Source organism: Chryseobacterium sp. G0162, assembly GCF_003815715.1.
GTDB lineage: Bacteria > Bacteroidota > Bacteroidia > Flavobacteriales > Weeksellaceae > Chryseobacterium.
In genome coordinates this window covers 1,430,343-1,545,685 of record NZ_CP033922.1, presented here as the reverse complement: position 1 = coordinate 1,545,685, position 115,343 = coordinate 1,430,343, and the positions used below count along the sequence as shown (strand labels likewise).

The 115,343-nt window shown below is 35.2% G+C and carries 98 protein-coding genes, 4 tRNA genes and 1 pseudogene (1 of these 103 only partly in view); 50 read left to right on the top strand and 53 right to left on the bottom strand.

Going from position 1 to position 115,343, the window contains the following annotated elements; translation table 11 throughout:
• A protein-coding gene (locus EG344_RS07120; protein ID WP_123908880.1) for an MGH1-like glycoside hydrolase domain-containing protein crosses the window boundary here: on the top strand, positions 1-2,509 show its 3' portion. 164 nt of this gene lie to the left of the window's left edge; the window shows 2,509 of its 2,673 coding nt (coding positions 165-2,673); the start codon falls outside the window, past its left edge; its stop codon occupies positions 2,507-2,509.
• Positions 2,510-2,634: 125 nt separating this feature from the next.
• Here the strand turns inward: EG344_RS07120 and recO are convergent, their stop codons facing one another.
• The 4 genes from recO to EG344_RS07100 are packed head-to-tail and all read right to left on the bottom strand — an operon-like array spanning position 2,635 to position 7,289.
• Positions 2,635-3,321: a DNA repair protein RecO gene (gene recO / locus EG344_RS07115; protein WP_123908879.1), complete on the bottom strand. Its 687-nt coding sequence runs from the start codon at positions 3,319-3,321 to the stop codon at positions 2,635-2,637.
• A complete protein-coding gene (locus EG344_RS07110; RefSeq protein WP_185145596.1) occupies positions 3,321-5,579 on the bottom strand; it encodes a T9SS type A sorting domain-containing protein in 2,259 nt (752 codons plus the stop codon). Before EG344_RS07110 ends, recO begins: the two co-directional genes overlap by 1 nt.
• A gap of 1 nt (position 5,580) precedes the next feature.
• Positions 5,581-6,531 (bottom strand): bifunctional metallophosphatase/5'-nucleotidase, encoded by a 951-nt coding sequence (locus EG344_RS07105; RefSeq protein WP_123908878.1) that lies wholly within the window; start codon positions 6,529-6,531, stop codon positions 5,581-5,583.
• Entirely contained in the window at positions 6,531-7,289 is a 759-nt protein-coding gene (locus tag EG344_RS07100) for a 5'-nucleotidase C-terminal domain-containing protein (RefSeq protein WP_123908877.1), read from the bottom strand. The genes EG344_RS07105 and EG344_RS07100 overlap by 1 nt, the downstream gene beginning before the upstream one ends.
• A gap of 195 nt (positions 7,290-7,484) precedes the next feature.
• Here EG344_RS07100 and dapA point away from each other — a divergent pair, with 195 nt between their 5' ends.
• The 4 genes from dapA (at position 7,485) to EG344_RS07080 (ending at position 10,309) form a co-directional block, all read left to right on the top strand.
• A complete protein-coding gene (dapA, locus tag EG344_RS07095) occupies positions 7,485-8,357 on the top strand; it encodes a 4-hydroxy-tetrahydrodipicolinate synthase (RefSeq protein ID WP_123908876.1) in 873 nt (290 codons plus the stop codon).
• A 133-nt stretch (positions 8,358-8,490) separates the two neighbouring features.
• Positions 8,491-8,991: a GNAT family N-acetyltransferase gene (locus EG344_RS07090; RefSeq protein WP_123908875.1), complete on the top strand. Its 501-nt coding sequence runs from the start codon at positions 8,491-8,493 to the stop codon at positions 8,989-8,991.
• A gap of 297 nt (positions 8,992-9,288) precedes the next feature.
• Positions 9,289-9,870, top strand: coding sequence for a helix-turn-helix domain-containing protein (locus EG344_RS07085; protein ID WP_123908874.1), 582 nt, complete (start codon positions 9,289-9,291; stop codon positions 9,868-9,870).
• Positions 9,863-10,309 (top strand): response regulator, encoded by a 447-nt coding sequence (locus EG344_RS07080; protein WP_123908873.1) that lies wholly within the window; start codon positions 9,863-9,865, stop codon positions 10,307-10,309. Before EG344_RS07085 ends, EG344_RS07080 begins: the two co-directional genes overlap by 8 nt.
• 595 nt (positions 10,310-10,904) lie before the next feature.
• Here EG344_RS07080 and recG read toward each other — a convergent pair.
• From recG to EG344_RS07035, 9 genes are all read right to left on the bottom strand, one after another.
• Entirely contained in the window at positions 10,905-12,992 is a 2,088-nt protein-coding gene (recG, locus tag EG344_RS07075; protein WP_123908872.1) for an ATP-dependent DNA helicase RecG, read from the bottom strand.
• Between the two features lie 136 nt (positions 12,993-13,128).
• Positions 13,129-13,662: a thioredoxin family protein gene (locus tag EG344_RS07070; RefSeq protein ID WP_123908871.1), complete on the bottom strand. Its 534-nt coding sequence runs from the start codon at positions 13,660-13,662 to the stop codon at positions 13,129-13,131.
• A gap of 42 nt (positions 13,663-13,704) precedes the next feature.
• Complete coding sequence (locus EG344_RS07065; RefSeq protein ID WP_076552950.1) at positions 13,705-15,216, bottom strand: peptide MFS transporter; 1,512 nt, start codon at positions 15,214-15,216, stop codon at positions 13,705-13,707.
• A 23-nt stretch (positions 15,217-15,239) separates the two neighbouring features.
• A complete protein-coding gene (locus EG344_RS23805; RefSeq protein ID WP_164464398.1) occupies positions 15,240-15,416 on the bottom strand; it encodes a hypothetical protein in 177 nt (58 codons plus the stop codon).
• A 165-nt stretch (positions 15,417-15,581) separates the two neighbouring features.
• The gene (locus EG344_RS07055; protein WP_123908869.1) at positions 15,582-17,336 is read right to left on the bottom strand and encodes a peptide MFS transporter; all 1,755 of its coding nucleotides are present in this window, start codon (positions 17,334-17,336) and stop codon (positions 15,582-15,584) included.
• Between the two features lie 131 nt (positions 17,337-17,467).
• Positions 17,468-19,123 carry a peptide MFS transporter gene (locus EG344_RS07050; protein ID WP_123908868.1) on the bottom strand — a complete coding sequence of 552 codons (1,656 nt, stop codon included), beginning with the start codon at positions 19,121-19,123 and terminating at the stop codon, positions 17,468-17,470.
• 128 nt (positions 19,124-19,251) lie between these two features.
• Positions 19,252-20,049, bottom strand: a complete 798-nt coding sequence (locus EG344_RS07045) for a hypothetical protein (protein ID WP_123908867.1) — start codon at positions 20,047-20,049, stop codon at positions 19,252-19,254.
• Positions 20,050-20,058: 9 nt separating this feature from the next.
• Positions 20,059-22,188, bottom strand: coding sequence for a S9 family peptidase (locus EG344_RS07040; protein WP_123908866.1), 2,130 nt, complete (start codon positions 22,186-22,188; stop codon positions 20,059-20,061).
• Positions 22,189-22,277: 89 nt separating this feature from the next.
• Positions 22,278-22,502, bottom strand: coding sequence for a bacteriocin-like protein (locus EG344_RS07035; RefSeq protein ID WP_123908865.1), 225 nt, complete (start codon positions 22,500-22,502; stop codon positions 22,278-22,280).
• A 128-nt stretch (positions 22,503-22,630) separates the two neighbouring features.
• On the opposite strand from EG344_RS07035, the gene EG344_RS07030 reads away from it, so the two are divergent.
• Together EG344_RS07030 and EG344_RS07025 are read left to right on the top strand one after the other, a co-directional pair.
• On the top strand, positions 22,631-23,104 hold the full coding sequence (locus EG344_RS07030; RefSeq protein WP_123908864.1) for a hypothetical protein: 474 nt from the start codon (positions 22,631-22,633) through the stop codon (positions 23,102-23,104).
• Between the two features lie 12 nt (positions 23,105-23,116).
• Positions 23,117-23,305 (top strand): DUF6496 domain-containing protein, encoded by a 189-nt coding sequence (locus EG344_RS07025; RefSeq protein ID WP_123908863.1) that lies wholly within the window; start codon positions 23,117-23,119, stop codon positions 23,303-23,305.
• Positions 23,306-23,369: 64 nt separating this feature from the next.
• On the opposite strand, the gene glgP is transcribed toward EG344_RS07025, so the two are convergent.
• Positions 23,370-25,025 (bottom strand): alpha-glucan family phosphorylase, encoded by a 1,656-nt coding sequence (gene glgP, locus EG344_RS07020; protein WP_123908862.1) that lies wholly within the window; start codon positions 25,023-25,025, stop codon positions 23,370-23,372.
• Between the two features lie 204 nt (positions 25,026-25,229).
• On the opposite strand from glgP, the gene EG344_RS07015 reads away from it, so the two are divergent.
• From EG344_RS07015 to EG344_RS06995, 5 genes are all read left to right on the top strand, one after another.
• Positions 25,230-26,027: a hypothetical protein gene (locus EG344_RS07015; RefSeq protein ID WP_123908861.1), complete on the top strand. Its 798-nt coding sequence runs from the start codon at positions 25,230-25,232 to the stop codon at positions 26,025-26,027.
• Positions 26,028-26,186: 159 nt separating this feature from the next.
• Positions 26,187-28,289, top strand: coding sequence for a T9SS type B sorting domain-containing protein (locus EG344_RS07010; RefSeq protein ID WP_123908860.1), 2,103 nt, complete (start codon positions 26,187-26,189; stop codon positions 28,287-28,289).
• Positions 28,290-28,383: 94 nt separating this feature from the next.
• The gene (locus EG344_RS07005; RefSeq protein ID WP_123908859.1) at positions 28,384-28,974 is read left to right on the top strand and encodes a DUF1572 family protein; all 591 of its coding nucleotides are present in this window, start codon (positions 28,384-28,386) and stop codon (positions 28,972-28,974) included.
• A 66-nt stretch (positions 28,975-29,040) separates the two neighbouring features.
• Entirely contained in the window at positions 29,041-30,387 is a 1,347-nt protein-coding gene (mtaB, locus tag EG344_RS07000) for a tRNA (N(6)-L-threonylcarbamoyladenosine(37)-C(2))-methylthiotransferase MtaB (protein ID WP_123908858.1), read from the top strand.
• Positions 30,388-30,440: 53 nt separating this feature from the next.
• Positions 30,441-31,958: an FMN-binding glutamate synthase family protein gene (locus EG344_RS06995; RefSeq protein ID WP_123908857.1), complete on the top strand. Its 1,518-nt coding sequence runs from the start codon at positions 30,441-30,443 to the stop codon at positions 31,956-31,958.
• 178 nt (positions 31,959-32,136) lie between these two features.
• On the opposite strand, the gene EG344_RS06990 is transcribed toward EG344_RS06995, so the two are convergent.
• Positions 32,137-32,871, bottom strand: a complete 735-nt coding sequence (locus EG344_RS06990) for a hypothetical protein (RefSeq protein WP_123908856.1) — start codon at positions 32,869-32,871, stop codon at positions 32,137-32,139.
• Between the two features lie 55 nt (positions 32,872-32,926).
• Here EG344_RS06990 and EG344_RS06985 point away from each other — a divergent pair, with 55 nt between their 5' ends.
• On the top strand, positions 32,927-33,364 hold the full coding sequence (locus EG344_RS06985) for an RNA-binding S4 domain-containing protein (RefSeq protein ID WP_123908855.1): 438 nt from the start codon (positions 32,927-32,929) through the stop codon (positions 33,362-33,364).
• A gap of 11 nt (positions 33,365-33,375) precedes the next feature.
• On the opposite strand, the gene EG344_RS06980 is transcribed toward EG344_RS06985, so the two are convergent.
• Positions 33,376-33,891, bottom strand: a complete 516-nt coding sequence (locus EG344_RS06980; RefSeq protein ID WP_123908854.1) for a shikimate kinase — start codon at positions 33,889-33,891, stop codon at positions 33,376-33,378.
• 115 nt (positions 33,892-34,006) lie between these two features.
• Here EG344_RS06980 and EG344_RS06975 point away from each other — a divergent pair.
• The 3 genes from EG344_RS06975 to EG344_RS06965 all read left to right on the top strand — a co-directional run bounded on the left by EG344_RS06975 (position 34,007) and on the right by EG344_RS06965 (position 34,328).
• A tRNA-Lys gene (locus EG344_RS06975) sits at positions 34,007-34,079 on the top strand.
• A 35-nt stretch (positions 34,080-34,114) separates the two neighbouring features.
• Positions 34,115-34,197 (top strand) — tRNA-Leu (locus EG344_RS06970).
• 58 nt (positions 34,198-34,255) lie between these two features.
• Positions 34,256-34,328: transfer RNA gene (locus EG344_RS06965), tRNA-Lys, on the top strand.
• Positions 34,329-34,628: 300 nt separating this feature from the next.
• Here EG344_RS06965 and panC read toward each other — a convergent pair.
• Positions 34,629-35,477, bottom strand: a complete 849-nt coding sequence (panC, locus tag EG344_RS06960; protein ID WP_123908853.1) for a pantoate--beta-alanine ligase — start codon at positions 35,475-35,477, stop codon at positions 34,629-34,631.
• 171 nt (positions 35,478-35,648) lie between these two features.
• On the opposite strand from panC, the gene EG344_RS06955 reads away from it, so the two are divergent.
• From EG344_RS06955 to EG344_RS06915, 9 genes are all read left to right on the top strand, one after another.
• Positions 35,649-36,419, top strand: a complete 771-nt coding sequence (locus tag EG344_RS06955; RefSeq protein WP_089738608.1) for a glycogen/starch synthase — start codon at positions 35,649-35,651, stop codon at positions 36,417-36,419.
• Between the two features lie 15 nt (positions 36,420-36,434).
• Positions 36,435-38,069, top strand: a complete 1,635-nt coding sequence (locus tag EG344_RS06950) for a DUF4270 family protein (RefSeq protein ID WP_123908852.1) — start codon at positions 36,435-36,437, stop codon at positions 38,067-38,069.
• A 28-nt stretch (positions 38,070-38,097) separates the two neighbouring features.
• Positions 38,098-39,951, top strand: coding sequence for a glutamine--fructose-6-phosphate transaminase (isomerizing) (glmS, locus tag EG344_RS06945; protein ID WP_123908851.1), 1,854 nt, complete (start codon positions 38,098-38,100; stop codon positions 39,949-39,951).
• Between the two features lie 108 nt (positions 39,952-40,059).
• Positions 40,060-41,481: a gliding motility lipoprotein GldK gene (gldK, locus tag EG344_RS06940; protein ID WP_123859180.1), complete on the top strand. Its 1,422-nt coding sequence runs from the start codon at positions 40,060-40,062 to the stop codon at positions 41,479-41,481.
• 60 nt (positions 41,482-41,541) lie between these two features.
• Positions 41,542-42,234, top strand: coding sequence for a gliding motility protein GldL (gene gldL, locus EG344_RS06935; RefSeq protein WP_065396532.1), 693 nt, complete (start codon positions 41,542-41,544; stop codon positions 42,232-42,234).
• Positions 42,235-42,287: 53 nt separating this feature from the next.
• A complete protein-coding gene (locus EG344_RS06930) occupies positions 42,288-43,880 on the top strand; it encodes a GldM family protein (protein ID WP_123908850.1) in 1,593 nt (530 codons plus the stop codon).
• A 20-nt stretch (positions 43,881-43,900) separates the two neighbouring features.
• Complete coding sequence (gldN, locus tag EG344_RS06925; protein WP_123908849.1) at positions 43,901-44,839, top strand: gliding motility protein GldN; 939 nt, start codon at positions 43,901-43,903, stop codon at positions 44,837-44,839.
• A 141-nt stretch (positions 44,840-44,980) separates the two neighbouring features.
• Positions 44,981-46,018, top strand: a complete 1,038-nt coding sequence (locus tag EG344_RS06920; protein ID WP_123908848.1) for an NAD(P)/FAD-dependent oxidoreductase — start codon at positions 44,981-44,983, stop codon at positions 46,016-46,018.
• Positions 46,019-46,052: 34 nt separating this feature from the next.
• Positions 46,053-46,310: a SemiSWEET transporter gene (locus EG344_RS06915; RefSeq protein WP_123908847.1), complete on the top strand. Its 258-nt coding sequence runs from the start codon at positions 46,053-46,055 to the stop codon at positions 46,308-46,310.
• A 55-nt stretch (positions 46,311-46,365) separates the two neighbouring features.
• Here EG344_RS06915 and EG344_RS06910 read toward each other — a convergent pair whose 3' ends face one another.
• Positions 46,366-46,797 carry an META domain-containing protein gene (locus tag EG344_RS06910; RefSeq protein WP_123908846.1) on the bottom strand — a complete coding sequence of 144 codons (432 nt, stop codon included), beginning with the start codon at positions 46,795-46,797 and terminating at the stop codon, positions 46,366-46,368.
• Positions 46,798-46,832: 35 nt separating this feature from the next.
• Positions 46,833-47,225 (bottom strand): hypothetical protein, encoded by a 393-nt coding sequence (locus EG344_RS06905; RefSeq protein WP_123908845.1) that lies wholly within the window; start codon positions 47,223-47,225, stop codon positions 46,833-46,835.
• Positions 47,226-47,838: 613 nt separating this feature from the next.
• Here EG344_RS06905 and EG344_RS06900 point away from each other — a divergent pair.
• The 10 genes and pseudogenes from EG344_RS06900 (at position 47,839) to EG344_RS06855 (ending at position 65,256) form a co-directional block, all read left to right on the top strand.
• A complete protein-coding gene (locus EG344_RS06900; RefSeq protein WP_123908844.1) occupies positions 47,839-48,225 on the top strand; it encodes a hypothetical protein in 387 nt (128 codons plus the stop codon).
• Between the two features lie 150 nt (positions 48,226-48,375).
• Positions 48,376-49,458, top strand: coding sequence for an efflux RND transporter periplasmic adaptor subunit (locus EG344_RS06895; RefSeq protein ID WP_123911777.1), 1,083 nt, complete (start codon positions 48,376-48,378; stop codon positions 49,456-49,458).
• Between the two features lie 21 nt (positions 49,459-49,479).
• Positions 49,480-52,671, top strand: a complete 3,192-nt coding sequence (locus tag EG344_RS06890; RefSeq protein WP_123908843.1) for an efflux RND transporter permease subunit — start codon at positions 49,480-49,482, stop codon at positions 52,669-52,671.
• Positions 52,643-54,099 (top strand): annotated as a pseudogene (locus tag EG344_RS06885) (TolC family protein). Before EG344_RS06890 ends, EG344_RS06885 begins: the two are co-directional and overlap by 29 nt.
• A gap of 272 nt (positions 54,100-54,371) precedes the next feature.
• Complete coding sequence (locus EG344_RS06880; RefSeq protein ID WP_123908842.1) at positions 54,372-55,913, top strand: T9SS type A sorting domain-containing protein; 1,542 nt, start codon at positions 54,372-54,374, stop codon at positions 55,911-55,913.
• Between the two features lie 6 nt (positions 55,914-55,919).
• Positions 55,920-59,510, top strand: coding sequence for a DUF5977 domain-containing protein (locus EG344_RS06875; RefSeq protein WP_123908841.1), 3,591 nt, complete (start codon positions 55,920-55,922; stop codon positions 59,508-59,510).
• A gap of 6 nt (positions 59,511-59,516) precedes the next feature.
• Positions 59,517-62,990: a DUF6443 domain-containing protein gene (locus EG344_RS06870; RefSeq protein WP_228412875.1), complete on the top strand. Its 3,474-nt coding sequence runs from the start codon at positions 59,517-59,519 to the stop codon at positions 62,988-62,990.
• A gap of 11 nt (positions 62,991-63,001) precedes the next feature.
• Positions 63,002-63,517 carry a hypothetical protein gene (locus EG344_RS06865; protein ID WP_123908840.1) on the top strand — a complete coding sequence of 172 codons (516 nt, stop codon included), beginning with the start codon at positions 63,002-63,004 and terminating at the stop codon, positions 63,515-63,517.
• Positions 63,518-63,775: 258 nt separating this feature from the next.
• A complete protein-coding gene (locus EG344_RS06860; RefSeq protein WP_262697976.1) occupies positions 63,776-64,666 on the top strand; it encodes an RHS repeat-associated core domain-containing protein in 891 nt (296 codons plus the stop codon).
• Between the two features lie 2 nt (positions 64,667-64,668).
• Positions 64,669-65,256: a hypothetical protein gene (locus tag EG344_RS06855; protein WP_123908839.1), complete on the top strand. Its 588-nt coding sequence runs from the start codon at positions 64,669-64,671 to the stop codon at positions 65,254-65,256.
• Between the two features lie 404 nt (positions 65,257-65,660).
• On the opposite strand, the gene EG344_RS06850 is transcribed toward EG344_RS06855, so the two are convergent.
• Positions 65,661-66,656, bottom strand: coding sequence for an IS110 family transposase (locus EG344_RS06850; RefSeq protein ID WP_123908838.1), 996 nt, complete (start codon positions 66,654-66,656; stop codon positions 65,661-65,663).
• 495 nt (positions 66,657-67,151) lie between these two features.
• On the opposite strand from EG344_RS06850, the gene map reads away from it, so the two are divergent.
• The 5 genes from map (at position 67,152) to EG344_RS06825 (ending at position 72,448) form a co-directional block, all read left to right on the top strand.
• A complete protein-coding gene (gene map, locus EG344_RS06845) occupies positions 67,152-67,916 on the top strand; it encodes a type I methionyl aminopeptidase (protein WP_123908837.1) in 765 nt (254 codons plus the stop codon).
• Positions 67,917-68,049: 133 nt separating this feature from the next.
• Entirely contained in the window at positions 68,050-68,595 is a 546-nt protein-coding gene (locus EG344_RS06840; RefSeq protein ID WP_123908836.1) for a Crp/Fnr family transcriptional regulator, read from the top strand.
• A gap of 124 nt (positions 68,596-68,719) precedes the next feature.
• Positions 68,720-69,850 (top strand): alpha/beta hydrolase, encoded by a 1,131-nt coding sequence (locus tag EG344_RS06835; RefSeq protein WP_123908835.1) that lies wholly within the window; start codon positions 68,720-68,722, stop codon positions 69,848-69,850.
• A 151-nt stretch (positions 69,851-70,001) separates the two neighbouring features.
• Positions 70,002-71,534 (top strand): M20/M25/M40 family metallo-hydrolase, encoded by a 1,533-nt coding sequence (locus EG344_RS06830; RefSeq protein WP_123908834.1) that lies wholly within the window; start codon positions 70,002-70,004, stop codon positions 71,532-71,534.
• 218 nt (positions 71,535-71,752) lie between these two features.
• Positions 71,753-72,448 carry a hypothetical protein gene (locus tag EG344_RS06825; RefSeq protein WP_123908833.1) on the top strand — a complete coding sequence of 232 codons (696 nt, stop codon included), beginning with the start codon at positions 71,753-71,755 and terminating at the stop codon, positions 72,446-72,448.
• Positions 72,449-72,547: 99 nt separating this feature from the next.
• Here EG344_RS06825 and EG344_RS06820 read toward each other — a convergent pair whose 3' ends face one another.
• The 3 genes from EG344_RS06820 to EG344_RS06810 form a co-directional block, all read right to left on the bottom strand.
• A complete protein-coding gene (locus EG344_RS06820) occupies positions 72,548-73,378 on the bottom strand; it encodes a DUF2490 domain-containing protein (protein ID WP_123908832.1) in 831 nt (276 codons plus the stop codon).
• A gap of 231 nt (positions 73,379-73,609) precedes the next feature.
• Positions 73,610-74,524 carry a hypothetical protein gene (locus tag EG344_RS06815; protein WP_123908831.1) on the bottom strand — a complete coding sequence of 305 codons (915 nt, stop codon included), beginning with the start codon at positions 74,522-74,524 and terminating at the stop codon, positions 73,610-73,612.
• A gap of 87 nt (positions 74,525-74,611) precedes the next feature.
• A complete protein-coding gene (locus tag EG344_RS06810; RefSeq protein WP_123908830.1) occupies positions 74,612-75,148 on the bottom strand; it encodes a helix-turn-helix transcriptional regulator in 537 nt (178 codons plus the stop codon).
• A gap of 356 nt (positions 75,149-75,504) precedes the next feature.
• Between EG344_RS06810 and EG344_RS06805 the strand changes: the two genes are divergently transcribed.
• Positions 75,505-77,976 carry a TonB-dependent receptor domain-containing protein gene (locus tag EG344_RS06805; protein WP_123908829.1) on the top strand — a complete coding sequence of 824 codons (2,472 nt, stop codon included), beginning with the start codon at positions 75,505-75,507 and terminating at the stop codon, positions 77,974-77,976.
• Positions 77,977-78,112: 136 nt separating this feature from the next.
• On the opposite strand, the gene EG344_RS06800 is transcribed toward EG344_RS06805, so the two are convergent.
• From EG344_RS06800 to EG344_RS06785, 4 genes are all read right to left on the bottom strand, one after another.
• A complete protein-coding gene (locus tag EG344_RS06800; protein ID WP_123908828.1) occupies positions 78,113-78,847 on the bottom strand; it encodes a hypothetical protein in 735 nt (244 codons plus the stop codon).
• Between the two features lie 120 nt (positions 78,848-78,967).
• The gene (locus tag EG344_RS06795) at positions 78,968-79,381 is read right to left on the bottom strand and encodes a hypothetical protein (protein ID WP_123908827.1); all 414 of its coding nucleotides are present in this window, start codon (positions 79,379-79,381) and stop codon (positions 78,968-78,970) included.
• Between the two features lie 444 nt (positions 79,382-79,825).
• Positions 79,826-79,912, bottom strand: a tRNA-Ser gene (locus EG344_RS06790).
• Between the two features lie 45 nt (positions 79,913-79,957).
• Complete coding sequence (locus EG344_RS06785; protein ID WP_123908826.1) at positions 79,958-80,986, bottom strand: asparaginase; 1,029 nt, start codon at positions 80,984-80,986, stop codon at positions 79,958-79,960.
• A 166-nt stretch (positions 80,987-81,152) separates the two neighbouring features.
• Between EG344_RS06785 and EG344_RS06780 the strand changes: the two genes are divergently transcribed.
• Positions 81,153-81,827 carry a TrmH family RNA methyltransferase gene (locus EG344_RS06780; protein WP_410493998.1) on the top strand — a complete coding sequence of 225 codons (675 nt, stop codon included), beginning with the start codon at positions 81,153-81,155 and terminating at the stop codon, positions 81,825-81,827.
• Positions 81,828-82,051: 224 nt separating this feature from the next.
• Here EG344_RS06780 and EG344_RS06775 read toward each other — a convergent pair whose 3' ends face one another.
• The 3 genes from EG344_RS06775 to tsaD are packed head-to-tail and all read right to left on the bottom strand — an operon-like array spanning position 82,052 to position 84,152.
• A complete protein-coding gene (locus tag EG344_RS06775) occupies positions 82,052-82,747 on the bottom strand; it encodes an RsmE family RNA methyltransferase (protein WP_123908824.1) in 696 nt (231 codons plus the stop codon).
• The gene (locus EG344_RS06770; RefSeq protein WP_123908823.1) at positions 82,744-83,139 is read right to left on the bottom strand and encodes a hypothetical protein; all 396 of its coding nucleotides are present in this window, start codon (positions 83,137-83,139) and stop codon (positions 82,744-82,746) included. The genes EG344_RS06775 and EG344_RS06770 overlap by 4 nt, the downstream gene beginning before the upstream one ends.
• Complete coding sequence (gene tsaD / locus EG344_RS06765) at positions 83,136-84,152, bottom strand: tRNA (adenosine(37)-N6)-threonylcarbamoyltransferase complex transferase subunit TsaD (RefSeq protein ID WP_123908822.1); 1,017 nt, start codon at positions 84,150-84,152, stop codon at positions 83,136-83,138. The genes EG344_RS06770 and tsaD overlap by 4 nt, the downstream gene beginning before the upstream one ends.
• Before the next feature lie 4 nt (positions 84,153-84,156).
• On the opposite strand from tsaD, the gene EG344_RS06760 reads away from it, so the two are divergent.
• The 3 genes from EG344_RS06760 (at position 84,157) to EG344_RS06750 (ending at position 90,011) form a co-directional block, all read left to right on the top strand.
• Positions 84,157-88,959 (top strand): translocation/assembly module TamB, encoded by a 4,803-nt coding sequence (locus EG344_RS06760; protein ID WP_123908821.1) that lies wholly within the window; start codon positions 84,157-84,159, stop codon positions 88,957-88,959.
• A gap of 134 nt (positions 88,960-89,093) precedes the next feature.
• Complete coding sequence (locus tag EG344_RS06755; RefSeq protein WP_045493567.1) at positions 89,094-89,564, top strand: Lrp/AsnC family transcriptional regulator; 471 nt, start codon at positions 89,094-89,096, stop codon at positions 89,562-89,564.
• Between the two features lie 69 nt (positions 89,565-89,633).
• A complete protein-coding gene (locus EG344_RS06750) occupies positions 89,634-90,011 on the top strand; it encodes a hypothetical protein (RefSeq protein ID WP_123908820.1) in 378 nt (125 codons plus the stop codon).
• Positions 90,012-90,069: 58 nt separating this feature from the next.
• Here EG344_RS06750 and gwsS read toward each other — a convergent pair whose 3' ends face one another.
• The 5 genes from gwsS to EG344_RS06725 form a co-directional block, all read right to left on the bottom strand.
• A complete protein-coding gene (gene gwsS / locus EG344_RS06745; protein ID WP_123908819.1) occupies positions 90,070-91,149 on the bottom strand; it encodes a grasp-with-spasm system SPASM domain peptide maturase in 1,080 nt (359 codons plus the stop codon).
• Positions 91,146-91,328, bottom strand: a complete 183-nt coding sequence (locus EG344_RS06740; RefSeq protein ID WP_123908818.1) for a hypothetical protein — start codon at positions 91,326-91,328, stop codon at positions 91,146-91,148. Before EG344_RS06740 ends, gwsS begins: the two co-directional genes overlap by 4 nt.
• Positions 91,325-92,227, bottom strand: a complete 903-nt coding sequence (gene gwsG / locus EG344_RS06735) for a grasp-with-spasm system ATP-grasp peptide maturase (protein WP_123908817.1) — start codon at positions 92,225-92,227, stop codon at positions 91,325-91,327. The genes EG344_RS06740 and gwsG overlap by 4 nt, the downstream gene beginning before the upstream one ends.
• A complete protein-coding gene (locus EG344_RS06730; protein WP_123908816.1) occupies positions 92,224-93,126 on the bottom strand; it encodes a hypothetical protein in 903 nt (300 codons plus the stop codon). The genes gwsG and EG344_RS06730 overlap by 4 nt, the downstream gene beginning before the upstream one ends.
• A gap of 92 nt (positions 93,127-93,218) precedes the next feature.
• Positions 93,219-93,419, bottom strand: a complete 201-nt coding sequence (locus EG344_RS06725) for a TIGR04139 family peptide modification target (protein ID WP_123908815.1) — start codon at positions 93,417-93,419, stop codon at positions 93,219-93,221.
• A 953-nt stretch (positions 93,420-94,372) separates the two neighbouring features.
• Here EG344_RS06725 and EG344_RS06720 point away from each other — a divergent pair.
• Positions 94,373-94,852 (top strand): hypothetical protein, encoded by a 480-nt coding sequence (locus EG344_RS06720; RefSeq protein ID WP_123908814.1) that lies wholly within the window; start codon positions 94,373-94,375, stop codon positions 94,850-94,852.
• The gene (locus tag EG344_RS06715) at positions 94,830-95,348 is read left to right on the top strand and encodes a hypothetical protein (protein WP_228412873.1); all 519 of its coding nucleotides are present in this window, start codon (positions 94,830-94,832) and stop codon (positions 95,346-95,348) included. The genes EG344_RS06720 and EG344_RS06715 overlap by 23 nt, the downstream gene beginning before the upstream one ends.
• Before the next feature lie 209 nt (positions 95,349-95,557).
• Here EG344_RS06715 and EG344_RS06710 read toward each other — a convergent pair whose 3' ends face one another.
• The 17 genes from EG344_RS06710 to EG344_RS06630 form a co-directional block, all read right to left on the bottom strand.
• A complete protein-coding gene (locus tag EG344_RS06710) occupies positions 95,558-96,505 on the bottom strand; it encodes a transketolase family protein (RefSeq protein ID WP_115972839.1) in 948 nt (315 codons plus the stop codon).
• Between the two features lie 41 nt (positions 96,506-96,546).
• Positions 96,547-97,398: a transketolase gene (locus EG344_RS06705; protein WP_123908813.1), complete on the bottom strand. Its 852-nt coding sequence runs from the start codon at positions 97,396-97,398 to the stop codon at positions 96,547-96,549.
• A 110-nt stretch (positions 97,399-97,508) separates the two neighbouring features.
• Complete coding sequence (locus tag EG344_RS06700) at positions 97,509-98,027, bottom strand: hypothetical protein (protein ID WP_123908812.1); 519 nt, start codon at positions 98,025-98,027, stop codon at positions 97,509-97,511.
• Positions 98,028-98,054: 27 nt separating this feature from the next.
• Positions 98,055-98,744, bottom strand: coding sequence for an SGNH/GDSL hydrolase family protein (locus EG344_RS06695; protein WP_123908811.1), 690 nt, complete (start codon positions 98,742-98,744; stop codon positions 98,055-98,057).
• Positions 98,745-98,770: 26 nt separating this feature from the next.
• On the bottom strand, positions 98,771-100,330 hold the full coding sequence (locus EG344_RS06690; protein WP_123908810.1) for a sodium:solute symporter: 1,560 nt from the start codon (positions 100,328-100,330) through the stop codon (positions 98,771-98,773).
• 259 nt (positions 100,331-100,589) lie between these two features.
• Complete coding sequence (locus EG344_RS06685; protein WP_002984420.1) at positions 100,590-100,877, bottom strand: GNAT family N-acetyltransferase; 288 nt, start codon at positions 100,875-100,877, stop codon at positions 100,590-100,592.
• 3 nt (positions 100,878-100,880) lie between these two features.
• Complete coding sequence (locus tag EG344_RS06680) at positions 100,881-101,276, bottom strand: OsmC family protein (protein WP_123908809.1); 396 nt, start codon at positions 101,274-101,276, stop codon at positions 100,881-100,883.
• On the bottom strand, positions 101,276-101,494 hold the full coding sequence (locus EG344_RS06675; RefSeq protein ID WP_123908808.1) for a (4Fe-4S)-binding protein: 219 nt from the start codon (positions 101,492-101,494) through the stop codon (positions 101,276-101,278). Before EG344_RS06675 ends, EG344_RS06680 begins: the two co-directional genes overlap by 1 nt.
• 1 nt (position 101,495) lies before the next feature.
• Entirely contained in the window at positions 101,496-102,074 is a 579-nt protein-coding gene (locus tag EG344_RS06670) for a TMEM175 family protein (protein ID WP_123908807.1), read from the bottom strand.
• Positions 102,067-102,606 (bottom strand): NADPH-dependent FMN reductase, encoded by a 540-nt coding sequence (locus EG344_RS06665; protein ID WP_123908806.1) that lies wholly within the window; start codon positions 102,604-102,606, stop codon positions 102,067-102,069. Before EG344_RS06665 ends, EG344_RS06670 begins: the two co-directional genes overlap by 8 nt.
• Positions 102,607-102,626: 20 nt before the next feature.
• Entirely contained in the window at positions 102,627-103,526 is a 900-nt protein-coding gene (locus EG344_RS06660; protein ID WP_123908805.1) for a pirin family protein, read from the bottom strand.
• Between the two features lie 48 nt (positions 103,527-103,574).
• Positions 103,575-103,886: a GNAT family N-acetyltransferase gene (locus tag EG344_RS06655; RefSeq protein ID WP_123859230.1), complete on the bottom strand. Its 312-nt coding sequence runs from the start codon at positions 103,884-103,886 to the stop codon at positions 103,575-103,577.
• Positions 103,887-104,114: 228 nt separating this feature from the next.
• Entirely contained in the window at positions 104,115-104,990 is an 876-nt protein-coding gene (locus EG344_RS06650) for a pirin family protein (protein ID WP_123908804.1), read from the bottom strand.
• 125 nt (positions 104,991-105,115) lie between these two features.
• Entirely contained in the window at positions 105,116-106,519 is a 1,404-nt protein-coding gene (locus tag EG344_RS06645; protein ID WP_123908803.1) for an MFS transporter, read from the bottom strand.
• 141 nt (positions 106,520-106,660) lie between these two features.
• Entirely contained in the window at positions 106,661-107,503 is an 843-nt protein-coding gene (locus EG344_RS06640; RefSeq protein ID WP_228412872.1) for a hypothetical protein, read from the bottom strand.
• A 277-nt stretch (positions 107,504-107,780) separates the two neighbouring features.
• Positions 107,781-109,448: an asparagine synthase B gene (asnB, locus tag EG344_RS06635; RefSeq protein WP_123908802.1), complete on the bottom strand. Its 1,668-nt coding sequence runs from the start codon at positions 109,446-109,448 to the stop codon at positions 107,781-107,783.
• A 728-nt stretch (positions 109,449-110,176) separates the two neighbouring features.
• Positions 110,177-111,382, bottom strand: coding sequence for an RsmB/NOP family class I SAM-dependent RNA methyltransferase (locus EG344_RS06630; RefSeq protein ID WP_123908801.1), 1,206 nt, complete (start codon positions 111,380-111,382; stop codon positions 110,177-110,179).
• A gap of 403 nt (positions 111,383-111,785) precedes the next feature.
• On the opposite strand from EG344_RS06630, the gene EG344_RS06625 reads away from it, so the two are divergent.
• On the top strand, positions 111,786-112,130 hold the full coding sequence (locus EG344_RS06625) for a zinc ribbon domain-containing protein YjdM (RefSeq protein ID WP_027373877.1): 345 nt from the start codon (positions 111,786-111,788) through the stop codon (positions 112,128-112,130).
• 320 nt (positions 112,131-112,450) lie between these two features.
• On the opposite strand, the gene EG344_RS06620 is transcribed toward EG344_RS06625, so the two are convergent.
• The gene (locus EG344_RS06620) at positions 112,451-113,386 is read right to left on the bottom strand and encodes a sulfate/molybdate ABC transporter ATP-binding protein (RefSeq protein WP_123908800.1); all 936 of its coding nucleotides are present in this window, start codon (positions 113,384-113,386) and stop codon (positions 112,451-112,453) included.
• A gap of 75 nt (positions 113,387-113,461) precedes the next feature.
• Between EG344_RS06620 and EG344_RS06615 the strand changes: the two genes are divergently transcribed.
• Together EG344_RS06615 and pheS are read left to right on the top strand one after the other, a co-directional pair.
• Positions 113,462-114,121, top strand: coding sequence for a YceI family protein (locus EG344_RS06615; RefSeq protein ID WP_123908799.1), 660 nt, complete (start codon positions 113,462-113,464; stop codon positions 114,119-114,121).
• Between the two features lie 127 nt (positions 114,122-114,248).
• The gene (pheS, locus tag EG344_RS06610) at positions 114,249-115,259 is read left to right on the top strand and encodes a phenylalanine--tRNA ligase subunit alpha (protein ID WP_123859238.1); all 1,011 of its coding nucleotides are present in this window, start codon (positions 114,249-114,251) and stop codon (positions 115,257-115,259) included.
• The last annotated feature ends 84 nt before the right edge of the window (positions 115,260-115,343 follow it).

Sequence of the window (115,343 nt, the reverse complement as noted above, 5' to 3'; positions counted from 1 at the left end):
GGAAGGTATCTGTGGAATATGTGATGATCTTCAGAAGCTTGTATTTTCCGTTGGGTTCTGGAATAAAAAGGATAGAATGGTAAAGGAACGTTTTTTTGGTCTTACCAATGGGCAGGGAAATCATGGGGAAGACGTAAAGGAATATTTTTATTATCTGGATTCCACACCTACGCATTCTTATATGAAGATGTTGTATAAATATCCTCAAAATCCTTTTCCTTATGATGACTTGATTAAAACCAATGCAGAAAGAAGTAAAGAAGAGCCTGAGTACGAGTTAATCGATACCGGAATTCTGGAACACAATGAATATTTCGATATTTTTATTGAATATGTTAAACAAAGTCAGAACGATATCCTTGTCAGACTAACAATTGTCAACAAAGCTGAAAAAGATGCAGACCTTATCATTTTGCCTACAATCTGGTTCAGAAACACTTGGAACTGGGGATATGATGATTATAAACCTGAATTGTCTGCTGAAGAAGCCAATCACATCAGAATAAATCATAAGGATCTTGAAGTGAAGAATTTATACGCAAGACAATCTTTAAAAGTATTGTTTTGTAATAATGAGACCAATAATGAAAGACTTTATCAATCTTCCAATGAATCAAGGTATTGTAAGGATGGAATTAATGATTTTGTTCTGAACGGAAACTCCCAAGCGGTTAACCCTAAAAATACAGGTACAAAAGCTTCATTTTTTATTGATGAATGTATTAAAGCTAAAGAATCCAGAGTATATGAATTCCGGCTTTCGGATAAGGAATTAAAAGATCCGTTCAGTGATTTTGAATCTACTTTTGAAGCAAGGCACAAAGAGGCAGATGAATTTTATGCTGAGGTTCAGAAAGGGATTCAGTCTGAGGATGAAAAGCTGATACAGCGACAGGCATTTGCCGGTATGCTTTGGAATAAAATGTTTTACCATTATAATGTTGAAAAATGGCTGAAAGGTGATCCTGCAGAGATGCCACCTCCTAAATCCCGTGAAAGAATAAGGAATTACGATTGGAAGCACCTCAATAATGAACATATTATTTCGATGCCTGATAAATGGGAGTATCCATGGTATGCTACCTGGGATCTTGCTTTTCATACGATCAGTTTTTCATTGATAGATCCGGATTTTGCCAAGCACCAGCTGAAACTTTTCTTATTTGAATGGTATATGCATCCAAATGGGCAGTTACCTGCCTATGAATGGAATTTTAGTGACGTGAACCCGCCTGTACATGCATGGGCTGTTTTCAGGGTGTTTAAGATTGATGAATACTTGAAAGAAAAACCTGATCTTGAATTTTTAGAAAGTGCTTTTCAGAAGCTTCTGATGAACTTTACATGGTGGGTGAATAAAAAGGATATCAATGGTAATAATATTTTTGAGGGTGGCTTTTTAGGACTTGATAATATCGGCGTTTTTGATAGAAATTGCACTTTGCCCAATGGAGAGCAGCTTGAACAATCAGACGGAACAAGCTGGATGGCTATGTTCGCTTTGAATATGATGCGGATTGCGTTGGAACTTGCTCAGTATAATAATGTATACGAAGAAATGGCAATGAAGTTTTTTGAACATTTTCTGGCCATTGCCAATTCGCTGGATAATATGGGAGATGAAAATTTCAGCCTTTGGGATGAGGAGGATGAATTTTTTTATGATGCAATTGCTTCCAATGATGGTACTCATATGTATCTAAGACTAAGAACCATTGTAGGATTAATTCCTATGTTTGCCGTTGAAGTAATAGATGATGAAATGATTGAAAACCTGCCCAACTTCAAGAAAAGAATGAAATGGGTATTGGATAATAAACCCGAACTGGCTGCCCTGGTTTCAAGATGGGAAGTGAAAGGTCAGGATTCCAAACACCTTTTATCTTTGTTGCGAGGGCATCGGTTAAAAAGATTGCTTGCGAGAATGTTGAACCCTGACGAATTTCTAAGCGAATATGGGGTAAGGGCTCTTTCAAAAGAATATGAGAAAAACCCTTACACACTGAATCTCAATGAAACTGATTATAGCGTAAAATATACTCCTGCAGAAAGCGACAGTGGATTGTTTGGAGGGAACAGCAACTGGCGAGGACCAATTTGGTTTCCAATCAATTTTTTGATTATCGATAGTCTCCAGCGGTTTTTCTTCTATTACAGCCCCGACTTTTTAGTTGAATATCCTACCGGTAGTGGAAATTATTCGAGCTTGGATCAGATTGCTGATTCTTTAAATAAACGGCTGGCAAAAATATTTTTAAAGGATGAAGATGGCAAACGGCCTGTACATGGACAGTATGAAAAATTTCAAACTGATCCTGATTTTAAAGATTATATTTTATTCTACGAATATTTCCATGGTGATAATGGTCGTGGAGTAGGAGCTTCTCATCAAACAGGTTGGACAGGGCTTATTGCTAAAATTCTGCAGCCAAGGTTTACTAAGAAAGCAATTGCTGAATCCGAAACAGAAATGCCGGAGGATATTGAAGAAAATAAAAAAATAAATTAGGTTGAGGAAGTTGAGATAGTGAAGAATACTCATATTGCTGAGACTGTGAAAAGGAAAGATAAATAAATAGGAATACTGAATTTGCTTTTTACACTTTGCCCATCAACTTTCTTTACCTTTAAAAACTATTCAAATATCTGCTGTATTACCTCCAGTGATGCAGGGGTTTTAAAATCTGTAATATGATAGTGGTAATATACCAAAAGGCTATCCAGGAAATCTTTTCTTAAGGAAGAATGTATTTTTACACTATAAAGATTTTCAGCGCTAAGAATGTTTTTCCAAATCATGGAAATTTCTTCACTGAATAGCTGATGGGCAGAAATGGTAGAAAAAGTTCCTGTTTCAGGATCTAAAAAGTTTCCTTCCCCTATTAAAGGAGCAACTCCCTGTACTTTTAGGATGACAAGCAGAAATAATAAATGACATTGATAGTTTTGTTGTTCCAGTTCAGAAATAAACTTTTCAATACTGAAGAAAATATTTAGGTTTTTATTTTCAAGCTTTAAAACCTGATTCAGAAAATCTGAAATAAAGAATATAACAGTACCTGCCTTGATATCAGCATAAGCATCATTACCTTTTACCAGCTCAAATTTTGAGATGGTGGGGATTCCATTTCCTCTTACCGGGCTAATGGAGAAGTTCAGTTTATTCAAGGGCTGCAGGAAGGCTTTCTTTTTATTTTTTCTGGAATAAATCCCCTTAAGAAAATAAGACTGAAAACCATCCTCTTCTGTAAAACAATGCAATACAGCATCATTTTCCCCGTATTTGATGAATGAAAGTAAAAAACCGGTTTGTGTATTCATTAATTGACTACGCCTATTTTGGCTGTCGCTTTATCAGAACCATCTTCATTGGTCATGAGTACAAAGTAAATTCCTGATGCTACTCTGGCTCCTCGTTGATTATTAAGATCCCATTCATAATAGCCTCCTCGCGCTACGGCAGAATGTACAACATTTCCTGCAGCATCAACGATTCTTATGTTGGTCTTTTCCGCCAATCCTTTAATTGTAACTTTCCCTTTGAAATTAGAATAAACAACAGGATTAGGATAAACAACTACATCTCCAAAATTGGACGTTACATCAGAGATATCTCCTTGATATGTTACAATACCATTATAGGTAGCAAAATAAACTTTTCCAGTTTTTCTATCTACTTTTATATCGGTAACGGTATTAGTAGGAAGAGGAGAGTTCTCCATAGTAAAATGTTTTATGGTCTTTTGACCATCTGAAGAAAGGTAATACACACCACCTCCATCTACAGAAACCCATTTGTAATTTCCTCCGTCTGATTCTATCTGAAGAATACTAGAATCTCTGAAAAGTTCTTCTCCAAGACCATTTTGTTCTATAATAATAGGGTTAACCTTAGGTTCAGGAGTTTTTATTTCAGAAGCGGCATTAGATAAAACCCTTACTCCTTTGTCTGTACTAATCCATACATCACCAGATTTGTCGGCAGCTACAGATAATGTTCCGGAAGCAGTACTTGGAAACCCATTCTTTTCAACGAGTATATAATCGGTGTCATCGGAAAAATTGAGTGCATCTTTATAGTCATATACCCAAAAGGCATTTGATCGTGATAAAGGAATCCATAACATATTTTGATAAACAATAGGCTTTTGCACGGATGCACTTTTAAAATTAGATATTTTTAGATTGAAATCATCTTTAGCCTTGTCATATACAGCTACTGCGGGACCTCCATCATTAAATGAAAATACAGCAAAGATGTTGCTTTGGGCATCAGTAGTAAGACCTACCGCACGCCTTTGTCCAGGAGTGGCTTGTACTGGATAATATTTTACAAAATCAAAGTCTTTATTGGAAGCATTGTATTTCAGTTTGTAGATTCCCTGGGTATTTGCTAGTGCATAATTTGCAAAAAGAACTTCGTTATTATCAAGAGGGTTCAGGATAGCATCCAATACATTCAGAGTCCCGGTAAAAGTTTTAAAGTAAGAAGGATAGATCCATTCTGTACCATTAAAATAATAAAATCCGGGTCTTTTAGGGTTATTTACCGGTGTATTGTATCTTTCAGCTCTTGCTCCAGTAGAGACCAATAGCTGATTATTATCGTGTATACTTATTTTATAGGCAAAATTAAACTCCGGTCCGGATGGTTTATAGGTATGGTTGCTTTCATCCTTTATTCCTGATAATACAGTTCCACCAAATAATTTTCCACCAGCCATGATAGCAGTATTACACTGCTCTCCAAAATCTGTAGCATTCGAATTGGTTCCGTTAAGTCCAAAAGTATATACTCTACTGTCTGTAACTACTACATTGTTTTCTGTTACCACAACGTCCTGAATATTTCCAAGGTTAATAGGGAGCTGAATTGGAGCTCCATTATTATAGACAAATGCAGCAGTAGCCGAAGAAAATGCTAATTCTGTGTTAGAATCAATATGTTTGAAGGTTCCAGGAATCTCTGTAGTCCATGTAGAAAATACAGGAAAAGTAGTATTCATTTCATGGCTTTTTAAACCTGTATTCGTAACAGCGTATACCTTGTTTCCAAATATCGTAGCTTCATTACTGGCTTCATATACTCCAGCATTAAGAAAAAAAGCAGAGTCTCCAAATTCTTTTTTCTTTATATTGAATATAGATACCCCATAACCTACAGAAATTACAGCCTGTTCTCCTGTAATGGAGATATGATTAATTTTCTTGTTTCCATTATATCCGGCAGCAATAGGGATGTCAATGATATATTTAACCTCATTTGGGGTAAACACATCTATGGCTCCGTTTTCATAACCAATAACCCCTGTTTTACTTTTAGGATCATAATCGAAAGCTGTTATTCCTATATTATGGAGGCCATTCGCTTTAGATAACTTCGTAATTTCTCCTGTTGATATTGTATAATAGAAAATCCCGTTTTCTGTGGCAGCTACTATTTTTCCATTGTCTTCCTTCATGGCTAAGACATTGTTATAGGAAAAGAGATCTGCCCATTTTTTTGATGAAATGACCTGAGCTTTTGTAAACTGCAGGGAGGCTAAAATACCAAGAGAAATTAGAGAGAGTTTTTTCATGTTATGCTATTATGCTGCTATCTATTGCCTGGTTGTTCCAGGAAATATGCTGTACGTTTTTGTTTGAATCAAAATAAAAATCTATTCTACCTAAAAGAAGACCTGCCCATCCCACCTGGTTAACAAGAACGTTTTTGCCCTGTCTGTTAGTGAATGTTTCAGGTTCCGGTAAGAATGTATGGGTATGGCCGCCTAGAATAATGTCAATATTTTCAGTATTGGCCGCTAAAATTTTATCACTTATCTTATTAGGTTCATCCCTGTAATCATATCCGATGTGTGAAAGACAAATGACAAGATCACATTTCTGGTCTTTTTTCAAAAAGTTTGAATAATGCTGTGCTGCTTCAATTGGATTAGAATACACGGTTTCTGCATATTGCTTTTTACCAACAAGACCATCTAACTGGATACCTACTCCAAATATTCCAACTTTAATCCCATTTTTGTTGAAAATCTTATAAGGAGATGTTTTTCCATCCAGAATTGTATTCTTAAAATCATAATTTGAACAGATAAAAGGGAACTGTGCGTTCGGAAGAACCTTTAAAAATCCTTCAAGTCCGTTATCAAAATCATGATTTCCCATCGTAGAAGCATCATATTTCATCATGGACATTAGTTTGAATTCCAGTTCACCACCAAAAAAGTTAAAATAAGGAGTTCCCTGAAAAATATCTCCGGAATCAAGAAGAAGTACATTACTTTCCTGATTTCTGATTTGCTGAATTAAGCTGGCTCTTCTTGCAAAACCTCCCTGATTGGGATTCTTTGTGTAGCTTGCATCAAAAGGCTCTATTCTGCTATGCTGATCGTTAGTATGAAGAATGGTTAGTTTATTAGCGGGTTTTAAGTCAAGAATTTTTAATTCTTCCGCCATCATCATATTGGGAGCTAAAGCCATTGCCAAAGATCCACCACCTATTGCTTTTAAAAAACTTTTTCTATCCATTACTTTTTACCGATAAAATTTAAACGAACATCTGTAGGAGAAACAATTTCAGGATTTCTCTTGAAATAATCTATGTATAAATCCCTAAGCTTAACTCCTGTAGGGATAGACTCACCTTTTGAAAAGAATTTCATATTATCACCACCCAAAGCTAAATAGTCTGAAGTAGCAATATAATAGTCCTTGCTCGGATCTACTTCTTTTCCGTTAATTAATGATTTTACTAACTGTCCGTTTTTTGTTTCAATATACAAATGAGAGACTGGATTGTTGACTTGTGTTTTTGCATAGTATTCAAAAAGTCCCGGTAAATCTGCGCCTTTCATTTTTACAATAATCAGTTCGTTTTCAAAAGGCATTACCTCAAAAAGATTTTTCAGCATAATGTCTCCTTTTCCAATTGTAGTACGGATTCCTCCAATATTGATTAATGCAGCATCCACATTTTGTTTAAGATGGGCTTTCGTCCATTCATCACCGCCCTCAAGGGTATAATCTGCTAAAAGATTTCCCAGATTGCTGTTATCTCCCTGCTTAGTAAGGTCTGCATTGGTGTGTGAGATTTTTTGGTTCATCTCTTTATCCAATTTCTGCTTATAAGGTTCAATAAATTTTACAAACGCCTCATCATTCTTTAGCTCATTATTAATAGAAATATTCTTCTGGGTCTTTACATTCACAAGCTGTGGCGTAGAAGCCGTTTTGCATGCAGTAAGAGATGCCAGAGCAATTCCTAGTAACAATAATTTGTTTTTCATATGCTGTAAATTATTTTTTATAAAGGTCATATGCAATCGCTGGTTATTTAGATGTTTTTATAAACAATTTCAGGTATAGCGATTTCATAATATCTTTTAGTATATGCAAATATAACTATATGTATAATAAAACATTATTATTTATTATAAATTCTTATTGTAAATGATTAAATTTGGCAAAAATAATTCGAACAGATGAGCATTTTAAAAGGAGTAGGTGTTGCATTGGTAACACCCTTTAATGAAGATTTATCCGTTGACTTCGACAGTTTAACAAAACTGATTGATTATAACATTGATAACGGAACCAATTATTTGGTAGTATTGGGAACTACAGCTGAGGCTGCAACGCTTTCTGATGAAGAGAAGAAACAGGTAATTGAGCATATCATTAAGGTGAATAATAAACGTCTTCCTTTAGTTTTAGGAATTGGCGGTAACAATACTCTTGAGGTAAAGAAACAGATTGAAGAAGCAGATCTTTCTGCATTTGAAGCCGTACTTTCTGTATCTCCATATTACAATAAGCCTAATCAGGAAGGTCTTTACCAACACTATAAAGCTTTAGCCGCTACTGGAAAGAATATTATCATTTACAATGTTCCTTCCAGAACCGGACAAAATATTGATGCTGATACCACGATTCGTCTTGCAAAAGAATTCCCGAATCTATTCATGATTAAAGAAGCTGCACCCAATATTTTGCAGTATTTTGATATCCTTAGAAAGAAACCTGAAGGATTTTCGTTGGTTTCCGGAGATGATGAGTTCACTCTTCCTGTAACATTGGCAGGGGGAAATGGAGTGATTTCTGTAATTGGACAGGGATATCCAAAAGAATTCTCTACGATGGTACAATTAGCTTTTGAAGGAAAGATAAAAGAGGCTTATGAGATCCACAATAAACTGGTTGACATTACCCGCCTTATTTTTGCAGAAGGTAACCCTTGTGGTATTAAAGTCGTATTAGCAGAAAAAGGAATTATCAAGAATTATCTTAGACTTCCTTTGGTTCAGGCATCAGAAGGGCTTTATGCTAAAATCAAAGCTGAAATGGCTAACATTTAATGGATGAAAATAGTAAGTGTTGAGATATTTTATGAATTTCAACTGCTTAATAAAAATGACCATTAACTATTATAAAATACAACAAAGTGAAAAGTTCAGGCTTTTCACTTTTTTTAATCATAATCTATAAAATATGAAATTAATAAAAGCAACAGGGGAGAATATTCCTCTCATCCAGGATCTTGCCAGAAGGTCATGGAAGAATGCCTATTCAGAGATCCTTTCAGAAGAACAAATGGAATATATGCTTTCTGAAATGTATTCAGAACAGGAAATTGATCGTCAACTTCAGAACCCCAATTATCACTATTATCTGATTGAAGATGAAACTAAGGGCTCTTATGAGGGCTTTATTGGATATGAACACAATTATGAAAATGAAACTACAAAGCTTCACCGAATCTATCTGGTTCCTGAAAGCAAAGGAAAAGGTTTTGGAAAAGACGCACTTCTGTTTCTAAATGAAAAAGTTTCTGAGAACGGAAATAAAAGGATTATCCTTAATGTCAATAAGTATAATGCTGCCAGAAACTTCTACGAATCCCAAGGCTATAAGGTTTATGGTGAAGGAGTGTTTGACATTGGAAACGGATTTGTGATGGATGATTTCTTAATGGAGTTTCTAATTCACTAATAATTGACTTAAAATTTTGTAACTTTATCCTGTAATTCTATAACGGGTGATTTCATTTTTTGAATCATCTTTGTTTCAGAACCCAATCACTTATAAATAATACATTCATATGCTTGGTTTTGAGCTGACATAGCTTTTTATCAGTATATTTTTTTCATCCTTAGTGTTTAAATTCCTGTATTTTCGGATACAGGAGTTTTTGCGTATTTATATTATGTTAAAAAAATATTTTCTATTTCACATTTAATTGAAATAAATTATTATATTTACGTAAAAAATAGGCTTACTTATACCAGGATGAAAATGTACGTTAAATTTGATTTCAATGCCCTTTGTAAAAAGGTATTGGACGAAAAACTGAAGGAGCACGGGCTGAAATACCGGTTGCTGAACTTCGGTGAGGTGGAGTTCTATGAACCTTTTACTCAGGAACAACATAATCTTTTCAAGAAAAATCTTGGTGATTATGGTATTGAGATCATAGAAAGCCAGAAAACGGCTTTGGTACAGAAAATAAAAGATGCTATTGTAGAACTTGTCTTTTCCGAAGAGATTATTCCCGTAAAAGCATCCATTTATATTTCTGAAAAACTGAATCACAGCTATGGATATCTTTCCAATTTGTTTTCAGAGGTTGCTTATACTTCCATAGAGAATTTTATTATTCTCCAGAAGATAGAATATGCAAAAGCTCTGATTATAAGAAATAAGCAAAGTCTTACTGAAATTGCCCATAAACTGAATTATTCCAGTGTGGCACATTTAAGTACTCAGTTTAAAAATACAACGGGAATTACACCCTCACAGTTTCAAAAGATCATAGGAAAAAGAAGAAGAGCCCAAAGCATGGTAATAAACCCTAAAATGCAGTATGAATAAAGAATTTCTGAACGTAATTGTAGCTGATAACGATGAAAACACCTTAATTTTTTTTAAAAATATATTTAAAGAGTTGAAGATCTCTATAAAAGTTCAATGTTTTAATAATGGAAAAGATTTGATGGAGTATCTCAATAATGATGATGCTGTAGTTCCCGAAATTGTTTTTATCAAATATACCATTCCCGGAAAAGACAGTATGGAATGCATTGATGAAGTAAGAGCCCATCAAAAGTTCAGCAACATGGTGACAGCTATTTATGGTGAAGAGATCTCTGAGAGTGAAATTGAAGAAACCTTTGTAAAAGGAAACAATATTTGTATCAGAAAACCTACCGATTTTGGGACTTTAAAAAAGGTACTTACAGAGGTTATTACAATAAACTGGCAGTATCATACTTCAGGATTAAACAAAGATAATTTTATTCTAAAAGTATGATGAACAGTAAGTTTCTGGTTTCCATTTAAAGAGAATGGGATGTTATTTATTGTATAATATTCACATTAAGGTGAAAATTTTATAACTAATAACTGAAATAATATAAAAAAGAAGACGGTTAATATTCAGACATTTGTAAATGTAAACTTAGTGACACAAATTTAATTATATACATGAAGATATAAATGAATGAGAAGTAATTGTTTCTACAGTAAAATATATAAATCACGATGTAAACAAAATGAGTTATATTCATTTCCAATTTTAAAGCATAGAAGATCTTTAAACAAAACGGTACAATCATGAAAACTTGAAATAGTTGGAGATATTTTTATTCGTTTCATTCCCTCATCTCCACCTAAACACAGTTAGTTTTTATAATAAGCAAGTTGGAAAAATAATTCATTTTGTTTTTTTATAATTTATTTTAATAGTGATGACTTATCTTCAAATAATATATAGATATTTTCACACCACATCACAAAATATTAAGTATAAGCTATTAAAATAAATTTTTAGAACAGACCAAAAGTAATTTCTTCTAAATAACAGTTTTATAAGGGGCCGCAGGAAAATCTTTTTTTCTGCGGTTTTTTTATGAAATTTTACTCCATTTATTTTTCCCTTTGTAGTACTTTATGTAGTAGTTTTTAATAATCAGATTGTCCTGTCTTGTTAGCATAGGATCAGCTTCAAGGATTTTGTCAACGGTATTTTTAGTGGTCTTAATGATGGCCGAGTCATTCACCAAATCTAGTCTTTTAAAATCAACCACACCACTTTGCTGGGTTCCTAAAATATCACCAGGACCACGAAGCTGCATATCAACCTCAGAAATTTTAAAGCCGTCGTTAGTTTCGGTCATCGTTTTAATACGGGTTCTGCTTTCTTTAGATAACTTATCGGATGTCATCAGAATGCAATAGCTCTGTTCTGCGCCTCTTCCTACACGTCCCCTGAGCTGATGAAGCTGTGAAAGCCCAAACCTCTCAGAACTTTCAATAACCATTACAGAAGCATTTGGAACATTTACCCCTACTTCAATAACCGTAGTGGCTACCATAATCTCTGCTTTTCCTGAGGCGAAATAAGCCATAGCCGCATCTTTTTCATCCGGTTTCATTTTCCCATGCAGCATGGTAACATTGTAATCAGAGAAGAAGTCCATGACATGCTCCAAACCTTCCATCAGATTTTTGTAATCCAGAGTTTCAGACTCTTCAATCAATGGATAAACAAAATAAATCTGTCTCCCTTTTTTGATCTCATCCCTACAGAAATTATAGACATACAATCTGTCTTTTTCCCTTCTGTGAGCTGTAATGATTGGCTTTCTTCCAACAGGCATTTCATCAATGACAGAAACATCCAGGTCCGAATAAAAACTCATCGCCAATGTTCTTGGAATAGGGGTTGCTGTCATTACCAGAATATGGGGTGGAATTTTATTTTTAGCCCAAAGTTTCGCCCGTTGTGCCACCCCAAATCGATGTTGCTCATCGATAATAGACAACCCAAGATTTTTGAATTTAACTTTGTCTTCCAAAACGGCGTGAGTTCCTACAAGAATAGAAAGTGTACCATTTTCCAATTCTTCATGAATAATTCTTCTTTCCTTTATTTTGGTAGAACCTGTCAACAACCGGATGTTGATTCCTGTTTTTTCCAGTAAATCCTTAATTCCATTATAATGCTGTTGGGCAAGAATCTCAGTAGGTGCCATCAGACAGCTTTGAAAGCCATTATCCATGGCAATAAGCATGGTTAATAAAGCAACCATTGTTTTTCCGGAACCTACATCCCCCTGTAAAAGCCTGTTCATCTGAATCGGTCTTTTCATATCCATTCTGATCTCCTTTAATACTCTTTTTTGAGCACCAGTAAGTTCAAACGGAAGGTGATTTTCATAAAAATCATTGAAATGATCGCCTATAATAGGAAACGGATTACCATAAGACTGTGTTTTGTGATGAAGCTTTTTTAAACCATATCCCAATTGAAAAAAGAACGATTCTTCAAATTTTAATCTAAAATCTGCTTTATCAAAATGTTCCTGATCTTTTGGAAAATGGACATTTAGAAAAGCATGCTGTCGTGACATAAATTTGAATGTCTTCATCAAGTATTCCGGAAAATTTTCTTCAATAAGATTCGGAATTTCCCTGCAGATATTTCTTAAAGCATTTTGAAAAAATCTCTGATTGAGCCCTCTTTTCGTAAGTTTTTCAGAGCTTGGATAAATAGGTTTTAACCGGGTTTCGCCTTCTTTCTTTTCCTCAGCCTCAATTTCAGGATGTGGCATAGAAAACTGACGGTTAAAAACATTGATTTTCCCAAAAATATAAACTTCACGGTTAATGGGAAGCTGTTCCTTCAACCATTTAGAGTACTGAAACCATACAAGATCCATACTGCCTGTCTCATCATTGAACTTGGCCGTTAGTCTTTTGGTTTTTCCAGTCTGAATTTCCTGAACCTGGGTAATCTTTCCTTTAAACTGTATCTCCTGACTGGACTCTTCATGAAGCTGAGAAACTTTATAGATTTTACTTTTATCCAGATAGCGGATAGGATAGAAGTTCAACATGTCTTCTACAGTGGATAAACCTAACACACTTTTGATGAGTTTGGCTCTTTCCGGACCTATTCCTTTTACATATTCTATGGAAGTTTCTAAAGTCATTTCTTATCTGAGATTCGGGAATCGAATATGGTATGAAAAATAAAGGTTCGAATTTCGGGAAAATAAAAAAGACTTCCAAACAAAATTGAAAGTCTTAGTTTATATAGCTTATTAAAGTTTAAAACTTAATGGCTGATTACTCTTTGATTTTAGATTTGAACTTTTTCTGATAATCTTCCCATTGTTCTCTGGTACGGATCTTTTTAAAGAGATCCTTTGAGATCAGCTCCAGATAAGGTTCCAGTTCTTTAGCAGATAATTCTCCCTGAAGAATAGTGATGGGGTCACCATGTTCATCTAAAAATACAGTACTAGGGACAGCACCTACATTCATATATTGAGTAAATTCATGTAAAGAATTTCGTCCTTTTTTCTGCTCTGTATCAGGATTAGAAAATGTTCTTCCAAAAATTTCAATAGTCTTTTTTTCTTCTGCATTAAATTTTACAGGATAGAAGTTCTCATTTAAAATCTGGGACAGTACGGGATGCCCGTAGGTTTTCTTGTCCATAATTTTACAGGGTCCGCACCAGTCTGCATAAAAGTCAATAAGAATCTTCTTGGGATTTTCCTTTTGAGCTTTTAAAGCCTCTCCAATAGTCATCCATTTAGTTTGTGCAAAACTAAAATTTAATAATAATAAGAGAACTATGCTTAAAAATTTTTTCATAATTTGATATTTACGTAAAAATAAGCATAATTACTTATTTTTTTATTTTACATCCTGCATTAATTTTTTCACGAACGGAGATATCAAAATTAATACCACTCCGGCAATTATCGCATACAAACCCAATTGTTTATATCCATCGGTATAAGTGATAAGTTCATCATAGTTGGTAGAGCCTTCTTTTGCTGTAGCAAGACTTGCTCCGATAATTCCGGCAACATATTGGCCGTATGCTGAAGCAAGAAACCACATTCCCATCATCATTCCCTGAAGGTTCTTGGTAGAAAGCTTGGTCATAATAGATAGTCCGATAGGAGAGAGACATAATTCCCCAAGGGTAATGATTAGTAATGCCAATGTAAAGAAGTTCAGCGAAGTAATTCCTTGAAGATCTGCAAATAATCGGGTGGCAAATAAAACGTAATATCCTGCCCCTAAGAAAATAAATCCTAATCCGAATTTAATGATCGTGTTCGGTTCAATTTTTCTTTTATTCAGCCAAATCCAAAGAAGACCAACTAACGGCGCAAGGAAAATAATGAAAAATGCACCTCCGGAATTATTAACACCATTTGGATCTAATCCGAAAAGATCTTTATTAAGGTTCTTTGCTGCAAAGATGCTTAATGAGCCTCCACTTTGCTCATAAATTCCCCAGAAAATAATGGAAAAGATAATGAATACTAAGGCTGCCCAAAGTTTTTTACGCTCTGCTGCAGTTACTTTAGACATTTCATAGAATAAATAGATCAAAGTCAATGGCCCGATTGTCCACATAAAATAATCCGTATATTCTGTTTTCGCAACCATGGTCATAATGATTGGAATGAAAATTAAAGACAGAACATACACACCATATTCTTTCCATTTTGGAATAGGAGCACTTTTTGTTTCTGCTAATGGATGACCTGGCTGTAAACCGATAGTACCCAATCTTCTTTGAGTAAATACAAAATTGATTAAGCTGATAACCATTACTACCGAAGCCAATCCGAAAGCAATATGCCATCTCATTTCTTCTGCGATTATATTTCCTAAGAACTCTCCTTTACCAATAGCAATACATAAATAACCTCCTAATAAAGCACCTAGGTTAATTCCCGCATAAAACAAGGAAAAACCAGCATCTGCTCTCGAATCATTAGGCTTATAAAGCTGGCCTACCATGGATGAAATATTAGGTTTGAAGAAACCTGTTCCTACTACAGTAAATGCAATTCCAAGGAAAAAGAATTTGTGCGGATCGGTGGCCAGAATTAAACTTCCGAGAATCATCAGAAGCCCACCCCAAAACAGGGATTTTCTGAATCCTAAGATTTTATCAGCAAAAAGTCCACCTACAAAGGTAAAGGCGTATACGAAGGCCTGGGTGGCGCCATATTGAAGGTTAGCTTCTTTTTCATGGAAATTAAGCTGTGAGATCATAAAGAAAACCAGCATTCCACGCATTCCGTAGAAACAGAAACGTTCCCACATTTCAGAGAAAAACAGACTCCAGATTTGTCTAGGGTATTTTCCTTTGAAATTTTGTATTTCATCTAAAGTTAAGCTCATAATGATATATGATTAAATTTTAATTAAGGGTTTTTATTTTTCTGATTCAGTTCAAAACGAATTCTGTCCTGATCGATGATTTGTTTTAATTCTTCTTCTTTTGGGAGATACAGCAGGTATTTGTTGGCAAATATTCTTATCATCCTGGCTGGAAAGTAATAGGTAATCATTTTCAACAATAAGTTTTCCAATCTGCCCATAGGTAAGCAGTAATGTAGAATTCGCTATTCGAAAAACTTTTTCGCGCGACTGTCTAATGATTTCCTTTACGGGTTGGAATAAAGAATCTTCGGAAATTTCCATCATACGAAAATAAAAAAAACCTCTGACTTAGCAGAGGTTTTATTCATATTTTGTTAATGCAGTTAGTTTACACCGTGCATCATTTTCTTTAAGACAGGTGAAAGTAAACCTAGGATCACAGAAGCAATACCACAAAGTACAACAAATACCATGAAGAATTCAAATAAGTTGTGAATCTCAAATCCTACAAAAGTAGGGTTGTGTAATGGTAATTGAGCCTTTTCAAATGCAGCAACCTGATCTGCGGTAAGCGTTACTTTTTTATCTAAAACATCCTGTAAGTTAACTCCAATTTCCTGAGCTTTCTTAAACTTATCACCAGTTGCAGGGATAAGTGCTCCTAATGAACCTGCTAAAGCATACCCGGCAGCATTGGAAATAAAGAAAACACCATACAATAATGAAGCAAATCTTTTTGGTGCTAATTTACCCACCAATGATAGTCCGATTGGAGATAAACAAAGCTCACCACAAGTTTGAATAAAGTAAAGAAGCATCAACCACTTAATAGCTAGTAAACCTGAGTTTCCTAGATCTTTTACATTGTGTGCAATGATGAAATAACTTAAAGCAATCACAGCAAGACCAATAGCTTGTTTCAGAGGAGATACAGGCTCTTTTCCGTTAGCTCTTAGCTTATCCCACATTAAGCTAAAAGGGAAAGCTAATAAAACAACGAAAATTCCGTTGAAAATCTGAACCATTGAAGGAGGCATATTCCATCCAAAAATATTTCTGTCAGTCTGGTTATCTGCAATAAACGTTAATGAAGAACCTGCCTGTTCAAAAGCTGCCCAGAAGAAGATAATGAAGAATGAAACGATATAAATTACCCAGATTCTCTGTCTTTCAATTTTATTTTCAGCAGAAGACATAATCAGGAATGCTAAGGAAATACCAGCTGCATAGATGAACGGATAGATGATTCCTTTAATCATGTGTCCCATTTCCATGGAGTTGAATCCAAATTCTCCTACCAATAAATACCTGAATACAAAGAATAGAACAACAAATATAGCAACAGTAGCTCCAAGGAATGCACCAGAGAATTTTGCAGTTTGAGATTCTCCTTCTTCAAAATCTGCCGTTGAATTATTTTTTGGTAATCCTCCGATAGGTCTTCCTTCAGGAGTTACTACATATTTATTTTTAAGGATAAAGAATGTTACAGTTCCAATTACCATTGCAATTGAAGCGGCTAAGAACCCCCATTTGAAAGCAAAGATATCTCTTATCCCGGTAGTAGCATCTTTTACGTCTCCTACGTATGGGCAAATGAATTGTCCTAAGAATGCTCCGATGTTGATCCCCATATAGAAAATGGTAAATGCAGAATCCAGTTTGGATTTTTCCTGTTTTGGATACAGACTTCCCACCATGGAGGAAATGTTCGGTTTGAAAAATCCATTACCAAAAATGATAACAAATAAAGCCAGCCACATAATAAGCTTAGCGCTTCCAAGATCCGCAGAGAAAGTAGAGGCACTGATGAATAATAAAAACTGACCAATTGCCATAAGGGATCCCCCCACGATAATTGCAAATCTGTTTCCTATATATTTATCAGCTATAAATCCCCCCAAAAGCGGGGTTAAATAACATAAAGCTAAAAATCCACCATAGATAATTGCCGCATCAGCTTCTTTTATCAATAAGGAATTTACCATAAAGAGCGTTAAAAGTGCTCTCATTCCGTAAAAGTTGAAACGCTCCCACATTTCCGTTCCGAACAGAACCCACAATCCTTTTGGATGTCTGGAATTCTTATTCTCTACAAATTCATCCGGTTTAGGACTCAATGCTTCAATATTATCCATTCTATTGTTAATTTTTGTTAAGACTGACAAATATAGTTTATTTTGGGTTTTTGGCAAGGTTTTAATTTTATTTTTAAATAAAAAAGCTGCGGACTAGGTCCGCAGCTTTCTATTCTTTATAATATCAAGGGTTAATGCCCTTTTTCCTTCATAATTTTATTTAATCTTTTTAGCATTGAAAGGCCTAAAAGTGTAGCAAATATTAACAAACCGAAATTCACAAGGAAATAATTCGTCTTGTTTTCATAGTTGTACCACGTACTTGCCAGAATTCCTGAAAGTTTGTTTCCTACAGAGTTGGCAAGGAAGAAACCTCCCATCATTAAAGCTGTAATCCTTGCAGGCGAAAGCTTGGAAACGAAAGAAAGCCCCATTGGAGAAAGACATAATTCCCCAATAGTGATTACACCGTAACTTGCTACCAGCCATAATGGAGAAACTTTTACAGATCCATTATCTCCAGCCATTACCGCTAAAACCATTACCAGACATGATAATCCTGAAATAAACAGTCCTAAAACGATTTTGGTGGGTGTTAAAGGTTCTTTCCCTTTTCTTCTTAACAAAGCCCAGAATCCTACCACAACAGGAGTCAGTGCAATTACCCAGAATGGATTAATGGATTGGAATAGTTCAGTATTGTATAAGTAAACTTTACTTTCAGGGTTTTTCTCAAGAGCAGCACGTTGTTCCGGGGTAATGTTTTTAAAGTAAACATCTTTTCCGATTTCTTTTTTCGTATCTCCGTTGTCATCTTTCTGAGAGCGGAATTGGTTATCATACACAGGAACTTCTTTGTCTTCAAAGCTTTTTCCATCAACCATGTAGATCCCTTCCAATGGTTTTTCCAAAGATGCAGGAACACTTCTGTCTGTATAATAATTAGCCCATCTTGTTAAAGCTGTACCATTCTGCTTGAAAACTGCCCAGAAAAACATACTGATAAGGAATACAGAAAGTAATGCACCGATGGATGCTTTTTCATCAGGTTTAGCCTTAAAGTAAAGAGAAGCATAGAAGTAAATAACAGGAACACATGCAAAAATAAAGGCATCTGTACTGTCACTCCCAAAGATATTGTTAGGAATGAACCAACCTATTGCACCAGCAACAATGGCTGGTAGAAATACTTTAAGCATGATCTCAGAAAGTTTTGTATCACCTTCCTGCACAGGTTTCATCTGTGCTGCGTGAATGTAATGTTTTCTTCCGATTGTAAAAATAACCATACCAATAAGCATTCCCACTCCTGCGGTAATGAAGGCCTCACCCCAACCGAACTTATTACGCATAAATGCAGCAATAATGTTACAGATAAATGCCCCGATATTGATTCCCATGTAGAAAATATTGTACCCGGAATCCTTGTTCGCTTTATAAGGCTCTTCAGAATAAAGATTTCCTAAAAGGGTAGAGATGGTAGGTTTAAAGAAACCGTTACCAATAATAATTAATGCCAGAGAAGCATAAAATAAAGGTAAATCTTTGAAAACACCCATCCCAATATATCCTGCGGCCATTAAGAAACCTCCAAGGTAAATAGATTTGATGTATCCCAGCACTCTATCGGCAAGAAATCCTCCGATAAATGGAGTAAGATAAGTTAACGCAATATAAGTTCCGAAAATGTCATCAGCAGTTTTGTCCGGCAGTCCAAGACCTCCCTTCATACCGGCAGGTTCAATAACATACAGAACAAAGATTCCAAGAATCAGGTAGTACCCGAAACGCTCCCACATTTCTGTAAAGAAAAGATAGGGCAGCCCTTTAGGATGTTTTGTCTTCATATATTCAAATTTCAATTGCCCCAAAAATAAGTTTTTAATTCCAATTGATAAAATAAATAATATAGCCCTAAATGATTAATGAAATGAATATAAAAATCCCTTTCAAAATTTTTGAAAGGGAGCTATTTTTAGTTTTGAATTCTTGGTGGTGATGGAACCGGAGCTTGAATATTAACTTGTTCAACATATTTCTCCGTTTTCACTTTTATCAGACCATTGAGAAAATCCTGCAGATCCTTTTCACTAGATGCAAACTTTTTTTCCGGAGAGCCAGCACTTATTTGTGCACATGCTTTATCATCGGTAATCACATAATAATGGATAATGTCATAATCCAGATCAATGTCATGATATTTTATATAAAACATTTCCGTTCCGTTCACAGTCCTGAATTCTGTTCTTTTGATTTTATAGTGACTGGGATTCATTAGAAAACCTGTAAGGACAATGTCCTTTACATTTTTTAATGTGGCATTATTTTCTAAAGAAAAACTCCCAAAACTAGCAAACAGATCTTTATTCAATACTCCCTGAAGTGCAAATTCTCCACGGGAGTATTCATGTTGTTCTTGAAGAATAGTCCATTTTTTAGGATCATAATAAAATCCGGCGTCCGCTCTTTTGCTTTGAGCCAATGATAAAGCAGTTTTGGGATTTGTGTAAGATGTACTGTTGACTACAGTGTTTTCATACAGGCCTTCCGTTGCTTTGTTCATGAACTTCCATGTGTTGTCTGGGAAAATAATCACTTTCTGATCACCTGCTGTAAAGGCTTCCATAGTGGGAAAGTTTCCAAGGTCGCCTCTACTGGATTTCCAAGTTTTATTTTCAAAAAGCATAACTTCTTTACCATCATTAGTAGTTGCTCTCTGTGAAAAGAACACAGACCAACACAATAAAAATAATAAGTAAAGAGCAGGCTTCATTAATTTTTTCTATAAATTATTCAAAATAAAATCTGTCATTTTCTGATACAGTTGTGGTCTTGTCTGGCCTCCGTAAATCCCGTGGTTTTTATCAGGGTAAGCCATAAAGTCAAATTGTTTTTTATTTTGAATCAGGGCTTCAGATAATTCCATAGAGTTTTGGAAATGAACGTTATCATCAGCTGTTCCATGGATTAAAAGAAATTTACCTTTCAACAGTTTTGCATATTCAGTAGGAGAGTTCTTATCATATCCATCAGGATTTTCCTGTGGTGTTCTCATAAATCTTTCTGTGTATACAGAATCATAATATCTCCAGTTGGTTACGGGTGCTACTGCAATACCCATTTTGAAAACATCTGCTCCTTTTGTCATGGCTAAGCTGGTCATATAACCTCCGAAGCTCCATCCGAACATTCCGATTCTGCCTTTATCAATATAAGATTGGTTTCCGAACCATTTTGCAGCCGTAATCTGGTCTTCGATCTCATATTTACCAAGATTCATATAGGTAACTTTCTTGTATTTTGCTCCTTTATAACCTGTTCCACGTCCATCTACACAAGCAACAATGTATCCTTTTTGTACAAGATGGTTGAACCACATTGTGTTACCGTTATCCCAAGAATTGGCAACCTGTTGAGAGCCCGGTCCTGAATACTGGAACATGAACAATGGATACTTTTTATTAGGATCGAAATTTTTAGGTTTCATTATCCATGCATTCATTTGATCACCTACAGCATTAGGGATAGTGATAAATTCTTTTTCAACAAAATTATCTGCTTTCAATTTCTGAAGCTGATCGTTGTTGTTTTGAAGCTCCTTTACTGCTTTACCGTTCCCGTCTTTTAAAACATAAGTAAGAGGTTTTGCTGCCGTAGAAGAGGTTTCAATGAAATAATTATAGCTTTTACTGAAATTAGCAGAATTGTTTCCTTCTGCATTGGAGATCAGCTGAGACTTTCCGTTTTCAATATTTACTTTAGAAACAACTTTATTGATGCTCCCTTTTTCAGTAGTTTGGATGTAGATTTCTTTAGATTTTGGATTGAAACCATAATAATCTGTTACCTCCCAATTTCCTTTTGTGACTTGTTTTTTTAATTTTCCATCTTTATCATACCAATATAAATGGCGGTTCCCATCTCTTTCGGAAGCCCAAAGGAAAGAATCATCATCAAGGAATTCAATAGTTGGGCTGTCAGTTTCAATCCACTTATCATCAGTTTCTGTGAATAATTTTTGTACTGTTCCTGTTTTAGTATTTACTTTTAAAACATCCGAAGCATTTTGAATTCTCTCCGAAGTAATTAAAACTACTTCATCTGCTTTTGCAGTCTGGAAAACATTCTGGATATAATAATTTTTAAAAGAACCTAAGTTGAGTGGCATTACTTTCTCTGTATCAAGACGGAATAACTGTGCCGAAACTACAGAGTTTTTTTCTCCTGCTTTAGGATATTTATAACGCATTTCTACAGGATAAAGGTTTTTTCCATAGATCGGAATATAAATTTCCGGAACCTGGCTCTCGTCCGATTTTATAAATACAATAGCATCAGAGTTTTTCGTCCACTCGTACTGTTTTGCATGTCCGAATTCTTCTTCATATACCCAGTCTGCCAAACCGTTAAGAATAGCATTTTTCTTACCATCAGTAGTAATCTGAGTGATTTTACCTGATGTTAGATCCTGATAAAATAAATTGTTATCAGAAATGAAAGCTACTTTTGTGGCATCAGGTGAAAAAGCTGGCTCCTGAACAGGCTTTCCTTCGTTTAAGCTGATTACTTTTCCTGATTTTAAATCCTTCACTTCAAACTTTCCGAGGAAAGAGTGTCTGTAGATAGGCTGACTTTCCTTCTGCAAAAGGATTTTAGACTCATCATCCGAAAATATATAACTTTCAAAGCTTCCATCCACGATATTTCCTTCTTTCTGAGAAGTTTTATATGAATATTTTGCAATTCCTGAAGGTTCAATAACAAGATAATTTTCTCCGTTTTTCATAGAAGTAATCCCGGCAATACCTTTACCACGGTAATATCCTGAATATATTTTGTCTAAAGTGATTTCCTGTGCAGACACATGATGAAATGCCGCTGCTATAGTCAAAGTTAAGAGTAGTTTTTTCATTTCTAATTTTAATGCTTCCAAATTTAATGAATCTTACTTACATAACCATATAAAACAAAAATCAGGATACTATGCCCTGATCTTTTATTCTAATTTGCAACATGAATAGTGCCCGGGTCTCCATTGTCCGGTGGGTAATATCCTTCAGGAGCGCAGGTTGGGTAAGGAGAATTACATGGTATTTCTTCCAATCCTCCGATCCACCAGATTCTGAGCTTACACGTTTGCCCGTCTACACATCTTTTCATTCCTGGTAAAACACCACCTTGTACTTCTTTTAACTGTTGTCTTGAAACTTTTTTTAAATTTTTCATGGTAAATATTTTTGATTGAAAATCTAAGGTAATTAAAAAAAATATCTGATGGTGAAATTTTAAAAAAAATAGAATTTGGCAGAAAAATTGAATATATATAATCACCAATCAATCAAAAAAGAGTAATTATGGAAACGAATGCATACAACCAGAAACTCAACCGATATGTATTGAACGACAGAATTGTTTATACAGGTTTTTCTAGTTTTAATGATGCACAGGAATGTGCCGATAAAAAAGGTGGAATATTAGTGGAAGTAGGGTTTAAAGATGGCAATGATAACCCCGAAATTACAGATGAAGCCGGTTTGATAGAAAAAAAGATTCATTACTATGTGTATGCAGGCGATGAGTATAAATTTATCCATTCATCTGATCCCGGATTTAGGAAATATGCGGAAGAGTTACAGAAAATTAAGGCGAGAAATGATAAAACAAGCCCAGATGAAAGGTACTTTGCCAATTTTGAAATTGAAAATATAGAAGACCCGATCATTGTAATCAAAAATGATCAGTTTCAGTCCGTAACTTCAAGAGAACGTTCAAAGTATTTGAAACATGCCAGAGTTTATGAACTAGGGGTATCCCTGCCAAAATCTTAAAAAAATCATATTATGAGCAAGACTAAATATTCAGATAAAGCTCAGGACAAAGTAGGAAAAGTAATGCATGAATTCAAGGAGGGAAAGTTGAAATCTTCTTCCGGAGAAAAAGTAACAAACAGAAAACAAGCTGTAGCTATTGGTATTTCTGAAGCGAGAGAAAAAGGCCTGAAAGTGCCACCCAAAAAGAAAAGTAAATAATTTAAAATACAGATGCCCGGAAATTTTCCGGGCATCTTTTTATGATAGATAAAGATTAATTTTTTTATTGATAAAGTACTCTATAATATTCATCTGCCATTCTATCGCTATTGAACTGACCTTTTACATCATTCATGGCATTGTGCTGGATTTTTCTCCATTGGTCCGGACGATCGTAATACATAGGAAGAATTTCGTTTTCAAGAATCTCATATAATTTGTTTAAATCATAATTATCCTGTTCATAGATGCTCATATTCAGATAATCTGCTTTAGGAACAACGAAAGAGTTTTCTCCGTGTTGAGCAAATTCCGGGATCCAGCCATCGTCTGTGGATAAATTGACAGATCCGTTCATAGCAGCTGTCATTCCTGAAGTTCCGGATGCTTCTCTTGGAACTCTTGGGTTGTTGAGCCAAAGGTCGGAACCTTGTTTTAGTGATTTACTTAAAGAAAGCTCATATCCGGTAAGAACGGCCATACTTTTGTGATTCTTACTTTCTTCAACCAAAGTATTGAAGGTAGAAATTGCTGAATAATCCATTGGGTAAGGTTTTCCTGCCCAGATGATCTGTACCGGATATTTCGGATTGTTCAGAAGTCTGTAAAATCTTTCTTTATCATGTAAAAGCAGTTCTGCACGTTTGTAACCTGCAAATCTTCTTGCCCATACAATGGTAAAAACATTCGGATTGAATAGGTTTCCGGTTTGGTCTGCCACTATGCTGAACAGTTTCTTTTTTAAATGCTTTTTACGGTAATCGAAAACGGTATCATCATTTTCATCTTTCGCATTATAAAGAGGCTTATCTGCCCAATATTTGAATTCCTGTGCGTTGGTAATAGAAGTAATTTCACAGATGCCGGGATATTTATTCCACATGGCACGGGAAACGACTCCGTGAAGCTGAGAAACCCCATTAGCCATTCTTGCCATTTTCAAAGCACAAAGAGAATGATTGAAACGTTCATCATCCATACCTTCAATGGCTTTTACTTCTTCCATGCTATAGCCGGAGAAATAAGTCATATCATAACATAATTTTAAATTATGCTTTTCATTTCCTGCCTCTTCCGGGGTATGCGTGGTGAAAACCAGTTTTTCTCTGACCTTATTCAGATCACCATTGTATTTTCTTAATAAATAAAATGCCGCCGGAAGCCCGTGAGCTTCATTTAAATGGTAAACATCCCTTTCGATGTTCAGTTCATCCAGTAATTTAGCTCCTCCTTTTCCAAGTAAGATATATTGAGCCAGTTTGGTTGATTCATTAGCATCATAAAGTTTGTGACAGATTGTTTTGGAAACATGATCGTTTTCAGGGACATCTGTAGAAAGGAAAAACATGGGTGCCGTATTGAAAATTTCAGGATCAAGATACCATACTTTTACCCAAACAGGAGCACTGTGAATCTCAATTTGAAATTTTATTCCCGTATCCTCAAGAAAACTATACATTTTTCTGGTCCATACAGGCTGAAGAGTCTGATCATGGTTTCTCGCCTGGTCATAATACCCGAATTTCCAAAGAATACCAATTCCGATAAGATCCTGCTTCAGGTTATAAGCACTTCTCATGTGAGATCCTGCTAGAAAACCAAGTCCTCCGGAGTATATTTTCAAGACCTGCTCAAGGGCAAATTCCATTGAGAAATAGGCGGTTTTTTTTGAATATTGGGGATTGATGCTGTAGGGTATTTTAAAATTCCTAAAATCCATAGAATTGCTGGTTTGTGTTTGAAAAGGCAAAGGTATTAATAATGAAAATAAACTCTATATTAATTAATGGATAAATTAATTTTAAAAATAAGCATTGAATAGTTTTTTTACTTACCTTTAAGAGTGTAAATTTTTGATAATCAAAAACTTTTAATGGTGAAAGCCAATGGTAGCATGTGTTTAATTAAATAAAAAAAATCACACATGAAAAAGACGTTTTCTGATGAAGATCTGATTAAGAATCTGAGTTTATATTACCTGAACCGGCATTTGAAAAAAAAGCCCATAGAAAAGTATCACCGTACCATAGATGAATCTCCGCTTCATGACCGTGAAAAATATCGAAAAAAGTCAGAAATTCTTCTACTCAATTCTTTTATGCATCATTTTCCTGATGTGAAATTTGAAAATCTTACCTGCGAGAGCCCGGACTTTATCGCAAAACTAAACGACAAAAAAATCGGAATAGAACTGACTGAAGTTATCAATCATCTGGAAATGAAAAAGGTAGAGAGTACTTTGAATAAAATGTTCCGTCAGGCAGAAATATTATTAGAACAGGAAGACACTACGAAATATCGTGGTGTTTATTTTTTAGAATTCTACCCCAATATAAAGTTTGATAACCTTGAAGAGCAGGAAGAGAATATTATTAATATCTACAAAAGCATCAAAAAAAATAAAGGAATAGGTTGTGTGAAAAGCATAAGGAAATCTTTTCATCGAAGAAATGTTTTCATTACGCACGAGTATAGTATGAATCTTTTTGATGAACTCTGCTCAGATAAAATTCTGGAGCTCATTGAAAAAAAGAATGAAAAATTTCCATATTATGATACTTCAGTGGATGAATGCTGGCTGGTTATTGTTTCCGATATGAATTCTATTGCTTCAAGATATACATTTATTCAGGATAAAGACCATCTGAAAGAAGTGAAAAGTCCTTTCCATAAAATTTTTCATCTGGAAAATCTCTGCGGAAATATTACGAGTATAAAATAAGAAGTATGAATATTGACTTTTTAATTAATTAATGTATTTGTTTTAAATATCATAAAAAATATTGTCTTTTGTTATTTGTAATTAAATTATAGGTATATTTGGTATAAGTTGGATATTGGTCTGACTCAAAATGACTTAACCATAAAAACAAATATATCTATGAGGAAAATTTTACTATTTGCTTTTTTATACATTTCCCATTTTTTATACTCCCAGGCAGATTGTGCTACCGCGCTGGCTGTTTGTGGAAATTCTAATATTACTTATAGCCCTACCGGATATGGTAGTATCAAAGAAATGGTAAATTCGGGGACTTGTATAGATGCGTCAGGTGAACATAATTCAATCTGGTATAAAATTACGATTGCCACAGGAGGTACTCTTACCTTTAACCTGGTTCCTAATAATCAGGATGCTGATTATGACTGGGCTATTTTCGGACCCAATGTGAATTGCGGAAGTCTGGGAGCTGCCATACGTTGTAATGCTGCCACAGTTGTAGGAGTAGGAGCCGCTACCGGATTAAATATGACCAGCACGATTACAAATGCGATAGGAGGATCAACAACTCCCTATTGCCGATATTTGGACGTGTTACCTGGAGAATCGTATTACTTGTTTATTGATAACTGGGTAAGCAGTACGAGTAGTACAACTGCTCCTTTCTCTTTAACATGGGGTGGAACGGCCACGTTGGCCTCTCCATTTACCGATCCTACTCTTCAGCCTAATCCTTTTATTCCACCGGGCATTCCATCTGCTAATCCGGCAAACCCAAGAGAAGTTATCATTTGTGGAAATCCTGTTACATTTGATTTTACAACCTTATCAGCAGGGATTATTAATGGAAATCCTGGTTTTAGCGTAAGTTATCACACCAGTGCTAATGATGCATTAACAGTAAATAATCCCATTACAACTCCTTTAACAGTAAATACTACAACGGTTTATTATTATAGTATAAGCTATACAGATCCAACCAACCCAAACAGCCCTCTCAATAAATGTAAGCAGACAGGAACATTTAAATTTAAGGATGGATCTATTACAGTAAAAAATGCAACATTAATAGGGTGTAATAACAATAATGCAGGGACAGCTCTTTTTGATCTGACAACAGCTGATGTCACAGCAGCACCTAATGTTTTTAAAAAATACTATAACAGCATGTTTGATCTTAATGCCGGAACTAACGAGATCATCAATCCCAATGCATTTATCTCTGCTGAAGGAACAGTGTATGTAAAAGTGACTTCTGAGTATGGATGCAGTGCCATTGCAGAGATTACATTAAAATTCCATCCTGTAGTTGTTGTCAACGAAGCGACACTTACCACTTGTTTTATAGAATCCAATCCAAGTACTGGATCTTTTAATCTTGCGGATGCTTTTGTTACCAACCCAAGCAATACGGATAAAAAGTACTACCCATCTGAAGCTGATGCTATTCATCAGACTAATGAAATTTTGACCCCTACGAACTATATTGCACCCAATGGAGTGGTGTATATAAGAGTGGCCAATAACAGAGGTTGTTACGCTATTGTTAAAGTGACTTTAGTAGTGATTCCTCCGAAATATTCTGATGTACTTAAAGATAAAACTATATGTATAGAAAGTAAAACCATTTTAGACGCAGGGCCGGGGTTCAAAAGTTATCTGTGGAGTACCGGAGAAACTACTCGAACAGTTAATGTAGGAGTTGGAGTATATTGGGTAAAACTTAAAACCGGAGATTGCTATACCACCCAAACTGTAAAGGTAATACCGTCTGAACAGCCTGTGATTTCCAATATTGAGATAGGCAGTAATACGATAACAGTATCTGTAATAGGAGGTACACCGTCTTATCAATATTCGCTGGACAATATTATCTGGCAGGATTCTAATATGTTCACTAACCTTTCAAGAGGGATATACAAGATTTTTGTAAAAGATGATTATAATTGTACCCCTATAGAAGTTGAAATTGTTGTTCCAAACCTAGTGAATGTGATCACTCCAAATGCTGACGGAGTGAATGATGTAATTGATTATTCAGCATTATCAGGTAAACAGAATCTTGTAATTAATATTTTTGACAGATACGGAACCAAGATCCATCAGGCTGATAAACTTAACAGCTATAAATGGGACGGAACAGTAAGTGGAAGAAGGGTTCCTACTGGTACCTATTGGTATTCTGTACTGTGGAATGAGAATAATAAAAAAAATACTCCTGTTAAATTTACAGGTTGGGTATTAGTAAAAAACCGGGAATAGTGATATACCATAAATAAAATACATAGATAAAACCACTTCTACTGAGGTGGTTTTTCTATTTGATTTTTTTACTTTAGTTACTAAAATAGAAAGCATGAAAGACCTCTTTATAAAACGCTTTGAATACTATAAATCCCTGGGTGATAAATCATTCGAGCAACTATCAGATGAACAGATTTTTTGGCAGTATAATGAAGAAAGTAACTCCATTGCAGTCATTGTCCATCATCTTGCAGGAAATATGTTGTCAAGATGGACTAATTTTCTTACTGAAGATGGTGAAAAATCCTGGCGTCACCGAGATGAAGAATTTGTGAATACTTTTAAAACCAAAGATGAGGTTCTTGCATTTTGGGAAAGAGGCTGGAAATGTTTTTTTGACGCCTTAGGTCAAATCAATGATGAAAATTTTTATGATACGATTTATATAAGAGGAGAAGGGCATTCGGTTATTGATGCTGTTTTCAGACAACTGGCTCATTATCCATATCATATCGGGCAGATTGTTTATATTGCTAAAATGATTAAAAATGAAGATTGGAATACACTTTCTATTGCCAGAAACAAATCGCAAGAGTTTAATACAGAAATGAAAAACAAATTTTCTGCAGAAGAATCTGATGCCAATTCATCGCCTGTCTGCTTTCAAAACAGCCCGGAAGTAAGACAAGAATATAAACAATAGACTGAATCAATCTTGGATTATTATTAAAATTACTATCTTTGCACCCATAAAATTCAGAAGTAACACATGTCTGCTTTTCAAAGAACTGCCGCGTATCATACACTTGGCTGCAAATTAAATTTTGCAGAAACATCTACTATTGCCCGTCAATTAACAGATGCAGGTTATGATAAGGTGAACTTTGATGAGAAGGCAAACATTTACGTAATCAATACATGTTCAGTCACAGAAAACGCTGACCGTGAATGTAAGCTTCATGTAAAAAGAGCAATGAAAGCCAATCCTGATGGACTGGTGGTTATTGTTGGATGTTATGCACAGCTGAAACCTGAAGAAATTTCACAAATTGAAGGTGTAGACCTTGTGTTAGGAGCTAAAGAAAAATTCAATATTCTAAGCTACCTTGATGATTTAGAAAAATCAGACAACGAGGGTATCGTTCATTCATGCGAGATTGAGGAAACGGATTTCTTTATCGGAAGTTATTCTATTGGAGACAGAACAAGAGCATTCCTGAAAGTTCAAGACGGATGTGATTACAAATGTACTTATTGTACGATTCCATTAGCAAGAGGGATTTCTCGCTCAGATACCATCGATAATGTTCTTAAAAATGCTACAGAAATTGCAGCAAAAGACATCAAGGAAATCGTTCTTACCGGAGTCAATATCGGTGATTATGGTAAAGGTGAGTTTGGAAACAAACGACATGAACATACTTTTTTGGATCTTATTTCAGAATTGGATAAGGTGGAAGGAATTGAAAGAATCCGTATTTCCTCCATTGAACCTAATCTTTTAAAGGATGAAAGTATTGAACTGGTTTCTAAAAGCAGAAGCTTTGTTCCACATTTTCATATTCCGTTACAATCCGGATGCGATGATTTATTGAAAAAAATGAAACGTCGTTATTTGACTAAGCTGTACAATGACAGAGTAAACAAAATCCGTGAGGTAATGCCTGACGCTGCTATCGGCGTGGACGTTATTGTTGGATTCCCTGGAGAAACGGAAGAGAAGTTTATGGAAACTTATAATTTTCTTAATGAACTTCCTATCACGTACCTTCATGTATTTACTTATTCTGAAAGAGAGAATACTGAAGCCGCTGCTATGGATGGAGTCGTTCAGATCGCAGAAAGGAAAAAACGTAATAAAATGCTTAGAATTCTTTCTGAAAAGAAAAAAATGGCATTTTATCAGACTCAACTTGGAAAAACGCTTCCTGTACTTTGGGAGCACGAAAATAAAGACGGGAAAATGTTTGGCTTCACAGAAAACTATGTGAGAGTTCAGAAAGACTTTGACCCTGCCTTCGTCAATCAAATCGAATTTCTAAATTTAGAAAAAATCCTGTCAGATGGCACAGTTTCTGTGCAATCTTCCTACCAAAATTTTTTAGCAAAAGCATAGGCTCTTTGCAAAATTTCCACTAAATTTATTTTTAAACTTTAAATACTACATTCATGAGAGATAAGTTTTTATCTTGGGGAATTGTATTAGTAGCTGCTACCTGGATTGTAGCACTGCTGATAAAAGCGCATTACTGGATACCGACGCTGTTATCCGCTATTTATGCATTGGGAGTTTACAATGCTTACCAATCGAAACATGCTATTTTGAGGAACTTCCCGGTACTGGGGTACTTCAGGTATTTTTTCGAAAGTATTTCACCCGAAATGCAGCAATATTTCATTGAAAGGGAGACAGATGGGAAACCGTTCCCAAGAAATCAACGTTCTGCCGTATACAGACGTGCTAAAAATCTTAGTGATACTGTAGCTTTCGGAACTCAGTTAGAAGTAAATCATAGAAAATATGAGGGAATTAAGCATTCTATTTATGCAAAATCTCCATCAGAAGAACTTCCGAGAGTTTGGGTAGGAGGAGAGCAGTGTACACAGCCTTACCATGCTTCTTTATTTAACATCTCTGCAATGAGTTTTGGTGCATTGAGTGACAGGGCACAGATTTCATTAAACAGAGGAGCTAAAAAAGGAAATTTCTTTCATAATACAGGAGAAGGAGGGGTTTCTCCTCACCACCTGGAAGGAGGAGATTTATGCTGGCAGATCGGTACAGGATATTTTGGATGTCGCGATGAAGAAGGGAAATTTAATCCTGAATTATTTAAAAAATATGCAACGCTTCCTAATGTTAAAATGATTGAGATTAAATTATCACAAGGAGCAAAACCAGGACACGGAGGAGTACTTCCGGGGGTGAAGAATACCCCGGAAATTGCAGCTATTCGTCATGTAAAGCCAGGAATGACCATAATTTCTCCACCATCACACACTGCATTTTCAAATGCTGCCGGATTGTTGAAATTTGTACAGGAATTAAGAGAACTTTCAGGAGGGAAGCCTATTGGATTTAAACTTTGTATTGGTGATACTAAAGAATTTGAAGATATCTGTGTACAAATGAATGTATTGAAGATCTATCCTGATTTTATAACGATTGATGGAGCAGAAGGGGGAACAGGTGCCGCACCACCTGAATTCTCAGACGGAGTGGGAATGCCGTTAGAGCCTGCTTTGATCTTTGTCAACAGAACCCTTAATAATTATAACCTGAGAAATAAGCTGAGAGTAATAGCCAGTGGTAAAGTACTTACAAGTTTAGATATCTTAAGAGCGGTAGCGATGGGAGCGGATATGTGTAATAATGCAAGAGGATTTATGTTCTCGCTGGGATGTATCCAGGCCTTAAGATGTAATTCCAATAATTGTCCGACAGGAGTGGCTACACAAGATAAAATGCTTATTAAAGGGCTTGACGTTACAGATAAGGCAGAAAGAGTATATCATTTCCATAAAAATACCCTTCATACTTGCAATGAGCTGATTGCAGCAGCAGGAAGAAGTTCTTATGAAGAAGTAGACGCTACGATGTTTATGAGAGGAGATGAATTTGACCACCTTGCAGATCTTTATTTCCCTGATATTTTAGGAAATGTAAAGCAGAAAGCGAGATCTTAATTTAATCAGATGGCTGTAAAGACAGCCTTAATAAATAAAAAAACAGATTAGAATATACCTCTAATCTGTTTTTTTATATCTGTTAAACTTGATAAATGTTTTGTCCTATTCTTGAAAAAACATAATGCTTTAGTTTAATAATGATAATAAAAAACCGTCTCTTATAGACGGCTTGTTTTTATTTATCATCGGTAGGTCTTGTCTCAGTTCCGTAGATCTGGAAATTGAAAACAAATGATTTGTTTCTATAATTGTACCCACCATAAGGATAGTAAGCATTTCGAGCAAAAGCAGCTCTTGAAGGTACAATAATTACCCCTTGAAGGTTGTAAGGTGTTTCATTTGGTAAATCTTTAAAAGCGGTAAACTTCTGTAATGCTTCTCTGAAACCAGGTATTTCAAAATAGTCTCTTTCTCTACCATTGTTCACTCTTGTACTTTTCTTTGCATAATAATAAGCTGGGTCAACCACTGGAATTGTGCTATCATCAATAGTGTTTAAAAATGGACTCTTAGCAGAAAATACAGGAGTTCCATTGTTATCAATAGCCAGATAAGCATCAGCTCTACCCATTATTTTAATGATATCATCAGTACCAATTACTTTACCGTTGCCTGGGGCAGGTTGTGCTCCATTTCTCATGATATAAATTGTTCCTGAAGGAAGCTTTTCAACCTTCAATTGTGATAATTTCTTCTCATTATCATCAGAAGTATCAGTGGCACTGAAAGCTTTTATATTCCCTTGTGCATCCAGATAATTTTCATCCAGGAATTTTGTAATAGCTTGATCGTCATATGTGTTCTGTACATTAATATCTGCGGGTTCCTGGTAAGTATTTACTTCATCATCTTTTTTACATGCGGAAAAACATAAAGATCCGGCAAGGATATATAAAAATATTTTTTTCATTTCAAAAAACTTTAATTACTTTACAAATAATATAACGGCAAAAGTATAAAAAAATATGAGAATAGATAAATTTTTATGGAGCATTCGTTTTTATAAGACGAGAAGTATTGCAGCTGAGGAGATTAAAAAGAATAGAGTTTCTATAGGAACGTCTGCCGTAAAATCATCTAAGGAGGTAAAAGAGGGAGATGTTATTAAGATTCGTAAGAACCAGATTGATTATAAAATAAAGGTATTACAGATTCCTAAAAGCAGAATAGGAGCTAAATTAGTTCCCCTTCATATACAGGATGTTACTGATAAAGAACAATACGAATTGTTGAAACTGCGTAAAATGTCCCAGGATTATTACAGAAACAAAGGAGAGGGAAGACCTACCAAAAAAGACAGAAGGGATATGGATGATTATGTAGGCAATGATATTGATGCTGATTTTACTGATTGGGATGATTTCTTCGGAGAAACTGGTAATGAAACCGAAGATGAAGATTAAAATAAAAAGCTCTAGTGATAGAGCTTTTTTATTATCTCGTTGACAATGTCTTCAGGTTCTCTGGCGTCAGTGCCAACCGTGAACTGGGCCTTACTGTAAAATTGATTTCTTTCAAATAAATGCTTGGCAATAAATTCCGGGAGGTCTTCATCAGAGATGTTGGCAATTAACGGCCTTTTTTCCTTTTGTTTAGAAAGTCTTTCAACCAATGTTCCTACAGAGGTTCTTAAAAAAACGCTTTTAGAATTATGATTAATGATTTCCATATTATTATAATAAACAGGAGTTCCGCCTCCAAGACTTAATATTACATTCTCTTCAGAAGCTAATATTTCTTCAAGGGCCTCTCTTTCTAGTTTTCTAAAGTAAATTTCTCCTTTTTTCTCAAAAATCTCAGGAATGGTTAATTTATTTCTTCTGTAAATCTCTTTATCAAGATCAATGAGTTTGAAATCTATTTTATCGCTTAATATTTTGGAAATGTGGGATTTGCCACTTCCCATATAACCAATTAGTGAAATTATCATGAATTTTTTTTTAACAAATTTGCGAAAAAGTTTTGAGATAAAGAAAAAAGTCATATCTTTGCACCACTTAAAACAAGGGACATTACTTAAATGAAAACTTGTTTATGAAGTGGCCGACTCGGTAGCTCAGCTGGTAGAGCAATACACTTTTAATGTATGGGTCCTGGGTTCGAATCCCAGCCGGGTCACTAGCAATAAATATTACAAATCTTGTAATTTTATTGCCTGCGTGGTGAAATTGGTAGACACGCCATCTTGAGGGGGTGGTTTCCTAAGGATGTGCTGGTTCGAGTCCAGTCGCAGGCACTGCAAAGAAAATTTTATAATTAAGAATATTTATCTATATTTATTCTTGATTGTGGCCGACTCGGTAGCTCAGCTGGTAGAGCAATACACTTTTAATGTATGGGTCCTGGGTTCGAATCCCAGCCGGGTCACAAGTTTACTGAAAAGTAAATTTTTTTCATATTAATATTTTGTGATTTGGTGTTTCAAAGGCTTCCTTCCGGAGGCCTTTGATTTTTTGCATTTAACTGAAGGATAAAATAGTTAATAATAAAGGAGATGTAATATCTAAAACGGATACAGACATGGGCTATATTTCTTTGATGATATGATGGTATTTTTATGTTTAAAATCCTAAAGAAAAATATGCTTTGGAGATAACTCAAAAGAAAAACTCTGACCAGATATGATCAGAGCTATGTTTTACTAGGAAAAGCCTTTGGAAGTAAGTATTAATCCAAATGCATATTGTCAATTAATCTCACTCCATCTACAACGACCACAATAAAGGCTCTGAATTTTCTGTCTTTATAGAAAAAATCGGTTTCCTGTAAGGTGTTTTCATCTGCAATAAGGAAGTATTCCAATTGCATTCCTTTTTGATTGTCAAAAATATCGGTTACTCTTTCTTTGATTTCGGGAATACTAACAGTTCTGAACCAGTCATTTACTTTTTTTAAAGTTTCATAAATGATTTTCGAAGCTTCTTTTCGGTCTTCATGAAGTCTTTGGTTTCTTGAACTTAATGCCAGGCCGTTATCCGCTCTATAAATAGAAACACCTTGTATTTTAACGGGTAGGTGTTTTTTATCAACCATTTTCCTGATAATGGCTAATTGTTGGAAATCTTTTTCTCCAAAATAAGCATTGTCAGGCTTTATCTGTCTGAATAATTCCTCTACAACGGTTCCTACACCGTCAAAATGTCCTGGTCTGGATTTTCCTTCCATTTCATTCTCCAATCCATCAAAATCATAGTGTTGACTTTCTGCTTTTTCAGGATAGATATCTGTAACTTCGGGAATGTAAACAGCATCTACAAGCCCGGATTTTTCCAGAATCAGGATATCCCTGTTGATATCTCTTGGGTATTTTTCAAGGTCTTCAGGATTGTTAAATTGAGTTGGATTTACAAAAATTGAAGAAATAACAAGGTCATTCTCCTTTTTTGCTTCTTCATACAGAGAAAGATGTCCCTTGTGCAGAGCTCCCATCGTAGGGGCAAAGCCAATTCTTTTTCCCATTTCCTTCTGTCTTTCAATGAAATCCTGAAGGATTTTTCTGTTTTTTATAACTTCCATAGTTTATTTTAATACTTATTCAAAAATACTAAAAATATCATATAATAAAATGTGTTTTTACCAATTTGCCAAAGGGAATTTTCGTAAAAAAATGTTAATTAAAATAATGTTGGATGTTTTTTTGTAATTTTGCACATTAAAGCATTTTTACAAAAATTAGATAGAAAGTTTATGCCGAATCAAAAAATACTGTATATTACTACAGAGATGTATCCATACCAGGAAGATACAAATATGGCCGCTGTGGTAAACAAAATGGCGCTTAAGATGCACAATGAAGGCAATGATGTAAGAGTTTTTATGCCAAGATTTGGACAAATAAGTGAGAGAAAATTCCAACTTCATGAGGTGATCCGTCTTTCAGGGATGAATATTATTATCAATGACCTGGATCAGCCACTTATCATTAAAGTAGCGTCTCTTCCGGGGGAAAGACTTCAAGTTTACTTTATAGACAATGAAGAATACTTCAAAAGAAAACAATATTATTTCGATGATGAAGGAACCCCTTTCGATGATAATGACGAAAGAGCAATTTTCTTTGCCAGAGGAGTAATTGAAACCATCAAAAAGCTCAATTGGGTACCGGATGTTATTCATTTGAATGGATGGATGTCTTCATTTGTTCCAATTTATCTTAAAACTTACTACGAATCAGATACTTATTTCAAGGATGCAAAGATTGTTCTTTCCTTATACAATGAGAAAGAAGCTGAACTTGATAAAAAGATCGATGAAAAGCTGAAGTTTGATAATATTTCAGGATTAAAAGCGTTAGATAATCCAACGATCAAAAGTTTCGTTATCGAAAGTATGAACTATGTAGATACTGTTGTAAAAGGAGATGAATTCCTGGATGAAGACCTTGATAAGGCTTTCAATGAAACAGCGACTCAAAAGTCGGAGTATCTTGATGTAGATTCTATAAATCAACTTTATTAAAAAAACACATTTTTAATGACTCATACTCTTAAAAGGACTTTCGCCATGCTTCTATTGGCGGTTTTCGGAAGTGCAATTCTTTATAACTGCGAACCGGATCCGGATTCGCTTGGTCAACAACTCTTTGATAAAGATGCTGCAAAAGGTACTGAACTTTCATTGCCTATTATAGCCTATAATATTAATAATAATGACTCTATCAGGAGCGATGCGAACAGACTGCTCGCTACTGGGGGATCTAATGTAGCTGTTCTTGGAGCTTTTAAAGAAGGTCAATTTGGAATGCAGAAAGCTTCTTATATTACTCAATTGAGATTACCTGCTACCTTTGATTTCGGAGATAAACCAGAAGTAGATTCCGTGGTACTGGTGGTAAGAACACCTGCAAATACAGCAGATGATACTTATTATATAGCTGATAAAGTAGTAGCACCTGGTGCTTATGACAAAAATGACTTTCCTGTTGGAAATGAGAAAGTAGCTGTTTCAATAGAGAAGAAAACATACCCGATTTTTAAATATGGTAAAGATGGTGATGCTTTTAAGTCTATGAAAATTAATGTAAATGAAGTTACTTCGTTCTTAGACGCAAGCAAAACAGAGTTTACATATTCTACTGCAAGTGGTGTTACTACAGGTACTTTACTAGGGTCTGGAGTTTTTGACGGAAACGTAAGTACTGTAACGGTTACCAGGAAATCTGATAATGTTAATGTATTTGATGGTAAGTTAGGCTTTAGAATAAACCTGGATAAAACTTTCTTCCAGCAGAAGATTCTTGATCAAAAAGGAAAACCTGTGCTTCAGGATGCTGCAAACTTTACAAGATATTTCAATGGAATCAAGCTTTCAGTGGAAGAAAATGATGGTTATCTTTTCCAGTTTTCTCCTAATGATATGCAGCTTATCATGTATTATAAATATGATAAAACAGAAAATGGTACAGTAACCAGAACACAAGCAAATATTGAATTTGATCTTGGAAATAAAAATGTTCATCTCGGACAATATGCATATGATAGAAGCAATTCTGCTCTTGGAACGGCAATACCTACATTTACAAAAAATGGTGATTCTAGAATTTTCCTTCAGGGAATGGGAGGGCCTTCTATGGGTGTGAAAATTCCGGATGATGTTATTAATGGCCTGAAAGATAAGTTTAAAAATGATAAAGCTGGTATTATAGGAGCTAAAATCAGAGTATATGTAGATATGGATAATACATTTGTTAATGCTCAATCTGTAGCGGCAAACCGTAAGTTTACACTTGTTCCGCTTCCCTATAAACAAGATGGTACAATTGATTATGCAAACCTTGTGTATACAGCAGATATGAATGCCGGATTCCCAATGTATTATTATAATGCGAAGAATGGGGATACTCCTGAGTATTATGAATTTGTAGTCACAAAAACGATTAAAAATATTGTTGAAGGTAAAGACGGTACTACTACGTTGGCAACCAATGATCCTGTATTAATTAACCTAGGAGCATTTGTGAAAAACCCATCTAACAATGGAATACCATATGGAGCAAAATATACCTCCAGAGCTACTGATATGAACAGAGTAGTACTGATAGGAAGTGATCCTAGTAATGATAAAAATAGAGTTAAGCTGGTAGTTACTTATTCAACAGCTAATAAATAAAACACAATAAACACAAGACAAAATAAATATGTGCGGAATAGTAGGATATACAGGTTTTCAGGATGCTTATGAGATCGTAATTAATGGTCTTAGAAGACTGGAATACAGAGGGTATGATAGTGCTGGAATAGTTTTGGAAGGTTCAAACAATAAGTTTGAAGTAGAAAAAACAAAAGGTAAGGTGGAAGATTTGGTGAATATTTCCAAGCAATTAAAAGGAACGGCCAATATTGGTATGGGGCATACTCGTTGGGCTACCCATGGAGTTCCAAGCGACAGAAATTCTCACCCGCATTTGTCAAATAATGGAAAAATAGCTCTAGTACACAATGGTATTATTGAAAATTATGATACCATTAAAACGATGCTTACTGAAAAAGGATTTACTTTCAAATCAGAAACAGATACAGAAGTATTGGTGAATCTTGTTCAGTATTTTATGGACCTTAATCCGGAAATTGATTTCCCGGCAGCTGTGAGATATGCTTTAAATGAAGTGTATGGAGCATATGCTATAACAGTACTTCATGAAGATTATCCTGGAGTGTTGGTTGTAGGAAGATTAGGATCTCCTTTAGCGATCGGACTTGGTGAAAAAGAATATTTCATTGCTTCTGATGCTTCTCCTTTTGTAGAGTTTACAAAAGAAGCTATTTACCTTGAAGAAGGCCACATGGCAACCATTTCATTAGAAAATGGAGTAGATATCAGAACAATTAATGACAACTCTAAGATTGAACCTGAAATCCAAGAACTTAAATTAAGCTTAGAGCAAATTGAAAAAGGCGGATATGAGCATTTCATGTTAAAAGAAATCTTTGAACAGCCTAAGTCTATTCATGATACAATGAGAGGAAGACTTCTTGTTGATGAGGGAGTTATTAAAATGGCTGGAATCTGGGATCATGTAGAAAAGTTCAAAAATGCTAATAGAATAATTATCATTGCTTGTGGAACTTCATGGCATGCAGGTCTTATCGGAGAATACCTTATTGAAGAATATGCAAGAATTCCGGTAGAGGTAGAATATGCTTCAGAATTCAGATACAGAAACCCTATCATTACGGATAAAGATGTTGTCATTGCAATTTCTCAATCTGGAGAAACAGCAGACACAATGGCTGCTTTAAAATTAGCAAAAGAAAAAGGAGCATTTATATATGGTATATGTAATGTAGTAGATTCATCTATTGCAAGAATTACAGATGCTGGTTCTTACACCCATGCAGGTCCTGAAATTGGTGTGGCTTCTACAAAAGCATTTACAGCACAGCTTACTATTCTTACTTTAATTGCATTTAAATTAGGTAAGCACAATGGAAATTTAGGAAATGCTGAGTTTATGAGTTTAATTGCTGAGCTTGATGCTATTCCTAAAAAGATTGAAGAAGTATTAAGTACTACTCATGAGCTGACTCAAAATATTGCAAAAGATTTTGTGAAGGCTACCAACTTCCTTTATTTAGGTAGAGGATACAATTATCCAGCTGCCCTGGAAGGAGCTTTGAAATTAAAAGAAATTTCTTATATCCATGCAGAAGGGTATCCAGCTGCAGAAATGAAGCACGGACCAATCGCTCTGATTGATGAAAATATGCCAATTGTTATTATAGCACCTAAAAAAGGACACTATGATAAAATTGTAAGTAATGTTCAGGAAATCAAAGCAAGAAAAGGAAAAGTTATAGCTGTTGTTAATAAAGGTGACCGTCAGGTTAGCGAAATGGCAGATTACGTTATTGAAATTCCTGAAACCTCAGAATGTTTCTCTCCAATTGTAGCGTCAGTACCGTTACAACTGCTTGCTTATTATATTGCAGTATATAGAGGAGCGAACGTAGATCAGCCGAGAAATTTGGCAAAATCTGTAACTGTGGAATAAAAATTAGTTGTAAATAAAATAAATTTAGATTTCTTCCGTTATTTCAAAAAAAATCTTAAAAGTTTCTTAAAAAAATTATATATTTACGGCTTAATTATAAAAATTAACATGAAAAGGATATTTCTTTTATTATTGTCTGCGTCGGTAGCATCGGTATCTTGTTCAGGTGGTGGCAGCTCTTCTGTAGGGAAGCCAGGAACAAAAGGAGAATTGATACCAAGAGAAAAAACGAAATCATTTGTTGCGGAACGACCATACGGAATGGTTGCAATTCCTGCAGGTTCATTTGTTGCTGGTTTAGCAGACCAGGATCCAACAAATACACCTGAAAAAGCATCATTGAAGACAGTTACTGTTTCTTCTTTCTTCATGGATGAAGCAGAAACTACCAATGCAGAATACAGGGTATTTATCAACTATGTAAGAGATTCTATCGCAAGAACTCTACTCGCTGAAGCTGCCGGAGAAGGTGGTGATGAAGGTGGTCGTAGAGGAGCAAGCATAGGAGATTATGCATACCTTGCTAAAAAAGAAGAAAATTTAACACCTTATCAAGAATATATGGAAGGTCAGGGGGGCCGTGAAGACGGAACCTATGATGCTAGCAAAAGATTAGACTGGAAAATTCCTTTACACTGGAGTACTTCAAAATACCCGGATGTAGAGTACGCAGAAGTTCTGGAATCTATGTATTTGCCTGCTTCTTCAAGAATTGGAAACGAAAGAATTTTAGATGTAAGTAAGTTGAAGTATACGTACCGTTGGGGAGATATGGATGCAGCACTTGCAGATAACGAAAGAGGAGCCAATTACCTGAAAAGCCAAAGTATCGCGATTTATCCCGATACTACGGTTTGGGTAAAAGATTTCCACTTTGCTTACAATGAGCCATTATTTGAACAATATTTCTGGCACAAGGCTTACAAAAACTATCCTGTAGTGGGTGTAACATGGGATCAGGCGAGAGCTTATTGTAACTTCAGATCTAAATTGAAAACTGATTACAACGAAAGTCTAAAAAGAAAAAAACAAAGACCATTGCAGTTCCGTCTTCCAACAGAAATCGAATGGGAATATGCTGCAAGAGGAGGTATGCAAAATGCCACTTACCCTTGGGGAGGTCCATACTTAATGGATGACAGAGGTTGCTATTTAGCTAACTTCAAACCTAAGAGAGGTAACTATATGGAAGACGAGAAAAAAGGTACTTATACATATACAGCTCCAGTTAAGAAATTTAAGAAAAATGGATTTGGGTTATTTGATATGGCTGGAAATGTTTCTGAATGGACAGAATCTGCATATAACAACTCTTCTTATGGATTCTCTTCTACACTAAATCCTTCTACTAAAGATAAAAAGGATACTAAAAAATCTGTAAGAGGTGGATCTTGGAAAGATATAGGATATGCGTTAATGACGGGTGCAAGAGACTGGGAGAGAAAAGATTCAGCAAGAAGCTATATCGGATTTAGAACTGTACAGGACATCCCTGAAGCAGCTGTTAAGCCAAGAAGAGTTAACAGATAATAAACCAAAACAATTATTTTTCAATACAATTTTATTTAACATTAAAAAAACTAACTCAATATGTTTAAGACGAAAGATGCTTGGATGAATTTCTTCTATTCATTCGGTGCTGCAATTGTAATTCTTGGAGCTTGGCTTAAAATTACTCACATAACCCTGGGACCAATTAACGGTAATATAGCACTTACTGTAGGGCTTATTACAGAAGCGATTATCTTTATTATCTTCGCTTTCGACCCTCCAAAAACTGAAGAGTCTTATGCTTGGGAAAATGTTTACCCTGAATTATTAGATAAACATGCGAACCCAAACCCATTACACTCAAATGTAACTACTAGAAATACAGGTAACCAATTCGCAGAATTAGAAAACTCTCTTTCTACTAAATTGGATAAAATGCTTGAAGACGCTAGACTAGATGTTCAATTATTTGAGAGACTAAGAACTGGAATTGACAAGTTTTCAAGTTCTGTAGATCAAATCAACCAAACTGTTGACGTTTCTGCTTCTACTCATAAATATAACGATCAGTTGAACAAGGCTGCTCAGCATATGGAAAGTATGAATGCATTATATGCAATGCAGTTGGAAAGCGGTAAGAAACAAGCAGAATTTGCAACTAAATATGTTTCTGATATGCAGAAATCTGTTGAACATTCTGAAAAATTCAACCAAGAGCTACAAGGTTTAACATCTAATCTTAATAACTTAAATAGAGTTTATGGTGGTATGCTAACTGCTATGAAGTCTTAATTCCTAACCATTTCTGAACTTAAACTATTTAATCAAAAAACAAAGAAAAGAGAATGGCACAAGGAAAACAGACCCCTCGTCAGAAGATGATCAACCTGATGTATCTGGTGTTCATCGCGATGATGGCCCTAAACATTGATGCAGAAATCATCAGATCATATTATGACTCTACAAGAGCATTAAATGAAACCAGAACTTTAACAGAAAGAAAGAACGAAAAGATTTTTGAAAAAACGCTGGAAGCTAAAGCTCAGCAGGTTCCGGATACTTACTCAAAACCTTGGGAAGATTATAAATCTTTGAAAACCAAGATTGATGCGTTAGTAAAACATGCTCAGGATATCAAGGATTTACTGAAAAAACAATCAGAATTTCATGATAAAGATCCTAAAACCGGAAAAGAGATTGACGTAAGTGAAAACTTTGCTGCATTAAATAACAATGAAGCTACTACGGAATATTTCTTTAAAGAAGGAGATGAAAATTCACCTTCTCCTAATGCATTAGAACTAAAACGTAAAATAGATGACGTAAGAGATTACATCAATAAAACTTTTGGTAATAATGATCAACTTAAAGATTTAGTAGATAGAGCCAACAAATCTCTTATTGCGGAATATCCTAAAGGAAAATCTCCGAATGAGAAAACTTGGTTCCAAAATAAATTTTATCATCAGCCACTTATTGCTGCGATATCTAATTTGGAAATTATCCAAAATGATGCCAGAAACGTACAATCTGATGCATTAGCATTAATGCTTCAGGAGAAAGTAGATGCTAGTATCAAGTTTACAAGCTACGAACCAATTGTTTCAGGACCTACAGATATCCAGGCTGGTAAGCAGGCTGAAGTAAAAGTAATGTTAGGTACTTATTCTAATAGTAATAAGATAAGCATTTCTGGGGTTAGTAAGCAAGAAAATGGTAAAGGTATCATTCCTATTTCAGGAGCAGGTATCGGAGAACATAAACTAGCTGGAACGATTACATTAACAGATGCTTCAGGTAAGCCACAATCTTTCCCTTGGACGCATACTTATAATGTAATTGCTGGACCTAGAGAAGTAAAACTTGAAAAAGGATTATTACTTTCTGCTGATAAAATGAACGTAATGTATAGAGGATTAGAAAACCCTGTATCAGGATCTATCCTAGGTGCAGATAATTCTAAACTTTCATTATCAGCTCCGGGAGCTTCTGTAAGAAATACAGGCCCTGGTAAGTGGATTGTAAAACCTTCAACAGGTACTACAGTGAAATTGACATTATCTGGAGTAGATCCTTATGGAAAATCAGTATCTCAGGTATTTGAATATAGAATCAAGAATGTTCCGCCACCGCAAGGTCAGATGAGAGGACAGAATGTATTGTCGATGCCGGCAACTTCTATTCCTAACCAATCTGTACAGGCTGCTATTCCTGACTTCGATTTCCCTGTTTCGTTCAATGTAACACAGTTCATGGTAAGAGTACCTGGTAGAGCAGCACTATTGATTCATGGAAATACATTAGGTGAAGCAGCAGGATTAATAAAGAATCTGAGAGCAGGAGATGTTGTATCTATCTTTGATATTAAAGCAACAGCTCAAGGATTGGAAGGCCAACAGATTAAAAACATTACTCCTATTATTATTAATGTTCAATAGGACTAAAATTGTAATTTATTATGAAAAAATATATTAGCACCCTTTTAGTATTAGTTTCGGGATTTGCATTTTCCCAGACTATTCTGAACGCTTCTTCTCCAGAAGAGTTTAGACAGATGAGAGCGGAGAACAAACAAAAAGTTGGTGATACTATTATTGATAAAACAGTAAAGCCTCTTGAATATGGATTTGTGGAAGACAAAGACATCCTTAAGAGTATGTTTGTTTGGGAAATCATCGATATGAATGATAAGATCAATCAGCCATTTTACTATGATAATCCGGACGGTCTTCTTTCTACGCCTACTAGATCTCTATACCAGTTACTGTTAGATGCAGCTTTAAGTGGTAAAATTGAGCAGGTGTATGACGACGAAAACTTTACTGTAAAGCTTTCACCGGAGGGAATCCAAAAAAGATTAGAGAACGTTAGAATCAACGATGCTGCTATTGATATTCTAAACTCAGGAAGACAATTAACTGAACAGGAGAAAAAAGAATATACAGACGTATTTAAGACGACTACTGAGAAAGTAAAAGTGCTTAAAATCATGGGAATGTGGTTCGTAGATAAGAGAGACGGACAGATGAAATACAGACCTCTTGGTATTGCAGCAATGGGACCAGATCCTGCAGTACAAGGAGTTATAGGACCAGACGGTAAGCCAATTGCAAGCAATGATGATCTTATCGACCTATTCTGGATTTTCTATCCTAATGCAAGAGATGTTTTAGCAAACAATTATGTTTACAACAGAAAAAACTCTTCTGCAGACCTGTCTTTTGATGATATTATCAATGCAAGAAGATTCTCTTCTGTAATTTATAAATCTTCAAGCGGTTTAGGAGATGGTACCATTAAAGATTATATCCCTAAAGATGCTGATGATCAGCTAGAAGAAAGCAACAGAATCAAGTCACAAATTCTAGAAATGGAAAATGATATGTGGAATTACTAAATTTCACTTGATATTTATGCAAAACCTGAGTATTTTTACTCAGGTTTTTTTTTATTATGAAATCGCCCTTTGTTTATTGCTAATCAATAATCAATGATATAGGCGATTGCATATGACCTTTAAATAAATGAAATTGCTCATATGAAAAATGTAGATTATATTATTGTAGGAGATGGATATGCCGGGCTTTTTTTAGCTCATCAACTGATTAAAAACAATAAATCCTTTGTGATCTTTTCTGAAGGAAGAAAAAGTGCTTCCCAGGTTTCTGCAGGGATTATTAACCCTGTTGTACTTAAAAAGTTTACCACATTCTGGAAAGTTCAGGAGCAAATTGATTTTCTGAAGAGCAGTCTTAAGGAGATAGAATCGTATACCGGAGAGAACTATCTCATCAATGCACCTATTCACAGAATTTTTCATGATGAAAATGAGCAGAAGCTTTGGCTTAAAAAATCGGGAAACGAAGAACTTTCGAACTTTTTGGATGAAAATTTTGAGTCTTTAAATGTAGTAAAAAACGACTTTCTCTCCGGAAAGGTAAACCAGTCTGCTAGATTAAATGTTAATGGATTTTTCGCAGGTTTATTCAATTATTTTGAAAAAAATGGGTTTCTTATCAGCGAAAAGTTTGAATATGCTAAGTTGAATCCATCAGAAGGGATTTATAAAGATTTTAATTTTAAAAATATTATTTTCTGTGAAGGAATGGGAGTGAAGGACAATCCTTATTTTTCAGAAATTGCAGTGAACCCAAATAAGGGACATCATATAAAAGTTGAACTTTCTCAACCTATTCCTGAAAATATTACGATTAAAAAGAAACACTTCCTTTTTCCTACCGGAAATGGACTTTATTTCTATGGTGGGACTTATGACCGGGAGCAGCTTCACCATCATATTGACGATTCAGCGGTTGATCAATTAGTCAACGGATTGTCTGAATTCTATCCTTATGATTTTGAAGTAAAAGAAGTTAATTTTGGCTTCAGACCTACTGTAAAAGACAGAAGACCAATTATAGGAAGGCATGAAAGCTATCAAAATTTGTATGTTTTCAATGGACTGGGAGCAAGAGGAATTCTGAACGGATGTTATTTCTCAAGAGATCTTTTCCGTTTTATTGAAGAAGATATTCCCCTAGATGAAGAAGTTTCATTAAATAGATTTAATAAATAACTTTTATCAAATGTAATCTTAACGGCCATACTATATGAATGAAAATCTATTAGGGATTATTGCAGGAGTTCTTACCTCCATATCCATGATTCCACAGCTTGTAAAAGTGATTCGGGAGAAAAATGTTGAAGATATTTCCCTGCTTATGCTTTTGGTTCTTATTTCCGGATTGTCTTTATGGGTGTGGTATGGCTTTGTAAAAGATGAACTTCCCATTATTTTATCAAATTCATTTGCTGTTCTGGTAAATATTTGCCTTTTGGTTTCCTATATGATATATCATAAAAAGTAAAAAAGACGCCCCCATACAAGGACGTCTTTTTATATTAAATCTAATTATTTTTTTCTTATTCAAGAATGAATTTAGCTAAAGGTGCCATTCTCGCTTTATTTAAAGTTAATGTATTTCCATTAACAGAGTAATTATCAGCGGCAAGGATTGCTTTTGTAAACTGATTTTCGATATCAAGATCCTCACAAGCCATCATGGTAGACATCCCTTGGTTGAATTTGATTCTCATCACATCCTGTTTGATCTCAAAAGTTCCTCCTAATCCGTTACATCCTGCGTGACCTTCATATTTCATCCCATTCATATCAAGTTTGAAATAAGGGTTATTTTTTGGGTTCTTTAATGCAATCGGTTGACCGTTAAGCTCAGTTAATTTCCATTTTTTTCCAGTAATATCTGTTGTAGGTTTCTGTGCAGTTTGTGTCTGGCAAGAAACAAGAAATACAGTCAGGAAAAGAGCGGATAAATAGTAATACAAGCTTTTCATAAATTTTAATTTTAAATTTTCTGTTTGTACATAAGCTAATACGATGCCATTTTTGCCGGACCAGACTCTTTTTTTGCCTGTTTAAGATGGAAGAGCACCATATCTACATTCTTCTTTAAAAAAGTGATATTACCTTTAATTTCAGAGTATTGGTACTCTTCATTTGAGGCGGTATAGTCTGGTAAAGCTTCACTTTTTTTAAGGTCATAAGTTTTACCGTTTAAATGTACCGTTGCTGTATTTTTAGTCCGGTTTATAGTAACTTCTATTTTTTCTCCATAGCTGTCAACATATACATTTTTTGAAATGTCATCTGTATTTTCGGGAACAGCAGTGGTAACAGTTTCAGCTTCTTTTCCGGGGTGTTTACACGCTGTTGAGGAAAGAATTGCCAATCCCAAAAGGAGTGTTGTTAATAATTTTTTCATAATGATAAGTGATTTTAAAGTGTTTCATGAAATATGATATTAATACTATATAAAAATACGAATATTTTTAATAAATATATGTTAATTTTTCATAAACTAACATTGTGTTTTAATCAGATAGGTTTTGTCCATTCTTTTTAAAACATTCTTCCGTGAAACAAAAACTGATTATTTATAGTAAGAATTTTGTGATTGAAGGTGCAGATGATGGTTTTTTAACCGTTTTATTTTCAATAGAATAATGGATTTTTTTTCGTAGTTCATTTGTTGTGTAAATTTTTTGCAAAAATAATTCTAAAATTAGAGAATAACAATATGCTTATATTAATAATTTGAAATTATGATAAATTTTAGTTTTTCAAGTTGATATTTTTCTTGATTCATGAGTTTGTTCTAAATAAAATGTCGAAAAACAAGACACAAGTCAATTGAAAAAGTAAGAACCGAGAAGTATTATGATATGGATGAGGAGCTTAATTGGTTTATAAAAGCTTGTTTTCTAATGTATTGCATATTATGTGAAATTTCAGATTCAGGTTATTTAAAGAAGCGTTAAATTTTGTTAATCTATTATGATGATATAATAATCTAGATGTACATTTGCGACTTCAAAATGAGAAACTTTATAGTATATTTTTTAACTGGTCTTTTTCTGCTTTTTGTAGTAGAAAGCAGGCTTAACGTTAAAACGCTACGAAATGACTATTCCGGTCATGTTTCTCATCATTTACCTAAAAGAGCCAATAAGCTGAATCAGACCTATGAAAAACTTTCAATTCAGCAAATGGCAGATACCATAGACAATGCAACTTTAGAACTTGCGGAAAATGACTTTCAGCTGTCTGATGTATTTCAGGCGATTGTTGTTTTTGCCGGAGTTTTCGGTTTGGTCTATATTTTTGGATTAAAGAGTAATAAACAGTTTAGACCGGATATTCATGGTTTTATCTGGGGGATTACTGCCAAAAAGTTTATTCTGATCCGTTCTATAAGAATTTAGAATTTCATTTTTCCTAGTGAGTTTCTACCTGTTTTCAGGTGGGGAATGCTTTACGTTGTGTATGCGGTAATCATCACATCGTACTATTTTCTCTATTACCATTTTATTTCTATTCAAAACATTAACGATTTATAAAACTCTAGAATTATGATAAAAAGAGTTGCCTCAGCTATTGCACTTAGTGTCCTTTTACTGGCCGTAAGCTGCAATAAGAAAAAAGAGGAGAAAGAAGAAGTAACCACTTATCCGGTAACATCTCCGGTAGTGATGGACACTGTAATTAACAAGGAATATGTAGCTCAGATTCAATCTGTAAAGAACATTGAAGTCCGAGCGCAGGAAAAAGGATTCCTTGAGAAAATTTTTGTCGATGAAGGTCAGTATGTACAGGCAGGACAAACCCTGTTCCGTATTATGCCTAAACTGTATCAGGCAGAATTATTAAAAGCAAAAGCTGAAGTTGAGCAGGCTTCTATCGAACTGAAAAACGCAAGCACATTAGCCGGAAACAATATTGTATCCAAAAATGAAAAGGCAATGGCTAAAGCTAAACTGGATGCTGCCAATGCAGAAATGAAGCTGGCTCAGATCCATTTGTCTTTTACCGATATTAAAGCTCCGTTTTCAGGAATTATCAATAGAATTCCTTTAAAGTTGGGAAGTTTGGTAGACGAAGGCGATCTGTTGACCTCATTATCAGATAATACAAGCATCTACACCTATTTCAACGTTTCTGAACCGGAATATCTAAGCTATCAGACCCATGCAGCAGACAGAGGAAGTAATCAGGTATCACTGATTACAGCAAATGGCGAAACATATACCCAAAAGGGAGAAATTCAGACTATTGAAGGAGAATTTGACAATGAAACCGGGAATATTGCTTTTAGAGCGAAATTTCCAAACCCAGACAAGCTTCTGAGAAATGGAGAAACCGGTAAAGTACAAATGACGATGCCGGTTCACAATGCTCTTATTATTCCTCAGAAAGCTACCTATGAAATTCAGGATCAGAAATATGTATTTGTTATTGATAAAAACGGTACTGCCAGATCCAAAAATATTAAAGTAGCCTATGAACTTCCGGATCTTTATGTGGTAAGCTCAGGGATTTCAAAAGGAGATCAGATTCTTTTGGAGGGTGTTCAGAAGGTGAAGGATGACCAGAAAATAAAAACAAAATTCCAGGATCCTAAAAAAGTTCTTCAATCATTGAAATTAAAAGCAGAGTAGTGGTCTCTAAAATGAAGTAGTATGTTTAAGAAATTCATCCGCAGACCTGTTCTGTCTATTGTAATCTCATTGATTATTGTATTTTTAGGGATATTGTCATTGGTAAAACTTCCGGTGACCCAGTTTCCCTCAATTTCTCCACCTAAAGTAAATATTACCGCAGAATATCCTGGTGCCAACAACGAATTATTAATTAAATCTGTTGTCATCCCATTGGAAAGAGGATTAAACGGGGTTCCGGGTATGAAATATATGACCTCGGATGCCGGAAATGACGGAGAAGCTTCCATTCAGGTGGTATTTGATCTGGGAACAGATCCCAACGTTGCAGCAGTAAACGTTCAAAACCGTGTATCTTCAGTGGTTAACAAATTACCTCCTCTGGTTGTTCGTGAAGGGGTAAAAATTACCCGTGAAGAACCGAATATGCTGATGTACATTAACCTGTACAGTGATGATCCAAAAGCTGATCAGAAATTCCTGTTCAACTATGCCGATATCAATGTGATGTCTGAATTGAGAAGGGTAAGTGGAGTAGGTTTCGCTGATATTTTGGGAACCCGTGAATATGCCATGCGTATCTGGCTTAAACCTGATAGACTTACTGCGTATAATATTTCAGCAGATGAAGTGATGGAAGCATTGAATGAGCAGAGTTTGGAAGCATCTCCGGGGAAAACCGGGGAGAGTTCAGGAAAACGCTCCCAGTCATTTGAATATGTATTGAAATATCCGGGCCGTTATAATAATGAAAAAGACTATGGTAATATCATTCTAAAGGCTAAGCCTAATGGTGAATCTATAAGATTAAAAGATGTTGCTGATATTGAATTCGGAAGTTCCATGTATGATATTTATTCTACATTGAATGGAAAACCTTCTGCTGCTATTACCGTAAAACAGTCTTATGGATCTAATGCAAGTGATGTTATTAAGAATGTAAAAACATTAATGGCAGACCTTGAGAAAAATAATTTCCCTAAAGGGATGCATTATGAGATCAGTTATGACGTTTCCAGATTCCTGGATGCTTCTATGGAAAAAGTAATCCATACTTTGTTTGAAGCTTTTGTACTGGTAGCTATTGTGGTATTCCTTTTCCTTGGGGACTGGCGTTCCACATTGATTCCTGCACTAGCTGTTCCTGTTTCGTTGGTAGGAACTTTTGCGGTGATGTCAGCATTTGGGATTACTCTGAATATGATCTCACTGTTTGCTTTGGTAATGGCCATTGGGGTCGTTGTTGATGATGCCATTGTGGTGATTGAAGCGGTGCATGCCAAGATGGAAGAGAAGAACCTTTCTCCTTTAAAAGCTACGGAGGAAGCAATGCATGAGATCAGTGGAGCAATTATCGCCATTACTCTGGTAATGGCATCGGTGTTTATTCCGATTGCATTTATGTCCGGACCGGTTGGGGTGTTTTATCGCCAGTTTTCGATTACAATGGCGTCTTCTATTATTTTATCGGGAGTAGTAGCCTTGACTTTGACACCAGCATTGTGTGCTTTAATTCTTAAAAATAATCACGGAAAAGCTAAGAAGAAAACTCCAATTACGATTTTCCTTGATAAATTTAATAATCTGTTTACGAAAGGTGCTGGAAGGTATGAGAAAATGCTAAATAAGACGGTAACTAAGAAAATGTTCACATTACCTCTTTTATTAGCTTTTTGTGCAGGTACTTATTTTCTGAGTAATTCAATTCCATCCGGATTTATCCCTGCTGAAGATCAGGGGATGATCTATGCGATTATCCAAACACCGCCGGGATCTACGCTGGAAAGAACCAATCAGATCGCAAGAGAACTTTTAAAAGAATCAGAAGATATTGATGGAGTACAGTCGGTTTCATCATTGGCAGGATATGAGATCTTAACAGAAGGTACCGGATCAAATTCCGGAACCTGTCTTATTAATCTTAAGAGCTGGGATGAACGTAAGGAATCAGCCGCTGAAATTATTGAAAAACTGGAAGAAAAAGCCAAAAATATACCGGGAGCCAATATTGAGTTTTTCCAACCACCTTCCGTTCCGGGATATGGTGCAGCAGGAGGTTTTGAACTCCGGTTGCTTGATAAGGCAGGAAGCGGCGATTATCATAAAATGGAACAGGTAAGCAATGATTTTGTAAAGGAGTTAAAGAAACGTCCGGAGCTGGGGTCTGCATTTACCTTCTATTCTGCGAGTTTTCCTCAATATATGCTTAGGATAGATAATGACCTTGCTGAGCAAAAAGGAGTGACGATTGAAAAAGCGATGGATAACTTATCTACCTTGATTGGATCCAACTATGAGACGAGTTTTATTCGTTTTGACAGACCTTATAAAGTGATTGTTCAGGCAGGACCTCAATATCGAGCTTTACCAACAGATTTATTGAAGTTATATGTTAAAAATGACAAAGATCAGATGGTGCCTTATTCAGACTTTATGAGATTGGAGAAAGTATATGGTCTATCTGAGATGACAAGACATAATATGTATAACTCTGCTCAGGTGAGTGGTACTCCGGCGCCGGGATACAGTAGTGGACAGGCTATTCAGGCTATTCAGGAAGTAGCAGATAAAACACTTCCGAGAGGTTTTGGTATCGACTGGGCTGGGATTTCAAAAGATGAAGTAAGCCGTGGAAATGAAGCTGTATTTGTATTCCTGGTGTGTTTAGGATTCGTTTATCTGATCCTTTCTGCTCAGTATGAAAGTTTTATTCTTCCGTTACCTGTAATTTTATCATTACCAGTGGGGATTTTTGGAGCGTTTCTATGTCTGAAATTGTTAGGACTGGAAAATAATATCTATGCTCAGGTAGCTATGGTAATGCTTATCGGGCTCTTAGGTAAAAATGCCGTGTTAATTGTAGAATTTGCAGTACAGAAAAAGGCTGAAGAAGGAATTCCTGTGATGCAGGCTGCTATTGAAGGAGCTGCCATTCGTTTCCGTCCTATTTTGATGACCTCATTTGCATTCATTGCCGGATTGATTCCGTTGGTGATCGCTACAGGACCGGGTGCAGTTGGTAACCGTACCATTGGAACGGCAGCAGCAGGAGGGATGCTGATAGGAACTATTTTCGGATTGATGATTATTCCGGGATTGTACTACATCTTCGGGACTATAGCTGAAAAATCGAAACTGGCTAAATATGAAGAGAAGAATCCTTTAACAGAACAAACTGAACCTTATGAACACGATGGAAAATTCGAAGACTAAAAATATAATAACAGCCATTGCCTTATCTCTTGTGCTAGCAAGTTGTAAGGCACCAATGGCAACCGTCATAAATGATGAGGTAAAAACAAATATTCCTCAAAATTTCAATCAGGAAGAACAGCAGGATGCGAATAACAACAGTGGAACCACTCCCTGGAGACAGTTTTTTACTGATCCGAATCTGGTAAGCCTTATTGAAACAGCTTTAAAGAACAATCAGGAGCTGATGATCACTCTTCAGGAAATTGAAATTGCCAAGAGTGGCGTTTTAGCTAAAAAAGGAAGATTAACTCCTACAGTTTCTGCGGGAATAGGAGCGGGATTGAAAAAAGCTGGCCGTTATACGAGTGAAGGAGCTGGAGATGCCAGTACAGAAATGGAACCCGGTAAACCAATACCAGATCCGCTAGGAAATTTTGAAGCAGGTCTCAATGCGAGCTGGGAAATCGATATCTGGAAAAAGCTGAGAACAGAAAAGGAATCCGCAGTGGCACATTATCTTTCTACGGTAGAAGGGAAGAACTTTGTATTGTCTAATCTTATTGAAGAAGTGGCTGATAATTACTATGAATTATTGGCTCTGGATAATCAATTGGATATTATTCAGCAGTATATCAAACTTCAGCAAAGAGCATTGGAAATTTCCAAAATTCAGAAAGAAGCTGCTGCTGCTACAGAATTGGCAGTGAAGAAATTTGAAGCAGAATTAGCAAAATCCAAGGCTTCAGAATATACCATCCGTCAGCAGATTACAGAAAAAGAGAATGAGATCAATGCGTTGTTGGGAAGATATCCACAACCAATTGTGAGAACAAAGGAAAACTTCATGTCAACGATTCCGCCAACGGTGTATACAGGCATTCCTTCACAATTGCTGGCTAACCGTCCTGATATCAAGCAGGCTGAATTGGAATTAAAGGCTTCAAAACTGGATGTAGAAGCAGCGAGAAAAGAGTTTTATCCATCATTGGAAATTTCTGCAACGTTGGGACTGGAAGCGTTTAAGCCATCTTATCTGGTGAAAATGCCGGAATCTATTGCTTACAACCTTGTAGGGGAACTGGCTGGGCCACTGATTAATAAAAGTGCCATCAAAGCGAACTTTCAGACTGCGGATGCTAAACAGATTCAGGCATTATATGAATATGATAAAACCATTTTAAATGCTTATCTGGATGTAGCCAATCTGATGTCAAAAGTTAAAAATATAGACCAGTATTATCAATTGAAATCTCAGGAAACAAAAGCGTTGGATCAATCTATTGATATTGCCAACCAGTTGTTCAGAAACTCCAGAGCAGATTACCTTGAAGTTCTTTTAAACCAAAGAGAGCTCTAGATGCTAAAATGGAATTGATAGAAGCGAAGCAAAAACAACTGAGTACAGTAGTAGACATCTATAAAAGTTTGGGTGGTGGCTGGAAATAAAGAAACATCATAATTCAATCAATAAACAGTTAATGTTTTGAGGGTTGGCTCTTCGGAGCTGGCCCTTTTTTGTTTTTGTTACGACAAGTTCTGTCGTTGTGCTGTGGTAGCTTTGGATAAAATAGTATAAGATCATAAAGATGTAATGAAATTCCATAATTCATTACAAATATTTTGTGTTAAATCACATGGATATGATTTGTACTAACGAAAAAAAGTTAAATTTGTGCGAATTTAAAAACCTAATCATTAAACTCAAAAACAACACGGGAATGAAAAAAATTTATCTCGGTGCATGTACTATATGCACGGTTTTGGGTATGTCTGCTCAGGAAGTACTCTGGCAGAAAGATATCCAATCCACTACCCAGGATTTCCTAAGTCAGGTGACTACGACCATCGATCAGCAGTATCTTATTACAGGCAGCTCTATACAGAGCGATAAACTCCAACAAGGCAATAAACAAAACAACGGCTATGATTTCCATCTGGTGAAGCTGAATCAGCTGGGAGAACAGGCTTGGGAAAAGTATTTCTCAGGGCAAAATCATGATTATTTATCCGCAACAGTAAGCACTCAGGATGGTGGATTTCTCTTAGCCGGAACTTCTTATTCAGGAAAAGGACTCGATAAGAAAGATGATTCCAAAGGTGGTTCCGATATCTGGCTCATCCGGATCAATGAATTCGGTGATGAATTATGGCAGAAAACATTGGGTACTTCTTCTGATGAGGAAGCTAAATCTGTTATTCAAACGACAGACTTAGGCTTTTTTGTCGCCGGGAATGTCCAGAACTCTTCCAAAGGCTATGGTTCCAAAGATGTCTGGATAACCAGACTCGACAAAGACGGTAAAGAACTTTCTCAATTGATATTAGGCGGAAAAGGCTTAGACGAAGTAGAGAAAATGATTCCAACGAGAGATGGTGGAGCATTACTTGGAATATACTCGCGAAGTAACACCGGAGGTACAAAAAAAACCGAAAATTACGGAGAAGGAGATTTTTGGGTGGTAAAACTGGATAAAAACGGAAAAGTAGAATGGGAAAAGAACTTTGGAGGTAAGGGAGATGACCATATCAGAACCTTGGCCTTAACATCAAGCGGTTATGTTATTGGTGGTGAATCCCGATCAGAACAATCAGGAAACAAAACAGTAGGCATTGAAGAAGGTACAGATCTATGGCTGATTGCATTGAATGAAAGAGGCGATGAGCAGTGGCAAAAGTCATACAATTTCAAAAACCGTGATATTCTGATGGGAATGAGTGTGATTCATTCCGCAGATGACAACTCTTCAAAAGGAATTTTACTTGGAGGTTACACTCAAGCAGAAGGAAGAATAGAAAAAGATGATGAGACCTTCTGGATGTTATATTTAGATGGCAACGGAAATGAACAATGGAGAAAACATATAACAGGAGAATCCAGACAAAAAGAGGAAAGACTTTCTGATTTGAAACTGAACAGAGATGGTTCTATTGTGTTAGCCGGAACCAGTGCTAAAGAATTAGGGAAAGAAAACTGGAAGATTGTAAAGCTTGGAGACAAGCAGGTGAGTGATCTGATTGCCAAATATGATATTAAGATCTACCCGAACCCGGTATCAGACTATGCCTACGTAGAAATCGGTTTTGATTTTAAAGAAGCAGATATTATGTTGTATGATATGAGCGGAAGACAGCTTCAGAGTTTAAAAACTAAGAACAGAGTGACTAAGATTGATACTCAGGCTTTGATACAAGGAGCATATCTGGTGACCATAAAAACTGATAATAATAAAACAGCGAATGCAAAGCTTATAAAGAAATAAACAGATATGAAAAAATATTTAATTCTAACAAAAATAACTTTTATCACCCTTTTTTCTTATTTGAGTAGTATATTATACGGACAGGCAAATTACTCTAACTATTATTTTCCTGAACCTCCAAAGGCTCCTTCAAGCCAGATGTTTTTAAAGTATGGAGACATAAATAATAATGAATATTTAGGAAAGAATAATCCAACCATAAACCTTTTTAACTTAAGATCAGGAGATGTAAACTTACCCATAAACTTAAATTATATTTCTGGTAATGGTATTAAAGTAATGGATGAAGCTGGTCAGGTAGGTCTTGGGTGGGATATAGGTTTTCCTACAATAGTACAAAGTATATATGGATATGATGACTTTAGTGATAATATACGTTACAGACTTGACTTTGCGAAATCTTCGCTTCCATATGCAAGTACATTTCCTTTAGCCAATGGGCCTACCAATTTTAATGATTCACCATCTTTTAACACATATGGCTATTATATTGCGACTAATAATAATGTGCCAAGAAATGGTATGTACACTAGTCTTTCTTCTAATTTTGATGCAATAGATATGCAGCCAGATATTTTTGTTATGAATCTATTGGGAGAAAAAGTTGAGTTTTTAATTTCGAATTTTGAAAATTATAATGCAAATTATAATGGATCTATAACATTTACGGCATTAAATAAAAAAGGGTATAAATTTGAAAAAACAAGTTTAGGTTTTACAATTAAAGACCCTAAAGGTTTTACGTATAAGTTTAATAATGTTGAAGATATTATTAATAGTTCAAAAACTGTCGGAAGAAATTTTCATATAAGTGAAATTATAGATACAAATAATAAAAAAATATTATTTCAATATATAAATACTTCATTAGTCTCAAATTTAGGAGGAACCACTTGGTTTTTAAATTATACAACTAATTATACTAGTAATAATTGCAAACAGGGTTCATCAAGTTATTTGGATTTTTATAATATCAATGATCCAGCTCCACTTCCCAATCCAAATCGATTTGGAGGGTTAAATGATTTTGTAGTAAATTCATCAGGAAGTGATTCACAACAAAAGTATTTATTCCCATCAAATATAATAAGTGATAATGGTAAATTAATTTTTAGTTATTCTGACAGAGTTGATTTTAATACTAAAAAATTAGACAAAATAACATTATCAACTAATAATGATATAATTGTAAGTGAATACAAATTCCAGTATGACTATTTTCTGCCTCAAGCAGTGGATGCATCCAACCTGATTAATAATTCTTTTAACCCAGAACGAAATAAAAGGCTAAAACTTAATTCTATACAAAAAAACAATGATGAGAGATATACTTTTTATTATAATGAAACATTACTACCCCCTAAAATATCTTATGCCGTAGATTATTGGGGATACTCCAATGGAGGATTTACTAATAAAACGATCCATCTTAATCCCACTGACTTTAATTATAATATTAATATACCTGTTACAGAAATAAATAATAACAAAAAAAATCCTGATATCAACTACACCCAAAGTGGGATATTAGAAAAAATAGAATATCCTACCAAAGGTTCATCTATTTTTATTTATGAGCTTAATGAAGCTTCTAATCTATTCTATCTTTATAATAAATACAAGTACAATAAGGGGAATGGGTTAAGACTAAAGGAACAAAGAAATTATGATAACAACAATCAACTTTTGAAAACTACTACATTTGAATATCAAAATGGGTTAACACCTAATCCTATTAATATGATAAGAGAAGATAATGGAGAAACTTTTTTTGAAATAGGTGATTGTGCAGGAAGACCTGTAATAAAAACCAGACAAGGATCTTTTGTTTCTATGCAATCAAGCTCAATATCAAGTACCTTTAGCCTTTCATCAGGAAATAATGTAGGTTATTCTAAAGTGATAAAAAAGGAAGTAGACGGAGCAGGAAATACTAAAGGTAAAACAGAGACATTATATTCCAACAATGAAGATATTCACTTTGGTATAGCCACTTATAGCAGACCTATATTTTTACCATCGGTCAAAGGTAATAAAATAGAGAATGGGAGTATATTAAGAAATAGTTATTTTAATAGTAATTCTTTAAAATTAAAAGAGGAGAAATATAATTATATAGTACAAAACTCCCCATTTAGCTATGGTGTTACTATGATACACCCAATGTTCTATGTGTATGTTTTAAATTCATTTGGGACAGGCAGTGATCCCTCATTTGTGCAGCATTATAAATCAGCTGTAGGATATTATCCTATATATTCAACTGAAACAATATTACAAAACAAAGAAACCATAGATTATTTTGGAGTAGATTCAATAGTTACAAAAAACAATTTTTCCTATAATTCCTATAATCAGATTAAATCTAAGTTAACTGAATTTCCAGGTGGAGAAATTAATATAGAAAATATTAAATACTCTATTGAAAAAAATAACACAAAATTATTTACGGCTAATATCTTAAGCGTTCCTCTTGAAACAGAAATTATTAGAAATACAAATAATGGCATCATCAAAAGAACCTCACTAATGGAAACTAAATATGATAATAATGAGCACTTGAACCCTACTTCAGTTTTATCATATGATGTATCAAATAATGTTGCCACAACGGAAATAACTTATAATTTGTATGATAATGGAAATATACTACAGTATACAACTAAACAAAATATTCCAACTACAATTATTTGGGGATATAATAAAACACACATTATTGCAAAAATAGAGGGAGCAAGTTACTCGCAGGTAATGCAAGCTTTCGGCTTAGATCCTAATAGTAGTAATTCTTACCTGCAATTGGACATTGTAAAGAAGTCCGATCTGGATATTGATGACCTGACAGAAAATGATTTGGTATCTAAGTTAAATGATTTTAGAACTAAAGCAGAATTTAAAGACTTTAAAATTACCACATATACTTATGATCCCTTAATTGGAGTTAAAACAATTACATCTGCTTCTGGATTTAAAGAATACTATAAATATGATACATTCAATAATAGACTTGAAAAAATATTAGATTCTGAAAATAAAATTATAAAAGAATATAAATATAATTACGCTCCAAAGAAACATTATAATTCGATTAAAAGTGAGCCTTTTACAAGAAATAATTGTGGTACCAATGCAGTGGGAAGCAGTTATATTTATACGGTACCCGCAAATACTTACTACTCCTATGTGAGCCAGGCTGATGCGGATCAGAAAGCTCAGGATGAAATTAATACAAACGGACAAAATATGGCTAATCTAAATGGAACATGTACAGCTTTAAATTGTAATGTAAGTATGTTAGTTTCTGGTGGTGGAGGTATATCATTAGCAAATACAACAAACTATAGAATTCAAATGGGGTTTTCTTCTGGGGTTGGAAAACCCTGGACAACTAGTGGAGTTATTGTTGGAAAAATAAATGGTTCCTGCTTACCTCAGACTGAAAAGAATGTTTCAGGTGCATATAGCAATGGATTTCTTTGGAATATACTAATTCGAACCAATGGAGAATTATTGGTGAAAAAAGTCGAAGGATTAGGCGTAACAGGTGTACCTGACAATACTTCATATTACTTAGATTTTACTTTTCCAATAAATTAAAATACGATGAAAAAAATAATAATCCCCGTAGTTACTCTGTTAATCATGGGAACTACAAAAGCACAAATTCAATTACCGGATGGATTGCATGGAGTAGTCAATGAAAATTATATATACTCCCGAACTTATTTGGAAGAGAAAACCCAAAGTGATGCCGGAGCAAAACAAACTCAAACCGTCCAGTATTTTGATGGTTTGGGAAGACCTAAACAGGTAGTGAATGTAAAAGCCTCTCCCTTGGGAAAGGATGTGGTTACTCACATTGAATATGACCAGTTCGGAAGACAGGTAAAAGATTATCTTCCCGTACCTCAATCAGGAACTTTGAATGGGGGGATTATTCCCAATCCTTTATCCAATGCCAGCAATTCTCCTTATGGCTCAGAAAAGATCTATTCCGAGAAAATATTGGAAAACTCTCCTTTGAACAGGCTTCAGCAACAGATCCAGGTGGGGAATGACTGGAGTACTAAGCCTGTGAAGTTTGGGTATGAAACCAATATAGGCAATGAAGTGTACCAGCATATTACCACCACCACCTGGGAAAACGGGGCCACTAAAAGTGGGATAAGCCTATCTCCGGCTGTTTTATATGCACCTGGTACCTTGTATAAGAATACAGTGACAGATGAAGATGGAAACCCAACGGTGGAGTTCAAAAACGGAAAAGGCCAAACCTTGCTGGTAAGAAAACTGATGGGCTCCACCGAGCAGGCAGATACTTACTATGTGTATAACGAATACGATCAGCTGGCCTTTGTGATTCCTCCCAATGCGGTTCAAAAACCTATTAGTGAATCTCTGCTCAATGATCTCTGTTACCAGTACCGTTACGACGGAAGAGGAAGACTGGTAGAAAAGAAACTTCCTGGTAAAGGTTGGGAATATATGGTTTATGATAAGGCTGATCGATTAATATTTACCCAGGATGCTAATATGAGCCCAACGAATAAATGGTTGTTTACAAAATACGATGCATTAGGAAGAGTAATCATAACAGGTATTGTGAGTGGGAGCAGCAGAGCTTATATGCAGACAATGATTGGAGATGCAGTGATGACTGAGAATGGATCTGCCACCGGCTTTACAAAAAACGGAATGCAGATATTTTATACTAACACCAATTTCCCTTATCTTGAAACAGTCTTTTCGGTTAACTATTATGATACTTATCCGGGGTATAACTTTAATCCATCATTTCCTTCTACCATTCAGGGAGTAGAAACGTTAAAAGAAACGGTATCCCCGGAAGGGAAAAGTACCAAAGGACTTCCTTTGATGAGTCTGGTAAAAAATATTGAAGATGACAACTGGACCAAGAATTATACATACTATGATACCAAAGGACGAGTGATAGGAACCCATTCCATTAATCATTTGGGAGGTTATACCCAAACAGAATCCAAGCTGGATTTTGCAGGACTAGCTCAAACGGTGATCACCAGACATAAGAGACTGGAAACAGACACAGAAAGAGTCATCACCGAAACCTTTGCTTATGACCACCAGAACAGGCTCCTGGTACACAAACATCAGGTAGATGCTAATCCCACAGAAATCCTTACCCAGAATACCTATAATGAACTTTCCCAGCTGGAATCTAAAAAAGTGGGTGGCATTGCTGCAGGATCTGCGCTTCAGCAGATAGATTATAAGTACAATATCCGTGGTTGGATGACTAAGATCAATGATCCTTCTAATCTAAATGGAAGATTGTTTGGGTATGAAATAAAATATCATAATCCTGTATCTTCAGCAAAATCACCTGGGAAGTTTAACGGAAATATTGCAGAGATCGACTGGAAGAATTCTTCAGAAGATATTCTGAAAAGATACAACTATGAATATGATCCTCTAAACCGTTTAAAAAATGGCTTTTACTCAGAACCTAATGCCACTAATCCTGCCAATGGTAATTTTGATGAATATCTTACCTATGATCTGAATGGAAACATCAATACCCTGCAACGAAAAGCCACTCCAATATCAGGTCAAACTCCTGCATTGGTAGATAACCTTGAATATAAATATACCGGAAACCGCCTGAATCAGGTGATAGAATCTGCGATGAATGATACCGGGTATGAAGGCGGAAATAATATAATAGATTATGATGTAAATGGAAATATGATTAACATGAAGGATAAAAATATTAATATTATTTCCTATAATTATCTGAATTTAACTAATCAGTTTTTTATAAGTCAGAAAATTTTGGGATGGAATTATAATACCAATATCAATCACCTGTATCGTGCAGATGGAGTAAAACTTAGAACAACTAAGCATAGCGCAAAAGATGGAGATATAGGAGATACCACGACCACGGATTATCTGGATAGCTTTCAATATCGTTATTATAATAATGGATTAATGGGAGGACCTTTATTACTGGATAAAACAAGTTTTGCTTATGAAGAGCAGGCATATACTAAGACCATTGAGGGAATGTTTCCTTCTAAACCGAAGTGGCAGTTAGACTTTGTACCTACTTCTGAAGGTTTTTACAGTTTCACAGAAAATCGTTATATTTACCAGTATAAAGATCACTTAGGAAATATAAGGGTGAGCTTTGCTAAAGACAGCGCAGGCGTTCTGGAAGTAACAGATACTAACAATTATTATCCATTTGGCTTGAATCATATAGGAGGAAACAAAGGATTAATAGGTGGGTATAAGAGTTATAAGTACAACGGCAAGGAGTTGCAGGAAACAGGGATGTATGATTATGGGGCTAGAATGTATATGCCTGATTTAGGTAGATGGGGTGTGGTTGATCCATTGGCCGAGAAGATGACAAGACATAGTCCTTATAATTATGTTTTTGATAACCCAATAAGGTTTATTGATCCGGATGGACGAGCTCCTAAGACTGATTTTACCTTTAATATAAAAACAGGTGATGTAAAACAAGTAGGAGAAACGAATAATCTTCCTGATAGAATTGTTAAAACAGATAAAAATGGAAATGTAGCATATAATAAGAAAGGAGAAGCTAAAGTAGAAGTAGATAATATTGCGAAAGGAATTTTAAAGGATGGCCAAAACTTTAAAACTAGTGACAATATTATTAATGTTGGAGAGAAAGGACAACCTACCTTAAAGCAGTTAGAGGACTTTGCAGTTAAGCTATCTGATTATGTAGGAGTTGAGTTATCTGGAGCCTATTTATCTAATGAGGATTCGAAAGATGCCAAAATTAATAGCGTTTATATGGATGATTATGGAGGTAATTCTTATTCAAACTCTATTACAACTATTAATCGAAATGACTTAAAGAGACGTGGATTATATACAAATACTAGTTTTCATACGCATCCTACATTGGGGTATAGTAGAAGTGCTAGTACATCTGCTTCACAAGCTGATAGAGATTTTAGGGATAGCTGGAAGGAATACAAATTAGTTCATAATTTTATAATATTAACAAGACCTGAAACTGGACCTGGTGTTGAAAAAGTAGATTATACAAATGATTAAATACTATGAAAATGAAGATATTTTTATGTCTAATAATTTTACAATTATCATTGTCTTGTACAGCACAAAATAATACAGTTCCTGTTTCAGATAGTTATAATACCACTGTAAAGAAAGCTATAGATGACTTTTATAAAACTTCATCGTTACTAAAATATGATAAAATTTTTTCGGTTTCTTACAAAAATATAGATCAGAATATTATCCAAGTAAATATTATTGGTAATCCAAATAAATTTTATATAGAAAATGATAAGCCTTTAAATAGGTTGCCTACAAAATATGTAGAATATAATGGTAAAATATTTTATTGGAGTGATAATAGTCAAGATAAATTAGATTCTTCAGTAATTAATAAATTAGGACAATATGGATTAATTGAATATAATACAGATGTTATTGAATATAATATAGATGATAAGAAGAAAGGAGTTAGTTATTTTTTTTGTATGAAAGATTTAACTAGATATAAAAAAATTACATCAAATATTTCTATAACTCAACCTCCTAAAATAAATTGTAAATAACCCAAGCTGCCACACAAAAGGATTTGTGTGATATTTTTATTATCAATTAGCTGTATTTACCAATACAAGGATCACCTTGGAAATGCGAGGATAAGTTTTGGAAGAAACAGCGCAGGTGTTCTTGAAATCACAGATGCCAATGATTATTACCCATTGCTGGCGCAAGCGTCACGTTTGTGTCAAAAGTAATATAGATACGAGCAAGATGCTTGCACTAGCTTGGGGAGATTATATAGTTACAAGTACAACGGCAAGGAGTTGCAGGAAACAGGGATGTATGATTATGGGGCGAGGTTCTACATGCCTGATCTTGGACGATGGGGAGTTGTTGATCCGCTGGCTGAAGTAAAAAGAGCTTGGTCTCCTTATAGATATGCATACAATAATCCTTTACGTTTTATAGATCCTGATGGAAGACTAGAAGGAGATCCACCTGGTTTTTTAAGTAGGGCTTGGAAAGAAGTCAAGAGCTGGTTTGGAGGTAATTCAAAAGGTACATTAGAGGTTGGGCAAGTTGAACGTGTTGCTGAGGGGCAAACTAGATTATTTGGTTTAATTCAAAATGCAAATGTTGATACCAATGGAAATAGTCCTTTAGAGAATTATAGGCAATGGCAAAATAACCCAGGATATAATAATGGGGAAAGTTTTGGAGATAGGACTGCTAGATTAATTGGGGCAGGGACCTTAGAAGCTAGAAGAGATTTCGCAAGCGGAGGCATGAATATGTTTGGCGGTTACGGAAGAGCGGCGAAAGCAGTGAATGCAGTTGAAGAAGCAAGCAACTTAATAAATGTTAAAAATACAGCTCCACAGGTGGGTGAAGCTTTTCAAAATTTAGGGGCAACCATAGCTGATGGAAATATTTCATTATCAGGAAGAGCTGTAACAAATGGTCGTTTTGATTTTGTGGTAACTGCGTCTGGCGAGCTTAAAGTAGGAACTGGGCACTTTAATTTATCTGGAGGAGCTAATGAAGTTCAAGCTGCAGGCCAACTAAGGTTATTTAAAGGTCAAGTAATGGAAATCAATAATGCCTCTGGACATTATCAACCTTCTGCAGCAGAAGCTCAGCAATTTCCAACAATATTATCAAATATGGGGCTAGATGTAAGTAGAGCTAAATTGAGAACTTTTTCAGTAGAATAAACATGAATAAAATAAACATTGGAAATGAGGTTAAAGAATTGTCTTCTCAGATGGCAATTAGCTCCACAAAAGAGGTGATACAATATTTTCCTATAGATAGGTTTTTTATTGAAAAAAACGGATTCATTGAGAAAATTCGGTCTGTTAATTATTTAGAATTTTTACTTTGTAATTTTGAAAATGTAAATCCAACATATACCGTTCAGTTGTTTATATGCTTACCTGAATTATGGGAAAAAGTTAACTATGAAGATTTAATTAAATTAACAGAAAATTTTACTAATTCTTTTTCTTTTTATTCATTTATAGAGTTCACCTATAAATACTTAGAGATAGATTTATTTGATGAAATAATTTACAATAAAAATATAGAAGAAAAATTTAAAATAGATTGTTTGAGTTTTACTTTTAACACATTAGACTTCTTATACTTAGAAGATTATGAATATATTGAATTTAAAGAAAATTTATTTGGAATAAATATTGAACAACTTCGCCGTTTACAATTAAAATTTAAAAATGATAATGAATTTACAAAAGCAAAGCCTAAAAATGAGCTTTATAAAAAATTATTACTAATACAGGTCTAATTGTAAAAGCCATTCGTTTGAGTGGCTTTGTTATTTTATAAAATGCTTTGTAGTTTAGTTTGTTTAAGGAATGCATCAAGGAGAGCGAAGACATGTTGTCTATCGTTCTCTTTTAGTTTTTGTATATCTAAAATTTTAGCGACAATATTTTTATCCAGTAGAATATCCGTAGACCCTACGAGATAATCCAAGGATACCCCCCGATTACTATGACTTACACAAGAAAAAAATTGTATTTTTTTAGGGGTTTCTTAGGCATACAAAACCTCTGAATAATAAAATTAAAAGGAAGGAATATTTTACCTTCCTTTTGTTATTATTCGTTGGTATCAAAGTTTATTCCTCGCAGATTGTCCCCATCAGAGCCTGTTGCGCTTAGCTTTGACAATGTAAATTTAATACAATTAAGCTATATTCTTTGTGATATATAACCTGTTCTCCTTCACACAGACACAGATTCTGTGAATGATTTTATTTTTTATATTATTAATAACCAGCATTTTATTTTTACCTTCTTCTACTTTTCTTTGATAATATTCTTTCATTTCTGAATGATGTACAATGCTGGATAAAGCACACATGTGAAATTGTTTTTTGAGCTGTTTATTGGCCATGTGATGAACCTTTGGCTTTGCTCTTACACTTTTTCCGGAAGTATATTCAAAGGGAACAACGCCACAATAGCAGGCTAATTGCCTGGGAGTTTCAAACAAAGTAAACTCATTGGTAAAGCAGATCAGCAGCAAAGCGGTAAATTTTCCTACACCTGGAACGGAGCTGGCTTGAGTATAAATTTTTTCAACATTTTCATCTTCAGATACCAGGATATCCAGCTGCTTTTCTATTTTTTTAATATCATTATCTAAGCCTTTTATAGTTGCTTTTTGATGTCTTTCATTCATTTTTGAAATATCTGCATCAAAAGATTTCATTTCCTTCACGTTTTTTAAAAGCGAAGCCCTAAAAACAACGAGCTTTTCCCGTAAGGCAAGCAAGGCTCTTATTTTTTCTAATACTTTTTTTGGAGCTTTATAAAGCCTGGCATCTTCTTGATTCTTTTGTGCATATCTGGCAATTCTTTCGGCATCTATCTTGTCATTTTTACCTCGCTGTATACCCATACTTCGTATAATTCTGAAGGACATTTCTATCCAAATACTAAAACCAGAAGCGATGAGGGTTTTAGATAAGATTTTTCCATACATCCCTGTATGCTCCATACAGATTAGAGTTTCTTCAAAATTTACTTTTTCAGATTTAAGCCATTTCTGAAAAGCTTTTACTCCTTGCAAATCATTGCGAAACTGATTGTGAATGCTTGTTCTATTTGGGGATAGCAGAACAGCATCAAAATACTCTTTGGAAATATCAATTCCCACAAAATTTTTAAATTTGTTCATAGCAATACATTTTAGAACAACCGATACTGAAATCATATCAAAACCTTGATAATAGGTCTCAAAACCTTAATTACTAATCTGATGCTTTTCAGTAAAAACCAACAGAGTCCTAATCGGGGGATAAGTCATTAACTTTGCTGGCGCGAAGGTGCACTTTGTTGGTCTGGTTGTTTTTTATAAAACTAAGTAATTTATAATTATGCAAATCTAAAGGCTCGCGCGAGCATCATGCTCGTGTCCTCAATAACAAAAAAGCCATTGCTAGATCAGCAATGGTTTTTTTACATGGCTTAGAAAATCTTTATATTATTAAAAATATCTCCGCTGGCACAAACATTTTGCTTATACCAACATAAATAGAAAACCAATATATTCATTAAGAACTCATTACGCCCTATTTTCTTAATAAAAGAAATTTATATTCTTTAACTTTGTCTTTTTCAATAGCTAATACTTCTTAGTATTGAAATTCAAATCCAACCCAAAAATAAAATCATGTCAATTACCAACGACGATCAGTTAATCGGAATGCAGAAAGTGAGTGAAGCGGTTGCTTGTACCTTGAAAGAGATGAAGCAATACGCTCAGCCAGGAATGACCACAAAGGAGCTTGATGAATATGGTGCCAAAATACTTGCTGATTTCGGAGCTAAGTCTGCACCTTATCTTACCTACGGATTTCCCGGATGGACTTGCATCAGTGTAGATAACGAATTTTGCCACGGAATTCCCACAGATCAAAGAGTTTTGAAGGAAGGTGACCTCATTAACATAGATGTTTCTGCAGAACTCAGCGGATATTGGGCTGATAATGGAGGATCCTTCGTGATTGGGGAAGACATCCATCAGCATCAGACATTGGTAAATGCTTCTAAAGATATTCTTCAAAAAGCAATTGATAATATAAAAGGTGGTGTGAAAATAGCAGATATCGGATTTTTAATGGAGACAGAAGCAAAGAAAAAAGGCTTTAAAGTCATTAAAAATCTTGGCGGACATGGTGTAGGAAGAAGCTTACATGAGGAGCCCGATGAGTTATTGAATTATAAAAACCGTTTCGATACCAGACGTTTTAAGAAAAATTCTGTAGTGGCGATTGAAACATTTATCTCTACTTCCTCAAATCTTGCTGTAGAATTAAAAGATGGCTGGACGATGGTAGGGAACAAAGGCGGCTATATGGCACAACATGAACATACCATTTTAATCACTGATGGAAAGCCTGTCATTTTAACTGAAATGAATGGAATCTTGAATTAACATATCATCTGTTTATTAATATTTTATCCCAACTACTGAACATATTTTAATTATTAATTCTGTTTATCTAATAAATGGAAGAGTAGATATTTTGTCTTTAACGTAGAAATTCCTCAATTAAAAACATATAAAAATGATCAGTGAAAAGAACTTGAAGGTTATCGAAAATTTCATTCATTTATTTGATAGCAATATCTATCGTAAAAAAGAAATATTGATGGATATCGATCAGGTGCACCGTGACTTATTTTACATTAAAAAAGGAGTGGCCAGAATCTTTTACTATGACGATAAAGCACAGGATCATACCCATTGGATCAGTTCAGATCATAGTTTTATAGCTCTTTTTTCAAGCGTATTGTCCGGAAAGGCAGTTCCATTTGGAATTGAAGTCATTGAAGATCATAGCGAAATATTCAGATTGCCTTACCGTCAACTTCTTGAGTTGAAATTAAACAATCCCGAAATGCAGCAGTTTATGGAAGATTTATTTGCTGAGAGTTTAATCACGATGGGCTGCAGGCTGATGGATCTTCAAATCAAAACTACAGATCAGCGTTATGATGATTTTGTGGCTGCTCATCCGGAATGGCTCCAGAGAATCAATCTTGGATATATTGCCGGATACCTTGGGATGACGCAACAACAACTGAGCAAAGTAAGAGCTCAACAGAAATAATCCTTTTTTAATCCAGGTGAAAAGAAAAGCTAAACTTAAAAACTAATTTCGAAAAAGTTTAGCTAGCAAGGTATTGCTGAAAGAAAAATACAGCATACCATTTTTTCACCAAAATAGAAACATAATGAAAAAAGGAACGTATCAATTGCATGATGAAGCCAATTTTAATTTTCAACTGAACAGAACCTTAATGTGGGGAAATGGAGATCTGGAAGAAATCAAAACAATAGCATCCAGAATCAATACCACAGAAGATTGGGTAAAGGAAATGAGTTCTCTTGCTAAAGAAGCAGAAGCCAATAAACAGATTCCTAAAGCTATTGGGTATTACAGGATGACAGAGTTTTTTGAAGCAGATGGAACCTCTGAAAAATCAAAATTATATTCCAAATCAAAATCTTTATTCTACGAATATCACAAAATCATTTTTGAAAAGGAAATCAGAAGGGATGAGATGGACTATGAAAATGGAAAATTACCTGTTTGGATCTGTCTTCCTCAAGAAGAAATAAAAGATACTGTGATTATTCATGGGGGAAATGATTCCTACATGGAAGAATTTTTACCAGTAGTTCAGCGCCTGGTATCTGAAGGAATTGCTGTGTACATTTTTGATGGTCCGGGGCAGGGAGGGGCTTTAAGAGAATCCGGAATTTATTATACCCATGAATGGGAAAAGCCCATTAAAACTATTTTAGATGCCTATCAATTGGAAAATGTAACTTTAATTGGGTTGTCTTTAGGAGGAATGTTGGCACCGAGAGCTGCTGCATTTGAAAATCGTATTCAAAGAGTAGTAGCTTGGGGAATTATGCCTAGTTTTTATGAGATCATATTGACTAAAGTTCCTCATGAATTAAGAATGTTGATGGATGCAAAAGAAAAAGAAAAAGTCAATGTGCTTATTCAAAAGAAAATGGATGTTGATCCTCTGGTGAAATGGGCAATGCAGCACGGAATGTTCAGTATGAATGTGGAAACACCTTATGATTATATCAAAAAAGCTCAACATTTTGAAATGGAAAGTATCGGACCAAAGATTACCCAGGACTTTTTACTCCTAGGTTCCAATGAAGATCACTTTATCCCCGTTGAATTATACAAAAGAGTGATTGATGCTTTACCTAATGTAAAGTCACTTACCTATAAAATGTACACCAAGTACAATAGGGCTGAAAATCATTGTAATCTTGGAAATACAGAGCTTGTTTTGAGTGACATTATCCATTGGATATTACAGGCTAGAAATAAGTAAAAAGATATTTTTTGTTTTAAAAACTTAAGGTTGTTTCTTAGGAAGCAGCCTTTTTTTATAGGTTAACAATTGAAACCCTTGGCTTTAAAATTGTTAATGAGCAAATACTTTCCTATATTTAAAGAACCAAACCATTCAGAAACTATTCACTATGAAAAAAGTTCTTTTAGCCATTCTGGGAATTCTCGTTATTCTTGCTGCTGTCGTATTAATTAAAACTTACACCTATCCTTTTAAGAAAAATCCGTCAGGAGCAGGGGAAGGATGGAAGCCTGTAAAAAATGACTCCGCAGTGTCACGATTTTCCGGAGGGATAAAAATTCCTACCGTTTCTACCGGAAGTTTAGGCGAATTTAATTATGAACCTTTTGACCGGTTTAAGGAATATTTAAAAGCTACTTATCCATTAGTCTATCAAAATACTGAAAACGTAGAGATTAATAAATACGGATTGGTTTTCAGGCTTAAAGGAAGTAATTCAGCATTAGAACCTATATTGTTTCTATCTCATATGGATGTAGTTCCTCCGGGGGATGCTGATATTAAAAATACCGCTGAAAATATCTTCAGACCTGATGATAAACCATCAGAACCTGTGGCCAAAGTTGCGGAAGACTGGGATTTTTCCCCTTTTTCAGGAGCTGTTGCTAATGGGAGAATTTATGGAAGAGGAGCAATAGATATGAAAGGAATGCTTTTCTCTTTAATGGAGTCTATGAATAACCTTATTAAAAGCAAACAAATTCCTCAGAGAGATATTTATTTAGCCTTTGGTTTTGATGAAGAAGTGGGAGGAAAGAACGGAGCTATGCAGATTGCAGATTATTTTAAGAAAAAAGGGTTGAAGTTCGATGCAGTATATGATGAAGGCGGACTGATTATGCGAAAAGGAAATGTAGCAGGGGTAGAGGCTGATGTTGCTGTAGTAGGTTGTGCTGAAAAAGGATTCCTTTCTGCCAAAATAAAAGTAAAAGGATTGGGTGGGCATTCCTCAATGCCTCCTATGGAAAGTGCTATCGGAAAAGCAGCAGTCATTATGCAAAGACTGGAAGACGATCAGATGAAACCGGAGATAACTCCATTAATTAAAGAATTTTTTGATAATATTGGCGGTGCTATGCCTTTTACGACAAGAATGGCACTGGCTAACCAATGGCTTTTAAAACCGGTACTGATCTCGCAGCTTACCAAAAGTAATACCACCAATGCATTGGTACGAACCACAACAGCTTTAACAATGATGAAAGGAAGTGACGGAACCAATGTACTTTCTCCCGAAGTCGAATTTGTGGTCAATTTCAGGCTTCTTCCCGGAAATACTGTAAAAGATGTTAGAGATCATATTGCAAAAGCAACCAAAGGTTTTGATGTTGAAGTAGAGGAAATTGATAATACAAGAGAAGCATCAGCAATATCTTCATCGAATACTAAAGCATTCAAACTGATCGAAGCAGGAGTAAAAGAAATTTATCCTGAAGCCATTGTTTCCCCTTATCTCACCATGGCCGGAACAGACGCCGGTAAATATGAAATTGTAAGCAAAAACGTCTACAGATTCATGCCAATCAGAATCAACAGTGCGGAACAGCAAAGCATCCACAGTACCAATGAATATCTAAGCATAGAAAACTATCTGAAGATGATCCATTATTTTGAATTTATGATGAAAAATTATGATAAGTAATGCGGAGTTCGTGGAGAATAAAAAAGTAATCGTAAACTCTGTTACTAACAAAATATTGACAAGCCGAAGCGACTTGAGCACACAGTATTAACATTTATGCTGATTGTTGATTACAATCTTTTAGCCTGTCTCTATTTTCTTCTTTTTCAAAAAAAATATTATGCGTCAAGTTTTGTCGCATTACGGTAATAGCTTTGTCATATCAAAATTACAGAGCTATGGAATTGCCACTTTACTTAAACTTTAACGACTTTGAAAACCATTATTACGATCATCTTGAAAAATGGTTTGAAGAATATTATAATGCTAGTGAAGCAGATTACCTGAAAACGTTGGCAAGTATGTATAGTCCTTATGTATACTACAATTTTGCTGATGATAGCCTGCAGGCAGATGCAACCATTGAAATCAAAGACTGTTTCTTCCCTTATCATGAGAAAATCGGGATTTCTTTCTGTACAGGTTGTGAAAATGGTACCTCACCCAAAAAAGGAATGAATCACGTTTTTGAATGGAAAAACATTTCCATGATGGAATACGCTCAGCATATTTTGGACAAGATCAATCGCTATTGCTCAAAAAATAAAGAAGCCCTGAGTGGCAGTAAAAATATCCTGGATTACATCAATGATTATGATATTGTGACTTCCCGCGAAGGAGCAGGATATTGTATCAGCTATAACAGGCATCAGATGACCATTCCTTTTCTTAAGGCTTATCTTCCTTATTATGGGCAGACGGTAGACATGGCACTATATAGGGATTTTATATTTTCCATTGTACAAATTGCAGAGTTTATTGATCAGAAATTAAAAACAATTCAGGCTTTTGAACATACCATTTATGCCCAGTCAAGAGCCGAAGCCAAATTCAAGGTGCAGATGAGCCGCCAGTTTCTGACCCTATGCAATTAAAATTTTACACCAACATTCATACTTAGTTATATTGCGGAGAATCTATATTTTCCAACGAAAATCCCAGCCATTACTGACTGGGATTTTTTATATATAAACTTAATCAAGGTGATCCTGATCCGTTGTCTCTTTCTTTTTATAAGGAATGTTCCATATGAGGTCTGCCGCAATATAATGAACTCCCCCGTGCTGAATACTTTTGCTGCCCCTGATCAGATCATCCATATAACCGATATCCACTGTAAAAGGAGAATTGGGAATATTGAACATATAATAAGCAGCCAGCCGCAATTCACGGTATCCAAAAGAGTTCCAGTGTTGGTCATGCTCATTGAGATGACTAATGGAAAACAATGCTTCAGCACTTAATGCCAGTTTCTGATTATTCTTAGGAGATAGGTTATAGGTTAACTGGCTTTTGATCCGGGTTCTTAATTGAAAATCTTCATCCACTTTATGAAAATCAGCATCAAAGAACTTTCTGAATTCCTGTCGAACCGTATTTTTAAGCTTTAGTTTTTTCCCAAGATCAAAAGTATAGGCATAGCGCCCATAAATTCTGAATTCCTGTTCTATACCTTCTTTATCATAAGGAGCTTCTTTTTCATATTCAGGCTGTCGGCGGTAGCTTAAAGCATAACTGTATTGCTGATGAGGTGCAAAAGAGTGATAAAACTCGTGATTTAATACAAAAATAGCCTGTTTTGCAAACAAATTATTGTTATCCAAAGTACTTTTACGTCCTATCGCAACATAGCTCATCGTTTGTTTCTTTCCTAAAGAATCGATATTACGCTTCATACCAAAAGCTGACCAAAAGGCGGTCTTGGCATCGCCTAATCCAGGCGGACTGATCTGTGCCTTTACTAGGCTTCCTAAACAACCTGTTATACCTAAAATAATAAAAATTTTTCTTATACCGAACATCATGATAACTGCTTTACGATTACTATTAATACCTGCGAAATCATAAGGTTAGATAAAAATATCAGTGATACGCAGAGAAAATATGTGGTCAAAACAAATTTATGAGACTTTATGAATAAAATGTTTATTCAAACATCTTAAATACTGTTTAAAAACATGACAAAATAACTACCTGATTTAGGAAAGATTTAGGAACAATAAGCATGCTTGATAAATATTTGCAGGATTAAAATTTTATTCAATTCCGAATTTTTCCTTTGAACAATCAATGTAAATTTTATGGTTTAAAAAGATCTTATTACCCAACATTCCTGACATTCCTGAAAACTTCATCAACATATATTGACTTTGGGAAAATCCCTCCACGTAAGTTACTTCTCTCAATGGAAGATCTTTATTGTTAAACCGGATAGTGCTATGTGTTCTTGTAGTATATGTTGTTAAAATATTTGGCCTTGACTGGGCTTTTTCTATTATAACTTTTGATTGTGGTAATCTTAAACTTTCCCAGTTTTCTTTATTCGTCAGCAATTCATAAGCACTGGTTCCTGAATCATACAGAAACTTTTCATCTTTTCCTTTTAAATTTCCGTGAATAACAATTTTCCTCTTTGTAAATTTAAAATCAATAAGAGTATTTTGAAACTCATCTGGTTCCTTAGAGAGATTGAAAACAACATTATTATCCTTGAAATTAATCAAAGTTTTTCGATCTTCAAGAATATCAGCGCCAAGAGTTCCAATGATTTTTACAGGATTATTTTTTTCCAAATTTTTTCCTGTATTGGATATTTTGATTTTGTGTGACATAATTTTTGTTTTGCCAATATAAAATGAGGTGATAGCCTGCTCATCTTTGGGGGTAATCCCTTTCAGTAATGGTATCGCTTTATTATAAAATTCTGTATAAACAGCTCCCGTATCAAATTGGAGATAATAAGTAATAGTGTCTTTGGGGAAATGTATGGGAACAAGCAATGCGTTTTTATCTTCTCCGATCCATTTGATAGGAATTGGTCCACTTTCGTTGTCTACTCTTAAGTAATTCTTTTCTGGAGTAAATTTTTGGTTAAAATAGAGGTACCCGCCTAATCCTGTAATGGCAATGATAATTAAAATATATAGCGCAATTCTCTTTAGTATTTTCATGCTGATTTTTTATGCAAGATTCGGAAATCCCTTATTATTTTTACATGAAAACAATGCGACAATTTTACGACATTTCTATGTCTTTGTTTACAAGAAGCTGGTTTTCAATTTTATACTTAGCTCCTGGGTTTTGTTCAGGCTGATTCCATTCTTAATGATAATAAATAATTTCAGCCCTAAAAATAGGATTAAAGGAATGATAAAAAGTGGAAATTTAAACGAAAATAACTTTTGAATAAACGGACTGATAATCATTAAAACCGAAAAAATTACCGATATAATAATCTGGATACAAAGGATGTTTTTTCCAAGTTCCCTGTTTTTTAAATCCTTCGTCTGATAGGTTAAAACAGCTGGAATAATAATACCTCCGTACGGTATAATAAGACCAGCCAAAGCTGAAAAATTGATCTTTTTAGCTCTTTGGACATCAGCTGGTTCTTTTACAATAAGATCTTCCGGTTGAACATTTAAAGCCTGGGCAAGTGCTTTTAAGGTAAATCCTTTTAGAATATTTCCGGCTTCAATTCTCTGAACTGTCCGAAGAGAAAGTCCCGAACTCTCAGCAAGTTCATTTTGAGTCATATTCATGCGCTCTCGTAAAACTTTAACCTGGTTTTCCATGATTTGTCAACTATAACTGTCCTGCTAATTTAAAAAAAGGAAAAAAATTTTGATGTCAATAAACTTATAATTTAAATTCTTCAATTGTGGATAACTTGTTAATAAAATATTGATAAAATGTGAGTAAGTCCATTTTTTATTTTAAAACATCTCGTAAACCTGCTTTTAGAAAGGGATAATGAAATTTATAAATAGAAATGTGATATTCATAAATATCTATTTTATTAAGATATTTTTAAAAGAAGAATGATGATTTTTATCTTTTATTTAGAATAATTCAAATTAATATTGCGAGAAAAATTGTTTATCCTTTATTTTGCATTTTTATTTATAATTATTTTAAATAAGGCTGAAAAATGATACGATCAAGTGAATGTAAACTTCTGATGAAGTCAATAACCCATGCCCATGAAGCAGAAGAGGATGATGTTTTAACAAATAAGATAGTACAATGGTCTAAGCCATTTCTGATTTTCTTCTTTTTCCTAATAAGTTTAACTCAACTCTATGCGCAGGATCTGCAAGGCGGAATAACCGGTAAGGTTAATATGGTGGACGGACAGCCTTTAAGAGCAATCTCCGTCTCATTATTGGAAGCGGATCGCCAGACACTGACAGATGATGAGGGATACTATCGTTTTACCAATATAAACGCAGGCTCCTATACCCTAAAACTACAAATCTTAGGATCTAAAGAAATACGTATTCCTGTTGAAGTAAAAGCAGGAGAAAGTACCATACTGGATTATCAACTTACCAAAGAAAATATTCAGGCCATACAGGAAGTGGTTATCATGAAAAATGTCAACAGATTTTCTAAGAAAGAAAGTGGGTTTGTTGCAAGACTGCCTTTAAAGAACCTGGAAAATCCTCAGGTGTATAATACGGTCACTAAGGAACTTTTTCAGGAACAGGTTGCTGTAGACCTTGGAAGTATTTCTAAAAATGTACCGGGAGCCGGAGTTCCCATGATTGCGAATCAGGGAAGAGTGACATTCCGTTCAAGAGGATTTGAAACGGAGCCTAATGCAAGAAATGGAGTGGCCGGAGCAGCTTTTTCAGTGATAGATCCTGTCAACTTAGAGCGTATTGAAGCGATAAAAGGACCTTCTGCTACTTTATTCGGAAAGAGTGTGGCTAGCAGCTATGGTGGTGTGTATAACCGTGTAACAAAAAAGCCTTACAATAAGTTTGGAGGTGAAGTGGGATATGTTGGCGGAAGCTGGGATTATAACCGATTGACAGTAGATGTAAATACTCCTGTAAATAAAGACAGAACAGCACTTTTCCGTCTTAATGCTGCCGGAACATTTGAAAAAAGCTTTCAGGACTTAGGGTTTACGAACTCGTTGGCAATTGCCCCAAGTTTTTCTTATCAGATCAACGATCGTATGTCGCTTCTTTTGGATGTAGAGTTTAATCAGGCAAAAGGAACCTCAGTAGTGCGCTTTAATCCTTATACAGGAAGCAACAAAACTCAGTCTATTGCAGATATGAAGTTCCCTTACTATAAAAATTTCCTGGGTGATGATCTTGCTTATGAAACGCAGATGATGAATATCTTTGCTCAACTTAATTATAAAGTATCAGAAAACTGGACCTCCCAGACGATTATATCCCGTGCAAGGTCTACAATCAATGGATATATTTCTGCCATTAACGGGAAAACAGATTCTACCGCAAGTGCTCAGGTAATGGTAGGAACTACTTCATTTATTGCAACGAATATTCAGCAGAACTTTATCGGAGATTTCCATATTGGACGTTTCAGAAACAGAATGGTTGTAGGATTGGATTACTATAATAATTCTAATCATTTTGACCGTTATCATACGAATACAAAGGTATTTAACTTTGTTCATCCATCGGCAGATTTTAGAGTCAACCGTAATACAATCGATGCCCTTACTGCAACTTCTGTTGTTAGAAAAGAAAATAACAGTGACAATACCTATGCGGCCTACGTATCAAATGTCTTCAATGTAACAGATCAGTTGATGGTAATGACCAGTTTGAGGGTAGACAGATTCCAGTTTAAGGGTGTTTACGACATTACTACAGGTCAGATAAAAGGAGGTTTAAGTAACAGTGGAACCCAAGCAGGGCCTTATGCGCAGACAGCACTTTCTCCTAAGCTGGGACTTGTATATGAAATACTGAAAAATAAAGTTTCCCTGTTTGGAAACTATATGAACGGTTTCAATAATGTAAGTGGGGTAGATATTAACGGAAATTCATTTAAGCCTGAATATGCCAACCAGTTGGAATTTGGGGTAAAAGGAGATCTTTTCAATCACAGACTTGTGGGAACATTGAGTTATTACAATATCCGTGTTGATAATATTTTGAGAACCAATCCGGATGACATCAACTATTCTATACAGGATGGAACTCAATTGAGTAAAGGGTTTGAAGCAGAATTAACAGCCAATCCTTTTGATGGACTGAATATCGTAGCAGGATATGCTTATAATGATAGTAAATTTACAAATGCCAATCCTTCTGTTAATGGGCTAAGACCAGCATTATCAGGTCCGGCAAACATGTTCAATTTCTGGATAAGTTACAGAATTCCGCAAGGTAAATTAAAAGGCCTTGGAATAGGAGGAGGAGGAAATATGGGATCATCTTCCTATCAAACCAATACACAAACAGCTAAAGTCATTATTCCGTCTTATACAATGCTAGACCTTGGAATTTTCTATGATCAGCCAAAATATAGAGTAGGATTGAAATTTGATAATATCACTAATGAAAAAGCTTGGTCGGTGCGTTTAACGCCGCAGGCACCAGCTCGTTTCTTAGGAAGCGTTTCACTGAAATTCTAAAATAAGTTTTTAATAATTGATGATAAAAAAGTCCCGGATTCATAGATCCGGGACTTTTATTTATATTGATTTTCTCAACTTTTTATCTTGATTCTATTCATTACTACATTTTGTATCTGATATAGCTTCCATCTTCTTAATTAATCCAAAGACAATAATTATTACGGTATCTTATCTTCGCATAAGAAGTTCCCAGAAATATTCCTGGAGTAGTATCCTGCCAATCCTGTCTGATGACATAAAGTCCCGGCATCGTTGGTTTAAAAATGGCTTTATGCTCCTTGTCTACCGGAATATTCTTTTCCCAGTTTTCAGGATTAAAAATCCGAAGCATTGTGCCTTTTTCAGAAGGTTTCATATTACGGTAAGGGAAAATAGTATAAATACTGTTTTTTTCTTGAAGGCTGATGTCCATAAACTGAAGAGGAGTGGTATTTTCTGATGGAGTCCCTACATGATAAGCCCCACACATAAAGTCAATAGGCCGTACATTTTCTTTCGGATCCTGAGAACGTACCAAAACAGGTTGTTGGTCATTCATTCCAAAGATCCTGTAGGTTCCTTCGTGATCCGGGATGAAGGTTCCTTCCCAATGATCTTCCTTTGGATGCAGCTTAATGTTTAACTTTTCTCCTTTAGTATTCAAAAAAAAGAAATTAAAATCTTTGATTCTTTGAAATTCAGAGCCGGTAGTACGGTGCCGTTCACTGAGATCGTCAATAAAACCATAACATACCTGTATTTTAACCTCTTCTTTTATTTTTCCTGATCCATGAATTTCCATCCAGTAAGCACTGGCTTTTGCAAGTTGTGGAAAAAGGAAAGTACTCAGAAATAACAGCAAAGACAACGCTGTCCGTATTGTAAACATTTTACTTAAATTATATTGATGCTGCTAATTTAGGGAAAAGCTTAAAATAAAAACTGCGATATTAAAAAATACCGCAGTGTACTTGATTATAATGATTGATTTTGCAAGTTTGCTTTATTCTTATGCACCTGTTCTGCACATCGCATCCCAGGTAGTCCAGAAATGGGCATTAATAGCACCGATAGGTGGGTTGATACTGTCTGCAACAATTCCTACCATAGATGCACAGTTGGAATTACAACCTATTTCATTGTGGCTTCCTGTCTGAGGGGGGATTTGTCTCCATGTACCGGTAGAACCACTTAATAACTCCACCTTAATCTCGAAAATTCCTGACAGGTTGGGAGTCTGAATTTGTTTCGTTGGATTGTCACTTGAAATAGAATCACTCCAAGTTCCCTGTGAAAATGTTACTCTCCATTTGCTAATCATTTTAGCAGTATCGTGTTGAGGTGAAAGATACACCCAGAACTGTGCCCCGCCTCCCAGTTGTAGCTGGCCGGAGGAATTGGCATTTACACTTGTTGATGTCATATTAAATTGATTTTTGTGGTTATTGTATAGACCAAAGTAACAAAGAACAAAACAGATGCTGTAGAGTATAAACAACCAATTATATAGTTGAGTATAAATACTTATTTGAGTGGAAAATTGATTTTCTGAAGATTTTTTTAAACTGGTAAGAAATATGGGGTGATCTGAACATTTATCCAGACCGATAGTACTTTTTTAACGCAAAGTTTTACTACCATATTTCGTGAATTTTAGGGAGAAAAGATGGATCAACGAAGTTGATTCTTATGAAGCGAATGTATAGCCATATCGCTTAATAAGCGCCGAAGTCATACCTTTTGTTTCCTTAAAAGTATAGGGGTCTTATCATGAAAAATTTTGTGTGAAATTAATAGGTGAATTATCAATAACCCACTGTATATAAAACAAAAAAGTCTTAAGTTTTTTACTTAAGACTTTTTTTTGCAGAAAGGAAGGGATTCGAACCCTCGATACAGTTACCCGTATACTACCTTTCCAGGGTAGCTCCTTCAACCACTCGGACACCTTTCTTTTTGAGATTGCAAAAATAGGATATTTTCTTTAATTACCAAATTTTTATTGCAATTTTTCAGCAGTAATTTCTCCGCAAAGGCTTTGGGTAAAGTTATCCGCGAAACTTCCTGAGTAATTTGGATTATCAATTAAGTGCATCGCTTTTGTAATAGCAGTTTCTGCAGTCATATCCCTTCCACTAATAGCTCCGATTCTTGAGAAAATATTACTGTTTTCATATTTACCGAACGAGATACCACCGGAGATACACTGGCTCACCACTACGATCTCTGTACCATTGTTCCTGATTTCCTGAAGTGTTTCCTGGGTTTTTTCACTGCTGAAAATGGTTCCGGAACCGAAAACCTGAAGAATCAATACTTTCATTTTAGGAATTTCCCTGAAGTGACTCAGATGCATTCCCGGGAAAATTCTCCAGAACAAAACATCTTCAGAAATATGTTCGTCAACGTGAAACTCTATTTCCGGATTACAACGGAAAAGATTGTCTTTGAGAATATTTAAATGAACACCGGATTGTCCAAGGATAGGATAGTTTGGACTTGCATAGGCGTCAAAATATTCAGCAGAATATTTCAATGTCCTGTTTCCTCGTAAGAGTTTATATTCAAAATAGATGGCAACCTCCTGAATGACTGCTTCGTCATTTTCATACAAACTTGCATAATAAAGACTTGTCAAAAGATTTTCTTTCGCATCGGTTCTCAGATCACCAATAGGCAATTGTGAACCGGTCATAATCACAGGCTTTCTTAATCCTTTTAACATGAAACTTAATGCTGAAGCAGTATAAGACATAGTGTCTGTCCCGTGAAGAATCAGGAATCCATCATAATCATTGTAGTTCTCAAGAATGTAGTTGGCAATGACCCTCCATTCTGCAGGTCCCATGTCCGAAGAGTCCAGTGGTTTGGCAAAAGGATGTACAAAAACTTCACATTCCATAAGCTTCATTTCAGGCATCTTTTCGAAGATATTGCCAAAATCAAAGGCACGCAGGCTTCCGGTTTCATAATCTTTTTCCATACCGATGGTTCCTCCGGTATAGATGAGTAGGACTTTTCGCTTCATGTATTATTTTTAATTAAGAATTTAACCCCGGTTAAGGATCATAGCCCAAAATTACGTTAATTTGCAAAGATTTGAAAATGAATGAAACGCTTATCATCAAATTTTATCAGAATAAGATGAATTCCATGCGTTATATAAGGCTATTGAAAAAAATAACTAAATGCAGATGAACGATTTAGCACAAACTTATGAATATTTAAAACAGTTTTTAACAGAAGAAAGATTCGCGAAAATTGAACACTTTTCTCAGGAAAGTTCAGACTTTGTACTTCCGGTGGTAGAAGATATCTATCAGTTTCGGAATGCCGCTGCCATTGTACGTTCTGTAGAAGCTTGTGGTTTTCATAAAGTAGTGGCTTTGCAGGAAGAATATAGTTTTGAACCTAATCTTCGGGTAACCAAAGGGGCAGATACCTGGGTTGAAGTGGAAAAACTTCCCCGAAATAGACAATCCTTTCAGGAAATTAAAGACAGAGGCTACAAAATTGTGGTAGTATCACTGGAAAATAATGCTAAAATGCTTCCTGAATATGAGATTACAGAACCTATAGCGTTGGTATTCGGAACGGAAATGGAAGGCGTTTCGCAGGAGATTCTGGATTTCGCAGATGAAACACTGGCGATACCAATGTATGGTTTTACAAGGAGTTTTAATGTTTCCGTAGCGGCTTCCATTTGTATGTATGAATTGAAGCAAAAACTGATAAAATCTGGTATTGATTATAAATTAGATGAAGAAAAGCTGCTAAGAATGAAAATCCTTTGGACGGTAAACTCTATAAGAAGCGGGCAGCAGATCTTTGAGAAATACCTGAAAGAAAATAATATTGATTGGAAATAATCAATTCGGAATATAAAAAAGGAGGTGTTTAAAACCTCCTTTTTTATAGATATAGATTAGGAATCTATTATTTATATTTTAAATGATATCTAGTTTAAAATCAAACTTGTTGTGTCATTCTGAATGTAACGAAGTGGAATGAAGAATCAAAGTTTTTAATGAGATTCTTCCTTCGTCAGAATGACAGTGAGCATAAAATTATATAAGACAATGACACTATAAACCTATATCATATTGTAATAATTCCACGCGGCTACAAATACGCCTGCAGTTTCAGTTCTCAACCTTTGATTTCCTAATGAAACCGCTTTGATCTTATGTTCAGCCAAAAATTCAATTTCCTTTTCAGAAAAATCCCCTTCAGGACCAATTAGGAAAGTAATCTTTTCCATTTTTGGAATACTTTTAAGTTCCATTCTTTCCAGATTTTCATGACAGTGCGCCACAAAAGTGTTTTCAGGATGAATGTCTTTTAAAAAATCGCTCAGCTTTACAGTATCATTAATAATGGGAAAATGAAATCTCAAACTTTGTTTTGAGGCAGCAACAGCCTGTTTTCTGATCTTATCAATATTAATATTTTTACGCTCTGTTTTTTCTGTAGCAATAATGCTGATTTCTGAGATTCCCATTTCTACAGCTTTTTCTACAAAAAATTCTATACGGTCAATATTCTTTGTAGGAGCAATAGCAATATGAAGTTTAGGAGTGAAATCCGGAAGGTTATTTTTGATTTCTGAAACCTCAATACCTGCTTTTTTTCCTTCTATAAACAGTTTTCCTGAAGCCAGTGCTCCTTTTCCATCTGTTACATGAATATCTTCACTCTCTTTCATTCGAAGAACTTTTACAATATGCTGCTGTTCCTCGTCGTTGATGATGACTGTATTACCTGTTATTTCTCCGTAAAATAATTTCATATATCCTGAGTTAAGAATGCGACACCTGTTTTTATGGTCGTGTAAATATCCGTATCACATTCACGGTAACTGCACAGGTATATTTCTTCTATCCATTTATTGTTAATGAAAATCAGATTTAAATATTCCTGTTTCCTTAAGTTATTTTTTATAGATAAATAATCACCTTCCTTGGGAGTATAAGGAAAACTAAAAAGGTTTTCGGAATTGATTTTCTCAAGAATTTCCTCTTTTACATCCTGGATGTATCCTGTTTCAGAGCTTGACGGAAAATAGTCATTAGCATCTTCCGAATCTTCATTTTTTCCTGTAACGGTTTCTAATACCCAATAGTATTTTGAGTTCTTTTTAGAATGTGTTCCCAGTATTTTTTCTTCTAAGAGTATTTTCATAAGTCATATTTTGCAGTAGCAGAAGTTCTCAGATCAGTAAACTCACCTCTTTCAAACTTCAGTTGTGCTACCATGGCAATCATCGCTGCATTATCGGTGGTATATTCAAACTTTGGAATATAGATATTCCAGCCTAATTTTTCTTTGTTGTCTTCCATAGCCTTCCTTAATGCAGAATTGGCAGAAACTCCACCTGCAATGGCCACATCTTTTACATCAAGATCTTTAGCTGCTTTTTCAAGCTTATTCATTAGGATCTCAATAATACATTTTTGTACAGAAGCACAAAGATCGTTAAGGTTTTCCTTAATGAAATCCGGATTTTTTCTAACTTCCTTCTGAATGAAATATAAAACGGATGTTTTAATACCACTGAAAGAGTAGTCGTAGTTCTCCAACTTTGGTTTATTGAACTTAAAAGCATCGGGATTTCCTTCTTTGGCAAGCCTGTCGATAATTGGCCCCGCCGGATAATCCAGATCGAAGATTTTTCCAATTTTATCAAAGGCCTCTCCGGCAGCATCATCCGTTGTTTTTCCGATAATTTCCATATCAAAATAGTCCTTTACCAATACAATCATGGTATGACCACCACTTACGGTAAGGCATAGAAAAGGGAAAGTAGGCGGCACAGGATTTGCATCCTCGATGAAATGGGCCAAAATGTGAGCTTGAAGGTGATTAACTTCAATTAACGGAACATTAAGACTCATTGCCAGAGATTTAGCAAATGAAGTTCCTACAAGAAGTGATCCCAAAAGTCCGGGGCCGCGTGTAAATCCTATAGCAGAGATTGCATTTTGTTGTATATTTGCTTTGGTAAAAGATTTTTCAACAACGGGGATTATATTTTGTTGATGGGCTCGCGAAGCCAATTCAGGAACCACGCCTCCATATTCTTTATGGATAGCCTGGTTCGCAGCAATATTTGAAAGAATAGAATTCCCCTTGATGATAGCTGCTGAGGTGTCGTCGCAAGACGATTCAATACCTAAAATTATAGAGTCGCTCATAATAATGGCAAAGTTAGAGAATAATAACGAGAATGAGAATAAAAAATCAGTAGCTGAAAACCTAGGGGATCAGGTACAGAAGACTGTTGAAAATGTAGAGGAGAAAGTACGGGAAACAGTAAAAGAAGCTTCTGAACTCGCTTCAGATGCTATCAATCACCCTGTAGAAACTGCTGAAGAGTTTGGTAAACAGGCTATAAAAGATGTCACCAGCTATACCTGGTGGGCAAAGCTTCTTCTTATTCTTTTTTGGCTAGGTATTGTTCTTGTTGGAGGAGTACTTATTACCATCAATCTTCCGGTTACCAAGCAATGGGCAGCAGATCAGGCTTTGAAGCTTGTGAATAATGACTTTAAATCCGGATTTTCTACCGAAAGTGTAGATGTAAACTATTTTGGAGATGTTACCATAAAAGGGTTAAAAGTAAAAGATTATAAAGGCTTGGATTTTATACAGGCCCGTGAATTTCGTGCCGATTCAGATTGGCTTTCTCTTGCTGCAAATGCCATTTCAGGAAAAAGTAATTCCCTAAGCTTTAATTCCCTTACGCTAGTGAATGCAGAGATAAAGGTCATTACCTATAAAGGAGACAGTATCTCCAACTTTGTCCGATTCACAGAATTATTTGATGATGGAAAGAAAAGAGATCCTAAAAAACCTCCTTTTCAACTTAATTCAAGAGTACAGATCATAGATTCTAAAGTATCTATTGTTAATGAAAACTCTGATGGAGATCATGGGAAATGGCTTACTGCAACAAAATTTAATTTAAAAGCACCCAATGTTAAGGTCGTTGGTCCTAATATTACAGCGCTTATTAATAATATGTCTTTCGTAACCTCCAGATGGGGAAAATCTCATATTGTAGATACCTTTTCAACAGAACTGTCTTTAACCAAGCAGTTTTTGTCGTTAAAAGACCTTACTTTAAATACAGACCATACTTTATTGCAGGGAGATATAAAATTTAATCTTCATGATGGCTCATGGGCTGATTTTGCAGATAAGGTTCGCTGGGATATGAATATTAACCAGGGAAGTCAGGTGAGCGGATATGATATCAGCTATTTCGTAACCAATTGGGATAATATCAAACCGTTTAATCTTTCAGGACAAATGACGGGTCCTTTAAATAAATTTCATTTAGAGAACTTTCTGATCAGAAATCCTGATGTGAATATTGCCACCAAAACGATGAAGGTGGATAATTTATTAAACGGTCACTTTTCTATTGAAACAAAAGATCTTTCTACAGATTTTACTTATAAAGATTTGAAGGCAATGATGCCTACATTCATCTCCAGCAAGATGAAGAATTTTGCAGATGATTTTGGAAAACTGAAGTATAACGGAACGGCTAAAGTAAATCCAGATCAAGTCTATGTTGAGAGTGGAAATTTAATGACAGGAATAGGGCAGGCGAAAATTTCTAAACTCTCTTTAACAGGGTACAGTACAGCAATGCCTAAGTATTCAGGTCGTCTTGAGGTAAAAGACCTTAATACTTCTGTGATTACTAAGAATAAGTCAGTTGGATTGATTTCCGGTAATTTTGACCTCAATGGGCAGAGCTTTGATGTAAATACAATGCGTCTCATCACCAAATCTCAGATTACCAGCATTGAGATTATGGATAAGGTCATTAATAATCTCTATTTGGATGGATTATTGGATCACAAAAAATACAATGGACTGATTACGGTTAATGATGAACAGGCAAAAGCAACCATCAAAGGGTTAATAGATTTCAGTACCTCTAAAATTGCAATGGATGTGAATGCGGATGTTACCCAGTTGAACATGAATTATTTTACCAATAAACCTGGCAGCCAGATTGTAAGTGGGCAGGTAGAAGGTAAAATGTCTATGTCATCCATTAATGATCTTACGTTAGACGTTAATGCCAATAATCTTTACTTTGCTACTGCTACACAGAAATACAATATTCCTACAGCGAAATTAAAGACATTTGTTGAAGCCGGAGGGCGTGTTATTGATGTGGATGCACCTGGAGCTGCTAACGGAAAAATTTCGGGTAAATATAATCTGGTGGATCTTGTAGGAATGGTAGAGAATGGAGTAGGCAGAATTCTTGTAGGACCACCTCCAAGAAAATTATATAGAGGTCAGAATTTTGCCATGAAATTTGATGTTCAGCAAGGATTGGTTAATTACTTCTTGCCAGATCTGAAGCTGCCTAACGGAGCAATGGTGGAAGGAGAATATGATGGGGATTCAAATAATCTGATCCTGAATCTGGATGCAACTGCTCTGAAATATATTATGACCAAAGAAGAGGAAATTACTGATGCTGACAAAGCATTAGCTTCTTCTAATCCTGATTATCAGGTCAACAACAGAAAGAATCTCAGCAAAGATAGTGCAATGGTAGACAGTGTTAAAGTAAGAATCAATACTGCAAACCTTGCTCAACAGGTGTATGCCAGAATCAATAGATTAGAATACAATAAAAATATCATTAAAGATTTTGAACTTAAAGGGAATAATGAAAACGGAAATACCCTGCATCTTGCTACGGTGTTCAAACATGGAAGCCCGGATGATGAAATCAATGAAAAGCTTAAAGAATATGCTATTAATGTAGATCAGTCTACGGATGCAGCAGGTGATTATGTTTTCAGATTTGAACCTACTGAAGTTAAGTTTAATGAAGTTTCCTGGGCTATTGATACAAGTCCTGAGCTGAACCATTCCATTACCTACAGGAAGGCAACCGGAGATTTTGAAATCAGGAATCTGAGGGTTTATTCTGATAAGAGTGCTTTATTTATAAAAGAAGCTGAATTTAAATCTATCAAGGATTTTTATGTAGATGCTGATATCACTGATTTCTCGATAGAAAAACTGCTGGAAATGCAGTCCGGAGGGAATAGCATGGATATAAAAGGTCTGGCGAACGGAAGTGTAAAGATCAAGATGGATAAAAGTACTTTACAGCCTCTGGTAGATCTTAATATAGATGATATTAAAATGAATGGGAATGATATGGGAGCAATTTCCATTTCAGCGACCAACGGGTTTTCATTGAACGTATACGATATTGATGTAAAGGTTCATTCTGCAGGAGTTTTAGGAAACAACAGTTTAAACCTTACAGGTACTGTTAATAATAATACAGCTTCACCGGATATTGATCTGACAGCGGAAATGCGTGATTTTGACCTGTCATTTACCCAGCAGTTCGTTCAGAGTATTTTTGGAAACCTTAGAGGAAAAGCAACGGGTGATCTTAAGATTAACGGAAAGCTTAATAACCTTGATTATAGTGGTGATATTGCCTTAAAAGATTTCGGTTTAAAACTTCTGTTTACAGGAGTAGACTATTCATTTGATGATAACGTGATCCAATTAAGTAAAGGACTTGCCATTCTCAACAATATTGAAGTACATGATGGCAGATCCAATTCCAAAGGAAACATTTCCGGAGCGATTCGATTTGAAACACTATCTTCAATGGGGATTGACCTGATCATGAGAGCAGATAATCTTTTGGTATTGAATTCTACTCAAAAAGATTCTGACCTGTTTTGGGGAAGAGTTTACGGACAAGGTGATTTATATGTCTCCGGTCCTGTCTCCGGGTTGAGTATAAACACGCCTAATATGAAGGCGCTTAACGGAAGTACCTTCACCTTTAATTCGGCTTCTACTTCAAATGTTGAAGAGTTTAAGATGCTGAGATTCCTGAAAGAAGGAAAAGATGGATTGGTAACACTGGAAGAAAAGAAAAAGACCGGTGCCAATATGAATATTGATTTCAATTTGGCTGTAGATAAAGGAACCACAGTAAATGTGCTTATTGGTGACGATGTGGGAAGCATTACCGTAAAAGGAGCTGCAGATCCGCTGAGATTCCACATGAACAGACAGGGAAATATTGCGATGAGTGGGACCTATAAGGTAGACAACGGAACATTTGTTTCTAAAGCAATTCTTAATAAAACCTTCCAGATCCAGAAAAACAGCAGCATCAGATGGGATGGTGATGCGATGAAGCCGGCACTGGATATTACAGCCAATTATGTAAGAATGGTTTCCAATGCAGGAGAATACCTGAGTATGGGAAAACTGCAGCCGATAAGTATTTTATTACAAGCTAATATTACGGAATCTCTAGTAGATCCTAAGGTAGAATTGAATGTAACAGCGATGGATGTTTCCAGTCAGGTAAGAGAGACGCTGGCAGCAAAAATGAGCCAGGAAGGGGAAAAAGTTCTTCAGTTTGGTTCTGTCCTTCTGTTGAGTACTTTTAACGTGTCTAATACCGGTGGCGTGGATGTGAATGTAGGAAACGTTGCCGAATCTTCAGGATATAACATGCTTCTAAAGCAGCTGGGTTCGGTTCTTAATACGATGAGTAATGAATTCCAGATTGACCTGAACTATGTAAAAGGTGATCAGAACTCCAATATTGGGGACAGGGCTAATGCAGGAGTTAGCGTTGCGCTTTCACCTAGAGTTAATATCAAGACCGGATTGGGAATTCCGTTATCCAGAACTGAGGCAAGTACTACCGGGGCACAGAACAATTATCTTTCTGGAGAAGGTTCTATAGAATATGATTTATCTAAAAAGAATGACGGTACTTTAGTGGTAAGAGGGTATTCTAAGCCTACCAACATTGGAATGATTAGTACAAACGGAACTGCTAATCAAGCCTATGGAGTTGGAGTTATGTGGAGTAAAAGCTTTAATTCTTTGTTTAAAAAGAAGAAAAAAGACAAAAAAGTATCTGCCGAGAAAACGGAAATAAAAACAGATTCTACAAAATCAAAAGCTAAATAATCGGAATATTTTAATGATTTTTATCATCCGTGTTAATTATTGTTAATGTTTGATATATTTTTTTTAGTTAAATTATTTTTCGTAAATTTGCAAAAAATACATAGATTTTTTAAAGAAATTGTAATTTAACTAATATGAACTATCAACTGGACGAAATAGACAAGAAGATTCTTGATTTCTTAGTAGAAAACACAAGAATGCCTTTTACAGAAATTGCTAAGCAGATGGATGTTTCTGCTGGAACAATTCACGTAAGAGTGAAAAAGATGGAAGATGCAGGTATTATTTTGGGATCATCTCTAAGCATCGATTATGGTAAGCTGGATTATCATTTTACAGCTTTCATCGGAATCCTTTTGACAAAATCAAACCGTACTCAAGAAGTATTGAAAGAATTGTCAGTTATTCCTAACGTAATAGAAGCTAGCGTTATTTCCGGGAAATATAATATTTTCTGTAAAGTAAGAGCGAAAAATACGGATGATGCTAAGAGAATTATCTATCAGATTGACGACATTCAGGACGTAATGAGAACTGAAAGTATGATTTCTATGGAAGAATTCTTGAGTGACAAAAATAGACTGATCAACGCGATCTCTATTTAATTCAAATTTTAAACGAATAACTATAAAAGAACTTATGAAATCTCTCATAAGTTCTTTATTTTTGTACCTATGGAAGAATACAGCTATTTTGACGAAGATCCGAAGAAAGGATGGGGATTTGTATTGGCATTTGCTGCCTTAATGTTGTTTACAGTAATGGGATTGGGAATAGATGTTGATGAATATCTTCAGCATGAATACCTTGATATCCCAAGATGGTATTTTTATGTTATCTTTTCAATTGATGCACTTATGATGATTGGTCTGGTGCTAATGTTCTTTTACAAAAAAGTAGGAATTATTATGTTCCCGGCTTTATTGGTGCTGCATTTCTTTATGCATAACTACTATCTGTCTACCTTCCTGTATACAGATGTTACCAATCTTTTCCTTTTTACAGGTTTTGGAATGCTGGCTATTATTCCGAAGTGGAAGTTTTTTAAATAAGGGTGTTGTAAACCTCTTATTTCTACATAAAAAATAGCTTTTAAACATTGTTTAAAAGCTATTTTGCTTCTTGGATTTCATAATGGTGGATGGCTTTCTGTTTCAGTGGATTTTTACTCCATTCTTTCCATTCATTGGTATAAGGATTATAACCGCACTTTAAAGGCTTTGATATATCTATGTTTTCTGAAGTATAATGTGATCGTTCAGTATAAGCCCTGCAATCTGTACAGATATACCTGAATTCACAGTCTTTACAGCCTTCTATACTGTCTTTAGTAATATTCCAGTATCTCTTGAATCCTGGTTGCATTAAAGCTTCTTCAAGACTTCTGTTTTGAATTTTTCCAAAGCTTTCCGGCATTAAAGGGCAATTTTTAATGTTGCCTTCAATGTCTATACTGATCTTTTTATACAGGCAGGAATTATGATTGATAGCTTCCAGTACTTTGGGAAGATTGGTATTGAAATACTTCATATCTACCTTTCCACAGGATGATATTTTTAGATGTTCTTTTACAAAGTTCAGACTGAATTTGAATTCATCTTTTATTTTGAAAGGTTTCTGAGGACATTGATAGAAAATGAGACTATAAATTCTTTCTGTTTCATGGTTCAGTTTCTGTATGTATGCTTGATCTATTGCTGCATGAAAAGGAGAAATGATTTCTATTCCCATAAGTACGGATGAGGTGAAGATGTGATCTATACTTATAAATTCCTCTACTGTTAACGATCTTGAACTGTAGATTACCAAGTGTCTGATCTCAAGATTCTCTACAGCGTTTCTTAACCTATTTAAAAGGCTGATCTCCGCAATTTCGATAAAGAGGTCATTGATACGATTTGGCTCGCTGTATTCATAAGATAAGGCAGGAAAATTCCGATCCCAGTTATTCCGTGTAATAAATCCATATTCATTTTCTAAAAGAATCTCTAAATATTCCTGAACAATATCCTGAGATTCTTTATCATACATTTCCAGAATTTCTTCAATGGATTTCTTTTTTAATTCTTCCATCAGGTCATAAAATTCTAATGGATAGAGCTCAGAGGTGTTCCTCTGAAGGTCAGAAATCAATATTCTATTGACACCTTTCGTAATAAAAATGGTACTGAATATATTAAAATATCTCATAAGAATCTTACCAGGAATTTGTAAGGTTTTGATTTTGCATAGAAATCAGTCTGATATTTTTTACTGCTCACAGTGGTATTGACAGTAAGTTTCATGCTTTCTTTGTTGTGTATCATTTCCATATAGTTATAAATGAGGGGAAGCGGGTGTTTTTCTTTAGGAGTAAAATTCTTTTTCATAAATAGTCAGCAATTTCTTTTTCTAATGAATAATTACAGAGCACTGAATGTCCAAGAAACTGGCCTATGGCATTCACTTCTAAAAAATAAAATTTATCCTTGCTCTTAATAAGATCCAATGAACCACTGTTGAGGTCCAGCGACAGCATCAGTAAATGAATTTTGTCTTCAATACTTTTGGGCAGATTATAAGGAACATTTCTGTTGGGTTTTGTATGGTTATATTTTCTGAAATCAATTTTGGTCCGCTCATCATTTTGTGAAAAGATGGCCGTTGACCATACTTTTCCATTCAGATAAAAGCTCCTGATCTCGAAATCTTTTTCAATTTTTTCCTGAAAAAAAGTAATAAAGAAATTACTTTTCTGAGGTTCCGTTACAATTGAAGTATACATCATCCCGGTGACATTTTCAGTAATATTTTCAGCCCTGGGATTTCCACCAATGGTTTTGATGATTGTTTTGTTGAGCTTTACTTCATCGGTATTATCAGCCAGGAAATAATCAGGGACATCCAAACCAACCTTTTTTGCCTTTTCCAATACCAGGAGTTTGTTGACATCACTATTGCTTTCTTTATTGATATGTCTTTTAGATTCTAAGGTTTTTCTCACATAATCTTCCAGCCAATGTTGATATTCATTCATATTAAGATTAATAGATTCATTGTCATAGCGCAGCCGCCTGAATGTCAACCCTCCGGTTCTGTACCATACACTGTTTATATCATCAATGCAAAATCTATTTCTTTCACTTACCAGAAAAAGTCTTTTTTGATCGGTTTTAATTTCAAAAATTTCATCTTCGTGTACTCGAATGAACTTCTTATTCATAGCAAGAAGATATTTGATCACTTCATTGGTTGTATTTTCTTTATTTTCAGAAATAATGAGAATCATTTTTGTTTTTTAAGCTTATCAAAAAAATCTTTGGCAATCTTCATCGAGGTTTTCATTCTGGGAAATCCTACCGCTGCACGGTTTTTATCAATTCTTGCAGAATCGGCAGCACTCAGATTAGCCTCATCAAAGCGCATAAATATTCCATACATTGTTGCTCCTTTATTCGCATATTGATATTTGTCTACCATTTCAATATAATCTCTTGGAGTACATTCTCCGGATTTTACATATTCAAGTAATTTAGTTTTGAAATATTCATAGTACTTCGTATAGGCCATGTGGTTAAGCATAGTTCCCATCGCCATTAGCTGGCCATCTCTTCCCAGATGTCCCTTTTTTTGCAAAGACGGATATCCATAATTTTTAAAAGTCCATAGTAAAAGTTCTGCATTTTTTTTATCATTCATTTCAACAATCTCTTTGATATTTCTGTTATGCTGATCTCTTGTAAAAGCAATACTGAATGAGTCTACCAAAACTTGATTAAGTCCCTTTCTCCATCGTTGAAATTTTTTTTCTACCTGTAGACTGTCTATTCCATGTCTTTTATATAGCTGATAAAAATCGCGGTCAGGCTGCCAATAAGGGGCTGTTTGTGCTAATAGCTTATCCAGACTTTTTACGCCGCCAAAATCCTGATGATATTTGTCCGCCATTTTGATGTAAACTTCATATTCGGTAATTCTCTCATTCTGGACCGGTGGATATTGCCTGAATAATTTCTTGTACTGTTTAATGGTAGCCAGGGTATCTTTATTTACTCTATGAATACTGTCAATAGTATACACTTTATTATAATAATCTATATAATTAAGGTCTCTGTTTTTACAAGAAATTAATAGAAAAATGGAAGTTAATAATAGGGATGAAAATAAGCTGTAATTATGATTTTTCATGATTGTGCTGAGTGTTAATTTAAGCGAATGAAAAAAGTAGTATTCTATCATTTTTGTATTGAAAAAAATAGAGGGATAAACCCTCTATAATATTACAATCCGCCACAATTATCACCTATATATAATGTACTTATAAGTACACACTTGTCATTATAAGTTTTTTTGTCATAGCATGTTGCGTTTTCTGAAATGTCGTAGCTATTGGCTCCCTGAACAGCTTTTAAATCATTTCTGTTGATCTTTTTGTTTTCTAAAGAAGAGAAGTTTCTCTTCATGCCAATTAATTTTTTCATTTTTGATTGTTTTTTTGGTTGTTAAATAAAATGGTTTGTCATACAACCCCTGACATCGGGTAGTTTATTCTATTATTCAATTTGTACTGTACACATACAACTTAAATACAGAAGAGGTATCAACGTCGATGTTTCAAAACTATAAAATAATTAGATCACTTTAAGGTGATAATACTTGTAATTTACTTGTAGATTTTAAGATGGATTTCCGTAATATGTACAGTAATTAAAGCCATTGTACATATTTATACCATTAAATTTGAGAATGATTTAATGGTATTGTGGAAAATCAAAAAATAGTATAAAGTATTGTTCGATAAGGAAAAAAAGAAACCAGAAAAGGGAGAGTTAAAAAAAGTATTATTTTTTTATTGTACATAAATCGCATCCTCATACAATATGTATCGAATTTACATAAAGCAGTCCAAATAGGATATGGAAACTCGGAAAAATAAGAGTAAAACTTTCATGGAACGGAACCGATAATGAAATGCCTCCTTTTTGTGTCAATCCAATAGATGAAAAAAGTAAGGAAATGAAACAAGGATACTGATGATCTTGAAATGAAGGCAAGTATTGTTGCCGGACCCTACAACAATTGGTAGACAGATAAACGAATAGCTCCAGATCTGTTATGATGAACATTATTAATTTCTGTCCGGGATTGTTATGCAAAAAGACTAGCTATAATCATGAAACTGGCTAGACCTTTCTTAAATATAATACTCTGATTTAACAAGATAAAGGTAATTTTACCGCCCATTTAAAAAAAGGAAATGAAGTAAAAATAAATAATTGTCTCAGGCAGGTCTTATCATAATAATAAGCTGATGATTTGTTCTTTTTTCTATTCATGATACTTTCAATATTCTAAAATAAACTGTAGAACACTATTAATCCTAATCAGATTAATCTCAATAACACCTAAATCAAATATATATAAATAACTTATTATGAATTCGTATAAATTTTACAAACAGGAAGGGAACCAATATATTTTTAAAAATCAACCGGTTTTTGTATCTGTTTTATGTCTTTTCTTTTTAATAATTGCAGGATTGATCTTTAAAGATGTAAGAGCGCTCAGCCTTATTCTTATTGCATTGGTAGTACTTATTGCTATTAACTTTTTTACCAAAAAGTTGGTCATTGATATGGACCGGAAAACAATTACGGGTAAGCATACCATTTTTGTTCCTGCCAGAACTTATGATATAAAAGATTTTACCAATTTTCATGTTTTGGCCACAAAATATATGGGTTTTATTACCACCAATGTAGTGTTGTCTATTTACTTTGAAGTTGACGGAAAAGAGAAGCATTTGACTATCGGACAAGCTTTGACACAAAAAGGAATACAAAAGATGGTAAATGAAACAGAAGATATCATGAAAATTAATGAGCCGGGCAATGAACATAATAGACCGTTATAAATTTGAAGAAAACGGAAGTGAAATAAGCATCATGCCCAATTACAGCTTCCTTCGTACTTTAATTTGGTGGCTGGCATTGGGAATTATTGCTCTTTTTGTAATTATCTATTACTTTACGGAAAAGATGTTTACAGACCAGTTTAAAATTGCTCTGGTGATATGGAGTGTTTATATGATCTATTTCCTGTATGATCTGTTTTTCAGAGTTCCTGTAAAATATATTTTTGACAAATCTGAAAAGTGCATTTATAGAAAATTGATTCTCTCCAAAAAGATCATGACTTTTGATGAAATGACCTATTTTATCAATGATGAAACAGGAGGATATTACTATTCCATCGGAAAGAAACGGAATCAGTTTGTGAAGAACTACAGAATCAGCAATTATTTTTCAGGCTCAAAAGCTTCTGACAGAAGACAAGAGGAGTATATCACAGAAATATTATGTCCAATCCTTATAGCAGTAGGAATTCCTTTGAACCAAACTGAACCATAAAAACAAACGATACAGTAGGGTAAAAGCTACAACCATGACAACTATAAGTATAATCATTCCCCTCCAGTGGAGAAGTGGGGAAAATTCAAAGAGTTTTGACGGGGTGGTTAAAACATTGTACAAAACTCCAACATTGAATCACGATTCAATAAAAGACTGCGGGCTGTTTCGAAGAAACAGCCCGCAGTTATTATAGTAAATGCTAATGGTTAGTTAGCTAAAATTCTTTTTACAGCTTCTTTCACTGCTGCAGCATCAATCTTATACTTCTTCATTAATTCAGCAGGTGTTGCAGATTCTCCGAAAGTATCGTTTACCGCAACAAATTCCTGTCTTGTAGGTCTTTTTCTTGCAAGCATTCCCGCAACAGATTCACCTAAACCACCAAGATAGTTATGCTCTTCAGCAGTTACAATCTTACCTGTTTTTTCAACAGATTTTAGGATGATTTCTTCGTCAAGAGGCTTAATTGTGTGGATATTGATTACCTCACAAGAAATACCTTCTTTTTCAAGTTCGTCAGCAGCTACAAGAGATTCCCATACAAGGTGTCCTGTTGCAACAATCGTTACATCAGTACCTTCCTGAAGCATGATTCCTTTTCCGATTTCGAAAGGCATATCTTCAGGGATGAATACAGGAACAGTAGGTCTACCAAATCTTAAATATACAGGACCTTCAAAATCAGCAATAGCAAGAGTAGCTGCTTTTGTCTGGTTGTAGTCACATGGGTTGATTACAGTCATTCCCGGAAGCATTTTCATCATCCCGATATCTTCCAATACCTGGTGAGTAGCTCCATCTTCTCCTAACGTAAGACCTGCGTGAGATGCACAGATTTTTACATTTTTCCCGGAGTAAGCAATAGATTGACGAATTTGGTCATATACTCTTGAAGTAGAGAAATTTGCAAACGTTCCTGTGAAAGGAATTTTTCCTGTGATGCTAAGACCCGCAGCAATTCCCATCATGTTAGCTTCTGCAATACCTACCTGAATAAATCTTTCAGGAGCTTTCTCAATGAACTTCTCCATTTTCAAAGATCCGATAAGGTCTGCACAAAGTGCTACTACATTAGGGTTTTTGTCAGCAAGCTCAGCTAATCCGGCTCCGAATCCTGAACGTGTGTCCTTTTTTTCTGTATATGTATATTTCATTTTTATTTTTATTAATCGAGAGTTTAACTGATGGTTAGATGTTAGTAGTCAGCAGGAGCTTCTAAATACAATTGTTTGAATGCCGTTTCCAATTGCTCATCATTAGGAGCTTTACCATGCCAAGAGTGAGATCCCATCATGTAATCTACTCCAGAACCCATTTCTGTATGAAGCATGATCGCTACAGGTTTTCCTTTTCCAGTTTCAGCTTTTGCTCTTTCAAGAATACCGATGACAGCTTCAAGATCATTACCGTTCTTTTCTTCTAAAACGATCCATCCGAAAGCTTCAAGTTTAGCATGAAGATTTCCAAGGCTTAATACATCATCTGTATCACCGTCAATCTGACGTCCGTTGTAGTCGATAGTAGAAATAATGTTATCTACTTTTTTAGCAGCAGCAAACATCAGTGCTTCCCAGATCTGACCTTCCTGAAGTTCACCATCCCCGTGAAGAGTGTAAACAAGAGATTGGTCTCCATCCATTTTTTTACCTAAGGCAGCTCCTAACGCTACAGAAAGACCTTGTCCTAAAGAACCTGAAGCAATTCTGATTCCTGGAAGACCTTCGTGAGTAGTAGGGTGCCCCTGTAATCTTGAATCAAGTTTTCTGAAAGTCTTTAATTCTTCTACCGGGAAGAAGTTGAATCTTGCCAAAGTAGAGTAGTATACAGGAGAAATGTGTCCGTTAGATAAATAAAAATGATCTTCATTTTTACCTTCCATCGTAAAAGGAAGATGATAGTTCATCACCTTTCCGTAAAGTGCTGTAAAGAACTCTGTACAGCCTAAGCTTCCTCCAGGGTGTCCTGAATTTACAGCGTGAACCATTCTTAAAATGTCTCTTCTGATCTGTGTAGTAAGAGATTTTAACTCTTCGATACTTTTACTCATTATATCTGATTTATTTGCACGCGAATTTACAATTTTTTACCGGCTTATGGAAATGCAAAAATCCGGATATGAAAACCCGGATTTTGATTGATTTGAATATTTTTAAGCTTTTAACAGCCTTCGTTGATGTAAACTGTAATTTCTGTAACAATATTATTAACAAATTTAAATGTTAACTGGGTTCCGGCATCATAGTCTTCAATATTAAAGTATCCTGCATCTTTAATACGTTTGCCATGATCATCTACCTCCGGTCGAACACTGAATATAGGATAGTTTTTATATGTATTGATAAGCTCATCTCTGGTGCTTCCGACACCCATTCCGCTTTTGGTTCTGAATTTTTTACTGGTAGTTGTCATTCCGGCAATGGTAACTGCATCAGGTTTGGCTTCTCCGCCATAACCCTGGAAGACTTCAATATTAATAGCCTCTCCGTTGTATTTTACAGTATTCTTTTGTTGTCCATCAGAAATTTTAATTTTAGCTCCTGATATTTTTTCTGCTTCACTTTTTTCCATAAAGATTTTGTAAGGCCCAATTCTTAAAGTAGACACTTCAAAATTCTCCTGAGCTGCTACAGATCCGAAAGTTAATACAAAGATGAAAAGTGAAATAATTTTTTTCATAGTTAATAGAATATATTTTTTGATTTTTTATTTTTTTCCTAATGCTTTATGGATTGCATTTTTAATCATTGGTTCCATGATTGTATATCCTGCAGGAACCGGATGGATGCCATCCTTTGAGAGTCCTTCACGCATCCCGCCCTGTGCATCCCGCATTGCAGAATTATAATCTACAAAAATGAGTTTTTTGCTGCTTGTATACTGCTTTAATCTGTGATTCAAGGCGTCTACTTTTTGAGGAACATCCGTTATTTCTTTACGCCATGGGAACTCTGCTGCGGGCAATATGGAGGCAATGATTACTTTAATTGCGTTATTTTGAGCAATATCAGCCATGGCTTTGATATTATTAAAAGTGAAATCGGGATCATAAATGCCTGTATTCTGTGCAATATCATTGGTTCCTGCATTAATGATCACCAGTTTTGGTTTTAAAGCAACAACATCATTCTGAAAACGCAGCAGCATCTGTGAAGTAGTTTGTCCGCTGATTCCTCTGCCTGTATAATTGTTTTCAGAGAAAAATTCAGGATGACTCTTTACCCAGCCTTCTGTAATAGAATTGCCCATAAAAACAACGTCCACTTTCTTCTTTGAACTTAAAATGCTTGTATTTTCATCTTTGTACTTTGTAAGATTGGCAAAATCAACAGCACTCTGAGCTTTTACAAATGTACCGGCAAACAGACTAAAAGCCAGAAAAACAAATAATTTCATTACTTATAATTTGTGGTTACTTTTGATTAAACAACTCTCAAATGTTGCTTGTTTTTTACCATCCATAAGCCGATAAATGTTAGCAGCCCATTAAGAACGATAAGTTCTACACCAATTCTGTAGTCTGTATAAGTGGTGACTGCGAAATTGATTAAATAAGTGATAATAGGAGCCAGAATCGTTACGGTAAGAATCGAATACTTTTTTGAAATCTGAAATTTCGTAAAAATTCCAAAAGCAAAAAGTCCAAGTAACGGTCCGTAAGTATATCCTGCAATTTCCATAATCAGATATACGATAGATTTGTCATTCAACGCTTTGAACACCATAATTAATATGAAAAATAGGACGGTGAATGTCAAATGCACTTTCATACGAAGGCTTTTTTTCTCTTTTTCAGTTTTGGTTTTATCTTCATTAAGGTTTAATAAATCTACACAATACGAACTTGTTACTGCAGTTAATGCCCCATCCGCAGAAGGGAATAAAGCTGAAATTAATCCAATAATGAAAATAACAGAAATAGCCATTGGGAAATATCCGTTAAGAGATAACGCTGGGAACAGGTCATCTCCCATAATATTTTTGATGTTTCCTGCAGTATCTTTGAAACCGAAAATATTGCTCACAGGATCTGTTCCGGTAGTTCCATATTCTGCTCCATGTTGTAACGCAAAAAGGTAGAGAAGACCACCCAAAAATAAAAATGCAAGATTAACAAACAGAAGAGTTCCTGCGAAAGTTAACATGTTCTTCTTTGAGTTTTTAAGATTGTCTACAGAGATATTTTTCTGCATCATCTCCTGATCCAAACCGGTCATGGCAATGGTGATGAAAATTCCACCTAGGATGGTTTTAAGGAAAAATGTCTTGGAATTAGGATCAAAATTGATAAAGTGAGTATAATTTTTCTGTTCTAAAATTGTATAGGCTTCACCAAAAGACAGGTTTAGGTTAGATAAAATATAAACAATACAAGCTACCAAACTGATAATCATGAAAGAGGTCTGTAAAGTATCTGTAATGACAATGGTTTTTACACCACCTTCAAAAGTATAGAGTAGAACCATCAGTAAAAGAACCATGGAAGTAACCCAAAACGGAACCCCTAATCCTTCAAGGAGGAAAAGTTGCAATACATTGACTACCAGATATAATCTTGCAGTAGCTCCAATGGCTCTTGATATAATAAAGAATATCGATCCGATCTTATGGGCTTCCACATTGAATCTTTTTCCCAAATATGTATAAATGGAAGTAAGGTTCATCTTATAATACAGAGGCAGGAGGATGGCTGCAACAATAAAATACCCGATGAAAAAGCCGATTACCATCATATAATATTCAAAACCTCCATAAATATATTCGGAACCGGTCATTTTCCCGACGGTTCCCGGAACTGAGATAAAAGTAACCCCACTTAAGCTGGTCCCTATCATCCCAAATGCAACGAGCCACCATTTACTTTTTTTATTACCGATAAAGAAAGACTGGTTGTCAGAATTTCGGCTGGTGAAATAAGAGATCACCAAAAGGCCGATAAAGTAGATAAAGACAAACAGCAAAAGGACAGTTCCTGAATTCATGCTTAGATTTTAAATTTTAGCAAATATATAAAAAAGAACCATCGTGAATCGTGAATTTAGTTTAGAGACAATTTTTATATAATTACTCCAGGAAGTAACTTCACGATTCTGTTTTAAATCTGGTACAGTTTTTTCTAAACTAATGATAACAGTTCGCTTCATCAGATCGATTGAAAATCGATTCATTCTTTGTTCACTTCATGAAAAAACCTTCCAGATCAGCTCTGAAAGGTTTGTATTGTAAGGGTAGAAATTTTGACTAATTCACCAAAACATCCTGTAGCTCCTCGCTCTTTTGGAAACTGGCTTTAGCAAAAGGGCAAAGCGGAATAATTTTTTTTCCGTTTTTTCTTGCAAAATCTACAGCAGCCAAAAGCATTTCCTTACCTACCCCTTTTCCGTTGTAGGCTTCTTCTACCTCGGTGTGGTCAATAATAAATCTTTCTTCTCCTGCCCAGGTGTACGTCATCATTCCTGCGCGTCTTCCATCTATGAAAGCTTCAAAACTTCCGTGTTTTTCGTCGTTATTTTGTTTTACTTCGATCATGTTTTATGAGAATTTAGTTAATATTTCTATATCGTTGGTTAATATTTTGTGTACAGGACATGCATCAGCAATCGTGTGAAGTCTTTTCATTTGTTCAGGATCCAAAACCCCTTCAAAAGTAATATCTCTTTTGAAGATCGCTCTTTTGGTCAATGGATAATTTTCAAGTTCCACTTCTACATTGATGTTTTCTACATCCCATTCTTTTCTTTCAATGTACATCCTTAAAGTAGCTGCCGTACAGCTTGCTAAAGAAGTAGCCAGAATTTCCATCGGATTGAACCCTTTATTTTGTCCACCTTTATCTAAAGGTTCATCAGTAATGATTGTATTTTCACCGGCTGTTACCTGCGTATAATATTTTGTTTTTCCTAAACTTGCTTTTACCGTTACTGCCATTATTTTTCAGTATTGAATTTATAACTTAATGCTCCTGATGGGCATTGATCTATCTGTTTTTTCAGTTCTTCAGGGGTTGCATTGGTTGCTTTTATCCAAGGTCTTTCTTTCGGATTGTATACCTGAGGAAGCAGTTTTACACATACAGCCGAGTGGATACACTTCTGAGGCTGCCAGATGACAGTAATGTCGCCGTTGGGATATTCGTGTGTTTCCATATTAATTGTCTTTTAATGATTTTTCGATTCTTCTGTCCGGAATCAGCCATATAAGAGCCACAATGTAATAAAAACCTATGGCAATATAAGGATAAAAAAATGAAGTAGCGATTCCCAGAATATAAAATATAATGGATATATTCTCTTTATACTTTGAATGTATGGCCTCTTTCAATGGTGAATTTTCACCTTCACATCGGATAATAACATTCTCCAGAATGCTATAGGCTATGGCACATAGAACAAGTATGATACCATAGGTTGCTACAGGGTTTTCTGCAAAACCGGTAGTTCCGATCCATTCTGTAGCAATAGGCATCATGGAAAGCCAGAATAACAAATGAAGATTGGCCCAAAGAATACCTCCGTTTACTTTTTTTACCGTCTGAAATAAGTGATGATGATTATTCCAATAAATTCCAACATAGATAAAACTGAAAATATATGCTAAAAATTTAGGGAGAAGAGGTTTGAGACTTACCCAGCTGCTTCCTTCCGGTACTTTCAGCTCAAGAACCATGATGGTAATGATGATGGCTAAAACACCATCACTGAATGCTTCCAGTCTTCCCTTAGTCATTGGTCTTAACGCTATTTTTAAAGTTCTCAATTTTTGTTTTTAGCTCGCTCAGCATATCAGGATTGATAATTCCACTTTCAAGATCAAAATTCTCATAGAACTTTGGCAGTGAAAAAGTATCTTTGATATCTGCAGCGAACTGTGGAAAGAATGTTTTTGCCGTATTCATCACATTTCCGCCACCATAACCACCGGGAGAAGTACTCATCAGAAGCATTGGCTTATTTTGAAATACCTTTACATTAATCCTTGAAGCCCAATCGAAAATATTTTTGAAAGCAGCACTGTACGATCTGTTATGCTCTGCCAGGGAACAAATAATGATATCACATTCCCCGATATTCTTTAAAAATTGGTGCGCTTCATCCGGAAAACCTTTCTTTTCGAGGTCTACGGAAAAAACAGGCATAGTGAAATCATTGAGGTCAATAAGGTTGATCTCTTCCTCCTGGAAATCTTTTAAAACAAACTTTACCAGCTCTCTGTTGATGGAAGTAGATGAAGTACTCCCTGCAAATGCAAATATTTTCATGGCTTTTCTATGAAATGGAATTACTTTCTGTTTAAAATTGACTTGGGTAGTGGAACAAATTCCTGTTCATCACCTGGAACCAAAGGAAATGCATCATGATTCTGATCGTTCCAGTTTACTTTAGCCTGGTCGATTATCTCTTTATCAGAGTTCACAAAATTCCAGAAAATAAAACGTTCCTCATCGAAAGGTTCGCCTCCGAAAAGGTATACTGTACCATTTTCACTCATATCAAACTCACAAAGTTTAGTATCCTTTGCAATCATCAGCTGCTTTGAACCATAAGTATTCCCTTCAGTAGTGACTGTTCCGTCCAGAACATACATCGCCGCTTCCCCATAAAGATCTTTACCTATACTTATTTTCTTAGGCTCTTTGGTTTTTATTTCGATGAAAAATAATTTACTATGTACCGGAACAGGAGAGGTTTTTCCAAATGCTTCACCCGCAATTAATTTATATTGAATTCCATCCTCTTCCCAAACCGGAATTTCATCCGCTTCAATATGATGGAAAGTAGGCTCAGACTGTTCAAGGTGTTTGGGTAAACCTACCCAGATCTGGAAACCGTGAAGTCTTTTATCGCTGTGTCTCAAATATTCCGGAGTTCTTTCAGAATGTACTACTCCTTTACCGGCAGTCATCCAGTTAACAGCGCCAGGTTTGATTTCAAAGGCGCTTCCAATACTGTCTCTGTGGAAAATAGAGCCTTCAAGCAAGTAAGTTAACGTAGAGAGTCCGATATGTGGATGGGGAGGAACATCAAGATTTTGATAATCCTTTAATTCAGAAGGTCCCATGTGGTCAATAAAAACAAATGGCCCTACGGCTCTTTTTTCACGAAATGGGAGCAGCCTTCCTACCAGAAAGTTTCCGATGTCGGCGGCTTTTTCTTCGATAATAAGTCCAATATTTGACATAATGATGTAATGCTTTTAATGTTTGTTTAAATAAATGTTGATGAAGATTTACAGTTTATCGTATCCGTTAAATTTTTCATCTACGATACGTTTCCATTCAGGATGTTTTTTGATAAAGGCAAAAACATACGGACAGAACGGAAGGAGCTTTTTACCGCTTTCTTCAATATAGTTCAGCGTCTTTTCCACTACGGCAGCAGCTGCACCTGTGCCTGCCAGTTCAGGTTCTGCCTCAGTGTGTATCAATGAAATTTGGTGAGACGTTTCACGATAATCAATAAAAGCATAGTGCCCGTTAAGCTCTATTTCAAATCTTTTATCGGTTTTTACAAGGGGTATGTTTTCAAATTCTGGTTTCATAATTTTTGTATTAAGGTTGATGAATGGGCTTCGTGTTTAAAGCGATCAATATCTTTTGTTTTTATATATGAGAAATCTTGCTGAGAAAACAAACCTTATAAGTTTATACAACCTATAAGGTTTATCTCTCTGCATACCATTAATCTTTAATTTTTACCTGATATAATGATATATAAAGTTAGTAAAAAAGAACTTATTTAAGATTAAGGAAAATTTAATTCTATCCTTTTACTCTTCAAGGTAACCGAATTTTCCGGTATTGAAATCCTCAAAAGCCTGCATAATTTCCTCTCTCGTGTTCATAACAAAAGGTCCGTGAGGAAAGATGGGTTCATTAATAGGCTCTCCACTGATAATTAAAACAATAGAATCTTCCTGTGCCTCTATAGTAAAGCTTTCTCCCTCATTTTTAAACAGTGCAAAATGATCTGCTTTAACCTGTTCTTCTCCATTGATGGTTATACTTCCTTCAATCACCAAAGCTGCTGTATTAAAGTGGGCAGGAAAATTAAATTCTGCTTTACCACCAGCCTTAAGCTTTGCATTCATCATGTGAATAGGGGTGAAGGTGAAGGCTGGACCTTTATTTCCGTTATATTCTCCTGCAATCACTTCTATAAAACCATTTTCGGCAAGGTCAACTCTTTCCATCTTAGAGTTTTCAATCGCTTGGTATTTTGGGGTACTCATCTTATCTTTTGCCGGAAGGTTTACCCAAAGCTGAACCATTTGAAAGATTCCACCTTCTTTTGCCCATTCTGTTTCGTGATATTCTTTATGAAGAACTCCTTTGGCAGCTGTCATCCATTGTACATCACCTTCTCCGATAATACCACCGCCTCCAGCACTGTCATGATGTTCTACTTTGCCGCTATAAGCTATGGTTACGGTTTCAAAACCTCTGTGCGGATGAACTCCTACACCTCTTGGTCTTTCAGAACCATTGAAATGAAATTTTGAATTATAATCAAGCATAATGAACGGATCCATTCTTTTCATATCTAATCCTTGTACACCAGGAATAAAATTATGAACTCTAAAACCGTCACCTACAAAGTGTGCAGGTCTTGGAGATACTACTATTTCTACTTTTTTAGTTGTCATAATATTGTTGATTTTATGTAAACAAAAATACCATACTTATAAAGCAAATGCATTGACCTGTGATAAGTTCGTATAGTAGGAAAAGGGAGATTGTAAAAAGGTTGATAAAGCTAATAAAACCTTAATTAGTCTTCCTTAGATTTCATATTCTTTCCATCCGAAATGTGTAACCTTCTAAACACAAAACCTGATAGAATTGTTAATATTCCTACAGTAAGAAAAGTATACCGGAAAGCATTATGCGTTTCCCCTTTGATGAGGTCAGAGTTTTCAAATATTTTTAAAACAATCAATCCAAAGGCAATTCCGAAACCGATGGCGAGCTGCTGATTAACAGATATTAAAGAGTTGCCACTACTGGTCTGAAAATTCCGGAGATCAGCAATGGAAATTGTATTCATAGAAGTGAACTGAATAGAGTTGAAAAATCCCAATACTGCAATAATAGGAACAAACCAATATAACGAAGTGTGAATATTTGGAATAGCCAGCATACAGATCAGGGTTCCAATGATAAAAGTATTGACCATTAATGTTTGTCGGTAACCATATTTATCCAGAATTTTAATAACAGATGATTTCCCGAATATAGCCGTCAGCGCCATCGGAGCAATGATCCATCCTGAAGTTACAGCAGATTGTTTATAAGCAATCTGAATCATAAGCGGAAGCAATAATGGAACTGAACTGATTCCTAGTCTTGTAGCCAGATTTCCTACAATTCCCACCCTAAAAGTTCTGACCTGAAACAGGTTGAGAGGAAAAATAGGATGCCCTTCTTTTTTTGCATGTTTATAGTAATAATAAAGAAACAGGAATCCAAGGATAAATACAATGAGGACCGGGGTAATATTCTGCATATTCCCAAAAAGTTCTAATGAAATGGAAAGCAGGAGAGAGGCGGCTGCAAAGATTAAGAATCCTTTAAAGTCAAAATCAACATCATCAGATTTATAATCAGGCATAAATTTTAATCCTAAAATAATTCCTAAAAAACCAATCGGAATATTGATGAGGAATATCCAGTGCCAGGACAGGTAATCAACCATGTAACCTCCTACTAATGGTCCAAGAACTGGCCCGATAAGTGCAGGGATAATTGCAAAGTTCATTGCCTTAAGTAATTCACTCTTATCAAAGGTTTTAATGAGCGCTAGCTTTCCAACCGGAGTCATCAGACTTCCTCCGACTCCCTGAATAACCCTTGAAATAACAAGATGAGTGAGATTTTGGGATAAAGAACAAAACAAAGAACCCAAACTGAATAATACCAACGAGAAAATGAATACTTTTTTAGTTCCGAAGCGGTCTGCCAAAAATCCACTTGCAGGCATGAAAACCGCTAAGGTCAATACATAACTGATGATGGCATTTTGCATGTTCAGCGGAGATTCGTGAAGATCTTTTGCAATGGAGGGTAAAGAAGTATTCAGGATGGTTGAATCCAGCATTTGCATGAAAATAGCAGTGGCCAGAATCAATGGGAGAATTTTCTTTATGGATACCTGTTGAGGGCTTGTTTCTGTCATTTCGTATAGGCTGGAATATTCAATAAACTTCCAGGCTTATTTTATTTGAAGAAAGTGCTTGCTTTAAGCAGTTTGATTCTTAGATCAAGAAATCCATATAAAATTAAAAAAGTCCTGCGAAATATCACAGGACTTTTTGATTTATTTTTTAGGCTTTTCTACTCCTTTCCATTCATCACCGGCTTTTCTATACTGGCTTAAAGTGAAATTTTTGAAATCCTTGGTTTTGTATTCAATATTATCGGTATTCTGCTCAAAAGGCATGATATAATAATATTCTATATCTGTTTTATCGGTCTTGTTTCCTTTTTTTACAGTCGGAACATATTTTGAAAACTTATAGCTTGGAAGATATTGTCTTAATCTGGTGTAGAATGATTTGTCATCTTTTTCACTAGGAATAATATCTACAATATTCAAATCATCTTTTTTCTTATCTACCCAAAGATAGTAGGTTTTTTCTTCTCCTAAATTTCTGTTGTATGAATTGAAGGCAAACAATTCTTTTGGAACCAATTCTTTGATTTTTTCAGGATCAACCTTTGTATAGAATTGTCCTTTTGAAGGGTCAACGTAAGTTTCAAGGTTGTACATTAATACAGAATTGTTCTCAAAATTCTTGTTCTTGAAGTATTGATTTAAAGATAATTCTGCAGTAGCTCTAAGCTCTTTATCTCTTTTATCCAGTTTTTTTGTTGGATTCTGAGGATTTACTTTTTTTACGAATTCATATAATACTACAGGCTTTATATCCTTAAGGTGAGGATAGGTTTTAAGCTGCTCAGCTTTTACCAGCCAGTAAAACTGTTGATAATAATCGTCCTTATCAGCATCTTTCACGCTTTTATATGCTAAAGCAAGCTTTTTTGAGTTCAGATATTTGCCATATTTTCCCTGTCCAAAAGCAAAACTGATAGATAATAAGGCAAACAAAACAGTAAGGTTTCTTCTCATTTTTTTATAATTGATATTTTCGTTTTCCAAATATAATTATTTATTAGATATTATTTTTGATTGTCAGTTAAATTGTGCCATATTGTTATTGTTAATTCAAAAAATAATCCTGTATTGCTACAGGATTAATAAATTATTGTGGTAGTAGTTACAAAGAAGGGGTGTAAGTGTATGATTTAAATATTAAATTTTAATAGTGAATTTTGCTTCGCAAGCGAATCGTGAATTCATCGGGCATCACGATAACTTTAACCCTTAAAGATCACCATTGACTCTATAACATTCCCACTCTCAAACTCTCCAACCTCTAATAGGAAGTTTCGTGCACTTTCACTGCTCTTCCGCTTGGATCATTCATCTTTTTGAAAGCTTCATCCCATTCCAGAGCGATAGGAGTGGAGCAGGCTACTGACGGAACTGATGGAACAGTTGCTGCAGCAGTTTCACTAGGGAAATGTTCTTCAAAAATAGTTCTGTATCGATATTCCTCCTTATTTTGTGGAGTGTTTAACGGGAATCTGAACCTTGCGTTAACCATCATCTCATCAGTAACCTCTTTTTCAGCAACTTCTTTTAGAGTATCAATCCATGAATATCCTACACCATCTGAAAACTGTTCTTTTTGTCTCCATGCAATAGAGGCGGGAAGAATATCTTCAAAAGCTTTTCTTAGTACCCATTTTTCAATTTTCCCTTCAGCTACCTGTATCATTTTATCTTGTGGGTTGAGGGTCATGGCAATATCCATAAATTCTTTGTCAAGGAAAGGAACTCTTCCTTCTATTCCCCAGCTCATTAAAGCTTTGTTCGCTCTCAGACAGTCATACAAATGAAGCTTTCCGAGTTTTCTTACTGTTTCATCATGGAATTCTTTAGCATTAGGAGCTTTATGGAAGTACAGATATCCCCCAAATAGTTCATCTGAACCTTCTCCGGATAATACCATTTTAATTCCCATTGATTTGATGACCCTTGCTAAAAGATACATCGGGGTAGATGCTCTGATGGTTGTTACATCATAAGTTTCCAGATGATAAATTACATCACGTATCGCATCCAATCCCTCCTGGACTGTAAAGTTGACTTCATGGTGAACAGATCCGATATGTTCCGCTGCTTTTTGTGCTGCAACTAAATCAGGAGACCCTACAAGTCCTACTGCAAAACTGTGAAGTCTTGGATACCATGCTTCCTGAGTGTCTCCGCTTTCAATTCTTTGTCTTGCAAACTTGGCTGTGATAGCAGAAATAACAGAAGAGTCTAGTCCCCCTGAAAGCAATACACCATAAGGAACGTCACTCATCAGTTGTCTGTGAACAGCATCTTCAAGCCCTTTTCTTAGTTTGTCAATATCGGTTTCGTTCTCTTTCACATGGTCAAAACTTTCCCATTCTCTGGTGTACCATTGCTGAAGTTCAGCTCCGTCTTTGCTGTATACCAAATGTCCTGGTAAGAAGGTTTCAATCTTTTTGCATATACCTTCCAATGCTTTTAGTTCAGAAGCTACATAATAGTTTCCGTTCTTATCCCATCCCTGATAAAGAGGGCAGATTCCCATATGATCGCGGGCAATCAGATAAACTTCATGTTCCGTATCATACAATGCAAATGCGAAAATACCGTTCAGTTTTTCCACAAAATCTTTTCCGTATTTTCTGTATAGTGCCAGAATAACCTCACAATCAGATTGAGTCTGAAATTCATAATCAGGAAATTCTTCTTTTAATTCTCTATGGTTGTAGATTTCACCGTTTACAGCTAATACTACTTTCCCGTCTTTAGTAAATAAAGGTTGCTTTCCGGATGTTGGATCTACAATGGCTAATCTTTCGTGAGAGAAAACTACTTTCTCATCCTGAAAGACCCCACTCCAATCTGGTCCTCTGTGACGGATCTTTTTTGACATTTCCAAAACCTGAGGCCTTAATATCTCAGTTTTTTGCTTGGCATCGAATAAACATACAATTCCACACATATTTTTATTATTTATGAGACAAAAGTAAAAGGGATGTTTATAAATAACAATGAAAAATATGTATAAGTTTAATTTTTTAATTAAATAATTTATTTTAAAGAAAAAAATTAACTATTCATAAGAATTTGTATGTTTTTGATTGATTTTTTTCGTTAGGCTAAAGTTAATCTAATCTCTATACGAAATAAAAATGACATATTTCTTAATATATGATAATTTATTATGCAAACTTTAGCCCTTACTTTGTGGCTCGAAATAATTTTTTTTCATCATTTGTGTTTTTACCTTCTTGCAATTCTCATGCAAGAAGGTTTTGTTTTTATAGGCTTGTAATATGCTCTTGCTAGTAAGAAAATAAAATTTTTCTTACTAACTATATTATTCAGGCTTTAAAATGATTTTCCTGCTTTAAAATAAGAGGAACAAACATTATCAGCCGGCTATTTAAATGAGTAATCGTTTTGTGAATGGTTTTCGATGATAAGAACCGATATACTGGTTTCCATTAAACTATGTAGAAAACAGGCAAAGTAAAAAGGTAAGTTCAGTTCTTGTATTCATATTTTATAATCTACTGTAGGTAATTTATGTTAATAAATATCCTTACAGCATCAAAACGGTTAATCTATAGGGTTAGTAGAGAACAGAATATAAATGTTACATATTTGTCTAAAAAAACAAAAAAACTACCCCGTGGAGTAGTTTTTAATTTATAATGGTAGAGTCAATTAAGAAACTCTTTCAATCAATGCCATATAGAATCCATCGTATCCTTCGCTAGGCATTACCTTTTCATCCTTAATCATTTTGAATCCAGGGTTATTTTTAAGGAATTCTTCTACCTGCAGGTTATTTTCAGAAGGTAGAATAGAACATGTTGCATACACCATCTTTCCACCTTTTTTAAGAATTTTAGAATAATCCTGAAGAATCTGCTGTTGCTCTTTTTTGATTCTATCAATAAAGTCCTGATCGATTTTCCATTTGCTGTCCGGATTTCTTTTCAATACTCCAAGACCTGAACATGGGGCGTCAATCAATAATCTGTCTGCTTTATCATGAAGGCGTTTGATTACTTTGTTGTCAGAGATCATACGGGTTTCAATATTGTGAGCTCCGGCTCTTTTAGCACGACGCTTTAACTCGGTCAATTTCCACTCGAAAATATCTAAAGCTATGATCTGACCTTTATTTCCCATCAGTGCTGCCAGGTGAAGTGTTTTTCCTCCAGCACCTGCACAGGCATCTACCACTCTTTGTCCCTCTTTTACATCCAGGAAATATCCGATCTTCTGAGAAGAAGCGTCCTGAACTTCAAACAAACCTTCTTTAAATGCTGTGGTAAGGAAAACATTCTTTTTCTCCTCCAGTTGTACTGCATCTGGATAGTTTTTAATAGGAAAAGACGCAACACCTTCATCTGAAAGGTCAGAAATAAGTTCCTTTGTTGTTGTCTTTAATGAATTTGTTCTTAAAACAGTAGGAGCCTGTTCATTCAACGCAATCATTTCTCTTTCCCATTTAGCTCCCAATTCTTTTTCCAACGTTTCCGCCAACCAGTCTGGGATAGAATGTTCAATAGCTTTGGTTGGAACTGTATTCTTTTTAAGCTTGGTAAGAATGTCCGCAATTTTAATTCCGTCAAACTCTTCAAACTTTTTATAATTGGTCTTGCTCCAAAGAAGGTAAGCAATGATAAGTTTATAAATATTGTTAGGTTTTACCCCTTCGCCCATATAATATTCAAGGCGTTTTTTCCAACGGATAATATTGTAGAAAATCTCAGAAACAACGGCTCTGTCCTGGCTTCCCCATTTTTTGTTTGCTTTTAAAAGTCTTTCAATAACTTTATCGGCATATTTGTTTTTCTCAAAAAATGTCTCCTGTAAGGCATCGTGAATTCCGATTGCCAAGTTTCTGTGAATAAGTTCCATAAGTTTGCTTCGCTGTTTGAATCTGCAAAAATACGAATTAAAGTTGAGAGTTGAGGTTTGAGTTGGAGAGTTTGAGACTTACACGGTTGAGATGAAATGATAGAAATAAATCCTAGTACTGAATCTGTAAATGTTTTTTCTGAAGATTTATATATTTTTACTCAGTTACAACAGTCTTTCATTCAGGGGTGGCTGAACTCAAATATTTGCTTAAATGAAATGTCTTTAAGAACAAAATGTATAGGGTTCATCAATATACTTTATTTTCTTTACAGTTACCTTATCTAAAGTATAGTAATTCACTTGTTGGTGTAAAACAAATAAGTGTTTATTGTCTACTATACTGGCCTTTATCTCTTGACTTTAACCTTGAAAAAGCCCTACCTTTGCAAAAAATTAAAATATGAGTGATACAGTACTTTGTCCGAAATGTAGCTCCGAGTTTACCTATCCGAGCGATAACATGATGGTTTGTTCTCAGTGTTTCTACGAATGGAATCCTGAAGAAGCAGCTTCTGAAGCAGCAAACGAGGGAAAAATATTAGACTCTAATGGAAATGAGCTTCAGGATGGGGATTCTGTAGTGGTTGTAAAAGATCTTCCTGTAAAAGGAGCACCAAAACCGGTAAAAGCTGGAACTAAAGTGAAAAATATCCGCTTAAGACCAGGAAGCGATCATAATATCGACTGCAAAATTGATGGGTTCGGAGCAATGGCTTTAAAATCAGAATTTGTAAAGAAAGCATAATTACAATTGCCTTTTACTATGGGTTAAAGGCCATAAAAAAAGGAAAAAATTGGACAGAGTAATCTTTCAATAGACTTAATTGCAAGATTGCTAATGTCCGTCTAAAAGGCAGAAAGAGAAATAACCAATAATTTCCTTATGCTGTGGAAATACAAATGTAAGAAAAAGTTTAATAACAGATTCTTATGTTTGTATTTTTTTTGTTGATAAATGTAAGGAAATGTATGAGTTATATACTTTTTTAGAAGATGGAAAGGGCTTGCGGATCTAGGAATGCTTAGGCTTGAATATTCCCCGTTGGTGATCTCAATTCTCTTCGATTAAGTAAATGAAATATTCACAGAATCATGTAGTTTTTCATCAGTGTACATTACCAATTCCTTATTCTTTGCTTTAATTTTATTCCAATGGTAATTTCCTGCAAATCTGCTTTCCAAAACCTCAGCTTCAAGACCATTTTCAGAAACTTTTATTCCTTTTGGATAATAGAAAAATTTTGAAAGCTGGAAATCTGCTGCTTCAGATTCACTGAAGATATTCACTTCACCAAATAATTTGGCAACATAAGAATTGTATGGATTTTTGTAAGTTTCTTCCGGACTGTCATTCTGAATTAACCTTCCATTCTGAAGGATAACAATCTGATCCAGCCATGGCATAATGTCCTGGAGTTCGTGGGTAGAAATAATCAGAGAGATCTGATGTTCCTTTACATATCGGAAAAGTCTTTCTCTAAGCTCAATCTTTCTTGGAAAATCAAGATTACTGAAAGGTTCATCAAGGATAAGCAGTTTAGGTAAAACGGACAGTGCTCTTGCAATAGCAACCCTTTGTTGCTGCCCGCCGCTTAAATATTTAGGAAGTACATCAGCAAACTCCTGAAGTCCTACTACTTCAAGAAGTTCCATGACGGTTTCTCTTTTCTTGGTTAAATTGATATTCGAAATAAATTTACCCACATTTTCAGCAACAGTGGCATAAGGCATAAGGTCAAAATTCTGTGCTACAAACTTCATTTCAGCTTCTCCGGGAACAAGGTTTCCCTTGGGACCCAATAGTTTGGCTCCATTAAAAAAGATATCTCCGCTTTCCCAATCAAGCAGGCCATATATCAGGTTTAAAAGGGTAGATTTTCCACATCCACTTTCTCCTGCCAGGGCAATGATTTTATTAGCCTCAAATCTTAAATTAAGGTTTTGAAACAACGGTTTTTCTTTGGTGTGGGAGAAGAATAAATTGTTTATTTCTAAAAGCATATTACAAATGTAAGGTTTTTATGAAAACATAATTTTTTTTATTATATTAGCGGGAGTAATAAAAATAAATCAAAAATGAGAAAAAAACTGTTTTCGTTAGCTATTCCTGCTTTATTCGTTGCTGCTGTAATGGTTTCTTGTAAAAAAGATAAACCGCTTACCAGTGAAGGTAATGAAGTGACTACAACCAAGGATGGTAACCAGTACACTTTGGATACGCTAAACAGTAAGGTTGAATGGAAAGGATACAAAGTATTTAAATCTGAGAATACGAGTCACTTCGGAACCATCAGGTTTGAAAGCGGTGATGTAACAGTGAAGGAAGGAAAACTGGAAAGCGGTAAATTTGTTGCTGATATGAATTCCCTGACCTCTGTAGACTTGAAAGACAGTCCTGATGATATGGGTAAATTAAACGGTCATCTTAAGAGTGGTGATTTCTTTGAAGTAGAAAAATTCCCAACGGCTTCTTATGAAATTACAAAAGTTACTCCTGTTACAGAAGGTGATTATAATACTCTTTTGGATGGTAATTTAACCATTAAAGGAATTACTAAGCCGGTTCAGTTTAAAGCTAATGTTTCCGTGAAAAACGGAGAAGTAAGTGTAGCTACTGAGCCTAAGGATATCAAAAGAGAAGAGTTTGGCGTGAAGTTCCAGGCTCCTGCTGAAAACGGAGTGATTAAAGATGAGGTAACTCTTCAGATCAACGTTAAAGCCTTAGAAAAGAAATAATTTTTTTATTTAAGTGAAATAAGTGATTGAAGTCTGCCTCCCGAAAAAGAGGCAGATTTTTTTATGACGGACCTATTATTCAACTTAAAAGTCGTATTTTTGCAAAACATTTTGAAAGGGTAAAATAATGATAGAAAAGATAGAAGAACTACTGATCGAAGTAAACGGCTTCAATGCTACCTCTAAGGAAGAGATAGAAAACTTCCGTATCAAGTACAACGGTAAAAAAGGAGTTCTGAATGATTTTTTTGAAAAATTTAAAGAAGTTCCTAACGACCAGAAGAAAGAATTCGGACAGAAGATCAATACTTTGAAGCAGGCTGTTGCTGTGAAACTGGAAGACTTGAAAAGTACTTCTGCATCTTCTGTTGTAGTAGAAAAAGAAGATCTTACAAGACCTGCATTTCCATTAGATCTGGGATCAAGACACCCGATCAACCTGGTTAAAAACAGAATTATTGACATCTTTAAATCCATTGGATTTGCTGTTGCTGATGGTCCTGAGATTGAAGATGACTGGCATAACTTCACGGCATTGAACCTTCCGGAATATCACCCGGCAAGAGATATGCAGGATACGTTCTTTATTGAGCAGAATCCGGATATTCTTTTAAGAACGCATACTTCTTCTGTACAGACTCGTTTTATGGAAGAAAATCAGCCGCCTATCAGAATTTTATCTCCTGGAAGAGTATTCAGAAATGAAGCCATTTCTTCACGTTCTCACTGTATCTTCCATCAGATTGAAGGATTATATATTGATGAGAATGTAAGTTTTGCGGATTTAAAGCAAACGATTCAGTTCTTTACCACTGAACTTTTCGGAAAGTCTAAAATCAGAATGAGACCTTCTTATTTCCCGTTCACGGAGCCAAGTGCTGAGATTGATGTGTATTGGGGATTAAACTCTGAAACTGATTACAGAATCACAAAAGGAACAGGTTGGTTAGAAATCATGGGTTGTGGTATGGTAGATCCTGCGGTATTGAAGAATGTTAATATTGATTCTGAGAAATATTCAGGATATGCATTCGGAATGGGTATTGAAAGAATTACCATGCTTCTTTACCAAATGAGCGACATCAGAATGTTCTTTGAAAATGATATAAGAACCTTGGAACAATTCAAGACATTATAAAAATAAACCTCCGGAGCTCCGGAGGTTTTTGTTTTTAATTACTGACCTAAGAAACAAAACGTAATTAAAAACTGATCTTATTGA

Bases quoted from the DNA above. Each gene is read 5' to 3' on its own strand.
- EG344_RS06950 (WP_123908852.1), top strand. From the start codon at position 36,435: ATGACTCATACTCTTAAAAGGACTTTCGCCATGCTTCTATTGGCGGTT.
- EG344_RS06830 (WP_123908834.1), top strand. From the start codon at position 70,002: ATGAAAAAAGTTCTTTTAGCCATTCTGGGAATTCTCGTTATTCTTGCT.
- EG344_RS06665 (WP_123908806.1), bottom strand. From the start codon at position 102,606: ATGAAAATATTTGCATTTGCAGGGAGTACTTCATCTACTTCCATCAAC.
- panC (WP_123908853.1), bottom strand. From the start codon at position 35,477: ATGGAAGTTATAAAAAACAGAAAAATCCTTCAGGATTTCATTGAAAGA.
- EG344_RS06810 (WP_123908830.1), bottom strand. From the start codon at position 75,148: ATGGAAAACCAGGTTAAAGTTTTACGAGAGCGCATGAATATGACTCAA.
- EG344_RS06755 (WP_045493567.1), top strand. From the start codon at position 89,094: ATGAACTATCAACTGGACGAAATAGACAAGAAGATTCTTGATTTCTTA.
- EG344_RS06670 (WP_123908807.1), bottom strand. From the start codon at position 102,074: ATGACTAAGGGAAGACTGGAAGCATTCAGTGATGGTGTTTTAGCCATC.
- EG344_RS06715 (WP_228412873.1), top strand. From the start codon at position 94,830: ATGAACATAATAGACCGTTATAAATTTGAAGAAAACGGAAGTGAAATA.
- EG344_RS06795 (WP_123908827.1), bottom strand. From the start codon at position 79,381: ATGACATCAACAAGTGTAAATGCCAATTCCTCCGGCCAGCTACAACTG.
- EG344_RS06780 (WP_410493998.1), top strand. From the start codon at position 81,153: ATGAACGATTTAGCACAAACTTATGAATATTTAAAACAGTTTTTAACA.
- EG344_RS07055 (WP_123908869.1), bottom strand. From the start codon at position 17,336: ATGGATAATATTGAAGCATTGAGTCCTAAACCGGATGAATTTGTAGAG.
- EG344_RS06990 (WP_123908856.1), bottom strand. From the start codon at position 32,871: ATGAAAAAAATATTTTTATATATCCTTGCCGGATCTTTATGTTTTTCC.
- recG (WP_123908872.1), bottom strand. From the start codon at position 12,992: ATGACTTTAGAAACTTCCATAGAATATGTAAAAGGAATAGGTCCGGAA.
- pheS (WP_123859238.1), top strand. From the start codon at position 114,249: ATGATAGAAAAGATAGAAGAACTACTGATCGAAGTAAACGGCTTCAAT.
- tsaD (WP_123908822.1), bottom strand. From the start codon at position 84,152: ATGAGCGACTCTATAATTTTAGGTATTGAATCGTCTTGCGACGACACC.
- EG344_RS06695 (WP_123908811.1), bottom strand. From the start codon at position 98,744: ATGAAATTATTTGTTTTTCTGGCTTTTAGTCTGTTTGCCGGTACATTT.
- EG344_RS06835 (WP_123908835.1), top strand. From the start codon at position 68,720: ATGAAAAAAGGAACGTATCAATTGCATGATGAAGCCAATTTTAATTTT.
- EG344_RS06645 (WP_123908803.1), bottom strand. From the start codon at position 106,519: ATGACAGAAACAAGCCCTCAACAGGTATCCATAAAGAAAATTCTCCCA.
- EG344_RS06655 (WP_123859230.1), bottom strand. From the start codon at position 103,886: ATGAAACCAGAATTTGAAAACATACCCCTTGTAAAAACCGATAAAAGA.
- EG344_RS07080 (WP_123908873.1), top strand. From the start codon at position 9,863: ATGAATAAAGAATTTCTGAACGTAATTGTAGCTGATAACGATGAAAAC.
- EG344_RS06985 (WP_123908855.1), top strand. From the start codon at position 32,927: ATGAGAATAGATAAATTTTTATGGAGCATTCGTTTTTATAAGACGAGA.
- EG344_RS06880 (WP_123908842.1), top strand. From the start codon at position 54,372: ATGAAAAAAATTTATCTCGGTGCATGTACTATATGCACGGTTTTGGGT.
- EG344_RS06630 (WP_123908801.1), bottom strand. From the start codon at position 111,382: ATGGAACTTATTCACAGAAACTTGGCAATCGGAATTCACGATGCCTTA.
- EG344_RS06685 (WP_002984420.1), bottom strand. From the start codon at position 100,877: ATGATCGAAGTAAAACAAAATAACGACGAAAAACACGGAAGTTTTGAA.
- EG344_RS06720 (WP_123908814.1), top strand. From the start codon at position 94,373: ATGAATTCGTATAAATTTTACAAACAGGAAGGGAACCAATATATTTTT.
- EG344_RS07010 (WP_123908860.1), top strand. From the start codon at position 26,187: ATGAGGAAAATTTTACTATTTGCTTTTTTATACATTTCCCATTTTTTA.
- EG344_RS06785 (WP_123908826.1), bottom strand. From the start codon at position 80,986: ATGAAGCGAAAAGTCCTACTCATCTATACCGGAGGAACCATCGGTATG.
- EG344_RS07015 (WP_123908861.1), top strand. From the start codon at position 25,230: ATGAAAAAGACGTTTTCTGATGAAGATCTGATTAAGAATCTGAGTTTA.
- EG344_RS06750 (WP_123908820.1), top strand. From the start codon at position 89,634: ATGGAAGAATACAGCTATTTTGACGAAGATCCGAAGAAAGGATGGGGA.
- EG344_RS06910 (WP_123908846.1), bottom strand. From the start codon at position 46,797: ATGAAAAGCTTGTATTACTATTTATCCGCTCTTTTCCTGACTGTATTT.
- EG344_RS07005 (WP_123908859.1), top strand. From the start codon at position 28,384: ATGAAAGACCTCTTTATAAAACGCTTTGAATACTATAAATCCCTGGGT.
- EG344_RS06615 (WP_123908799.1), top strand. From the start codon at position 113,462: ATGAGAAAAAAACTGTTTTCGTTAGCTATTCCTGCTTTATTCGTTGCT.
- EG344_RS07070 (WP_123908871.1), bottom strand. From the start codon at position 13,662: ATGAAAAAATTTTTAAGCATAGTTCTCTTATTATTATTAAATTTTAGT.
- recO (WP_123908879.1), bottom strand. From the start codon at position 3,321: ATGAATACACAAACCGGTTTTTTACTTTCATTCATCAAATACGGGGAA.
- EG344_RS06680 (WP_123908809.1), bottom strand. From the start codon at position 101,276: ATGGCAGTAACGGTAAAAGCAAGTTTAGGAAAAACAAAATATTATACG.
- EG344_RS06650 (WP_123908804.1), bottom strand. From the start codon at position 104,990: ATGACAACTAAAAAAGTAGAAATAGTAGTATCTCCAAGACCTGCACAC.
- EG344_RS06770 (WP_123908823.1), bottom strand. From the start codon at position 83,139: ATGAAAATACTCTTAGAAGAAAAAATACTGGGAACACATTCTAAAAAG.
- EG344_RS06675 (WP_123908808.1), bottom strand. From the start codon at position 101,494: ATGGAAACACACGAATATCCCAACGGCGACATTACTGTCATCTGGCAG.
- EG344_RS07035 (WP_123908865.1), bottom strand. From the start codon at position 22,502: ATGAAAAATTTAAAAAAAGTTTCAAGACAACAGTTAAAAGAAGTACAA.
- EG344_RS07085 (WP_123908874.1), top strand. From the start codon at position 9,289: ATGAAAATGTACGTTAAATTTGATTTCAATGCCCTTTGTAAAAAGGTA.
- EG344_RS06930 (WP_123908850.1), top strand. From the start codon at position 42,288: ATGGCACAAGGAAAACAGACCCCTCGTCAGAAGATGATCAACCTGATG.
- EG344_RS06995 (WP_123908857.1), top strand. From the start codon at position 30,441: ATGAGAGATAAGTTTTTATCTTGGGGAATTGTATTAGTAGCTGCTACC.
- EG344_RS07090 (WP_123908875.1), top strand. From the start codon at position 8,491: ATGAAATTAATAAAAGCAACAGGGGAGAATATTCCTCTCATCCAGGAT.
- EG344_RS06730 (WP_123908816.1), bottom strand. From the start codon at position 93,126: ATGAAAAATCATAATTACAGCTTATTTTCATCCCTATTATTAACTTCC.
- glgP (WP_123908862.1), bottom strand. From the start codon at position 25,025: ATGGATTTTAGGAATTTTAAAATACCCTACAGCATCAATCCCCAATAT.
- EG344_RS06870 (WP_228412875.1), top strand. From the start codon at position 59,517: ATGAAAAAAATAATAATCCCCGTAGTTACTCTGTTAATCATGGGAACT.
- EG344_RS06920 (WP_123908848.1), top strand. From the start codon at position 44,981: ATGAAAAATGTAGATTATATTATTGTAGGAGATGGATATGCCGGGCTT.
- gldK (WP_123859180.1), top strand. From the start codon at position 40,060: ATGAAAAGGATATTTCTTTTATTATTGTCTGCGTCGGTAGCATCGGTA.
- EG344_RS06915 (WP_123908847.1), top strand. From the start codon at position 46,053: ATGAATGAAAATCTATTAGGGATTATTGCAGGAGTTCTTACCTCCATA.
- EG344_RS06760 (WP_123908821.1), top strand. From the start codon at position 84,157: ATGGCAAAGTTAGAGAATAATAACGAGAATGAGAATAAAAAATCAGTA.
- glmS (WP_123908851.1), top strand. From the start codon at position 38,098: ATGTGCGGAATAGTAGGATATACAGGTTTTCAGGATGCTTATGAGATC.
- EG344_RS06955 (WP_089738608.1), top strand. From the start codon at position 35,649: ATGCCGAATCAAAAAATACTGTATATTACTACAGAGATGTATCCATAC.
- EG344_RS07030 (WP_123908864.1), top strand. From the start codon at position 22,631: ATGGAAACGAATGCATACAACCAGAAACTCAACCGATATGTATTGAAC.
- EG344_RS23805 (WP_164464398.1), bottom strand. From the start codon at position 15,416: ATGGGCAGATTGGAAAACTTATTGTTGAAAATGATTACCTATTACTTT.
- EG344_RS06800 (WP_123908828.1), bottom strand. From the start codon at position 78,847: ATGTTTACAATACGGACAGCGTTGTCTTTGCTGTTATTTCTGAGTACT.
- EG344_RS06690 (WP_123908810.1), bottom strand. From the start codon at position 100,330: ATGAATTCAGGAACTGTCCTTTTGCTGTTTGTCTTTATCTACTTTATC.
- EG344_RS07025 (WP_123908863.1), top strand. From the start codon at position 23,117: ATGAGCAAGACTAAATATTCAGATAAAGCTCAGGACAAAGTAGGAAAA.
- EG344_RS06840 (WP_123908836.1), top strand. From the start codon at position 68,050: ATGATCAGTGAAAAGAACTTGAAGGTTATCGAAAATTTCATTCATTTA.
- gldN (WP_123908849.1), top strand. From the start codon at position 43,901: ATGAAAAAATATATTAGCACCCTTTTAGTATTAGTTTCGGGATTTGCA.
- EG344_RS07050 (WP_123908868.1), bottom strand. From the start codon at position 19,123: ATGAAGACAAAACATCCTAAAGGGCTGCCCTATCTTTTCTTTACAGAA.
- EG344_RS06905 (WP_123908845.1), bottom strand. From the start codon at position 47,225: ATGAAAAAATTATTAACAACACTCCTTTTGGGATTGGCAATTCTTTCC.
- EG344_RS06820 (WP_123908832.1), bottom strand. From the start codon at position 73,378: ATGATGTTCGGTATAAGAAAAATTTTTATTATTTTAGGTATAACAGGT.
- EG344_RS06875 (WP_123908841.1), top strand. From the start codon at position 55,920: ATGAAAAAATATTTAATTCTAACAAAAATAACTTTTATCACCCTTTTT.
- gwsS (WP_123908819.1), bottom strand. From the start codon at position 91,149: ATGAGATATTTTAATATATTCAGTACCATTTTTATTACGAAAGGTGTC.
- EG344_RS06660 (WP_123908805.1), bottom strand. From the start codon at position 103,526: ATGTCAAATATTGGACTTATTATCGAAGAAAAAGCCGCCGACATCGGA.
- EG344_RS06850 (WP_123908838.1), bottom strand. From the start codon at position 66,656: ATGAACAAATTTAAAAATTTTGTGGGAATTGATATTTCCAAAGAGTAT.
- EG344_RS06890 (WP_123908843.1), top strand. From the start codon at position 49,480: ATGTTTAAGAAATTCATCCGCAGACCTGTTCTGTCTATTGTAATCTCA.
- dapA (WP_123908876.1), top strand. From the start codon at position 7,485: ATGAGCATTTTAAAAGGAGTAGGTGTTGCATTGGTAACACCCTTTAAT.
- EG344_RS06740 (WP_123908818.1), bottom strand. From the start codon at position 91,328: ATGAAAAAGAATTTTACTCCTAAAGAAAAACACCCGCTTCCCCTCATT.
- EG344_RS06620 (WP_123908800.1), bottom strand. From the start codon at position 113,386: ATGCTTTTAGAAATAAACAATTTATTCTTCTCCCACACCAAAGAAAAA.
- EG344_RS06775 (WP_123908824.1), bottom strand. From the start codon at position 82,747: ATGAAATTATTTTACGGAGAAATAACAGGTAATACAGTCATCATCAAC.
- asnB (WP_123908802.1), bottom strand. From the start codon at position 109,448: ATGTGTGGAATTGTATGTTTATTCGATGCCAAGCAAAAAACTGAGATA.
- EG344_RS06625 (WP_027373877.1), top strand. From the start codon at position 111,786: ATGAGTGATACAGTACTTTGTCCGAAATGTAGCTCCGAGTTTACCTAT.
- map (WP_123908837.1), top strand. From the start codon at position 67,152: ATGTCAATTACCAACGACGATCAGTTAATCGGAATGCAGAAAGTGAGT.
- EG344_RS06805 (WP_123908829.1), top strand. From the start codon at position 75,505: ATGATACGATCAAGTGAATGTAAACTTCTGATGAAGTCAATAACCCAT.
- gwsG (WP_123908817.1), bottom strand. From the start codon at position 92,227: ATGATTCTCATTATTTCTGAAAATAAAGAAAATACAACCAATGAAGTG.
- EG344_RS07100 (WP_123908877.1), bottom strand. From the start codon at position 7,289: ATGAAAAACAAATTATTGTTACTAGGAATTGCTCTGGCATCTCTTACT.
- EG344_RS06865 (WP_123908840.1), top strand. From the start codon at position 63,002: ATGAAGATATTTTTATGTCTAATAATTTTACAATTATCATTGTCTTGT.
- EG344_RS07105 (WP_123908878.1), bottom strand. From the start codon at position 6,531: ATGGATAGAAAAAGTTTTTTAAAAGCAATAGGTGGTGGATCTTTGGCA.
- EG344_RS06700 (WP_123908812.1), bottom strand. From the start codon at position 98,027: ATGAAAAAAATTATTTCACTTTTCATCTTTGTATTAACTTTCGGATCT.
- EG344_RS07065 (WP_076552950.1), bottom strand. From the start codon at position 15,216: ATGAGCTTAACTTTAGATGAAATACAAAATTTCAAAGGAAAATACCCT.
- EG344_RS07110 (WP_185145596.1), bottom strand. From the start codon at position 5,579: ATGAAAAAACTCTCTCTAATTTCTCTTGGTATTTTAGCCTCCCTGCAG.
- gldL (WP_065396532.1), top strand. From the start codon at position 41,542: ATGTTTAAGACGAAAGATGCTTGGATGAATTTCTTCTATTCATTCGGT.
- EG344_RS06710 (WP_115972839.1), bottom strand. From the start codon at position 96,505: ATGAAATATACATATACAGAAAAAAAGGACACACGTTCAGGATTCGGA.
- EG344_RS06725 (WP_123908815.1), bottom strand. From the start codon at position 93,419: ATGAAAAAATTAATTGGCATGAAGAGAAACTTCTCTTCTTTAGAAAAC.
- EG344_RS07040 (WP_123908866.1), bottom strand. From the start codon at position 22,188: ATGAAAAAACTACTCTTAACTTTGACTATAGCAGCGGCATTTCATCAT.
- EG344_RS06705 (WP_123908813.1), bottom strand. From the start codon at position 97,398: ATGAGTAAAAGTATCGAAGAGTTAAAATCTCTTACTACACAGATCAGA.
- EG344_RS06980 (WP_123908854.1), bottom strand. From the start codon at position 33,891: ATGATAATTTCACTAATTGGTTATATGGGAAGTGGCAAATCCCACATT.
- EG344_RS06825 (WP_123908833.1), top strand. From the start codon at position 71,753: ATGGAATTGCCACTTTACTTAAACTTTAACGACTTTGAAAACCATTAT.
- EG344_RS06900 (WP_123908844.1), top strand. From the start codon at position 47,839: ATGAGAAACTTTATAGTATATTTTTTAACTGGTCTTTTTCTGCTTTTT.
- mtaB (WP_123908858.1), top strand. From the start codon at position 29,041: ATGTCTGCTTTTCAAAGAACTGCCGCGTATCATACACTTGGCTGCAAA.
- EG344_RS06815 (WP_123908831.1), bottom strand. From the start codon at position 74,524: ATGAAAATACTAAAGAGAATTGCGCTATATATTTTAATTATCATTGCC.
- EG344_RS06855 (WP_123908839.1), top strand. From the start codon at position 64,669: ATGAATAAAATAAACATTGGAAATGAGGTTAAAGAATTGTCTTCTCAG.
- EG344_RS07045 (WP_123908867.1), bottom strand. From the start codon at position 20,049: ATGAAGCCTGCTCTTTACTTATTATTTTTATTGTGTTGGTCTGTGTTC.